General features: G+C 67.7%; 88 protein-coding genes and 1 tRNA gene. 57 read left to right on the top strand and 32 right to left on the bottom strand.

The window, feature by feature from the left end:
- The 3 genes from aceF to ACXJKM_RS25145 form a co-directional block, all read left to right on the top strand.
- Window positions 1-1243 (top strand): dihydrolipoyllysine-residue acetyltransferase (gene aceF, locus ACXJKM_RS25155; protein WP_457355966.1); only part of this gene is annotated, 1243 nt, incomplete at its 5' end.
- 16 nt (window positions 1244-1259) lie between these two features.
- The gene (gene lpdA, locus ACXJKM_RS25150; protein ID WP_457355965.1) at window positions 1260-3047 is read left to right on the top strand and encodes a dihydrolipoyl dehydrogenase; all 1788 of its coding nucleotides are present in this window, start codon (window positions 1260-1262) and stop codon (window positions 3045-3047) included.
- Between the two features lie 6 nt (window positions 3048-3053).
- Entirely contained in the window at window positions 3054-3920 is an 867-nt protein-coding gene (locus tag ACXJKM_RS25145; protein WP_457355964.1) for a BPSS1187 family protein, read from the top strand.
- Here ACXJKM_RS25145 and ACXJKM_RS25140 read toward each other — a convergent pair.
- Window positions 3917-4558, bottom strand: coding sequence for an FMN-binding negative transcriptional regulator (locus ACXJKM_RS25140; RefSeq protein ID WP_457355963.1), 642 nt, complete (start codon window positions 4556-4558; stop codon window positions 3917-3919). The genes ACXJKM_RS25145 and ACXJKM_RS25140 overlap by 4 nt on opposite strands.
- 100 nt (window positions 4559-4658) lie before the next feature.
- Here ACXJKM_RS25140 and ACXJKM_RS25135 point away from each other — a divergent pair, with 100 nt between their 5' ends.
- Complete coding sequence (locus tag ACXJKM_RS25135) at window positions 4659-5624, top strand: LysR family transcriptional regulator (RefSeq protein WP_457355962.1); 966 nt, start codon at window positions 4659-4661, stop codon at window positions 5622-5624.
- Here ACXJKM_RS25135 and ACXJKM_RS25130 read toward each other — a convergent pair.
- Window positions 5621-6193, bottom strand: coding sequence for a hypothetical protein (locus tag ACXJKM_RS25130; RefSeq protein ID WP_457355961.1), 573 nt, complete (start codon window positions 6191-6193; stop codon window positions 5621-5623). The genes ACXJKM_RS25135 and ACXJKM_RS25130 overlap by 4 nt on opposite strands.
- Complete coding sequence (locus ACXJKM_RS25125; protein ID WP_457355960.1) at window positions 6183-7082, bottom strand: HDOD domain-containing protein; 900 nt, start codon at window positions 7080-7082, stop codon at window positions 6183-6185. The genes ACXJKM_RS25130 and ACXJKM_RS25125 overlap by 11 nt, the downstream gene beginning before the upstream one ends.
- A gap of 126 nt (window positions 7083-7208) precedes the next feature.
- Between ACXJKM_RS25125 and ACXJKM_RS25120 the strand changes: the two genes are divergently transcribed.
- On the top strand, window positions 7209-7829 hold the full coding sequence (locus ACXJKM_RS25120; protein ID WP_457323484.1) for a transglutaminase-like cysteine peptidase: 621 nt from the start codon (window positions 7209-7211) through the stop codon (window positions 7827-7829).
- Window positions 7830-7842: 13 nt separating this feature from the next.
- Window positions 7843-9768, top strand: a complete 1926-nt coding sequence (locus ACXJKM_RS25115) for a bifunctional diguanylate cyclase/phosphodiesterase (protein ID WP_457355959.1) — start codon at window positions 7843-7845, stop codon at window positions 9766-9768.
- A 12-nt stretch (window positions 9769-9780) separates the two neighbouring features.
- On the opposite strand, the gene ACXJKM_RS25110 is transcribed toward ACXJKM_RS25115, so the two are convergent.
- A complete protein-coding gene (locus tag ACXJKM_RS25110) occupies window positions 9781-10020 on the bottom strand; it encodes a hypothetical protein (protein ID WP_457355958.1) in 240 nt (79 codons plus the stop codon).
- A gap of 146 nt (window positions 10021-10166) precedes the next feature.
- Here ACXJKM_RS25110 and ACXJKM_RS25105 point away from each other — a divergent pair, with 146 nt between their 5' ends.
- Window positions 10167-11735, top strand: coding sequence for a methyl-accepting chemotaxis protein (locus ACXJKM_RS25105; protein WP_457355957.1), 1569 nt, complete (start codon window positions 10167-10169; stop codon window positions 11733-11735).
- Between the two features lie 10 nt (window positions 11736-11745).
- On the opposite strand, the gene ACXJKM_RS25100 is transcribed toward ACXJKM_RS25105, so the two are convergent.
- The 3 genes from ACXJKM_RS25100 to ACXJKM_RS25090 form a co-directional block, all read right to left on the bottom strand.
- Window positions 11746-13998, bottom strand: a complete 2253-nt coding sequence (locus ACXJKM_RS25100; protein WP_457355956.1) for a TonB-dependent receptor plug domain-containing protein — start codon at window positions 13996-13998, stop codon at window positions 11746-11748.
- A 62-nt stretch (window positions 13999-14060) separates the two neighbouring features.
- Window positions 14061-14510 carry a group I truncated hemoglobin gene (locus tag ACXJKM_RS25095; RefSeq protein WP_457355955.1) on the bottom strand — a complete coding sequence of 150 codons (450 nt, stop codon included), beginning with the start codon at window positions 14508-14510 and terminating at the stop codon, window positions 14061-14063.
- A gap of 13 nt (window positions 14511-14523) precedes the next feature.
- The gene (locus ACXJKM_RS25090; protein ID WP_457355954.1) at window positions 14524-15414 is read right to left on the bottom strand and encodes a DUF3034 family protein; all 891 of its coding nucleotides are present in this window, start codon (window positions 15412-15414) and stop codon (window positions 14524-14526) included.
- Between the two features lie 116 nt (window positions 15415-15530).
- On the opposite strand from ACXJKM_RS25090, the gene apbC reads away from it, so the two are divergent.
- From apbC to ACXJKM_RS25015, 15 genes are all read left to right on the top strand, one after another.
- Entirely contained in the window at window positions 15531-16625 is a 1095-nt protein-coding gene (apbC, locus tag ACXJKM_RS25085; RefSeq protein ID WP_056195063.1) for an iron-sulfur cluster carrier protein ApbC, read from the top strand.
- Window positions 16626-16770: 145 nt separating this feature from the next.
- Window positions 16771-19842, top strand: a complete 3072-nt coding sequence (gene fdnG, locus ACXJKM_RS25080; protein WP_457355953.1) for a formate dehydrogenase-N subunit alpha — start codon at window positions 16771-16773, stop codon at window positions 19840-19842.
- An 11-nt stretch (window positions 19843-19853) separates the two neighbouring features.
- A complete protein-coding gene (gene fdxH, locus ACXJKM_RS25075) occupies window positions 19854-20768 on the top strand; it encodes a formate dehydrogenase subunit beta (protein WP_457324553.1) in 915 nt (304 codons plus the stop codon).
- Window positions 20769-20780: 12 nt separating this feature from the next.
- Window positions 20781-21407, top strand: coding sequence for a formate dehydrogenase subunit gamma (locus tag ACXJKM_RS25070; protein ID WP_457355952.1), 627 nt, complete (start codon window positions 20781-20783; stop codon window positions 21405-21407).
- Window positions 21394-22392 carry a formate dehydrogenase accessory protein FdhE gene (gene fdhE / locus ACXJKM_RS25065; protein ID WP_457355951.1) on the top strand — a complete coding sequence of 333 codons (999 nt, stop codon included), beginning with the start codon at window positions 21394-21396 and terminating at the stop codon, window positions 22390-22392. Before ACXJKM_RS25070 ends, fdhE begins: the two co-directional genes overlap by 14 nt.
- On the top strand, window positions 22392-23816 hold the full coding sequence (selA, locus tag ACXJKM_RS25060) for an L-seryl-tRNA(Sec) selenium transferase (RefSeq protein WP_457355950.1): 1425 nt from the start codon (window positions 22392-22394) through the stop codon (window positions 23814-23816). The genes fdhE and selA overlap by 1 nt, the downstream gene beginning before the upstream one ends.
- Complete coding sequence (selB, locus tag ACXJKM_RS25055; protein WP_457355949.1) at window positions 23813-25756, top strand: selenocysteine-specific translation elongation factor; 1944 nt, start codon at window positions 23813-23815, stop codon at window positions 25754-25756. Before selA ends, selB begins: the two co-directional genes overlap by 4 nt.
- 4 nt (window positions 25757-25760) lie before the next feature.
- Window positions 25761-25856, top strand: a tRNA-Sec gene (locus ACXJKM_RS25050).
- A gap of 12 nt (window positions 25857-25868) precedes the next feature.
- Window positions 25869-26300, top strand: coding sequence for a glycine cleavage system protein H (locus tag ACXJKM_RS25045; protein WP_457355948.1), 432 nt, complete (start codon window positions 25869-25871; stop codon window positions 26298-26300).
- A complete protein-coding gene (locus ACXJKM_RS25040; protein ID WP_457355947.1) occupies window positions 26279-26680 on the top strand; it encodes a DsrE family protein in 402 nt (133 codons plus the stop codon). The genes ACXJKM_RS25045 and ACXJKM_RS25040 overlap by 22 nt, the downstream gene beginning before the upstream one ends.
- Window positions 26681-26710: 30 nt before the next feature.
- Window positions 26711-27583 carry a putative selenate ABC transporter substrate-binding protein gene (locus ACXJKM_RS25035; protein ID WP_457355946.1) on the top strand — a complete coding sequence of 291 codons (873 nt, stop codon included), beginning with the start codon at window positions 26711-26713 and terminating at the stop codon, window positions 27581-27583.
- Entirely contained in the window at window positions 27580-28386 is an 807-nt protein-coding gene (locus ACXJKM_RS25030) for a phosphonate ABC transporter ATP-binding protein (RefSeq protein WP_457355945.1), read from the top strand. The genes ACXJKM_RS25035 and ACXJKM_RS25030 overlap by 4 nt, the downstream gene beginning before the upstream one ends.
- On the top strand, window positions 28383-29201 hold the full coding sequence (gene phnE, locus ACXJKM_RS25025; RefSeq protein ID WP_457355944.1) for a phosphonate ABC transporter, permease protein PhnE: 819 nt from the start codon (window positions 28383-28385) through the stop codon (window positions 29199-29201). Before ACXJKM_RS25030 ends, phnE begins: the two co-directional genes overlap by 4 nt.
- Window positions 29198-29968 (top strand): PhnE/PtxC family ABC transporter permease, encoded by a 771-nt coding sequence (locus ACXJKM_RS25020; protein ID WP_457355943.1) that lies wholly within the window; start codon window positions 29198-29200, stop codon window positions 29966-29968. Before phnE ends, ACXJKM_RS25020 begins: the two co-directional genes overlap by 4 nt.
- Window positions 29965-30540 carry a nitroreductase family protein gene (locus ACXJKM_RS25015; RefSeq protein ID WP_056195101.1) on the top strand — a complete coding sequence of 192 codons (576 nt, stop codon included), beginning with the start codon at window positions 29965-29967 and terminating at the stop codon, window positions 30538-30540. Before ACXJKM_RS25020 ends, ACXJKM_RS25015 begins: the two co-directional genes overlap by 4 nt.
- Window positions 30541-30730: 190 nt before the next feature.
- Here ACXJKM_RS25015 and ACXJKM_RS25010 read toward each other — a convergent pair whose 3' ends face one another.
- Complete coding sequence (locus ACXJKM_RS25010) at window positions 30731-32230, bottom strand: peroxidase family protein (protein WP_457355942.1); 1500 nt, start codon at window positions 32228-32230, stop codon at window positions 30731-30733.
- Window positions 32231-32433: 203 nt separating this feature from the next.
- Here ACXJKM_RS25010 and ACXJKM_RS25005 point away from each other — a divergent pair, with 203 nt between their 5' ends.
- The 6 genes from ACXJKM_RS25005 (at window position 32434) to ACXJKM_RS24980 (ending at window position 36990) form a co-directional block, all read left to right on the top strand.
- Complete coding sequence (locus ACXJKM_RS25005; protein WP_056195107.1) at window positions 32434-32736, top strand: urease subunit gamma; 303 nt, start codon at window positions 32434-32436, stop codon at window positions 32734-32736.
- A gap of 9 nt (window positions 32737-32745) precedes the next feature.
- On the top strand, window positions 32746-32913 hold the full coding sequence (locus ACXJKM_RS25000; RefSeq protein ID WP_457355941.1) for a hypothetical protein: 168 nt from the start codon (window positions 32746-32748) through the stop codon (window positions 32911-32913).
- Window positions 32913-33218, top strand: coding sequence for an urease subunit beta (locus tag ACXJKM_RS24995; RefSeq protein WP_457355940.1), 306 nt, complete (start codon window positions 32913-32915; stop codon window positions 33216-33218). The genes ACXJKM_RS25000 and ACXJKM_RS24995 overlap by 1 nt, the downstream gene beginning before the upstream one ends.
- Window positions 33215-34933 carry an urease subunit alpha gene (ureC, locus tag ACXJKM_RS24990; protein ID WP_457355939.1) on the top strand — a complete coding sequence of 573 codons (1719 nt, stop codon included), beginning with the start codon at window positions 33215-33217 and terminating at the stop codon, window positions 34931-34933. The genes ACXJKM_RS24995 and ureC overlap by 4 nt, the downstream gene beginning before the upstream one ends.
- Window positions 34934-35034: 101 nt before the next feature.
- Window positions 35035-36600, top strand: coding sequence for a TIR domain-containing protein (locus ACXJKM_RS24985; protein ID WP_457355938.1), 1566 nt, complete (start codon window positions 35035-35037; stop codon window positions 36598-36600).
- Window positions 36601-36693: 93 nt separating this feature from the next.
- Window positions 36694-36990, top strand: a complete 297-nt coding sequence (locus ACXJKM_RS24980) for a hypothetical protein (RefSeq protein WP_457355937.1) — start codon at window positions 36694-36696, stop codon at window positions 36988-36990.
- A gap of 126 nt (window positions 36991-37116) precedes the next feature.
- On the opposite strand, the gene ACXJKM_RS24975 is transcribed toward ACXJKM_RS24980, so the two are convergent.
- The 6 genes from ACXJKM_RS24975 to ACXJKM_RS24950 form a co-directional block, all read right to left on the bottom strand.
- Window positions 37117-37512 (bottom strand): PIN domain-containing protein, encoded by a 396-nt coding sequence (locus ACXJKM_RS24975; protein WP_457355936.1) that lies wholly within the window; start codon window positions 37510-37512, stop codon window positions 37117-37119.
- The gene (locus ACXJKM_RS24970; RefSeq protein ID WP_457355935.1) at window positions 37509-37766 is read right to left on the bottom strand and encodes an AbrB/MazE/SpoVT family DNA-binding domain-containing protein; all 258 of its coding nucleotides are present in this window, start codon (window positions 37764-37766) and stop codon (window positions 37509-37511) included. The genes ACXJKM_RS24975 and ACXJKM_RS24970 overlap by 4 nt, the downstream gene beginning before the upstream one ends.
- A gap of 187 nt (window positions 37767-37953) precedes the next feature.
- Entirely contained in the window at window positions 37954-39390 is a 1437-nt protein-coding gene (locus ACXJKM_RS24965) for a PA domain-containing protein (RefSeq protein WP_457355934.1), read from the bottom strand.
- Window positions 39377-39820 carry a post-PEP-CTERM-1 domain-containing protein gene (locus ACXJKM_RS24960; RefSeq protein ID WP_457355933.1) on the bottom strand — a complete coding sequence of 148 codons (444 nt, stop codon included), beginning with the start codon at window positions 39818-39820 and terminating at the stop codon, window positions 39377-39379. Before ACXJKM_RS24960 ends, ACXJKM_RS24965 begins: the two co-directional genes overlap by 14 nt.
- An 18-nt stretch (window positions 39821-39838) precedes the next feature.
- Window positions 39839-40507: a choice-of-anchor J domain-containing protein gene (locus ACXJKM_RS24955; protein WP_457355932.1), complete on the bottom strand. Its 669-nt coding sequence runs from the start codon at window positions 40505-40507 to the stop codon at window positions 39839-39841.
- 359 nt (window positions 40508-40866) lie between these two features.
- Entirely contained in the window at window positions 40867-41697 is an 831-nt protein-coding gene (locus tag ACXJKM_RS24950) for a spondin domain-containing protein (protein WP_457355931.1), read from the bottom strand.
- Between the two features lie 345 nt (window positions 41698-42042).
- Between ACXJKM_RS24950 and ACXJKM_RS24945 the strand changes: the two genes are divergently transcribed.
- From ACXJKM_RS24945 to ACXJKM_RS24920, 6 genes are all read left to right on the top strand, one after another.
- Complete coding sequence (locus ACXJKM_RS24945; protein WP_457355930.1) at window positions 42043-42942, top strand: PEP-CTERM sorting domain-containing protein; 900 nt, start codon at window positions 42043-42045, stop codon at window positions 42940-42942.
- 411 nt (window positions 42943-43353) lie between these two features.
- Complete coding sequence (locus ACXJKM_RS24940; protein WP_457355929.1) at window positions 43354-43944, top strand: PEP-CTERM sorting domain-containing protein; 591 nt, start codon at window positions 43354-43356, stop codon at window positions 43942-43944.
- 147 nt (window positions 43945-44091) lie between these two features.
- Window positions 44092-44769 carry an ion channel gene (locus ACXJKM_RS24935; protein ID WP_457355928.1) on the top strand — a complete coding sequence of 226 codons (678 nt, stop codon included), beginning with the start codon at window positions 44092-44094 and terminating at the stop codon, window positions 44767-44769.
- Window positions 44770-44813: 44 nt separating this feature from the next.
- Window positions 44814-45626, top strand: a complete 813-nt coding sequence (locus ACXJKM_RS24930; RefSeq protein WP_457355927.1) for an alpha/beta hydrolase — start codon at window positions 44814-44816, stop codon at window positions 45624-45626.
- A gap of 9 nt (window positions 45627-45635) precedes the next feature.
- Complete coding sequence (locus tag ACXJKM_RS24925) at window positions 45636-45839, top strand: TfoX/Sxy family DNA transformation protein (protein ID WP_457355926.1); 204 nt, start codon at window positions 45636-45638, stop codon at window positions 45837-45839.
- Window positions 45840-45896: 57 nt separating this feature from the next.
- Window positions 45897-47777, top strand: a complete 1881-nt coding sequence (locus ACXJKM_RS24920; protein WP_457355925.1) for a hypothetical protein — start codon at window positions 45897-45899, stop codon at window positions 47775-47777.
- Window positions 47778-47864: 87 nt separating this feature from the next.
- Here the strand turns inward: ACXJKM_RS24920 and ACXJKM_RS24915 are convergent, their stop codons facing one another.
- The 4 genes from ACXJKM_RS24915 to ACXJKM_RS24900 form a co-directional block, all read right to left on the bottom strand.
- Window positions 47865-48521: an energy transducer TonB gene (locus ACXJKM_RS24915; RefSeq protein ID WP_457355924.1), complete on the bottom strand. Its 657-nt coding sequence runs from the start codon at window positions 48519-48521 to the stop codon at window positions 47865-47867.
- Window positions 48522-48666: 145 nt separating this feature from the next.
- Window positions 48667-49329 (bottom strand): class I SAM-dependent methyltransferase, encoded by a 663-nt coding sequence (locus ACXJKM_RS24910; RefSeq protein WP_457355923.1) that lies wholly within the window; start codon window positions 49327-49329, stop codon window positions 48667-48669.
- Entirely contained in the window at window positions 49326-50147 is an 822-nt protein-coding gene (locus ACXJKM_RS24905; RefSeq protein WP_457355922.1) for a crotonase/enoyl-CoA hydratase family protein, read from the bottom strand. Before ACXJKM_RS24905 ends, ACXJKM_RS24910 begins: the two co-directional genes overlap by 4 nt.
- Before the next feature lie 7 nt (window positions 50148-50154).
- Complete coding sequence (locus tag ACXJKM_RS24900) at window positions 50155-50343, bottom strand: AbrB/MazE/SpoVT family DNA-binding domain-containing protein (RefSeq protein WP_457355921.1); 189 nt, start codon at window positions 50341-50343, stop codon at window positions 50155-50157.
- 61 nt (window positions 50344-50404) lie between these two features.
- Between ACXJKM_RS24900 and ureE the strand changes: the two genes are divergently transcribed.
- The gene (gene ureE / locus ACXJKM_RS24895; protein WP_457355920.1) at window positions 50405-51058 is read left to right on the top strand and encodes an urease accessory protein UreE; all 654 of its coding nucleotides are present in this window, start codon (window positions 50405-50407) and stop codon (window positions 51056-51058) included.
- A 12-nt stretch (window positions 51059-51070) separates the two neighbouring features.
- Here ureE and ACXJKM_RS24890 read toward each other — a convergent pair whose 3' ends face one another.
- Complete coding sequence (locus ACXJKM_RS24890; RefSeq protein ID WP_457355919.1) at window positions 51071-51898, bottom strand: hypothetical protein; 828 nt, start codon at window positions 51896-51898, stop codon at window positions 51071-51073.
- Between the two features lie 324 nt (window positions 51899-52222).
- Here ACXJKM_RS24890 and ACXJKM_RS24885 point away from each other — a divergent pair, with 324 nt between their 5' ends.
- From ACXJKM_RS24885 to ACXJKM_RS24875, 3 genes are all read left to right on the top strand, one after another.
- Entirely contained in the window at window positions 52223-52909 is a 687-nt protein-coding gene (locus ACXJKM_RS24885; protein ID WP_457355918.1) for an urease accessory protein UreF, read from the top strand.
- Window positions 52910-52988: 79 nt separating this feature from the next.
- Window positions 52989-53633, top strand: coding sequence for an urease accessory protein UreG (gene ureG / locus ACXJKM_RS24880; protein ID WP_457355917.1), 645 nt, complete (start codon window positions 52989-52991; stop codon window positions 53631-53633).
- Window positions 53623-54465: an urease accessory protein UreD gene (locus ACXJKM_RS24875; RefSeq protein ID WP_457355916.1), complete on the top strand. Its 843-nt coding sequence runs from the start codon at window positions 53623-53625 to the stop codon at window positions 54463-54465. The genes ureG and ACXJKM_RS24875 overlap by 11 nt, the downstream gene beginning before the upstream one ends.
- Here the strand turns inward: ACXJKM_RS24875 and ACXJKM_RS24870 are convergent, their stop codons facing one another.
- From ACXJKM_RS24870 to ACXJKM_RS24855, 4 genes are all read right to left on the bottom strand, one after another.
- Window positions 54466-54864 (bottom strand): hypothetical protein, encoded by a 399-nt coding sequence (locus ACXJKM_RS24870; protein ID WP_457355915.1) that lies wholly within the window; start codon window positions 54862-54864, stop codon window positions 54466-54468.
- A complete protein-coding gene (locus ACXJKM_RS24865) occupies window positions 54864-55253 on the bottom strand; it encodes a DUF1801 domain-containing protein (protein WP_056195178.1) in 390 nt (129 codons plus the stop codon). Before ACXJKM_RS24865 ends, ACXJKM_RS24870 begins: the two co-directional genes overlap by 1 nt.
- A gap of 17 nt (window positions 55254-55270) precedes the next feature.
- Window positions 55271-56038, bottom strand: coding sequence for a TerC family protein (locus tag ACXJKM_RS24860; protein WP_457355914.1), 768 nt, complete (start codon window positions 56036-56038; stop codon window positions 55271-55273).
- Between the two features lie 107 nt (window positions 56039-56145).
- A complete protein-coding gene (locus tag ACXJKM_RS24855) occupies window positions 56146-56589 on the bottom strand; it encodes a hypothetical protein (protein WP_457355913.1) in 444 nt (147 codons plus the stop codon).
- 262 nt (window positions 56590-56851) lie between these two features.
- Between ACXJKM_RS24855 and ACXJKM_RS24850 the strand changes: the two genes are divergently transcribed.
- The 3 genes from ACXJKM_RS24850 to ACXJKM_RS24840 all read left to right on the top strand — a co-directional run bounded on the left by ACXJKM_RS24850 (window position 56852) and on the right by ACXJKM_RS24840 (window position 61269).
- On the top strand, window positions 56852-57859 hold the full coding sequence (locus ACXJKM_RS24850; RefSeq protein ID WP_457355912.1) for an AraC family transcriptional regulator: 1008 nt from the start codon (window positions 56852-56854) through the stop codon (window positions 57857-57859).
- A 109-nt stretch (window positions 57860-57968) separates the two neighbouring features.
- Window positions 57969-60119: a TonB-dependent receptor gene (locus tag ACXJKM_RS24845; RefSeq protein ID WP_457355911.1), complete on the top strand. Its 2151-nt coding sequence runs from the start codon at window positions 57969-57971 to the stop codon at window positions 60117-60119.
- A 10-nt stretch (window positions 60120-60129) separates the two neighbouring features.
- Window positions 60130-61269 (top strand): serine hydrolase domain-containing protein, encoded by a 1140-nt coding sequence (locus tag ACXJKM_RS24840; RefSeq protein ID WP_457355910.1) that lies wholly within the window; start codon window positions 60130-60132, stop codon window positions 61267-61269.
- A 52-nt stretch (window positions 61270-61321) separates the two neighbouring features.
- Here the strand turns inward: ACXJKM_RS24840 and ACXJKM_RS24835 are convergent, their stop codons facing one another.
- The 5 genes from ACXJKM_RS24835 to ACXJKM_RS24815 form a co-directional block, all read right to left on the bottom strand.
- A complete protein-coding gene (locus ACXJKM_RS24835) occupies window positions 61322-61567 on the bottom strand; it encodes a hypothetical protein (RefSeq protein ID WP_457355909.1) in 246 nt (81 codons plus the stop codon).
- A 142-nt stretch (window positions 61568-61709) separates the two neighbouring features.
- On the bottom strand, window positions 61710-62687 hold the full coding sequence (locus ACXJKM_RS24830; protein WP_457355908.1) for a GlxA family transcriptional regulator: 978 nt from the start codon (window positions 62685-62687) through the stop codon (window positions 61710-61712).
- Window positions 62680-63258 carry a cysteine hydrolase family protein gene (locus tag ACXJKM_RS24825; RefSeq protein ID WP_457355907.1) on the bottom strand — a complete coding sequence of 193 codons (579 nt, stop codon included), beginning with the start codon at window positions 63256-63258 and terminating at the stop codon, window positions 62680-62682. Before ACXJKM_RS24825 ends, ACXJKM_RS24830 begins: the two co-directional genes overlap by 8 nt.
- 85 nt (window positions 63259-63343) lie before the next feature.
- Window positions 63344-64357 carry a 2-dehydropantoate 2-reductase gene (locus ACXJKM_RS24820; RefSeq protein WP_457355906.1) on the bottom strand — a complete coding sequence of 338 codons (1014 nt, stop codon included), beginning with the start codon at window positions 64355-64357 and terminating at the stop codon, window positions 63344-63346.
- 12 nt (window positions 64358-64369) lie between these two features.
- A complete protein-coding gene (locus tag ACXJKM_RS24815) occupies window positions 64370-64909 on the bottom strand; it encodes an Mpo1 family 2-hydroxy fatty acid dioxygenase (protein ID WP_056195208.1) in 540 nt (179 codons plus the stop codon).
- Between the two features lie 103 nt (window positions 64910-65012).
- On the opposite strand from ACXJKM_RS24815, the gene ACXJKM_RS24810 reads away from it, so the two are divergent.
- Window positions 65013-65618, top strand: coding sequence for a YceI family protein (locus tag ACXJKM_RS24810; protein ID WP_235531909.1), 606 nt, complete (start codon window positions 65013-65015; stop codon window positions 65616-65618).
- Here ACXJKM_RS24810 and ACXJKM_RS24805 read toward each other — a convergent pair.
- The 3 genes from ACXJKM_RS24805 to moaA are packed head-to-tail and all read right to left on the bottom strand — an operon-like array spanning window position 65604 to window position 67783.
- Entirely contained in the window at window positions 65604-66104 is a 501-nt protein-coding gene (locus ACXJKM_RS24805) for a GNAT family N-acetyltransferase (protein ID WP_056195214.1), read from the bottom strand. The genes ACXJKM_RS24810 and ACXJKM_RS24805 overlap by 15 nt on opposite strands.
- A gap of 16 nt (window positions 66105-66120) precedes the next feature.
- Complete coding sequence (gene mobA, locus ACXJKM_RS24800) at window positions 66121-66681, bottom strand: molybdenum cofactor guanylyltransferase MobA (RefSeq protein WP_457355905.1); 561 nt, start codon at window positions 66679-66681, stop codon at window positions 66121-66123.
- A complete protein-coding gene (gene moaA, locus ACXJKM_RS24795) occupies window positions 66674-67783 on the bottom strand; it encodes a GTP 3',8-cyclase MoaA (RefSeq protein ID WP_457355904.1) in 1110 nt (369 codons plus the stop codon). The genes mobA and moaA overlap by 8 nt, the downstream gene beginning before the upstream one ends.
- Before the next feature lie 72 nt (window positions 67784-67855).
- Between moaA and ACXJKM_RS24790 the strand changes: the two genes are divergently transcribed.
- From ACXJKM_RS24790 to ACXJKM_RS24730, 13 genes are all read left to right on the top strand, one after another.
- Window positions 67856-68797 (top strand): carbohydrate kinase family protein, encoded by a 942-nt coding sequence (locus ACXJKM_RS24790; protein ID WP_457355903.1) that lies wholly within the window; start codon window positions 67856-67858, stop codon window positions 68795-68797.
- Window positions 68798-68871: 74 nt separating this feature from the next.
- Window positions 68872-69675 carry an enoyl-CoA hydratase-related protein gene (locus ACXJKM_RS24785; protein WP_457355902.1) on the top strand — a complete coding sequence of 268 codons (804 nt, stop codon included), beginning with the start codon at window positions 68872-68874 and terminating at the stop codon, window positions 69673-69675.
- Window positions 69675-70103, top strand: a complete 429-nt coding sequence (gene paaI, locus ACXJKM_RS24780) for a hydroxyphenylacetyl-CoA thioesterase PaaI (RefSeq protein WP_457355901.1) — start codon at window positions 69675-69677, stop codon at window positions 70101-70103. The genes ACXJKM_RS24785 and paaI overlap by 1 nt, the downstream gene beginning before the upstream one ends.
- The gene (paaK, locus tag ACXJKM_RS24775) at window positions 70100-71398 is read left to right on the top strand and encodes a phenylacetate--CoA ligase PaaK (protein WP_457355900.1); all 1299 of its coding nucleotides are present in this window, start codon (window positions 70100-70102) and stop codon (window positions 71396-71398) included. The genes paaI and paaK overlap by 4 nt, the downstream gene beginning before the upstream one ends.
- A 10-nt stretch (window positions 71399-71408) precedes the next feature.
- Entirely contained in the window at window positions 71409-72413 is a 1005-nt protein-coding gene (gene paaA, locus ACXJKM_RS24770; RefSeq protein ID WP_457355899.1) for a 1,2-phenylacetyl-CoA epoxidase subunit PaaA, read from the top strand.
- The gene (gene paaB, locus ACXJKM_RS24765; RefSeq protein WP_310268486.1) at window positions 72413-72706 is read left to right on the top strand and encodes a 1,2-phenylacetyl-CoA epoxidase subunit PaaB; all 294 of its coding nucleotides are present in this window, start codon (window positions 72413-72415) and stop codon (window positions 72704-72706) included. Before paaA ends, paaB begins: the two co-directional genes overlap by 1 nt.
- Window positions 72706-73470: a 1,2-phenylacetyl-CoA epoxidase subunit PaaC gene (gene paaC / locus ACXJKM_RS24760; RefSeq protein WP_457355898.1), complete on the top strand. Its 765-nt coding sequence runs from the start codon at window positions 72706-72708 to the stop codon at window positions 73468-73470. The genes paaB and paaC overlap by 1 nt, the downstream gene beginning before the upstream one ends.
- Window positions 73467-74117 carry a 1,2-phenylacetyl-CoA epoxidase subunit PaaD gene (gene paaD / locus ACXJKM_RS24755; protein WP_457355897.1) on the top strand — a complete coding sequence of 217 codons (651 nt, stop codon included), beginning with the start codon at window positions 73467-73469 and terminating at the stop codon, window positions 74115-74117. Before paaC ends, paaD begins: the two co-directional genes overlap by 4 nt.
- 82 nt (window positions 74118-74199) lie before the next feature.
- Window positions 74200-75261, top strand: a complete 1062-nt coding sequence (gene paaE / locus ACXJKM_RS24750) for a 1,2-phenylacetyl-CoA epoxidase subunit PaaE (protein ID WP_457355896.1) — start codon at window positions 74200-74202, stop codon at window positions 75259-75261.
- Window positions 75261-75878 (top strand): TetR/AcrR family transcriptional regulator, encoded by a 618-nt coding sequence (locus ACXJKM_RS24745; protein ID WP_457355895.1) that lies wholly within the window; start codon window positions 75261-75263, stop codon window positions 75876-75878. The genes paaE and ACXJKM_RS24745 overlap by 1 nt, the downstream gene beginning before the upstream one ends.
- 29 nt (window positions 75879-75907) lie before the next feature.
- Window positions 75908-77053 carry an ABC transporter substrate-binding protein gene (locus ACXJKM_RS24740; protein ID WP_457355894.1) on the top strand — a complete coding sequence of 382 codons (1146 nt, stop codon included), beginning with the start codon at window positions 75908-75910 and terminating at the stop codon, window positions 77051-77053.
- A complete protein-coding gene (paaZ, locus tag ACXJKM_RS24735; RefSeq protein ID WP_457355893.1) occupies window positions 77050-79092 on the top strand; it encodes a phenylacetic acid degradation bifunctional protein PaaZ in 2043 nt (680 codons plus the stop codon). Before ACXJKM_RS24740 ends, paaZ begins: the two co-directional genes overlap by 4 nt.
- A gap of 26 nt (window positions 79093-79118) precedes the next feature.
- On the top strand, window positions 79119-79415 hold the full coding sequence (locus ACXJKM_RS24730; protein WP_457355892.1) for an MmcQ/YjbR family DNA-binding protein: 297 nt from the start codon (window positions 79119-79121) through the stop codon (window positions 79413-79415).
- Here the strand turns inward: ACXJKM_RS24730 and ACXJKM_RS24725 are convergent.
- Complete coding sequence (locus ACXJKM_RS24725; protein ID WP_457355891.1) at window positions 79405-80118, bottom strand: C40 family peptidase; 714 nt, start codon at window positions 80116-80118, stop codon at window positions 79405-79407. The two genes, ACXJKM_RS24730 and ACXJKM_RS24725, sit on opposite strands and share 11 nt — an antisense overlap.
- A 243-nt stretch (window positions 80119-80361) precedes the next feature.
- Here ACXJKM_RS24725 and ACXJKM_RS24720 point away from each other — a divergent pair, with 243 nt between their 5' ends.
- A complete protein-coding gene (locus ACXJKM_RS24720; protein WP_457355890.1) occupies window positions 80362-82254 on the top strand; it encodes a propionate--CoA ligase in 1893 nt (630 codons plus the stop codon).
- A gap of 65 nt (window positions 82255-82319) precedes the next feature.
- The gene (locus ACXJKM_RS24715) at window positions 82320-84290 is read left to right on the top strand and encodes a M3 family metallopeptidase (protein ID WP_457355889.1); all 1971 of its coding nucleotides are present in this window, start codon (window positions 82320-82322) and stop codon (window positions 84288-84290) included.
- The last annotated feature ends 228 nt before the right edge of the window (window positions 84291-84518 follow it).

Genomic DNA, 84518 nt, shown 5'->3' with positions numbered 1-84518 from the left:
CGGCGACACCGTCAAGGTCGAGCAAAGCCTCATCACGGTCGAGAGCGACAAGGCATCGATGGAGATCCCGTCGTCGCACGCCGGCGTCGTCGAGGAACTGCTCGTCAAGGTCGGCGACAAGGTCAAGAAGGGCTCGCCGCTGGCACGCGTGGCCGCCACCGGTGGAGCGCCTGCGCCTGCGCCGGCCGCAGCAGCGCCCGTGGCCGCGTCGGCGCCTGCCGCAGCAGCCCCAGCTGCCGCACCGGCGGAGACCAAGACCGTACCGACGGCGGCGTTGCCGCCGCATGAGCCTGTTGCGCCGACCGGCAAGCTGCCCCACGCCTCGCCCAGCATCCGCAAGCTCGCCCGCGAGCTGGGTGTGCCGCTGGCCGAAGTGAAGGGCACGGGCGCCAAGGGCCGCATCGTCGAGAGCGACGTGCAGGGCTTCGTCAAGGCCGTCATGTCCGGTCAGCTCCAGACTGCCGCGCAGAAAGCCGCCGCGCCCGCCGGCGGTGGTGGCAGCGGTTCCGGCCTGAACGTGCTGGCCTGGCCCAAGGTCGACTTCGAGAAGTTCGGCCCCGTCGAGCGCAAGGAACTGTCCCGCATCAAGAAGATCTCGGGCGCCAACCTGCACCGCAACTGGGTGGTCATCCCCCACGTCACCAACCATGACGACGCGGACATCACCGACCTCGAAGCCTTCCGCGTCCAGCTGAACAAGGAGAACGAGAAGGCCGGCATCAAGGTCACGATGCTCGCCTTCATGATCAAGGCGGCCGTCGCGGCGCTGAAGAAGTTCCCCGAGTTCAACAGCTCGCTGGATGGCGACACGCTCGTCCTGAAGAACTACTTCCACATCGGCTTCGCGGCGGACACACCCAACGGCCTGGTCGTGCCCGTCATCAAGGACGCCGACAAGAAGGGCATCTTCCAGATCACCCAGGAAATGGGCGATCTGGCCAAGAAGGCCCGCGACGGCAAGCTGGGCCCGGCCGACATGAGCGGCGGCTGCTTCTCGATTTCGTCGCTCGGCGGCATCGGCGGCAAGTACTTCACGCCCATCATCAATGCGCCCGAGGTGTCCATCATGGGCGTCTGCAAGAGCTCGATCGAGCCCGTGTGGGACGGCAAGGCCTTCCAGCCGCGCCTGATCCTGCCGCTGTCGCTGAGCTGGGACCACCGCGTCATCGACGGCGCTGCGGCTGCTCGCTTCAACGTCTACTTTGCTTCGCTGCTCTCCGACTTCCGTCGGATCGCGCTCTAAGTCGGGAGCTGAACACATGGCAATCGTGGAAGTTCAAGTTCCTGACATCGGCGACTTTGACGAAGTCGGCGTCATCGAGGTGCTGGTGAAGGCCGGCGACACCGTCAAGGTCGAGCAAAGCCTCATCACCGTCGAGAGCGACAAGGCGTCGATGGAGATCCCGTCATCCGCCGCTGGCGTGGTGAAGGAACTGCGCGTCAAGATCGGCGACAAGGTCAAGAAGGGTTCGGTCGTGCTGACGCTGGACTCGGCTGAAGCCGCTGCGCCGGCATCGGCTGCGCCTGCCCCGGCACCCGTGGCCGCCGCACCCGCCCCGGTCGCCGCGACCTACTCGGGCAGCGCCGACCAAGCCTTCGACCTCGTCGTCCTCGGCGGCGGTCCCGGTGGCTACTCGGCCGCCTTCCGCGCCGCCGACCTGGGCCTCAAGGTCGCCCTCGTCGAGCGTTACGCGACGCTCGGCGGCGTCTGCCTGAACGTCGGCTGCATCCCGTCCAAGGCGCTGCTGCACGTCGCGGCGGTCATGGACGAGGTCAGCCACATGGCCGACCTCGGCGTGGCCTTCGGTGAGCCGGAAGTCGACATCGACAAGCTCCGCGCCCACAAGAACAAGGTGACAGGCAAGCTGACCGGCGGTCTCGCGGCGATGGCCAAGATGCGCAAGGTAACCGTGCTGCGCGGCGTCGGCTCGCTGATCGACGCGCAACATCTCAAGGTCGAAGCGACCGAAGGCGCCGTGGGCCAGGCCAAGACCGGCGCGGCCCAGACCGTGGCCTTCAAGCGCCTCATCATCGCGGCCGGCTCGCAGGCCGTGCGCCTGCCTTTCCTGCCGGACGACCCGCGCATCGTCGACTCGACCGGCGCGCTGGAGATGCAGGTCGAGGCCGAGAAGATGCTCATCGTCGGCGGCGGCATCATCGGCCTGGAAATGGGCACGGTGTACTCCACGCTGGGCTCGCGCCTGGACGTCGTCGAAATGCTGCCCACGCTGATGACCGGCGCCGACCGCGACCTCGTCAAGGTCTGGCAGAAGTTCAACGCTCACCGTTTCGACAACATCATGTTGAACACGAAGACGGTCGGCGCCGAAGCCAAGCCCGATGGCATCTGGGTCACCTTCGAAGGCGAGGGTGCCCCGAAAGAGCCGCAACGCTACGACCTGGTCCTGCAGGCCGTGGGCCGCACGCCCAACGGCAAGAAGATCGGCGCCGAGAACGCGGGCGTCATCGTCGGCGACCGCGGCTTCATCCCGGTCGACGTGCAGATGCGCACCAATGTGCCGAGCGTGTTCGCCATCGGCGACATCGTCGGCCAGCCCATGCTGGCCCACAAGGCGGTGCACGAGGGCCATGTCGCGGCGGAAGTCATCGCTGGTGAGTTGCTGGGCGACGAGAAGCTCAAGAAGAGCCAGTTCGACGCCCGCGTGATTCCGAGCGTGGCCTACACCGACCCCGAGGTGGCCTGGGTGGGCATCACCGAGGACGAGGCCAAGGCCAAGGGCATCAAGGTCACCAAGGGCCTGTTTCCGTGGACGGCCTCGGGCCGTGCGATCGCCAATGGCCGCGACGAAGGCTTCACCAAGCTGCTCTTCGACGAGGAAAGCCACCGCATCATCGGTGGCGGCATCGTCGGCACGCATGCCGGCGACATGATCGGCGAGATCGCGCTGGCCATCGAGATGGGCGCGGACGCGGTGGACATCGGCAAGACCATCCACCCGCACCCGACGCTGGGCGAGTCGCTGGGCATGGCCGCGGAAGTGGCGCACGGCTCCTGCACGGACGTGCCGCCGGTGCGCAAGAAGTAAGCAGCGATGCGTCGTCTGTTGCTGGGGGCGGCGTTGCTGGTGGCGCTCTCGGCACAGGCCGAAGAACGTTCACTGCGGGTCGCGCCGCAGGCCACCGATGCGCGGCTCAAGGCCGATGAGCCGCCGCATTGGGTGGTCTACGACCCGGCGGTGACCGAGCCCCTGCTTGTCTGGTTGCCGGGTACCAACGGTCATCCCGCCAGCGGGCCGAAGGGCCTTTTCCAGGCGGTGCGATCCGCCGGTTTCCGGTTGGTCGGCCTGTCCTATCTGGACGATGTGGCCGTATCGCAGGTCTGCAAGGGACCGCGGCTGCAGGCCCATCCGACCTGCGCCGCGGCCTTCCGCCAACAACGCGTCTGGGGCGACGCGACCGCGGCGCCCATTGACGACCGGCCCGAGGATGCCATCGTGCCGCGGCTCACCCGGCTGCTGCGCCATCTGGCCGAGCAGGATCCGGCTGGCCAATGGGTCGGCTACCTTGATGGCGATGAGCCACGCTGGAGCCGCATCGTGCTGGCTGGCCAGTCCCAAGGCGGCGGCATGGCCGCCTTCATCGCCAAAACGCGCGCGGTGGCCGGCGTGCTGGACTTCTCGGGCGGCTGGGACCGCGAGGCCAGCGGCGACCTGGCCCGCTGGTATCGCCGTGCCAGCGTCACGCCGCCCGAACGCTGGCATGCGACCTACCACGTGCAGGAGACGGCCGCCGACCTCCTGGCGCAAAGCTATCGCCTGTTGGGGATCCCGCCGGCCCAGGTTCATGCGTTGGACCTGCCGTTGCGCCCGGGCGGCCAGCCGCATGGCGAAGGCATTGCCAACGCGGCCTATGCGCCGCTGTGGCAGCAGATGCTGAGGACGGTGAGACCCGAGCCCTAGCGCGCGGCCTCCCGCACCAGCTCTTCATGCCGCCGCATCGCGGCGGCCAGTTGATGGCCGCCGTAGCGGGACAGGCCGGCGTAGGCGTCGGCCCGCGCGTCGGCCGGGTCGCCCTGGCCCAGCTTGAACTGGGCGCGGGTCTCCAGGATGCGGGCACTGAAGGGCACGATGTACTGCGCCAGTTGCTCCAGCCGCGGCCCCATCTCGGCCGGCCGCCAAGCATTGGGGTAGGGTGCTTCGACATGGGCGCTCAGCAGCTCCAGCGCACGCAGCAGCTGTTCCGGGCTGTCCTCGATGCTGACGTCCAGTTCGAACTGGACGAACTCGTAGTTCCAGGTCGGTGCGTAGCGGCGGTTGCCCATCCAGCTGCTGGCGATATAGCCCTGCGCACCGGTGAAGGTGGCCAGGGCGCGCGGTTGGCGCTGCAGCAGGGCGAACTGCGGGTTGCGACGCGACAGATGGCCGATCAGCCGTGCTTCGCCGCTGGCCGCATCGCGCTCCAGGATCAACGGCAGCGGCGTGGCCAGCATCCGGCCCTCGTCGGCGCTGACGAGGGTGGCCAGCGGGAAGTCGGCCACCACGCGGTCGATCTCGCCACGGTTGGCGGGCTGGAAGGGAAGCTGTTCGTACATCGACATGGCGTGGTTTCTTGTTGTGCTGGGAAGGCCTGCAGTCTAGGAACGCACTGAGCCTCCTGAGTATGCGAATTTGCAATTTGTCATTGCAAAATTGCTGGTCATGACAGCGCCCATCATCAACGACCTGAACTGGGACGACCTGCGCCTGCTGCAACTGATCGCCCAGCATGGCGGCCTGGCCAAGGCGGCCGGCGCGGGCGGCTTGAGCCATGCGACGCTGTTCCGGCGGCTGCGGGCGTTGGAGCAGAAGCTGGACCTGCGGCTGTTCGAGCGCCTGCGTGGTGGCTATGTGGCCACGCGCGCCGGCGCTGAGCTGGTCGAGCTGTCGCGCCGCATGGGGCGTGAGCTGCATGTCGTGACCGAGAGCCTGCGTGGGCGGCAGGCCTGGCCTGGCGGCCTGCTGAGGTTCAGCGCGGCCGATACCTGGATGCAGGCCCTGCTGCCGCCGCTGCTGGCCAGCTACCAGACCCGGCATCAGGTCCAGCTGCAGGTGCGCAGCGGCAACGCGCTGCTGGACGTGCAGCAGGGCGAAACCGATGTCGCGCTGCGCTCCGGCGGGCCACCGCCGGAGTCGCTGGTGGGGCGCCGCCTGGCGCGTGTCGAGGCGACGGTCTATGCGTCTCGCAAGCTGGGCGGCGTCAGCGCGGAGACCCTGGACCTGCAACCCTGGGTGGGTGTCGACGCGGAGCTGGCCCACCTGGCATCGGCCCGCTGGCTGGAGGGCCAGGGCCTGGGCCGCCAGGTGGCGGTGCGCACCAACAGCCTGACCCATGTTCGCCAACTGGTGCGCGCCGGCATGGGCCTGGGTGCCTTGCCCTGCTATCTCGGCGATGCCGACCCCGAGCTGAAGCGCGTGTTCGATCCGCCGCGCGACTGGCGCAGCGAGCTGTGGCTGCTGACCCGCGTGGAGCTGCGCCAGGTGCCCCGCGTCAAGAAGCTGTTCGAGCATCTGTACGAAGGTACGCGAGCGCTGCTGCCGCTGATCGAAGGGCGCAGCCCGCAGCCGGACACGCCTGAGCAGGAAGCGGAGATCCTGAAGCGCTGGAAGGCGGCCAAGGCCGGCTAGATGTTGGACGGATACATCGCCGGGCAGTTCGCCGTGCCGAAGCGGTCCACCGGGATCCGAAAGCGCATGCCCACGCGCAGCTGCTTCCAGCGCTCGGCGTCGACGCGGCAGACCCAGGCATGGTCCTCGCGGTCGCGCAGCTCGATCTCGAAATAGGCTTCGCGCTTGCTCAGGCGCTCGCTGCCGGGCTGGCCGGGCGGGGCCATGCGCAGCGGCGGGCGCGGCCAGTCGGGGCGCTCGCCGGGGCCGCCCTCGTTCTTGACGATCCAGCTGCGGCGCCAGGCCAGGACGTTGTAGCGGCAATGCTCGCCCGGCTCGGCGCGCTTGCCGGTGGGATCGGCGATGGTGCGGCGGCTGATGTCGAAAGCGCCCTCGGGAAGCTCGTCGCACCAGTCCGAGCCGGACTCGGAACGCAGCCGCTCGACGATGATCTCCATGCGCCAGCTGCGTTTGGTCAACTCGACGGCGACGCCGGACGGGCCGAACGCCCACCAGCCGACGATAGCCAGTGCCGCCACCACCATGGCGGCCAGCACGATGACACGCAGGCGCGGGAACCTAAGCCGCATCGAACTGCGCGCTGATGGCCTCTTCCCACTGGGCCAGCTCTTCCCAGTCGATGTGCAGCCAGGCCATCGCAGCCTGGTGGTGGCCGGCCCAGTCGGCGTCCTCGGGCAGGCCTTCGTGGCGGCGCATCAGATGCTCGGCGATCAGGCCGGCGGCGATCAGCGTGTGGATCTCAGGCTCAATGCCGTCGTGGCCGAGGGCCGCGAAGTCGTGGTGCAGGCGGATGGCCGACATCAGCGGCGCCGGCAGGTTCCAAACGCGCACGACCAGCGCGCCGACGACGGCATGGTCGGTCTTGTGGTTGGCGTTTTCCGTGGCGATATAGGGGCGGTCGATGCGAGCGCCGGCCTCCACCATGGTGGCTGCATAGCCGCGCACGCTCTGCATCAGCACCGGCATGCCAACGTGCAGGAAGAGACCAAAGCTGTGCGCCAGGTCAGGCGACAGGCCTGGCAGCTGCTGGGCAATGATGGCCATCGCGATGGCGCGCTTGGTGCTGCGCTCCCAGAAGCGCGCCAGCTGTGGCGCGTTGACGGGGATGGCGTGCTGGGCCAGGAAGCCCGTCATGACGGCCACGCTCTCGCGCAGGCCGATGCGCGTCATCGCCTGGCCGACGGTGGTGCAGGGCAGGCCGACGGGCTTGAACAGCGGCCCGTTGGCAATGCGCAGCAGCGTGGCGGCCATGGCCACGTCGCTGGAGGCGATGCGCGAGACCAGGTTGAGGTCGGGTTCCGGCTGGTTCATGGCCTGCTGCAACTGCGCCAGCAACTCGGGGCAGGGCGGGATCTGGATCTGCTGCAGGGGGCCACGGCGGCGCGACTGGTCGATGTCGTCGCGGATCTGCTGCGCACGAGTACGCAGGTCGTGGGAAGGTGCCGGGTTCTGCATCATCCAAAAATCTTATGGCGCTTCGGACATGTGCCAGCCGGGTACAGTGAATTCAACTGCAGCCCGCCGTCAATCTTGCCCACTTCCCCGCCTCGCGTCGCTTTCGCCCTTCGTCGGCATCGGTGGTGGTTGGCCGTCCTGGTGGCCGGGCCGGTGCTGGCGCTGGCGGCTTATGACGCGGCGCGTGTGCTGGAAGCTGCCGCCGCCCGCGGCCCCCGCGTCGTCGAGCAGGCCCAGGCCCTGGTGCAGCAGATCGAGCGCAGCGGCGTGAGCGAGGAGCTGCAGCGGCTCAAGGACATCAACGATTTCTTCAACCGCCGCCTGGCCTTCAAGGACGACGCCGTCACCTGGAACCTGCCGGACTACTGGGCCTCGCCGCTGGAAAGCCTGGAAAAGCGCGCTGGCGACTGCGAGGACTACGCCATCGCCAAATACTTCGGCCTGGCGGCCACGGGCGTGCCGACGGCCAAGTTGAGGATGGTCTATGTGCGGGCGCGGCTGCAGGGCCAGTCGCTCGCCCACATGGTGCTGGCCTACTATGCCCAGCCGGGCGCCGAGCCGCTGATCCTGGACAACCTGCGGCCCGAGGTGCTGCCCGCATCGCAACGCACCGACCTGACGCCGGTGTTCAGCTTCAACACCGAGGGCCTGTGGCAGGGCGTGGGCCAGGTGACGGCGGGTGACCCGCTGGCGCGCCTGTCGCTGTGGCGCGAGCTGGTGGCCAAAGTGAGAGCAGAGGGATTCTTGTGAACGGGAGTGAGACATGTCGTTGATGCGGCAGATCGCCTGGCTGGTGCTTGGCGTGGTGCTGGCCGCGCTGGTGGGCGCGGTCGGCCTGTCCATGGTCTCCGCGCGGCAGTTGATGCACACCCAGCTGGAGCTGAAGAACGCCGACAACGCCCAGGCCCTGGCTCTCGCCCTGTCGCAGCAGCAGGGCGACCGTGAGCTCATCAAGCTGCTGGTGTCGGCCCAGTTCGATACCGGCGCCTACGAATTCGTGCGTTGGCGTGGCGCCAATGGTGAGACCTTGTTCGAGCGTGCCGAGGCGCCGCGCCCGGGCCAGGCGCCGGCCTGGTTCCGCGCCATGCTGCCCATCGAAGCCGCGTCCGGTGTGGCCCAGCTGTCCAACGGTTGGAACGCCATCGGTGCGGTCGAACTGAAGAGTCATTCCAGCTACGCCCATGACGCGTTGTGGCTGACCTCGCGGCGCCTGCTGGCCTGGCTGCTCATCGTCGGCATCGTCGCGGCCGTGCTGGCCTGGGCGGGCCTGAGGCGCATCCGCCGCCCGCTGGACGCCGCCGTGGCCCAGGCCGAGGGTGTGCTGGCCGGCAGCTATGGCCAGGTCGTCGAGCCGCGCGTGCCGGAGCTGCAGCGCCTCACCCGCGCCATGAACGCGATGGTGCAGCGCGTGCGCGACCTCTTCGAGGCCCAGGCCGGCCAGCTGCTGGTGCTGCGCGAGCAGGTGCACCACGACCCGCTGACCGGCGTCTCCACCCGCAAGCATTTCCTGGCCGAGCTGGACGCGGCCCTGCGCCGCGACGACGGCCCGGCGGTGGCTGGCCTGGTACTGGTACGCCTGCGTGACCTGTCCGGCCTGAATGCCCGCCTGGGCCGGGGCGCTGTCGACGATGTATTGCTGACCGTCGTCTCAGCCCTGCAGGCTTATCCGGAGTCGGTGGCCGGTTGCCGCGTCGGCCGCCTGAATGGTGGCGACTTCGCACTCTGGCTACCGGCCGAGGGCGTGGCCGCCGAGACGGCCCATGCGCTGGCCGACGCGCTGCGCGCCAGCCTGCCGGCCTTCGGGCCCGGTGTGCAGGTGGCGCTCGGCGCCGTCGAGCTGCCACGCGAGCGGCCGAGCAACGTCTGGCTGGGCGAGGCCGATGCCGCGCTGGCCCGGGCCGAGCACCAGAGCGAGGCGCGTGGTGGCTTTGTCGTCGAGATCGTGGCCGACCCCGGCATTGGCCGCGAGCAGGGCGAGGGCCTGTGGCGTGCCCAGCTGCAGGAGGCCGTCAGCCAGCAGCGTGGCCGCCTGGTCGAGTTCCCGGTGCGTGACCGAGGTGGCCGTGTGTTGCATCTGGAATGCCCGCTGCAGTTGCAACTGGATGCCGATTTCCAGCCGGCCACGGCCTGGCTGCCTCTCGCGGTGCGTGCGCGCATGACGGCCCAGGTCGACCTGCTCGCCGTGGATCTGGCCCTGCGGGCCATCGCGGCCGACGGCAAGGCGCGCTGCATCAATGTGGCGCCGGTGTCGCTGGCCGACGCGGCCTTCCTGCCGCAACTGCGCGAGCTGCTGGCGCAATGGCCGCAGCCGGCGCGGGCCTTGCTGCTGGATCTGGCCGAGGCTGCGGCGACCGAGCATTTCGAGCGTCTGCTGGAGTTCGGCCGCCAGCTGCGGCCACTTGGGGTCAAGTTGGGCCTGGAGCATGCCGGCGCTGGGCTGGCGCAGGTCGAGAAGCTCTACCAAGCTGGGCTGGACTACGTGAAGCTCGATGCTTCTGTGCTGCTCGGCGTGGCTGGGGAGGCGGGCCGCGCGGCGTTTGTGCGGGGCATGGTGATCATGCTGCGCAGCTTGGCTTTGAAGGTGTACGGCGAAGGCGTGGTCGATGAGATGGATGCGCAAGCGCTGTGGGATTGCGAGCTCGACGGCCTCACGGGGCCTTGGGTGACGACCAGCCAGCGTGCCGGCTGACGATGTGCGCGCTCAGGCCAGGGCCTGCACCTGCGCGGCACCCAGCGCGCCGCCGTAGATGCGGGAATCCTGCAGCCAGCCGTTGAAGTGCGGGTCCTGGCCGTACTGCGTGCGGCCGAGCCATTTCTGTATCGCGCGGCCGCCAGCGTCACGTGGCCGACTCTCGGCAGGCAGGCAGCCGCCCAATGCCGTGCCGAGGTTCGCCAGGCGAAAACCTGCGAGCAGAGTGACAGGATCGCCAATGCGCAGCATCAACAGATCTCGTGCTTGATGGGGGGTGGCGTGGCGAGAAATGACTGATCCGTGGCATTGTTTGCACCTCATGGCTGCTAAATAAATCAGATATCAGGTCTCTCGGGTAACTTTCGGCATCGCCTTGGCCAGCCCGAAGAGCCACCATGAACTTCTCCTCTTTGACCGTCCGCRCAAGACTCATCCTCGCCTTCGGTGCCGTGGTGGCGCTGCTGCTGCTGATCGCGGGGCTCGCCTGGCGGGCTCTCCAAACCGAGGCGGAGGCCTTCGAGGGCTACGTCACAGGCATTGACGCGCGCATGCGCGTCGCCAACGCGGTACGGCTGGCCGTGGACGAGCGCGCCATCGCAGCGCGCAACCTTGTGCTGGTCACGCAGCCGCAGGATCTGGATGTCGAGAGGGCCCGGGTGGAAAAGGCGCACGCCACGGCCTCCGAGCAACTCGGCCGGCTCCAACACATGGCCGAGGCCGCCGACGTGTCGGCCAAGGCGAAGGCGCTGATCGCCGACATCGTCCGCGTCGAGCAGAAATACGCGCCGGTGGCCCTGGGCATCGTCAAGCTGGCGCTGGAGCAAAAGCGCGACGAGGCCGTGCTGCGCATGAACGAGCAGTGCCGTCCCCTGTTGGCCGAACTGGTGCAGGCGTCGAGCGCCTATTCGGATTACACCGCGCAGCGCGCCGAAGAGCTGATTGAACAGGCGCAAGCGCGGGTCAGCAGCCAGCGCAACGGCTTCCTGGCTGTCGTCACCTGCGCCCTGGTGCTTGCCGCCGTCAGTGGCGCCCTCATCGTGCGCAGCCTGTCACGGGCACTCGGGGCCGAGCCGGCCGAATTGAGCGCGGCCGCGACCAAGGTTGCCGACGGCGACCTGAGCCCCGTGGCCGGTAGCGAGCGCGCACCGGTCGGCAGCGTACTGGCATCGCTGGGGGCCATGCGCGACAGCCTGGCCGGCATCGTGCAGCAAGTGCGCGAGGCGTCGGAGTCCATCGCCACCGGCTCAACGCAGATCGCGTCGGGCAACGCCAACCTGAGCCAGCGTACAGAAGAGCAGGCCAGTGCCCTGCAGCAGACGGCGGCCACGATGGAGGAACTGGGTACCACCGTGCGCCATAACGCCGACCATGCCGAACAGGCCAGCGAACTGGCCAAGACGGCGACGGGCGTCGCGGCCCGGGGCGGCGCCGTGGTGAGCGACGTCATCGCCACCATGCGCGACATCGATGCCGGCTCCCGAAAGATGGCCGACATCATTGGCACCATCGATGGCATCGCCTTCCAGACCAACATCCTCGCGCTGAACGCGGCCGTGGAAGCCGCCCGCGCCGGGGAGCAGGGCCGGGGCTTTGCCGTGGTGGCCGGAGAAGTGCGCACGCTGGCGCAGCGCAGCGCGGTCGCGGCCAAGGAAATCAAGGGCCTCATCGACTCCAGCGTGACCCACGTCAGCAAGGGCTCGGCGCTGGTCGACCGGGCCGGGGAGACCATGCGCGACGTCGTCGAAGCCATCGGGCGGGTCAGTGGCATCGTGGCCGAAATCAGCGTGGCGAGCCGCGAGCAGAGCACCGGCGTCGGTCAGGTGGGTGACGCCGTTTCGCAGATGGACCAGGTCACCCAGCAGAACGCCGCGCTGGTGGAAGAGAGCGCCGCAGCGGCTGAGAGCCTGAAGGACCAGGCCGGGCGCCTGGTCACTGCCGTCAGCGCGTTCTCGCTCACGCGCTAGCCGTCTCGGCTCAGATCTTCATCTCCCAGCGCAGCTGCCACTGCACGTAGCTTGGCCCGCCGCTGCGCGACGTGATGACTTGATCGCCCGTGGCGATGACCGAGCCCGTGAAGTAGTCCATCGCCGACAGATTCGTCGCCGACAGGCGCAGCGACTGCTCGGTGTTGATGGCCCACAGCGCAAACGCATCGACGACGACCTTGCGGCTGGCGGTGGTCTCGGTGATCAGCGTCTGCTGGATGGTGGTCGACGGCGTCCAGTTCAGCGAGGCGCCCAGCGTCAGCGGGACTGAGCGCAGCCGGTAGTCGGCGCCGAGGTTGGCCGTGCCCTTGGGCTGGCCGTCGATGTGGTTGTTCGGCCCCGGGATGCCGTCGACCTTGGACGTGAAGACGCTGAAGTTGCTGCGCACATTGATGGGCAATGCACCCTCGAAATACTCATCGAGGCGAAAGCGCGCCTCCAACTCGACACCAGCGGTCGACGCCTTGCCGATGTTCTGCGGGCGAGCCACCCAGCGCTGCGTCGCGGCCCAGGGCACCGTCTCCAACGCCGTCACGGTGCGCATCAGGTTCGTGATGCGGCGCGCGAAGAAGTTGGCACTGAGCAGGCCGCCCTTGGTCAGGTAGTGCTCGTAGCCAATCTCGAAGCCGGTCGCCAGCTCGGGCTTGAGGTCGGGGTTGCCGGCGCGGTCGGGCGTGTTGGCCTGGTGAGGCACCTGGCTGTTGATGGTCGGCCGGGCGATCAGGTCCTGCAGCTGCGGGCTGCGGTAGCTGCGCGTCAGGCTGGCGCGGATCATGTCGCGGCCCTTGTCGTCGAGCTTGTAGCGGGCATGCGCCAGCGGCGTGAAGACGTTGGACTTGTTGCGCGCGTCGTAGGTTGCGGCGCTGGACTTGGTGGTGATGCCCTCCCAGCGCAGGCCGGCGTAGAAGTCCCATTGCTTGCCAACGTTCCACTCGTCCTGGGCATAGGCCGCCACGCGCACCGAGGACGCATCCAGGTCGTCGCCAAAGTCGTCCAGCCCCGGCTGGGGCGCGCCGTTGACCAGGGTCACGCGGTTGGTGTGCCGCGTCGTCCCTTCGCCCTCGATGCCGCTGACAAGAGCATGGTCGCCGCCCAGGTTGTGCGAGATCTTGGCCAGCGCACTCCAGTTGCTGTCGCGGCTGGTGTTGTTGTCGTCCTGCAGCCGCGTGGCCGCACCGGCCAGGCGTTCCTGGCGCACGCTGTGGCTCTCGCCACGGGCGCGGCCGATGCCGCCGCGGGCCTCGACCCGGGTGTCGCTGCTCAGCTTGCTCTGCCACTGCGCGTTCAGCCGCGCCATCGTGAAGCGGTTGTCGCCGTCGGTGTCGGCCTGGTCGAAGAAGCCGGGGGGCAGGGGATTCGGCTGAGGCGTCGTCGTCTGCAGCAGCTGGGTGTTGCTGCTGGACTTGGTCGAGACGATGAAGGGCTGGATGGCCAGGCTGTCCGTCGCGTTGAGCTTGAACTGCACGCGGCCGGTCAGGTTCAGCGCGCTGCGCTGGTCTTCGGTGCGGCCGCGCGAGGTCAGCAGGCTGTCACTGTTGCTCGCGACGGTATGGGTCAGCGTGTCATTGATGATGTCGTCGATACGCTCACCGCGCATCGCGTTGACGGTCAGGTTGTAGGCATGGCCCTCGCCGAAGTTGTCGTTGCGCGTCCAGCTGATGCCGGGGCTGATCTGGCCGCGCTCGGTCGCGAAGCCGGCGCGGAACTCGTTGAGCTTCTTCTTCAACGCCTCGCGCAGCACGATGTTGATGGTGCCGGCGACGGCACGCGTGCCGTACTCGGCCGTGGGTGCGCGCAGCACCTCGATACGCTCGACCTGCTCGGGCGGCAGCTGGTCCAGCGAGAAGCCGGGCGGCATGCGCTCCCCGTTGACGAGGATCTGCGTGTAGCCGCCGCCCATGCCGCGCATGCGGATGTCGCCGCCGCGGCCCGGGCGGCCGCCGGTGGTCACGCCGGGCAGGCGCTTGATCATCTCGCCCAGCGTCGAGTCGCCGAACTTCTCGATCTCTTCGCGCGTGATGACGATCTTGCTGGCCGTGGAGGCCTTGCGGATGGATTCGTCAGTGGCCGTGCCCGTGACCTCGACGCGCTTGAGCTGCTCGGACTTGGCGTCGGCGGGCTTGGGCGCCGGGCGAGCCGGCGCGGAGGCCGCCGCATCGGGTGCGGCGGGGAACTGCGCAAGGGCAGGCAAGCTGCCGCAGGCCGCCAGCAGGGCGGCCGCGGATACACGGGTGAGTTGCATGGCTGGCAGTGTGCCGCGCGGGCCCGGCCGCCTTGTGGCGCCGCGGTTAACGAAAGAATTCTTTACCGACGTTGCTGCGTTTCAGTCACCGTGGTGACGATTTCGCGGTGCATCGGCGCCAGCCTGGCCAGCATGCCGTTCTGCGCGCTGAAGGGAATGCCCTTGGCATCCATGGCCTGCTGCAGGATCTCCACCAGCGCATTGAAGTCACGCCGGGCGATGTCCAGGTCCTGGTGCACGAGCTTCATCGGCACGCCCTTGTAGACGCAGGGGCCGCCGGCCTCCTGGCAGAGCTGATCGGTCAGCTGGGTCGCCAGGTTTTCGCGGTTGGTGTTCTTGAAGAAGGGCGCCGTGCGTGGGTCGGTCAACAGGCGCGGCACGAATTCGTCCATGACGGCGCGGATGCCTGCCTTGCCGCCCCAGGCCTGGTAGACGCTGTCGTTGGCCGGTGGCGTCTGCGCGAGCGCGGCGGCGCCGGTGAGCAGCAGGCAGGCAAGAACGGCACGGGCCATGGGGAACTCCGGGTCAGAGCGCGAACTGCGCGGACAGATAGCCGCCGGTCTGGCGCTTGGGTTGCACAGCCGGCGCGATGCGGCCGAGGTCCACCCAGGCAGCGGTCAGCGAGACATGCTTGTTCGGCGCCCAGGCGATGAAGATGTCCTTCCAGTCGTCTTCCTTCAGCGCGCCCGCGCCCAGCACCGACTGGTTCAGGTTGTCCGGCTTGGCGCGGAACTCGACGCCGACGGCCAGGTTCTTGGCCAGCAGCTTGGCGAGCGAGAACTCGGGTTGCAGCCGGTAGCCCTTGCCCTGGGCCCCGCCGAAGCCCAGCAGCCCATTCTGGTTGGCCTTGGTGGCGCGCAGCGTCAGGTTGACGAGCACGCCGTCGGCCAGGAAGAGCTTGGTGGCGCTGGCGTAGAAGTCCGTGCCCGAATCCCTGGCGCCGAGTGGCCCGAACAGCGTCGGGCCGAGGTTGCCGGCGTGGGTCTTCTTGTGCTCCAGGCCGATGGCGATCTGGGGCATCAGCGTGTCGCTGTCCAGCACGGCGTCGCCAATGACGCGCAGCTTCACGCCCAGGATGTCCTGCTTCAGGTGCAGGCCGTCCAGGCCGAGGGGAGCGAGGTTGCTTTCGGTGTCGAAGTCCTGCCTGGCCAGCGAGACCTCGATGCGGTCGTGGAAGGCGATGGCCGCGCCATAGGTCAGCAGGCCGTAGTTGCCGGTCTTGGCGCGGGTGACGAAGGCGGTGGCGCCGACTTCGCCGGCCGTGGCATAGCTGCCGGTCACGGCCCAGGGCGTCAGCCCACCGCCGGCGGCGCCGTCGATGCTGGACACGCCGCCGGTCAACAGCAGCTTGCCGGACTGGGCAAGGGCCGAGGTTCCCAGCAGGGCGGCGGCAAGCAAGACAACAGGTCGGCGCATGAAATCTCCGGCGGCAATGCGGGGCCGCCTCACTCTACGCACAAAGCCCGCCGACTGGATGCAGACCGCTTGCGGGCTAGACTGTTCGCCCCGTTTGCCGTGAACTGTTCCCTGCCATGACCGCGATCTCCGATGTCCAGCTGCAACCCCTGCTGCAAGCCGTGGTGGACCCCGGCAGCGGCCGCCCGCTGGGTGAAGCCAAGGCGGTCAGGTCGATCAAGGTGGATGGCGCGGATGTCGCCGTCGACATCGAACTGGGTTACCCGGCTGCCAGCCAGCACGCGGCCCTGCGCGCGGCTGTCATCGCCGCGGCCAAGGGACTGGCGGGCGTCGGCAATGTCAGCGTCGCCATCACCACCCAGGTCGTCGCTCACGCGGTGCAGCGCGGCGTGCAGCTGCTGCCGGGCGTGAAGAACATCATCGCCGTCGCCTCCGGCAAGGGCGGCGTGGGCAAGAGCACGACGGCCGCCAACCTGGCCCTGGCCCTGCATGCCGAAGGCGCCCGCGTGGGTGTACTGGATGCCGACGTCTACGGCCCCAGCCAGCCGCTGATGCTGGGCGCCAGCGGCCGGCCGGAGTCCCTGGACGGCCAGAACATGGAGCCCCACATCGCCCACGGGCTGCAGGTCAACTCCATCGGCTTTCTCGTCGAGGACGACCAGGCCATGATCTGGCGCGGCCCCATGGCCACGCAGGCGCTGGAGCAACTGCTGCGCCAGACGCGCTGGCAGGAGCTGGACTACCTCGTCATCGACCTGCCGCCGGGCACCGGCGACATCCAGCTGACCCTGTCGCAGCGCGTGCCCGTGACCGGCGCCGTCATCGTCACGACGCCGCAGGACATCGCGCTGATCGACGCCAAGAAGGGCCTGAAGATGTTCGAGAAGGTGGGCATCCCCATCCTGGGCATCGTCGAGAACATGGCCGTGCATATCTGCTCCAACTGCGGCCATGCCGAACATATCTTCGGCGCCGACGGCGGCCAGAAGATGGCGGCCCAGTACGGCACCGAGCTGCTGGCCTCGCTGCCGCTGGCCATGAGCATCCGCGCCCAGGCCGACTCCGGCACGCCCACCGTCGCCGCCGAGCCGGACGGCGAGGTGGCCGGTCTTTACAAAGCACTGGCCCGCAAGGTCGCGGCCAAGATCGCCGCCCAAGGCAAGGACTACTCGGCCAAGTTCCCGAGCATCTCGATTTCCAAGTCGACCTGATACCCGACTGATCCAGTCCCCCAGGGTTGCCCTGCCTGGACAAGGGCCCTCCTTTGTGAAGAAATCACAGTGCGGTGGCCAACGATGGCTGCTGGCGTGATTCGTTCCTGCACAAGAGCGGGCCCTGCCCGCAGGAGACAGCCGAATGGACATGAACCGGAGGGCTTTCTTCCGGGTGAGCGGCGCGGGGCTGGCAGCGTCCAGCCTGGTGGCCCTGGGGTTCTCGCCAACGGCCGCCCTGGCCGAGGCGCGCAACTTCAAGCTTGCCCGGGCAACCGAGACCCGCAACACCTGCCCCTACTGCTCGGTGGGCTGCGGCGTCATCATGTACTCGTTGGGCGACAAGGCGAAGAACGTCACGTCGTCCGTCATCCACATCGAGGGCGACCCCGACCACCCGGTCAACCGTGGCACGCTGTGCCCCAAGGGCGCCGGCCTGCTGGACTTCGTGCACAGCCCCAACCGGCTCAAGCACCCCGAGATCCGCGAACCGGGCAGCAAGGAATGGAAGCGCGTTGGCTGGGATGAGGCCATGGACCGCCTTGTCAAGCTGATGAAGGCCGACCGCGACGCGAACTTCGTCGCCCAGAACGCCGACGGCAAGACGGTGAACCGCTGGCTGACCACCGGCATGCTCTGCGCCTCCGCATCCTCCAACGAAGCGGGCTACATCACCCACAAGGCGATGCGCTCGATGGGGATGCTCGCATTCGACAACCAGGCACGTGTTTGACACGGCCCGACGGTGGCCAGTCTGGCCCCGACGTTTGGCCGCGGCGCGATGACCAACCACTGGGTGGACATCAAGAACGCAGACCTGGTACTCATCATGGGCGGCAATGCCGCCGAGGCCCACCCGTGTGGTTTCAAGTGGGTCATCGAGGCCAAGCACCACAACAAGGCCAAGCTCATCGTCGTGGACCCGCGCTTCACGCGCTCGGCCGCCATGAGCGACTACTACGCGCCCATCCGCGCGGGCTCTGACATCGCCTTCCTGGGCGGGGTCATCAACTACCTGCTGACCAACAACAAGATCCAGACCGAGTACGTCAAGGCCTACACCAACGCCAGCTTCATCGTCGGTGAGGACTACAAGTTCGAAGCCGGCATCTTCAGCGGCTACGACGAAGCCAAGCGCCGCTACGACAACAAGAGCTGGGGCTACGAGCTCGACGACAAGGGCTTCGCCAAGGTCGACCCGACGCTGGAGCACCCGCGCTGCGTGCTCAACATCATGAAGGCGCACTACTCGCGCTACTCGCCCGAGCAGGTCAGCAAGATCACCGGCACGCCCAAGGACAAGTTCCTGAAGGTCTGCGAAATGATCGCGGAGACCTCCAGGCCCAACAAGGTCATGACCATCATGTACGCCCTGGGCTGGACACAGCACAGCCAGGGCTCGCAGATGATCCGCACCGGCGCCATCATGCAGCTGCTGCTGGGCAACATCGGCCTGCCCGGCGGCGGCATGAATGCGCTGCGCGGCCACTCCAACATCCAGGGGCTGACCGACCTGGGCCTGCTGTCCACGTCGCTGACGGGCTATATGAGCCTGGCCCGCGACAGCGAGCAGGACCTGGAGACCTACTACAAGACCCGCGCACTGAAGCCCCTGCGCCCCGGCCAGATGAGCTTCTGGCAGAACTACCCCAAGTTCTTCGTCAGCCAGCAAAAGGCCTGGTGGGGCAAGGCCGCCACGGCCGAGAACGACTGGGCCTTCCACTACCTGCCCAAGTGGGACAAGGGCTACGACGTGCTGCAGACCTTCGAGCTGATGGGCCAGGGCAAGCTCAACGGCTACATCTGCCAGGGCTTCAACCCGGTCGGCAGCTTCCCCAACAAGAAGAAGATCATCGGCGGCCTGTCCAAGCTGAAGTTCCTCGTCGTCATCGACCCGCTCAACACCGAGACCGCCGAGTTCTGGAAGAACCACGGCGAGCACAACGACGTGAAGAGCGAGGACATCCAGACGACGGTGTTCCGCTTCCCCAGCACCTGCTTCGCGGAGGAGGACGGGTCCCTCACCAATTCCGGCCGTTGGCTGCAATGGCACTGGAAGGGCGCCGAGCCCCCCGGTGAAGCCAAGGGGGACCCCGAGATCATTGCGCAGCTGTTCATGCGCATGAAGGCGGCCTATGTGAAGGAGGGCGGCGCCTTCCCCGACCCCATCGTCAACCTGAGCTGGCCCTATCTGCAGCCCACCAACCCCTCGGCCGAGGAGCTGGCCAAGGAGTACAACGGCAAGGCCCTGGCCGACGTGACCGACCCCAAGGACGCGACCAAGGTGCTGGCCAAGGCAGGCGAGCAGCTCAGCGGCTTTGGCTTGCTGCGCGACGACGGCAGCACCTCCAGCGGTTGCTGGATCTATGCCGGTGCCTGGACGCAGGCCGGCAACCAGATGGCCCGGCGCGACAACGCCGACCCCTATGGCATCGGCCAGACGCTGGCCTGGGCCTGGGCCTGGCCGGCCAACCGGCGCGTGCTCTACAACGCGGCGTCCTGCGACCCGACCGGCAAGCCCTGGAACCCCAAGCGCCGGCTGATGGCCTGGAACGGCGAACGCTGGGGCGGCTCCGACGTGCCCGACATCCGGCCCGACGCCAACCCGACCGATGCCGACGCGGTGCGGCCTTTCATCATGACTGCCGAGGGCGTGGCGCGGCTGTTTGCACCGACCGGCCTGGTCGACGGCCCGCTGCCCGAGCACTACGAGCCCTTCGAGACGCCGCTGGCCAACAACCCCATGCATCCGGGCAACGCCAAGGCCAAGTCCAACCCGGCCGCGCGCGTCTTCAAGGGCGACATGGAGGCCTTCGGCACGCCCAGGGACTTCCCGTACGTGGCCACCAGCTACCGGCTCACCGAGCACTTCCACTACTGGACCAAGAACGTGCTGACCTCGGCCGTGCTGCAGCCACAGCAGTTCGTCGAGATCGGCGAGGAGCTGGCCAAGGAGAAGGGCGTCGCCAACGGCGACTGGGTCAAGGTGAGCAGCAACCGCGGCTTCATCAAGGCCGTGGCCGTTGTCACCAAGCGCATCCCTTCGCTGGACGTGGACGGCAAGCGCATCCACACCGTGGGCCTGCCCAACCACTGGGGCTTTGTCGGCGTGGCCAAGCCCGGCTATCTGGTCAACACGCTGACCCCCTTCGTGGGCGACGCGAACACGCAGACACCGGAGTTCAAGAGCTTCACCGTGAACCTTGAGAAAGCCTGAGGGAACACGTCATGTCTTCACTTCAATCCCTCGACATTGCCAAGCGCTCGGCCACCACGACGCCATCGACCCAGGCCCGCAAGCATGTGGCCGAGGTCGCCAAGCTCATCGACGTGTCCTCCTGCATCGGCTGCAAGGCCTGTCAGGTGGCCTGCATGCAGTGGAACGACCTGCGTGACGACGTCGGCGACAACCACGGCACCTACGACAATCCACGCGACCTGACGCCGCAAAGCTGGACGGTCATGCGCTTCTCGGAAGTGGAGGTCGAGAAAGACAAGCTGGAATGGCTGATCCGCAAGGACGGCTGCATGCACTGCGAGGACCCGGGCTGCCTGAAGAGCTGCCCGGCGCCCGGCGCCATCGTCAAGTACACCAACGGCATCGTCGACTTCATCTCCGAGCACTGCATCGGCTGCGGCAACTGCGTGACGGGCTGCCCCTTCGACGTGCCGCGCATCAGCAAGGTCGACAGCAAGGCCTACAAGTGCAGCCTGTGTTCCGACCGCGTCGGCGTCGGCCTGGAGCCGGCCTGCGCCAAGGCCTGCCCGACCGGCGCCATCCGCTTCGGCACCAAGGAGGACATGCTGGACTACGGCGCCGAACGCGTCGTCGACCTGAAGGAGCGCGGCTACGCGAACGCGGGCGTGTACGACCCGCCGGGCGTGGGCGGCACCCACGTTGTCTATGTGCTGCAGCATGCCGACCAGCCCGAGCTCTACAGCGGCCTGCCCAAGGACCCGAAGATCAGCCCGCTGGTGTGGCTGTGGAAGGGGGCGGCCAAGCCGCTGGCTGTTGCGGCCATGATCGGCGCGGTCATCGCGGGCTTCTTCCACTACACGCGCGTGGGCCCCATCGAGGACCCGGACGACCCCGAAGCGGATCGCAACGTCGCTCGTGACGATGCCGACCACCCCACCGCCTGACAGGAGCGCACCATGGCAACCCGCCTTCTGCAGCGCTACAGCGCTGGCGACCGCACCAACCACTGGTTGATCGTGCTGTTCTTCCTCGGTGCCGGCCTCTCGGGCCTGGCCTTCTTCCACCCGGCCTTCTACTTCCTGACCGCGCTGTTCGGCGGCGGCACCTGGGCGCGCATCCTGCATCCCTTCATGGGCGTGGTGATGGCGCTGTGCTTCGTCGTCATGTTCATGAAGCTGTGGCGGCACAACCGCATGACTGAGGCGGATAAGGAATGGATGAGGCACAGCGGCGACATGCTGCGCGGCGACAAGAGCCACATGCCACGCGTGGGTCGCTACAACGGGGGGCAGAAGGTGGTGTTCTGGCTCATGGCTGCCAGCCTGCTCGTGCTGGTGCTGACCGGCTTCATCTTCTGGCAGCCCTGGTTCGCCGACAGCTTCCCCATCCTGGCGCGGCGCATCGCCGTCGTGCTGCATGCGCTGTCGGCCACGGTGCTGATCCTGACCGTCATCGTGCACGTCTACGCGGCCATCTGGGTCAGGGGCTCGCTGCGCGCCATGACGCGCGGCACGGTGACCGAGGGCTGGGCGCGCCAGAATCACGCGCTATGGCATCGCGAAATGACCAATGACCGTCGGTAACCCGCAGAAGATCCTCAGCCCGGAAGAGATCGCCGTTCGCGCCGGCGAGCAACTGAGCTTTCTGCACCTGCCCGAGCCCGGCGTGTTTGCCGATCGCGCGCTGCGCCTGCGCGCGCTGGCCGACGGGCATGCCATGGGCGACTTCCTGCGCTTCGTCGCCGAGCTGGCCGACGCCCAGCACCGCGCCTTGTCGGCCAACGTCGCCGTGCCGCTGCCCACACCGGACGACATCGACGCCGCCGCCCGTGCCGGCGCGCCGCTGCTGCCGGCCGAAACCTGGCCGCGCGAGCCCATTTGGCGCGACTCGCTGCGTGCCCTGCTGACCGACCTGGCCTGCCGCCTGCCCGACGGTCCCGCCAAGGCTGCCGCGCTGCAACTCGCCGCCGCCAGCGACGAGCAACTGGAGACCCAGGCCGGCCGCCTGCTGTCCGGCGTCATGCTGGGGCTGGACCTGGCCAGCGCACCGCTGATCGCCGCCGGCCTGCAATTGCATTTCACGCGCCTGGTGCGGCAGACCTATGCCGAATACGGCAACGCTCCTGTGCCGCCCTTCGGCCGTACCGACGACCCCACGCTGTGCCCCYGCTGCGGGTCGCACCCCGTCGCCTCTGTGGAACGCCTCGGCGCCGAGGGCGCGCGCTACCTCGCCTGCGGCCTGTGCGCCACGCAATGGCATTACGTGCGCATCAAGTGCACGCACTGCCAGAGCACCAAGGGCATCTCGCTGCAAAGCCTGGTCGCGGCCGATGGCGCCTCGACCACCACCGGCGCCGTCGTGCAGGCCGAGTGCTGCAGCGAGTGCGGCCACTACCTGAAGCTGATGCACCCGGCGCGCGACAACGGCGTCGAGCCCGTCGCCGACGACCTCGCCAGCCTGACGCTGGACCTGCTGGTCGGCGAAGCCGGCTTGCATCCGCATGGCGTCAACCTGTTGCTGCTGCTCGGCGAGCCGGACGAGGCACCGCCGCCAGGACGAGAGCACTGATGGCTGCGCCCGACGAATCCGTGGTCCACGGTTCCAAGGCAAGTCCAAAAGACCTCCCGGCCCTGGACAGATTGCTGCGCGAAGCCGCGCCGCTGGTGGCCGAGCATGGCCACACGCTGGTCGCCAAGGAGGCGAGGGCGCTGCTGGACGCGCTGCGCACCCAGGCCCTGGCCGGCGCGCTGACCCGTTCGGACCTGGACGGCCTGCCCGCGGCGCTCGCCGCCCGCGTGCAGGCCCGCATGCGGCCCGCCATGCGCGCCGTGCTCAACCTGACCGGCACCGTCATCCATACCAACCTCGGCCGCTCCCTGCTGGCCGACGCTGCGCTGCAGCAGGTGCTGGCGCTGATGGGTTCGCCCAACAACCTCGAGTTCGACCTTGCCGCGGGTGGCCGCGGCGACCGCGACGAACTGATCGAAGCCCTGCTGTGCGAGCTGACCGGCGCGGAGGCCGCCACCGTCGTCAACAACAACGCCGCCGCCGTGCTGCTGGGGATCGCGGCGCTGGCCGGTGGCAAGGAAGCCATCGTGTCGCGCGGCGAGCTGGTCGAGATCGGTGGCGCCTTCCGCCTGCCCGACGTGATGGCCGCGGCCGGCGCGACGCTGGTGGAAGTGGGCACCACCAACCGCACCCACCCGCGCGACTACGAGCAGGCCATCACGCCGCGCACCGGTCTCATCGTCAAGGTGCACACCAGCAACTACCAGGTGCAGGGCTTCACGGCGGCGGTGGACGAGGCGACGCTGGCGCCCATCGCGCATGCCGCCGGCCTGCCCCTGATGACCGACCTCGGCAGCGGCGCGCTGGTGGACCTGGCCGCCTACGGCCTGCCCGCCGAGCCGCTGCCCCAGGCCATGCTCGCGGCCGGCTGCGACGTCGTCACCTTCAGCGGTGACAAGCTGCTGGGCGGCCCGCAGGCCGGCCTCATCGTCGGCAGCAAGGCCGCGGTGGGCCGAATCCGCAAGTACCCGATGAAGCGCGCGCTGCGCCTGTCCAAGCTGCCCCTCGCGGCGCTGGAGGCCACGCTGCGGCTCTATCTGCGGCCCGAAAGGCTGGCGCGGGACCTGCCGACACTGCGCCTGTTGACGAGGCCTCAGGACCAGATCGCCGCGCTGGCCCAACGCCTGCTGCTCGAGATCGCCGCCGCTGTCGCGCCGCGCTTCACCGTCGAGGCGTTGGCGCTGCAAAGCCAGATCGGCTCTGGCTCACTCCCTGTCGAGCGGCTGCCGTCTGCCGGCCTGGCAATCAGCGCGGTCGACGGCCGCGGCCGCACGCTTGAAGCGCTGGCCACCGCGCTGCGCGAGCTGCCACGACCCGTCATCGGCCGCGTGCAGGACAACCGGCTGCTGCTGGACCTGCGCTGCCTCGAAGAGCCCGCGCTGCTGACCTCTCAGCTCGCCTTGTTGAAGGAGGCCCTGGCGTGATCGTGGGAACCGCCGGCCACATCGACCACGGCAAGACCACGCTCGTGCGTGCGCTGACGGGTGTGGACACCGACCGCCTGCCCGAAGAGAAGGCGCGTGGCATCAGCATCGAGCTGGGCTATGCCTATCTCGATGTCCCTGATACATGGGGCCCCCAGGCGGCGAGTACGCCGCCGCCCCCCGAGGGGGTGCCGCCGGCTAGGGGCGGCCCGTCGCCGGCTTGCGCCGAACGGATCGGCTTCATCGACGTGCCCGGCCACGAGAAACTGGTGCACACCATGCTGGCCGGTGCCAGCGGCATCGACTTCGCATTGCTGCTGGTCGCGGCCGACGACGGCGTCATGCCGCAGACGCGCGAACACCTGGCGGTGCTCAGCCTGCTGGGCCTGACGCACGGCGTCGTCGTGATCACCAAGGCTGATCGCGCCGAGCCCGGCCGCGTTGCCGCGCTGCAGGAGGAGGTGAGGGCGCTGCTCGCCGGGACGGGCCTGGATGCCGCGCCCATCCTGGCCGTGTCCGCGCCCACGGGCGATGGCCTGGGTGAACTGCGCGAACTGCTGTTCGCCGCCGCCCGCCAACTGCCGGCCCGCGCCTCGCCGCATCTCGCCGCCCGCCTTGCCGTGGACCGCGCCTTCAGCCTCGACGGCGTCGGCACCGTCGTCACCGGCACGCTGCATGCCGGCGAGATCGCCGTCGGCGATGAGCTCGTCATTCAAGGTCGCCGCGCCCGCGTGCGCAGCCTGCATGCGCAGAACCGAGCTGTCGAGCGAGCCCAGGCCGGCCAGCGCTGCGCCGTCGCGCTTGCCGGCCTGACCAGGGAGCAGGCGCCGCGCGGCCAGTGGCTGACCGCGCCGGCCGTGGCGCTAGCGACCGAACGGCTCGATGCGCGGCTCACGCTATGGCCCGGCGAGGCCAGGCCGCTGCGCTCGGGCACGCGTGTTCACCTGCACCTCGGCGCCCAAGCCGTCATGGCCAGTGTGGCGGTGCTGGACGGCGACGCCATCGAGCCGGGCGGCACGGCCCGCGTGCAGCTCGTCTGCCACGCGCCCGTCGGTGCCTGGCGCGACGACCGCCTCGTGCTGCGCGATGCCGGCGCCAGCCGCACCATCGCCGGCGGCATCGTGCTCGATCCCTTTGCGCCTGCGCGCTATCGCCGTGCCCCCGAGCGGCTTGCCGAACTCACGGCCTGCGAGCTGCCCACCGCCGAGCAACGTCGCGAGCGGCTGATGGCGCTGTCGTCGCTGGGGCTGGACCTGGCCCGCTTTGCGCAGGCCGAGGGCCTCGCCGAGGCGCTGGACGGCTGGTCCCTGGGCACCGAGGCCCGTGCGGCGCTGACGACCAAGCTGCTCACCACGCTGGCCGACTTTCATGCGAAGTCGCCTGACGAACTCGGCCCCGATGCCGCCCGGCTGCGCCGCCTCGTCGCGCCCCGCATCGCCGAGGGCTTGTGGCGCCAGCTGCTGGCTGAGCTGCGCGCCGCGGGTCACATCGCCCAGCGCGGCGGCTGCATGCACCTGCCCGAGCACGGCGTGCAGCTGTCGGCCGCCGAGCAGCGCATCGCCGAGAAGATCGCGCCCCGGCTGGCCGCTGCGGGTGCGGAAGGCGCCTGGGCCCGCGACCTCGCCAAGGACTGCGCCGAGCCCGAGCCGCTGATGCGCTCCACGCTGGCGCGGCTGGCCCGGCAAGGCGAGCTGCACCAGGTGGTGAAGGACCTCTACTGCGACACGGCGACGATGACACGGCTCGCCGGTATCGCGCGCCTCATCGGCGCCGAGCAGGGCACGGTCACCGCCGCGGCTTTCCGCGACGCGACCGGCCTGGGCCGCAAGCGGGCCATCCAGCATCTGGAACATTTCGACCGCGTCGGCCTGCTGCGCCGCGTGGGCGACGAACATCGGCTCCGGGCGGACAGCGCCCTGTTTGCGGAGCAGGCGGCATGAATCTGGAGGGGCAACGACACCGGTGTGTCGGCCGGGCTTCAAACCCGGTGGGTGGCGCCACGCGCCGCTGGGAGGGTTCGACTCCCTCGCCCCTCCGCCATCGGGCCCGTCCATGCTGATCGCCCGCACCGAAATGCCCGAGGCGCTCTGGTACTGGGTCGACGACCAGACCTGGGCCGAACCGCTGCCCGACGGCCATGTCCGCATCGGCATCACAGCCCTGGGCCTCAAGGCCTCGGGCGACATCTACATGTGCCGCCCCAAGCCGGTCGGCAGCGAGGTCGAGCAGGGCCGCTCCATCGGCGTTGTGGAGCTGGCCAAGTCCATCGTGTCGGTGAAGTCACCGCTGTCGGGCCGGGTCGTCAAGGTCAACGAGGCGCTGGAAGAACGGCCGGAGCTGGTGCATCAATCACCCTATGACGCCGGCTGGCTGGTCGAGCTCGAGCCGTCGAATCTCGACGCCGAGAAGGGCCGGCTCGCCATCGGCGGGGACGCGATCCGCCAGGCGATGCAGGAATGGGCATGGCTGAACCAGCTGAGCTGAAGTCTCGAACCGGCCTCGCCATCCTGCTCTGGGCGGCCGATCCCGACGACCCGGTGCGCCTTGCCACGCCGTTCGCGCATGCCGCCGCGGCAGCGGCTCTGGAGCTGCAGGTCGAGGTTTACTTTTCAGCGCGGGCCGTGCTGCTGCTCAAGCCCGGCGTGGCCGAACAGCTGCGCGCCTCAGATCGTTTCGACAAGACCATTGCCGACTGGATGACGGACGCGCTGGACCATGGCGCGCGCTTCTTCGCCTGCTCCGACGCCCTCGCGGCGCAGGGCCTGGCGCTGGCCGATCTGATCCCCGCCGGCCGTCATCACGGCGGTGCGGTCCAATACGCCCTTCGCGCGGCCGACCCCGCCTGGGCCACGCTCGTTTTCTGACCCCTTGCTTTCCACGACTGGAGAACCCTGATGACCGCCTTCCCCCGTTCCGTCGCCCGTGTGGCGCGTGGCCTGGTTGCCGTGCTGGCGCTCACCGGCGCCGCGGCGCAGGCCCAGCAGGTGCTGCGCGTGACCGCCATCCCCGACGAATCGCCCACCGAGCTGGCGCGCAAGTTCGCGCCGCTGGGGGCTTACCTGGAGAGCAAGCTCGGCATGAAGGTCGAGTGGACGCCGGTGACCGACTACGCCGCCGCCGTCGAGACGGTGGTCAACAAGAAGATCGACCTGGCCTGGTTTGGCGGCTTCACCTTTGTTCAGGCCAATGTGCGCTCGGGCGGCAAGATCGTCCCGCTGGTGCAGCGCGAGGAGGACGAGAAGTTCCGCTCCGTCTTCATCACCGACAAGGCCAGCGGCATCGCCAAGCTGGAAGACCTCAAGGGCAAGACGCTGAGCTTCGGCTCGCAGAGCAGCACCTCGGGCCACCTGATGCCGCGCAGCTTCCTGCTGGCCGCCAAGATCAACCCCGATGTGGACCTGAAGCGCGTGGCCTTCAGCGGCGCGCATGACGCGACCATCGCCGCCGTCGCCAGCGGCAAGGTGGACGCCGGTGCGCTGAACATCTCGGTCTGGGAGAAGTTCGTGGCCGACAAGAAGGTCGACCCGAACGAGGTCAAGGTCTTCTACACGACGCCGCCCTACTACGACTACAACTGGTCGGTCCACGCCGACATGCCGCAGGCCCTGCAGGACAAGATCAAGGCCGCCTTCCTGGCACTGGACCCGAACACGGCGCAGGGCAAGGAGATCCTCGGCCTGCAGCGTGCGACCAAGTTCATCGCCACCAAGCCTGAGAACTACGTCGGCATCAAGGCCGCTGCCGAGAACGCTGGTCTGTTGAAATGATTGAACTGAATGGCGTCGACGCCGCCGCGCTGGGCGGTGTGACGCCGGTGCTGCGCGGCATCACTCTCGGGCTGGCCGCCGGCGAGCAGGTGGCCGTCATCGGCGCCTCCGGCGCGGGCAAGACGACGCTGCTGAACCTGCTCGCGCTGATGCAATGCCCGCTGGCCGGCCGCTTCACGCTGCAGGGGCGTGAGCCCTGGTCGCTGGCGCGCGCCGAGCGCCGCCGGCTGCGTGCCGGCATTGCACTGGCGCCCCAGCATCCGCCGCTGCCACCGCGCCAGCGCGTGGCCGTGGCCGTGCTGGCTGCGCGGCTGCCGCGCATGTCTTTCGGCCGCGCACTGCGCACCTTGTGGAGCCCGCCGGACGCCGCCCTCGCGCAGGACGCGCTCGAAAAGCTCGGCCTGCCCGACAAGCTCTGGCTGCGTGTGGACCGCCTCTCCGGCGGCGAGCGTCAGCGTGTGGGCCTGGCGCGGCTGCTGGTGTCCGACACCCAACTGTGGCTGGCCGACGAGCCTCTCGCCGCGCTGGACCCGACGCGCGCCGGGCAATCCCTGGCGGCGCTGCAGGACGGCGCCCGCGCCGCTGGCGCCGCGCTGGTCTGCAGCCTGCACCAGGTGGACCTGGCGCTGGCGCGTTTTCCACGCGTGATCGCGCTGCGCGCCGGGCAGCTGGTGTTCGACGGTGCGCCGTCGGGCCTGGGCGGCGACCTGCTGGACGAGCTCTACCGCAGCCAGCTGGAGCCGCCGCCCGAGATCGCGCCGCTGCCGCAGCCCGTGCCTCTGCCGCAGGCGATGTGCCGGTGACGGACCCCGCCCTGCGCGACCCGGCGCTGAGCCGCCGTTGGCTGGCCTTGCTGATCGGCCTGGTGCTGCTGTGGCCGCTGCTGGTGCTGTCCGAGTTCAAGCCCTGGACGCTGCTGGACGAGCGCGGCCTGCGCGCCACCGGGCGCTATCTCGCGCAGTTCATCCACATGCGCAGCGACGCCGAGTTCCTGCAGATGCTGGCACAGGACACCTGGCGCACGGTGGCCATTGCGACCGCGGGCCTCACGCTGGCGCTGGTGCTGGCCGTGCCGCTGTCGCTGCTGGCCACGGCGCGCTTGTCCGCCAGCACGCTGGAGGGCCGGCCTGGCCCGGCACGTTGGCTGCGCCGCGCGGTGCGGGCGCTGCTGGTGGCGCTGCGGTCCATTCCCGAGCTGATCTGGGCGCTGGTGTTCGTGCGTGTCGTGGGCCTGGGCGCCACGGCCGGCGTGCTGGCCATCGCCATCGCCTACGGCGGCATGCTGGGCAAGGTCTACGCCGAGATCCTTGAAAGCGCCGATGCCGCGCCCACGCACGCCCTGCTGAGCGCCGGCGCCACGCGCTGGCAGGCGCTGTGCTTCGGCGCGCTGCCGAGCTGCCTGCCCGAGCTGCTGAGCTACACCGTCTACCGCTGGGAATGCGCGGTGCGATCGTCGGTCGTGCTGGGTTTTGTCGGTGCGGGCGGGCTGGGCCAGCAGCTGGACAACGCCTCCAAGATGTTCGCGGGCAACGAGGTCAGCGCCATCCTGCTGGTCTTCATCGGCCTGGTCATGCTGAGCGACGCCTTCAGCCGCTGGCTGCGCGGGCGCCTGGCATGAAGCGCGAACCCGTGCGAGCGTCGACCTGGGCTGTGCTCGCCGGCCTGGCGGCATTGGTCGTCGCCAGCTACTGGTCATTGAACCTGCAGTGGTCGGCTTTCCTCGGCGTGGATGCGCTGGCCAGCATGGGCCGTTTCGGGATGAGCTTCTTCCCACCGCAGCTCGCGCCGGCATTCCTGGCCAAGACCGGCTGGGCGCTGCTGGAGACCTTGGCCATGTCGGCTCTCGGTACAGCACTGGCGGTCGTTGGCGGCCTGCTGCTGGCGCTGCCGGCCTCCGGGCAGGGCGTGGGCCGGGCGGTGGCGCGCATGGTGCTGAACCTGCTGCGCAGCGTGCCCGAACTGGTCTGGGCCACGCAGCTGCTGATCCTCGCAGGCCTGGGCCCCTTGCCCGGCACGCTGGCGCTGGCGCTGCACACCAGTGGCGTGCTGGGGCGGCTGTTTGCCGAGAGCTTCGAGAACGCGCCGGCGGCCGGTGCACTGGCGCTGCGCCAGCGCGGCCTGGGCGAGGGCCGCGTGTGGCTGTTCGCCACGCTGCCGCAGACGCTGCCGCAGCTCGTCAGCTACACGCTGTACCGCTGGGAGAACAACATCCGCGCGGCCAGCGTGATGGGCGTCGTCGGCGCCGGCGGCCTGGGCCAGATGCTGAGCTACCACCTGGGTCTGTTCCAGATGGCCGAGACGTGCACGGTGCTGGCCGGCATGATCGCGCTGGTCGGCCTCGTGGACGCGCTGTCCTGGGTCGCCCGCAAAAGCCTCACGCGATGAATCCTGAACCCCTGCAAGCCCTGCTGACCCGCTATTCGGTCGGCCCCAAGCATCTTGTCGAGCCCGGCCCCAGCGACGAGCAGCTTGCGCTGATGGCCCAGGCTGCGCTGCGCGCACCCGACCACGCCGAGTTGGTGCCCTATCGGTTCAAGCTGGTGCGCGGCGCCGCAAAACAAGGCATGGCCGCCCTGTTTGCCGACGCGGCCCGTGCGGCCGGCAAGGACGAGGAGGGCGCGGCCCTGGATGCCGAGCGCGCGTTGAAGCCGCCGATGACGGTCGCCGTCGTCGCCCGCATCGACCTGGGCCACCCGCAGGTGCCGGCCCACGAGCAATGGGCGGCCGTGGGCGGCGCCATCGCCAACTTTCTGACGGCGGCGCACGCGCTGGGCTTCGGCGGCAAGATGCTCAGCGGCGCCAAGGTGCGCAACCCGGCCATCGCCGCGGCCTTCTGCGAGCCGGGCGAGACGCTGGTCGGATGGATTGCGCTGGGCACGCCCGCGCGCCGCCCCACCGGGCCGGCGCGCAAGCCAGCCGCGGATCAGGTGCTCGTGGAGTGGACCGGGGCCTGTTGACACTGCGGTAACGGGCCGCGTTGTGGCCAGAAAGGCCGCGAGCAAGGCGCAAACCGCAGCCGGGTTGGACACCCGGGGAGGATTTGCAACGCCGCGCGCGGCCTTTCTGGCCACAACCCTTCGGGAAGGGCGCCTTGATTGGCCCCTGGCGGCGGGCCTTCGCGACCCATTACCGTAGCGTCAACAGGCCCTAAACCAGACCGGTGAACTTCAGCACGTTCCAGAAGCTGATCTCGTTGCCGATCATCGGCACCCAGCCCGCCGGCGCGGCATGGCGGAAGGAGCGCGGGTCGGCGTCGACGATGCCGTTGAACACCTCCATCAGGATGCGCCCGCCCACCGGGCCGAGCTGGGAAATCGAGCACGGACCGGTGACGTAGTCTTCATCGTTCAGGTCGCGCTTTCCCGCCTCGCGCCAGTAGTCCAGCACCGGCTTCTGCGCCTCGGCCAGGATGTAGAACCACAGCGGCGTCTCGGTCAGGAAGCGCTTGTCGGCGCTCTCGATACTCTTGTAGGTGAAGCCGTTGAGCCCTTCCTCGCGCACCATCAGATCGTCCGGGCCCAGCGGCTTCTCGTGCAGCTTGGCGGCAAAGGCCTGGCCGGTGGCGATGGCGTAGCTGGGCAGGTTGCCGCGCTTGAGGTTGAGCCCAGCCAGCGACGCGCCATTGCCTACGCTGGGTGGCAGGGCGGCCAACGGGTCCACCAGCGACGGGTCGATCTTGTAGGCCCACTGCAGGCGCACGGCGGGGTTGTTCTCCACCGGCTCGGGGCCGTTCTTGACGGGAATGGCAAAGCTGGGCGTGAAGAAGCGGCCCCAGTCGTCGATGACATGCGCCTCGGGCAGCGGCTGGAAGCCGATCAGGCTGTCATCGTTGAGGTCGCCGCCGTCGAAGATGAGCTTTTTGGTCGCGCTGTTGAGCCGGTAGCCGCGCCTGACCATCGAGTGCCCGTAGCGGTAGGCCGCGCCGACGAATTCCTTGGGCAGTTGGGTGCGCAGCGTCGGCACGTAGAGGTCGTAGGCAGCATCGCCGAGGGCGGCGCGGCGCTGGGTGAAGAAGTCGTAGGTGTGGGTGTTGACGATGCGCAGCAGGTAGTCCTCCAGCACGACGCGCTGGTAGGTCCAGGTGACCTCCGCGCGGGCGCGCTCGAACAGGTTGCCGGTGTCACCACTGGCGGCGAGCTTGGCGACGACGGCGTTGTGGAACTTGATCATCGCCAGCTGGATCTGGCAGACGATGGAGTTCTCGTCGTTGCGCTTGTCGCCAATGATGGCGCGGCCATTGGCCGGCTGGCGCATCAGGTCCTTGCCGCTCGGGTCGATCAGCAGCGTGGCGCCGTCGGCGGCGTACATATAGGGCTGGTCCTGCGGGCCGGCGCCGTAGACGCAGTCCAGGTCCAAGGCCGGGTTGCGCAGGTTGGACGCGGCGTCCGTGGGTCGGGAGAAGGACGAGGTGATGTCCAGCGTCAGGTCATGGTCGATGAACTGGCCGAAGTAGGTGTAGCCAGCCGGCACCTTGAGGTTCTCCTCGGCGTCGGCGCCGTCGTTGAGTTCGTCGTCCGGCACGATCATCAGCGCGGCCAGCGCGTCGAGGCTGGCGTCGCTGAAGGGCTTGTGGTTCTCGGGCAGCAGGCGGGTGAACTTCTGTTCGCGGGTGCCGAGCAGGCCGTGGCCGTTGTTGGGGGTGGTCATGGCGGTCTCCTGAAAAAACGAGGGCAGAACGGCATGCTGAGCCGGTGGTGAGGACATTGAATCCTCAGCCCTGTGGAGAAAGCATCTCTGGCATGCTTCAAGCTAGGGGTTAGGTAGCCCCGATTGCCCTCAAGCTGTCGCGAAGCCAACATGGAGCTGCCTCCCCATGCTTGGCCACCAAGCTGACCAACAAGTGAAGAGAGATGGAACTCACTCCGAGAGAGAAAGACAAGCTGCTGCTCTTCACCGCAGCGCTGCTCGCCGAACGCCGCCGCGCGCGTGGGCTCAAGCTCAACTACCCTGAGGCCGTCGCCTTCATCAGTGCCGCCATCCTCGAAGGCGCGCGTGACGGCAAGACGGTCGCGCAGCTGATGAGCGAGGGCCGCGAGATCCTGACCCGGGCCGACGTCATGGACGGCATCGCCGAGATGATCCCGGAGATCCAGGTCGAGGCCACCTTTCCCGACGGCACCAAGCTCGTGACCGTTCATCAACCCATTGCCTGAGCCCTTCCTATGCGCAAAATGATTTTGCTGCTGCCGTTGATCGGCGCTTCCGCCCTGGCCCACGACGGCCACGGCGCACCGGGTGTTCATCTGCACGGTTGGGATGGCGTCGGCATGACGGCCCTCGTCGCCGCCGCCGGCTTCGCGATCTGGTGGTTCGCCAAGGGCCGCAAGTGATGGTGCCGGGCGAATTGATCACCGCTGAGGGCGAACACGAACTCAACCCGGGCCGCCGCACGCTGACGCTGAAGGTTGCCAACACCGGCGAGCGGCCCATCCAGGTTGGCTCCCACTACCACTTCGCCGAAACCAACGCGGCGCTGGGCTTTGACCGCGAGGCCGCGCGCGGCATGCGCCTGAACATCTGCAGCGGCACGGCCGTGCGTTTCGAGCCCGGCCAGACGCGCACCGTCGAGCTGGTCGACCTGGCCGGCGACCGCACGGTCTACGGCTTCCGTGGCCTCGTGCAGGGCAAGCTATGAAGATTTCCCGCAGGGCTTATGCCGAGATGCTCGGCCCCACCGTCGGCGACAAGCTGCGCCTGGCCGACACCGCCCTCATCATCGAGATCGAGCAGGACCTGACGCTGCGTGCCGGCGGCTACGGTGAAGAGGTCAAGTTCGGCGGCGGCAAGACCGTGCGCGACGGCATGGGCCAGTCGCAGCGCGTGAACGGGCCCGGCCCGGGTGACGCGGTCGACACCGTCATCACCAATGTGGTCATCCTCGACCACTGGGGCATCGTCAAGGCCGACATCGGCTTGCGCGGCTGCCGCATCGCGGCCATCGGCAAGGCCGGCAACCCCGACGTGCAGCCCGGCGTGGACATCGTCATCGGCCCCGGCACCGAAATCATCGCGGGCGAGGGCTTCATCGTCACACCCGGCGCCATCGACACCCACATCCACTTCATCTGCCCGCAGCAGATCGAAGAGGCGCTGATGAGCGGCGTGACCACCATGATCGGCGGCGGCACCGGCCCGGCCACCGGCACGCTGGCCACCACCTGCACGCCCGGGCCGCATCACATCGCCACGATGCTGAAGGCGGCCGAGGCCTTCCCGATGAACCTCGGGTTCATGGGCAAGGGCAACGCCAGCCGCCCCGAGGCGCTGATGCAGCAGATCGACGCCGGCGCCATCGGCCTGAAGCTGCACGAGGACTGGGGCACCACGCCCGCGGCCATCGACAACTGCCTGAACGTGGCCGAGCTGACCGACACGCAGGTTGCCATCCACACCGACACGCTCAACGAGAGCGGCTTTGTCGAGGACACGATTGCCGCCTTCAAGGGCCGCACCATCCACAGCTTCCACACCGAAGGCGCGGGCGGCGGCCACGCGCCGGACATCATGCGCGTGGTGGGCGAAGCCAACGTGCTGCCCAGCTCCACCAACCCGACGCGGCCGTTCACCGTCAACACGCTGGACGAGCACCTCGACATGTTGATGGTCTGCCATCACCTGGACGCGGGCATTGCCGAAGACCTGGCCTTTGCCGAGAGCCGCATCCGCCGCGAGACCATCGCCGCCGAAGACATCCTGCACGACCTCGGCGCCATCAGCATGTTCTCGTCCGACTCGCAGGCCATGGGCCGCGTGGGCGAGGTCTCCTTACGCTGCTGGCAGACGGCGCACAAGATGAAGGTGCAGCGCGGCGCCTTGCCAGGGGACGGCGCCGGCAACGACAACGCCCGCGTGAAGCGCTACCTCGCCAAGCTCGCCATCAACCCGGCGCTGGCCCACGGCATCAGCCACGAGGTGGGTTCGATTGAAGTTGGCAAGTGGGCCGACCTGGTTTTGTGGAAGCCCGCCTTCTTCGGCGTGAAGCCGTCACTGATCCTCAAAGGCGGCTTCATCGCCGCCGCCGCGATGGGCGATGCGAATGCCTCCATCCCCACGCCGCAGCCGGTGCACTACCGGCCGATGTTCGGCTCGTTCGGCGCAGCGCTTCAGCAGGGCTCGCTGACCTTCGTCAGTCAGGCCGGCCAGGGCAACGTCGAGAAGCTGGGCCTGGCCAAGACGCTGGTGCCGGTGAAGGGCTGCCGCTCGGTCAAGAAGGCCGACATGCTGCTCAACAACTATCTGCCCGTCATGGAAATCGACGCGCAGACCTACGAGGTGAGGGCGGACGGCGTGCTGCTGACCTGCGAGCCGGCGAAGGAGTTGCCGATGGCGCAGAGGTATTTCTTGTTTTGACAGTCGTGCTGGAACGTATGACTGAAATATTGGTCTGTTCCATCTCTCTTTAAGTGCGCGAAGCATCTCAACTGCTAGTTGCGCGTTAACCAAACATGGTCATGTCAACTCACCAGCTCGACGAAGTCTTCAACGAAGCTCAAATTCCGACTCTTACCTACGTGCCGCCGGCTGAAGCTAAGCAGTTGCGCGCTTCATTGAAAACGAAAGGTAAACATGTGACGTTGGTGGGGGCGTCTGGGTCAGGGAAATCGACAGTCGCGGAAAAAATACTCGCTGAAGTTTATTCAGACCCAAATCGCGTACATAAGTTCAGCGGTAGAACATACACAACAGAAAGTTCGATCGTATCGATCCTCGGTAAAGAGTTCCAAGAAGAACCCTCGGCGGCGGCGATTGAGCCGTGGCTGCAGGCTTTTGATTTGGTGGTAATCGATGATGTTCATCATCTTTCATTTGAGGCGCGACAAGAACTTGCCCGCATGCTGAAACTGTGGCATGAGAAGCGAATCAAATTTCTGCTCATTGGAATCGCAAAAACATCTGATCAAATATTGGGCAGTGACCCAGAACTCGCGATTCGGAACGATGTCCATACGCTTGCAGCCCAGGACGCTGCTTTCTTGAAGCAGGTTCTTCTAAAGGGTGAAATTGCTCTGAATGTGGAATTCGACGACACGTTTGAGGCGGCTGCGGTAGGTGCCGCCAAAGGTTTGCCGGCGATCTTTCAGGCCATGTGTCGAATCGCGTGCGTAGAGTGTGATGTGGAGCAAACCGAGCCTGACAAGAAGTTCGTTAAGACAGAGTTGGCAGCAATCGGAAAGTCGGTTGTGCGAATGTTCGATCCGAAATACTTTCTTCGGTTGGTGGGATTGGCTCAGGGACGAAGGCAGGCTCGTGCTGTGCACGACACTTTTTATGAGATTGTGGATGCGCTTGGGCGTAGTAGTAAAACGCAGATTAGCAAGCCAGAATTATACCGAAAGATTGTCGGATCGGTGCAAGACGCGGAACTCAAGAAGCGGAAGTCAACGAGTTTTTACAGGGCGATGGATTCGCTTCAAAAAACAATCGAAGAACGCAAGCTGGATGACATACTGATTTTTGAATCTGACACGCTTTCAATTGATGACCCGCTCTTTCGCTTTTATCTCGATCATGTTGACTTTGATCGAATTAAATCGCTGGTCAAGATTCGCAAGGACGAATATGAATATGACGTTGCGGTCAGCTTTGCAGGCGAAGATAGGGGGCAGGTCGCCACCCTTGTTTCAGCGCTCGAAGCGCGTGGCGTGGAAGTGTTTTACGATTTCAACGAAAGTGCCCGGCTTTGGGGCAAAGACCTTGAAGTGGAGTTGGCGCGCATTTACGCACAGGAGGCGCGCTTTATGGTCCTATGTCTGTCCGCGAGTTACCCGGTCAAAGATTGGACGCGATTCGAGTTGGACATTGGCGCAAGAGCGTCTAAAAAGCGCCCCTCCGAATACTTGCTTCCGCTGCGCCTTTCCGATGACCTGCAGCCAATAGTTGGTCTTCGGAACACTATTGGATATCAAACGATGGCGACTGCCGGAGATGTGGGCCGAATTGCTGAGTTGCTTCTCGCCAAAGTTTCTCGCTGGGAGGGGGATAGGAGCGACTCTGAGGCGGCTCCGCTCCTTACTTAAAACTCGTTGGGATTCACTTCGTTCACCCCAACCTGCCGACGTTTCTAGGTGCCTTTGGCCTTGTCGGCTTCTCATTGCCTTCGGAGCGAAGAAATGAAGTTTGTTGTGGCTGTTCCGTTTAGCTTGTATGTCCTCTTTGTAATAGTCGCAATATCAGTTGGTGGGATCGCGCTTTATTGCGCGCTCCTGGTCTTCAGTGTTCTGTTTCTGATTTTTCATCCAAGGCTGTTTATTAGTTTGGTGCTATGGGGGGTGGCTGTCCAGTTGGTTAGGGTTGGCTTTGTGTATTGGTACATTGCTGCTCCTGCCTTGGTATTGCTTGCAATGGCACTTAAAAAAGGGGTTGCTGAGGCTAAGCCGCTCAAGTTTGATTGGGGATCGGACAAATAACGCTACAAAGCCCGTCGGTTGGGTAGCCAGGTAGGGCGGGTCGTGATCCGCACGGATTTCCAACGGGTGTGCGCACCGAAATCGCGGGTTACGCCTTCGCTAACCCGCCCTACGAATTCCGCTCGCTCATATCACCCGCACCCCCGGCAACTTCGCCATCCGCCGGTCAAACGTTGCCGTGAACTCGCAGCCCAGCTGCTGGTGCTTGGCCGCAATCAGGCAGTCCGAGAACCCGCACGACGCTTTCGCGAACAGGTCCGCCGCCACCGCGACCGCATCGCTGTGCTCGAAGCAAAACGCAGGCTCATCCAACAGGCTGTGCACGACCGCAAGCTGGGCGACCTTGTTCTGCTCATAGGCCGACGCCAGAACCCACAGTGCCTCAGCTAACACCACGTCGGTCACGAGCAGTGAGCCTATCCCTTGACCGTGTTCACTCAGCAGGGCCTCGACGCGTGGCGCCTGTGCCGGGTCATCGTTCAGCCACAGGCGCAACAGCACCTTGGTGTTGAGCCCGATCACCGTTTGGCCTTCGTGTGCTTGCCTCGCAGCTGTGCGGCGATGCCGGCGTCCATGGCTTCCACCGACAGCGGCGCAGCGTGGGGCGACTTCAACAGCCCGCGCAGCCGCAGCGCATTGGGCTTGATGACCCGCACGGTGATGGTGTTGTCTGCCATCAGTTCAAAGTCCAGCGTCGAGCCGGCGTCCAGGCCCAGCCGGTCGCGGATTTCCTTGGGCAGAGTGACCTGGCCTTTGCTGGTGAGGGTGGCAAGCATGGCAACTCCCGCCATGTATTCCTTACATGGTGCCCAGGTGAGGATGATGCGGCAACCGGCGCTGCGGGGTGCTGAGCTCGTAGCCCACGGCAGGCCTTCGGTGAAACGCGACGGGAAGGCGCGGCGCTGCCGTGCGTGTGAGTTCGGATTTCTCCGCGCCCCTGAGTCGATCCCAGTGAAGTGCGGCCTACCAGCCGATGTCCTTCAGCAACGCGAAGGTCAGGTCCTGGGGCAGAGTGACTGCGTGCAGCAGATCGCCGTTGATTGCCGGCTCCATCAGCAGGTTCGGGAAGGCGATGGTGTCGAAGTGCGATACCGACGACCCGCCCTGGAACGGATTCGGCGCGAACAGGCGGGCTCGGCCGAAAATGTCAGCACCGGCGTACTGCGAGGCATTCACGCTCATCAGCGCGGTGACGCCCGAGGAAGTGCGCGTGCGCTTGGACAGCGCGGTCTTCAATAGATTCCCGTCGGCCAGGGACACGCTGATCACTGGAATCGTCACTGTCGGGTCGGCACCGCCCAGGGCGGGCGCGCTTCCTGCGACGTTGTTCACGACGATCGCACCGATGGCGCCCGCGTTCTGCACGTTCTTGGCCTTGATGGCGAAGGTGCAGGTGCCGCGGTCCACCAAGGCGATGCGGCCATTCACGGCCAGCGCGTTGGCGGCGCTCAATGGGTTGCAGGCCAGACCCGTCGAGGTGCCGGTATCAACCACCGGCATCAGCGTGCTGGTCACGGCGGACGACGACAGCGGCGCGCCGAAGGAGGCCGTGCTGATGTTGTACGGCCCCGCCGCGGAACCGGCCGCGGGCCCGCCAATCGTGAGCGAGGGCGTGCCCAGGCTCAGCACCGTGGGCAGGCTGGTCAGCACCCCGGCTCCGCTCCAGGTCAGCTTGCCGGTGTTCAACGCCGACTCCGCACGTTGCGAGTTGGTCATGTCCACCCACAGCAGCTTGGCCGTGTCGTCATAGATGTAGTGATCCCAGATCGACGGACGGTTGTCGAACTGCGCGCCGCTGCTGCCGCTGGTGAAGGTCTGGAAGCCCAGGCCATGAGCGAACTCGTGCAGCAGCACGGTGACGAGGTCGACGTTCGGACCGTGGTTGTTGTCGAGTCCGAGGTAGAAGGGCGAGCCTGGCAGGCAATCTGCGAACAAGCCGAGGCGCGAGTTGAAGCGCGCGCGGATGTCCTGGCCATCGACCGGGTCGCCAGCGCTCAGGTTCACGCCGGCAAGCTTGTTGGCGAGCGCCTGGGGATACCAGGTGTTGACCTTGGCCGCGCCCGCAAAGTCACGCCATATATTCCATGCGCCGGCGCTGCCCAGAACGGCGGAGGTTGCAGTGCAGGTCAGCGGCTCGAAGCTGGCACGGATGACGATGGTCTGCGAGCTGGTGAGCGTCGCACCCCAAATGTTGGCCGCGGTCTGGAAGGCAATCAAGCGCTGCTGGCCGAGTGTCGTGCCGGCGTTGCCACCCACGGGAGCTGCAGGCGTCGGGTCGTTGAACCCTTCGCCCGCGGCGTTCAAGTTCTGGATGACGATGGTGGCTGCGGCCTGCGCCTGCAGGACAGAGGCGGCCAGCAGGACGCCCGCCAGTGCGCCCAGGAACTCACTTTTCTTCATGGCTGTGCTTCCCGCGAGATTGATCAACGGTGGAGACGGCGGCCTTGGGGTCGCGGACCAGCTTCTCTGCGGTTTCCTTCCCGGTCACGCACTGCATGTCCAGCGAACCGTCCGCCTTGCGGGTGACCACCGAATATGACAAGAAGGCATCGTTGACGCGGTAGCGCACGCCGTTGGTCGTACGGATTTCCACCGGATCACGGGTGTCGGGATTGGTTCCCGGTGCGGCAGCGGCCGCATCAGCGCGGGCCTTGGCGGCGGCCTCGTCCATCGCCTTCGCTTCGTCGGCCGTGGGCGGGCGCAACTGGCCCGTCACCGGGTCGCGCACGATGCGCATTCCCACCGCATCGGCCGCAAATACCGGGGCCGACCCGACGAGCACCGACATGGCGGCAATCAGACCCGCAGCCTTGAACTTGATTTCAGCCATGGTGATCATCCTCTCGTGTCAGACCGACCTGCGGCGCGCCTGCACCAATGCAGCCAAGCCCAGTGCCACCAGCGCAATGGTCTGGGGTTCGGGCGCGGCATTTGATTCGGCCGCGGCCACCATCACAGTGTCGATACCGATGTAGTTGGATGTATCGGCGTCGCCGAAGTACTCAAAGGCGAAGCGGCCTATCGCGCCCGCGCCCAACCCGGGCAGCATCACTGTGTACGCGGTCCAGTCATCAACCATTGCCACCGTCGGCGACAGTCTCTCGGTGACGACTTCACTGCCACCCTGGGCGGTGGCGCCGGCCAGCACGGCAAAGGTGTCGGAGAAGCCCGCACCCGCGGAACCGTCGCCGCGGACATAGAACGTCAGGGTCACATCGGACTCCAGGGAGAAGTACGGTGTGATCAGGAAGTTGTCGATGAACCCGCCGGGAGGAGCGGCCAGGTAGTTGGAAGCGATGTAAGCGTTGGCAGCGCCCGCCTGCGCGGTAAACGCCGTGGTGTTGTCGCCCTGGAACCAGTCGGTGCCGGGGCTGGGTGAACTGACGTTGGCCAGGACCCAGCCCTTGCCGGCCAGGGTCGCGACGTCGTCGAAGCCCTCGCTCAGGAGGACACCCGCTTGCGAAAGCGTAGCCAATCCCGCCAATACGAAGGCTGCGCCAAGTCTTGTGATCTTCATGAACACTCCGAATTAACCGCATTTGGGTTGGAGGCGCAGGCCGTCTCGGAGCAACCACTCTTTCCGGCCGCAACCTCGCCGGCCTGGGCAGTTGGCGAGAAGTGCCTGTCCAGTAGCCCTCGCGACAAGATCAGTCAGTCACTGCATCCGTCCGATTGGCGAGGCTAGGTTCGTGGTTGCCTCGTGGCAAGCCCTCTTGTTGGGGGGAAGCTGGCAACGTACTAATGAAGCCGCTTGAACATGCGCATCAACCGACCGTGCCGGCGCTACCTACACCACCAAGCAGGCGGCATCCGCGCTGGCGTGGACATGCTGCTGCCGGCCCCGCCGCTGCCTTCACATCCTCTACCCAACTTCGCTCAGACCTTGTGCGCGTTCCCGGCGCCTGCACGCTTGCGCAGCAGGTGCAGCAGCGGCAGTCCACCCGCCAGCAGAGCCCAGGTGGTCGGCTCGGGCACAGCGCTGATGGTCAGGCTGGCTGCGGGGCCAGGCAGCCAGTTCCAGGCCGCTGGCGCATTCGCGTCGCCGCGGATGCCCAGGTGGGTGGTGATCAAACCGCCTTCGGGATCGCGGGCGTTGCCCAGCCCGAGTGCGCCGAGAAAGCCATTGGCCTCGTTGTTCTTCTCCGAACCCGCGTCGTAGCCGTACAGGTTGATCGTGACGGTGCCGGTGATGGTCGACAGGTCCAGGCCACTGACGCCGATGAAGCCGTCATTCGTCCAGCCCAGCATGCTGGCAAACGACAGCAGGTGGTGGGAGGCATTGGCATTCACCATGACCGTCACGGAGTCCTGTTGAGGCAAAGGCGCGGACAGCGGCGCAGCGACGCTAAGCACGCTCGTGCCGACCAGGGCGTTGACCTCGTCGAGCAGGAAGCTGCGATTGCCGCCTTCTGCAATGCGCCAGATCGTCTCCGGCGCGGCCTGGCCGACGGTGTAGGCCGTGTAGGCGTCGCTGTGCGTGATGAACACCGGTGGCGAAAGCCGCTGGCCGGTCTGTGCCGTCGCCGCCCCCGTGGCCGCGGCATTGCTCGTCAGGTTCTTGAACGTGATCTGGTAGGCCGGTGCTTGTGCGGCGGCCCCTTGAGGAAACAAGAGGGCAGCCGCAAGCGCCACTCCGAGGGCGCCCAGCCGATGGGGCGTGATGGCTGTGCGGTGGGGGGCAGGGGCGGCGTGATGTGCGTTGTTCATTCGAGAGATCTCCTGTTGGTTGGCACGCAGGGCAACACCCTGCGTGCTGCAGTCGCCGCCAGGCCGCAGGCATTACTCCCTAGGTTCATAGCGACCACCCGGATGGGGGTGCTGCTGTAAGGAGCAGGGCACAAGGCCGACCAAGGCGCCCGCGGAAAAGCCGAAAACCGGGGTCCCAGCCCGTTCGTTGGCAAGACACCGCAAACACCAACATTTCGGCGGCCCCCGAACACGACACCTTCGGTGTACAGACGTATTTCCAGCACGCCAGGGATCAGCCGGATTTAGGGACTGACGGCGCCTGGGTAGACGCATAGCCTCCGGCCACTACACAAGGAGCCCGACATGCGCCTCTGCCTCAAAGTGCTGCCCCTCGCGCTGGCAAGCTTGCCTACCTTCGCGGCCGAACTGAGCCAACAGAATCTCGGCGCCACGGGCGCTCTCGTATCGAGTTGCGCCGGCCTGGCCACCGGCGCCTTCCCGACTGAAGGCAACTTGTTCGACTGGCAGCCGGGCCTGTCCAACTGCAACGCCGCCTCGACCACCACGCCGGGACAGCAGCTGGCGACCAGCGGCACCTACAACCAGGCAACGCCTTCCATTCAGGCGGACTCGCATGGCAGCGCTACCTACGGCTCGGTCGGGATGTACGCACATTTCCGCGCCAATGCCAGCGCCGGCTTCGCAGCGGCCGAAAGCACGGCAGGATGGACCGACACGTGGACGCTGATGCCGGCCAACCCGGCCCAGGTCGGCCAGAACGCCGTGGTGAGCTTCAGCGTCCATCTCGACGGCGTGCTCGATGGCCTGCCCATCGGCAACAGCTACACCCGGATCGGCAGCCAGGTCTGGCTCAACAACGCGCCGGTTGGCGGGCAGAGCTTTCGCGCCCAAGGCCAGGGGCAGGGCGGCTTTCCGTTTCACCAGGTGATCGACCAGGACGTCAACTTCAGCGTCACGGTCAAGCTGGGCACGCCGTTCGAGTTGGGTGTCTTCTCGCGAGCGTCTGCTGGCACGGCCGGTGCCGGGCCGAACTGGTTCAGCGAGGCCAGCAGCGACTTCGCCAGCACGCTGACCTGGCAAGGCGTCAGCGGCGTCACGGTGGCCGGCAGTGCCATCGGCTACACGCTGAGCAGCCAGAGCGGCATCGACTGGAACGTGCCCTATGCGCCGGTTCCCGAGCCCTCGGTGGCGCTGCTGCTGGGTGGCGGCCTGCTGGCGCTGGTGCTTCGTCGGCGCCGCTGAACCGGCTTGTGCGAATGGCCATTTCGGTCGTCCTGGGATCGGGAAACCCGACGCAGTCCTGAGATCCGTTGGGCATCTATGCGTTGGCCGACATCGCAGCCGACCCTCTGCCGCGCGAGAACCGTGTTGCAGCAAGTGCAACTGCCCGGACTGCTTGAGGTCCGCGAGCCGTGTGCCCGGCAAGGCCGGTAGACCGGACACCGTACGCGGTCGCAGCGGCGGGATCGACGGCAGCCCATCCACGCAAGCTCAGACAAGGGCGGGTCGTACGGCGGAGAGCTGCCACCCCGGCTAAACACGCCCCCGGGAACGCGCGGATGACCAGCCCATGGCGTGCTCCTATATTCGCGGCCGTGCTCGCGGTACCTTCGTACCGGTTTGGCACCGTTCACAAATCAACAGGGAGTTGACTTGACCTTTGCCCGCCTGACCCGTTCCTTGATGCTGGCCACCCTGACCGGGCTGAGCCTGGCCGCCCACGCTGACGTGACCTTGACCGTTGAGCGCCTGAGCGACACACGCGTGCGCGTGGATGCCAGCGGCACCCTCACCAGCGCCGATGCGTCGCTGGGCAATTCCCACATGCTGTTGGTCACCAGCATCTTCGGCACGCCGCCCGGCACCATGGTCAACGCGCCCGTGTTCGTGTCCAGCACGCTGACCGTCGGCGGCGTACCCATCGACTTCGCCTACGACGTGGGTGACCTTGGCATCCCCAGCATGCTGAACACGATTTACTTCGGCAACCACAACTTCACGTCCTTCACCTCTGGCGCCACGGTGGCGGGTGGCATGGTCTGGCAGCTCAACGACGGCGCCGTCTTCGCGTCCGTGGGTAGCGGTGGCGACGTGTACTGGGGCAACAACCAGATGGCTGGTGTGGGCGTCGTCACGGGCAGCTGGAGCATGGTGGCTGCTCCCGTGCCCGAGCCGGCGTCGTTTGCCCTGCTGGGCGGAGGCTTGGCCCTGCTTGCGCTGCGCCGCAGGCGCGGGCACGCCTGACGGGCGGCACTCCAGCATTCATCGCTACATTTCGCCTGCGGCGGTAGTGGCGGGTCGCTGGCGGACTGACCCCGTCGATCTGGCAGTCGAGCAGGACGGGGCCCTGACCCGCGAGTTGAGCGAAGCCGTACGGCACAGAATCCGGGCATGCAAGTTCGCCAGTCAAGACTTCTCGCCCTTACGCGCCGCCACCCGTCGGCCATTCTGCTGATCGTGCAGCTGGTCGGCCTGCTGCTCTACCCGATCCTCGAATCGACGCGTGCCGGTCCCATCGCCTTGAGCGCCTTCGGCATCACGGTGCTGATCTTCACGACCGGCATGGTGCGCCGCACGCCGGGCCTGACGTGGCTGAGCGTCTGCCTGGCCTTGCCGGCCATCGCCATGCTGGTGCTGCAGGCCGTGTGGGAGATGCACTGGCTGCAGCCTTGGTCCGCCGCGCTGGAAGCATTGTTCTACTTCTACGCCGCTGGCAGCCTCGTCGCCTACATGATGGGCGACATGCACGCGACGACCGACGAGCTGTATGCGGCCGGTGCCACCTTCACGCTGCTGGCCTGGGGCTTTGCCTACAGCTTCGTGGTGCTGCAGGCGGCGCAGCCAGGCAGCTTCTCGGCCGCCGTCAACGCTGAACAGCCCCGCACCTGGTCCGAGCTGATGTTCCTGAGCTTCGCGCTGCTGTCCAGCACGGGCATCGGCGACGTCATCCCGGTGCGGCCGCTGGCTCGGGCTGCGACCAGCCTGGAGATGTTCGTTGGCGTGGGCTACCTGGCGGCCGTGGTGTCGCGGCTGATCGGGCTGACGCTGCTGCGCCGGGGGTCTGCGTGACCGCAGGGCCCGGAACTGCGCAGAAGACAACTCGAGGGCCTTCCATGTCCAGACGCCTGTGTTTGCTTCTGAGCTTTGCCTGCCTGCTGTCCGCCTGCGGCGGTGGCGGGTCGAGCAGCGACGCGACGCCGGCCGTCACGCCGCCGCCGGTGGTGATCACGCCCAACTACGTCTACGTGGGCACGCTGGAGCGCGACAAGTCCATCACGTCCAGGATCACCGGCATCAACTACCCGTATCACGTCTACCTGCCGGAGAACTACGCGACCTCGGGCAAGAGTTATGCGGTGATGTACGCGACCGACGGGCAGTGGAGCTTCAATGCGTTCTCGCAGCTGCTGGACAAACGCCGTAAGCCGATGATCCTGGTGAACATCGAGCAGGGCCCGGGTGACCGCCGGGCCATCGACTACACCGTCAACGGCGCGCCGGCCTATGCCCGTTTCCTGAAGGAGGAACTGGCGCCGCTGATCGAGGCCAACTACCGCACGACGGGCGTGCGCAGCTTCTCGGGCACGTCCTACGGCGGGCTGCTGGGCTCCATCCTGCTGAGCACCGAAGCCGCGGGCACGCCCTTCTTCAGGAACTACCTGCTGTTCGACGGCGCCTTCTGGGCGCTGACGGCCAAGAACATCCAGGACGAACAGGCGCGCTTCATGGCCAGCAGCCGTTTGCCGGTGCACCTGATCCTGACCAGTGCGAATGCGCCGGGCAACGTGAACGACGTGATCGCCTACGAAGCGCGCTACAAGGGCCGCGCCTATGTGGACCTGCTGATCCAGCGCAAGGACTTCAACATCGCGCACAACGACGTGGGCGACCCGTCGTTCGATTGGGCGATTGACCAGATCGACTAGGGTCCGGACATGTCAGACATCGAGTCCCTGGCCGACCTCGGGCCCAAGTCGGCCGCGATGCTGGCTAGCGTCGGCGTCACGACGCTTGAAGAGCTGCGCGCGCTGGGCGCCGTCGCCACCTACGTCCGGGCCAAGCGGGCCGGGCATAACAATGTGTCGCTGAACCTGCTTTGGGCCCTGGAGGGCGCCCGCGCGGCAGTGACTGGCCGTTAGGATGAAAGCTCGGATCTGCAACCACGCACCGAGCCACACTTCCAGAAGGAACAGCCAATGCGCAAGGGACCCTGGGCAAACACACTCGCCGCCGCCTTCTGTCTGCTGTCGGCCTGCGCCGCCGGCGCCCAGCAAACCCGCCCGGCAAACCTGGAGCGCGTGGAGGTGGCCGGCAAGAAGGACGACCTCTCCGCGTGGCTGCGGGCCGAAAGCCAGCGCTTCGTTGTGTACTCCGACGCCAACCAGGAAGACGTCACCCAGCTGCTGGACAACCTGGAAAAGCTCGACCATCTGCTGCGCCTGTACACCCGGCCTAATCATCAAACCAAGGGCAAGGCCGACCAGCAGGAACCGAAGCTGACGCTGTACTACCACAGCCGGGTCTCGGCCCTGCGTGAGGTCGACGCCAGCGTGCCGGCCGATGCCGTGGGCCTGTACAGCAGTTGCGCTTCCGGCGTCCAGGGATTCGGCGTGCATCTGGAACGCGTCCCCAGCCTCGCCGACGAGCAACTCGACCGTTCACCGCTGGACGACACCCTGTCCTATGTCTTCGAGGCGTATGCGCGGCACTTCCTTTATCGCCACACGGACATCCGCGTCCCGACGTCGTTCGTCGACGGCTTTGCGCAGTACTTCTCCGCCGCGCGATTCTCGGAAAAGCAGATGGTGGTGGGCCGGGTGCCGAAGGAGATCGGTGGCTACCTGCGACTTGTCAGAGACAACCGGGTATCCAGCCTGGAATATGGCGACGTCCTGGAGGAGAAGCTCGCCAACGCCCACAACTATGCCGGACCGGGCGGGGCGCGCCTGGAGTTCGAGGCGAAGTCCTGGCTGTTGACGCACTACATGCTGTCCTCGGAAGAAAGGCGCCAGCGCCTGAACCGCTATCTCGGGCTCGTCGACCGCGGCGCCTCCCCGACGACGGCCTTCGAGCGGGCCTACGGCCTGAAGGCATCCGAGATCGGGCAGGTGATGTGGCGGTACAGCCTTCGGGGCACGGATGCCCTGCGTGTGGCACTCCCATCGCTGCCCGCCAGCCGGGTGAGGTTTCATGCGCTGCCCCGTGCGGCGGGCGAATTCGTGCTGGCGGATGCCGCCTTGAAGGCGTGCCCGAGCCGGCCAGCCGGGGAGGCGCTGTTGAAGAAGGTCGCAGGGCTGGCGGCGCAGTTCCCGAACGACGACCTGGCCCGCCTCACCTTGAGCCGGGCGCAGATCGACTGGGGCAACCCGCAAGAGGCCCTGCCTGCGCTGAATGCCGTGCTGCAAGGGGAGGACGCCAATTTCGAGGCCCGCTATCTGCTGGGCATGGCGAACCTGCGCCTGGCCGAGCGCAACGAGGGCGATGCCAAGCGCGCCTATCTCCAGGCTGCTCAGGGCCACCTGCAGCGCGCCCGCGGCTTGAACCCGCAATCGCAGGAAGCTGCCTTGGCCGTCTTCAAGACCGAGGTGGCCGCCACGGATGCCCCGGACAGCGCAGCGCTGGAGGGTGTCATCTCGGCCTGGCAGACCGCACGCGAAGTCGACGCGCTCGCGCGCTCCGCTGCGCTGGCCTACGCCTATGCCGGCAATGCGGATGAGGCCCACCATACGCTCGTTTCGCTGGCGCAAAACGTGCGCGACGAGCCTTCGGCCCAATGGGCCAAGCAGTGGCAGGGCCGCCTCGAAGCGGGCGTGACCCGCGGCGACATCCTTGCGGAGATGCGTCGCAACCCAGCGCCCGACGCGCCGTTCAAGGAGTGGACCATCGACAAGAAGGACACGCTGCAAAGCGTGGAGTTCATCTCCAACGCGGAAGCCTCGGCAGCCTTCCTCGAGACCATGGCGCTTAGCGCTGGGAAGCCCGCGCAGCAGAGCCAACTGATTGCTGCCGCGCAGGGGCTGCGCATGGAAGCCATGAGGCGGCGCAAGCTCGCGCCGGACAGCACGAAAAGGAATTAGCCATGGGATTCAGCGCGGCGCGGCACGAGGGACGCTGGAAGCCAACGCACGCGGGCAGGCCCGCCCGTCCTGGCCAAAGCCGCCTTCTCAGTCCTTCAGGTTCCAGGTGATGGGCGTGATGCCGCGCAGCGTCACGGGCTTGCCATTCACCGTGCCGGGCGTGCCCTTGCAGGACAGCACGAAGGTGACGGCCAGTCTGTCGAGCACCTTGTGCCTGCGTGACGGGCCGCTGGACTCGGCCACGCGCGCTTCAGAGATGGCGCCGGAGATGTCCATCGTGAAGACGACCATCGTCGTGCCTTGCACGTCGATGTCGGGATAGGCCGGTGAGCCGCACTTGCTGAAGTCCAGTTGCAGCGGTGTGCGCACCAGCGCGCCTCCCGGCTGGCCCCGGCCTGGTTGTGGTGCCGCTTCAGTGCCCGCGCCAGGCGAAGGCTGGGGGATGGCTGCGGCGGCGACGGTCGTCTCCGGCGGCTGCGTCACCTGCACTTCGGGCGGCGGTATGAAGCGCGGCGGTGGGGGAGACAAGGTGGGCAGTGGCAGCAAGGCCATCTTCGGCGATGGCGGCGGCGGTGTTTCTGGTTGGATGAGCTTGATCTCCACGGGGGCCTGCCGGGCGACCTGGACGATGTGGTGTGCCAGGCCGCTGACCAAGACCCAACCCAGCACGAGATGCAGCAGCACCACGACGCCGATGCCGGTGAAGCGCCTGCCCGGGCGGTGCTGCCATTGAGCGAAATCCACGCGGTTCTCCCTGGGTGAACGAATCCGGTCGGCGGGCTGTCACAGCGGGCCTCGATCCACGCAGGAATTGTTGCCTGATCGGGTGCTGGAATGAACATCTGCGATGACGAGCCGCGTCGCAATGGCGAAGCTCTTCGCGACGCGCTCAGATCCGCCTGAACACCAGCATGTGCCAGCGCGTGTCGGTGCTGGCCAGCACCGCGTCGTTGACGCTGCTGCTCTCCAGCATCAGTCCCAACTCGGTGAGCTGCCGCTGCAGCGTGGCCGGGGCGTGGTTGTGGAACCGACGGCCATCGGCGTCGCGGTCACCACTCAACTGGCCGGGGTTCATTTCCGGCAGGGCAATCAGCAGTGCGGGCCGGCAGCGGGCCACGTCGCCTGCGGCGAGAGGGCGAAGCTGCCGAGCGAGCGAAGCGAGTGCGCCAGGCAGGTCGGCGGGGGCGATGTGCATCAGCACGGCACTGCACGCCACGGCGTCGAAGCCCTGGGGGCAGCAGTCCGAGAAGGGCGTGCCCAGTTGGGGAAGGCTGGCGTCGCGCAGCCGTCCGGCAAGGTCGGGCCGCAGCCGCAGCGCGGTTTCGCGCATGGTGGCGTTGGGCTCCACGCCGAAGGCCTCGAACCCGGCCTGCTGCAGCGCCGCCACGTCCCGGCCCGAGCCCGCGCCGACGTCCAGCACCCAGGCGCCCGGCGGCAAAGCGGCTTCGAGAAGGGGCAGCATCGCGCTGCGACTGGCCTCGGTGGCGGCCAACTGGGTGGCGTAGCCGTCGTAGAACGTGGCTGTGCCGGCGTCCGCTGCGCTCGCGCTCAATTGCGGAAAGAGGGCACCGCGCCCTTGCCGGCCATCATGGCCTTGGTCAGGTCCTCGCTCATCAACATCGCGGCGTTCCAAGTCGCGATGTAGTTGAGGCCGTCGGCCACCGAGTGGTCGCGGGCGTAGTTCAGCTGCTCCTTGGTGCCGCGGATGGACAGCGGCGACTTGGACGCAATCGTCGCGGCGATCTCGCGCACGCCAACCCCAAGCGCCTCGCGGCTGTCGAACACGCGGTTGACGAGGCCGACCTGCTGCGCCTCGGCCGCTTCCACGCGCCGGCCCGTGTAGGCCAGCTCGCGCACCAGGCCCTGCGAGCCGATCAGCTTGGGCAGGCGTTGCAGCGTGCCGACATCGGCAACCATGCCGATGTCGATCTCCTTGATGGAGAAGTAGGCGTCAGCGCTGCAGTAGCGCATGTCGGCGGCGCAGATCAGGTCGATGCCGCCGCCCACGCAGGCACCGTGGATGGCCGCGAGCACGGGCTTGCGGCAGCGCTCCAGGCTGGTGAGCGTGTCCTGCATGTCCAGGATGACGCGGCGCAAGCCCTCGCGGGTGCGGCCGTCGCAGGGGTCTTCGATCTGCGGGGCGATGCCCATCATCATCTGCAGGTCGATACCAGCGGTGAAGTGCCTGCCTTCGCCTTCCAGCACGGCGACGCGCGCTTCTGGCTGCGTGTCCACCCAGTCGAAGGCGCGGCGGATGTCCTGCCACATCGCCGCGTTCATCGCGTTGGCCTTGTCCGGCCGGTTCAGGCGGACGGTGGCGATGTGGTCCTGGACGGAGACGGTGAGGGTTTCGAGTGTGGGCGCGGTCATTGGGGAGTCAAGGTGGTGGAACGGAGTCGGGTTGCGGCTCGGTCATTGCGGCATTGGCTCGCGTGAGTCGAATGCCCGTGGGCGTCTCGGTCAGCAGCATGACGTCACCTTCGGCGAGATTCAGGCGCGCCAGCACGGCGTCGGGAAGCACAAAGCCGAGCGAGCCCTCGGCTTCTACGAGTTGAACGATGTCCATGCTTGCCGCTCCTGTGGGTGACCGCGTTGACAATACTAACCAGCTGCCCTCCGAAACCATCATGCACACCTTCTCCAAACGTCTCCCCCAAGGCGGTGGCCTTGCCGCCGTGCTGCTCAAGCGCTCGCCCGCTCTCGAGCTTGATTGGGACACCCGCAGCAAGAGCCGATTCGGCGCGACTGACAGTTCCGGTCGCGAAGTGGCCGTTGTGCTGCCCCGCGGTACGGCGCTGCGCGGCGGCGACGTGCTTGTGGGTGAAGACGGTTCCCTGCTGCGCGTCATCGCCGCCCCCCAGCCCGTGCTGCAGGTGCGTTTCTGCGCAGAGCACGGCTCCGCATTTGATTTGCTGCGCGCCGCCTACCACCTCGGCAACCGCCATGTGCCGCTGGAGCTGCAGCCCGAGCTGCTGCAGTTCGAGCCCGACCCCGTGCTGGCCGACATGCTGCGCCGCCAGCACCTCATCGTGACCGAAGCGCAGGCCGCCTTCGAGCCCGAGGCTGGGGCCTATGGCGAAGGGGCTGGGCATGGCCACCATCACCATGGGCATGACGACCATGCCCATGGCCACGCGCACGACCATGCAACTGCATCGGCACCGACGCGCAAGCCGCTGCCCATTCCGGTCCACGTGCACGGCCCCGACTGCAAGCACGACCACGACCACGACCACGACCACGGGCACGGGCACGGGCACGGGCACGACCACGGGCACTGACGCCCGCGCGCGTCAGCCGTCGCGGTCGTCCGGCGGCGCAATGCCGCGCAATGCTTGGGTCATGTGGTGGACGCTGGCTTCAGGGCCCAGCAAGGCTCGCCCGCGTGCCAGCACCTGCTCGGCCTCGGCGTCGCGCCGTTCCTTGCCGAGCACCAGCACCACGCGGGCCAGCTGCACGTCGATGACGCGCTGCTGAGAGCGCAGCATCTCGGCCCGCTCGCTGGCCGAGAGCTTGCTCGGCGGATGTTCCTGGATGAGCTTGTAGAGGCTTTCCACACGGCCCACGACGGCGTCGACGCGCAGATGCTGGCTCGCGAGCTCGAACTCGTTCAGCTGGATCAGCGCGGGCAGCACGTCGAGCACGTCGCGCTCGGCCAGCACCGGGTCGCGGTCGGCGAGGCGCTTGAAGGCGTCGCGGGTGGACTCGCTCTGGCCGCCGAGGTAGTTGTTGATGTGGATGACCTCGCCCAGCGCCTGTTGGCCCGGGCGGCCGCCGGCATCGATCCGTGCCAAGGCCTGGTCGCGCACGGCCAGCAGCTGGGTCATGGCGGGTGCGTGGCGGTGCGCCAACGAGGCCCAGGCGGACAGCGCAAAGGACATGCGCACCCCCGACATCACCGGATCGCGTTCCAGCACATGCTCGTGGAACCACAGATGCTTCTCGGCGGCCACGGCGAAGCGGCCCTCGTCGGCATCCTTGCGAGCGCCGATCAGGATCTCGTGGGCGCTGGCCCCGGCTGGTGGTTCCCAGGCCTGGGCGCAAGGCGTGGCGCTGACCAGCACCGCGGCGAACAGCCCGGCCAGGGCGGGACGTCTGACGGCCGCTGTCTTGTCTCGCATGCTTGAGCCTCCTTGAAGTGCGGCGCAGTGTAGGCACGGCGCCGGTGTGAGCGGTAGCAGGTAGGTCGGCAATTTCCCCGTTGCGGCCTAGATGCCGCCGATGGCTGCAGCACGGCACAACTCGCGACTAGCATGCCGCCCGCCGCCCGCCGCAGGCCGCAGGTCGTCGCCCCCAGTGGCCACCGACTGGACGCGGCCTGACCTGCAAGGCTGGGGCAGCAACGACCCCAAGCAGACTCTCTCGGCGCGCTTCTACGGCGCGGGCGTCGCATTCCACTTCTGATGGCGAAGGTTGGGTGCGTCTGGCGGGGCCAGAATCGCCCCATGCCGACCCCCGCTGCCCCCACCTCGCTGCTGCACCTGCTCTGGCTGGCCTCGCCGGCCTTGCCGGTCGGCGGCTTCAGCTATTCCGAGGGCCTGGAGGCCGCGGTTGACGCCGGCGTCGTGCATGACGAGACCAGTGCCGGCGACTGGCTGCTGAACCAGCTCGAACTCGTGCAGGCGCGCGCCGAGCTGCCGATCGCGGCGGCGGCGCACGCGGCGACGCTGGCGCTTGATGGCGCGCGGCTGGCAGAACTCAATGCCTGGGTGCTGCACACGCGCGAAACCAGCGAGAGCCTGCAGCAGGCCCAGCAGATGGGCCGCAGCCTTGTGGTTTGGATGCAGGGCCTGATGCCCGATGCCGCGGTGCTGCCCCTGCTGCAAAAGCTCAAACCGGCGCCGACCTGGCCCGTCGTCATGGGTGCAGTCGCGGCGTCCCGCGGTGCTGCGTTGGAGCCGGCGCTGCAGGCCATCGCCTTCGGTTGGGCGGAGAACCTGATGCAGGCCGCGGTGCGTTGCGTGCCCCTGGGCCAGACCTCGGGGCAGCGCCTGTTGGCACGCCTCGTGCAAGTCATCCCGCAAGCCGTGGCGACCGCGTTGGCAGCGCCCGAGCCCATGGCCTTCGCGCCGCTGCTCGGCATCCATGGCGCCCGCCACGAAAATCAATATTCACGACTTTTCCGCTCATGACAAAAAAACGCCGGACCGCTCCAAGTTTTTTTATCCCCCTCGGGGGGGCTGACGCTCAGCGGCAGGTTGGGGGGCTCACATGACTCCCTTGCACGCAATTCCCAACCGCACCAAGAAGCTACCGCCTTTGCGTGTCGGTGTCGGTGGCCCCGTGGGCTCTGGCAAGACCACCCTCGTCGAGATGCTGTGCAAGGCCATGCGCGAGCGCTGGGACCTGGTTGTCGTCACCAACGACATCTACACCAAGGAGGACCAGCGCCTGTTGACAGTGGCCGGTGCGCTGGAGCCCGAACGCATCATGGGCGTGGAGACCGGCGGCTGCCCGCACACCGCCATCCGCGAGGACTGCTCCATCAACCTCGAGGCGGTGGACCGCATGCTGGAGAAGTTCCCCGACGCCGACATCGTKTTCRTCGARAGCGGCGGYGACAACCTSGCSGCCACCTTCAGCCCSGARCTSTCKGACCTGACCATCTACGTCATCGACGTGGCCGCCGGCGAGAAGATCCCGCGCAAGGGCGGCCCCGGCATCACCAAGAGCGACCTCTTCGTCATCAACAAGACCGACCTSGCGCCTCATGTCGGCGCCGACCTGAACGTCATGCGCAGTGACACCGCCCGCATGCGGCCCGTCAAGCCCTGGGTCATGACCAACCTGAAGACGCGCGACGGCCTGGACGAGGTGGTGCGCTTCATCGAGACCAAGGGCCTGCTTGTCGGCTGATCCCATCCGTTGGCCGGCGCGCCTGACGCTGAGCGCGGCGCGCGATGGCGGCAACGCCACCCGCGTGCATGCCCGCCACGACGGCCCGCTGCGCCTGCTGAAGACCCTCTACCCCGAGGGCGCCGGCATCGCGCATGCGGTGCTCGTGCATCCGCCCGGCGGCCTGGTTGGCGGTGACCGGCTCGACATCCACGTCGACGTGCAGGCCGGTGCCCATCTGCTGGTGACGACGCCGGCGGCGACGCGCTTCTATCGTTCCAACGCCGGCGAGGCGGCCCAGGTCGTGCAGGCCACGGTGGGCGAGGGCGCTCGCCTGGAATGGCTGCCGCAGGAGACGCTGGCCTATCCGGATTGCATCGCCCGCAACGAAGTGAAGCTCAGCCTCGCGCCGGGCGCCAGCCTGTTCGCGACCGAGGTGCTGGGCCTGGGCTTGCCCGCCGCGGCGCAACCCTTCGTGACCGGCCGGATGCTGCAGCATCTGGAGATCACCGGTCAATGGCTGGACCGTGGCTGGCTGGATGCGACGGACGCGGCGCTGATGGACGGCCCCTGTGGCCTGGCCGGCCATCGGGTGCTCGGCACGCTGGTCTATGCGCAGACCGGCACACTGGCTGATGTGGACGCGCTGCTGACCCACAGCCGCGCCTTGCTGGACGACGTGGCACGCAGCGGCGTCACGCATCTGGCCAGCCCACGCGGCGCAATGCTGCTTGCCCGCGTCGTCGGCGACGAAGTCGAGACGGTGACGCTGGCGCTGCGGCGGGTCAGGGCGCTGTGGCGCCAGCGGCTGTGGGCGTTGTCGAGCACAGACCCGCGCATCTGGGCCACCTGATCAGCGCTGCTCCAGCGCCCGCCATGTCGGAATGCAATGCCGCGCCAGCGCGGTGACCCAGTCGGGCTCCTCTGGCACGAAGGCGATGCCCAGGGTCGGGCTGACGAGAAAGCCGGCCCGCTCGAAGGCGTCGGCATCCTGCGCGAGCACGAAGCCGCCCAGCGCGGCAAAGGGAATGACGACCGTGCCCAGTTGCAGCACCGGCGCGCGCCGGGTGATCTCCTCAAGGCGTCCGCTGTCCTGGAAGCGCAGCACGCAATGGCCGTAGTCGTACTCGTCCAGCGCGGCCGCGTTGCGGGAATGTTGGTTGGGCGGCCCCAGCCTTGCGACCAGCTCCTCGACGCCCAGGCTGAAGGGCAGGTCGTCGAAGGCCTCGAACGGCTGCAGGCGTAGCGCCATCACCGGCGCCTGCGCATGTCGGCGCAGGCTGTCTCGATCAGTGCCCGCAGGGCGGGCTCGTCGACGGGCTCGGCGGGCCGGAGTTTGACATGGCGCATGGCCTTGCCCGTGCCCTGCAACAGGCCGGCCGGGTCGGCCAGCTCGGCGCCCTTGAAGAAGCCGACATTGACATGGGCCGTGAAGGCATTGACGTAGCCGAAGGCCGCGTCGCCGACGCAGGCGGTCGGGTGGCCGTCATGCAGCAGTTCGCGCACGTCGGCGCCGCAGCGGCGCATGGCGTCGAACCAGTGCCGGGCAATGTCGCCCAGCGCGCCCGTATGGGCCTGCATCCAGGCCTCAATGTCCGGATCGTGCGGGACCGCGGTCGGGAAACGCATCAGCTTTTCCATGACCGCGGATCATCGCTTCAATCGCCCGAACTGCCAGGGATCTGCTGGCGCAGCTTGACCTTGCTGGCCGACTTGCGGCGCATCTTGATGTTCATCATCTCCACACCCAGCGAGAAGGCCATCGCGAAGTAGATATAGCCCTTGGGCACGTGGTGGCCGAAGCCCTCGGCGACCAGCACCACGCCGACGACGACCAGGAAGCTCAGGGCCAGCATCTTGATGGTCGGGTGGTTGGACACGAAACGGCCGATGGGGCCGGCGAACAGCATCATCAGACCGACCGAGGCGATGACGGCGCCAATCATGATGCGCACGTCGTCCACCATGCCGACGGCGGTGATGATGGAGTCCAGCGAGAACACCAGGTCGATGACCATGATCTGCAGGATGACGGCGCCAAAGGCCGCCTTGGCCTTGCCGCCGGCGCTGGTGCCTTCGTCCTCGCCTTCGAGCGAGCCGTGGATTTCACCGGTGCTCTTCCAGATCAGGAAGAGGCCGCCGCCGATGAGGATGAGGTCGCGCCCCGAGATGCCCCGTTCGACGCCGGGCACGTTGAACAGCGGCTCGACCATGCCGACGATCCACGCCAGCACCATCAGCAGGCCGATGCGCATGAACATCGCTGCGAACAGACCCGCACGCCGCGCGGTTTCCTGCTGGGCCTTGGGCAGCTTGTCCACCAGGATGCTGATGAAGATGATGTTGTCGATGCCCAGTACCAGCTCCAGCGCGGTCAGCGTGGCGAGGGCGATCCAGGTCTGCGGGTCGGAGAGCAGTTCAAGCATGGCGGGCGGTCCGTGGTGAGCCGGGCATTGTCGCCAGCGCCCTGCCGGCCGCGGACAGCCTCAGGCTGAACGAAGCTTCGGTTTTGCTTTGGGTGTGGGCCTGCGGCCTATTTCAGGATCAGTTCCTGCAGCTGCATGTTGCCGACCAGCTTGCGCATGGCGCCGCGCTCGCCGGCGGCGACGTCCTGCTTGCGTGTGTCGGCCGCCAGCATGGCCTCGATCTTCTTCTGGAAGGCCAGTTGCTGGGCATTGTTCTGGTAGTCCTTGATCTCGACGGCCAGCACCAGGTCGGGCTCACCATGGCGCTGGGCGTTCACGGCCAGCACGTGGTACGAGACGATGATGCCTTCCTTCTTGCCCAGCTCCTGCACCTTCTTCCAGTTGGCGCCGAGGTAGTCCATGTACTTCTCGAAATGACCCGGTTCGATCTGGATGTTGGAAAAGAACCAGACCGAACCCGGCGTGTAGCTGGAATCCTCGGCCAGGGCCGGCAGCGACAGGCACAGGGAAAAGGCCGCGGCGGCGGCGCACAGGGTGGCTTTGAAGTTCATGGCTTGCTCCTTGGGGTTGATGCACGTCAGCGTGAGGCTGCGGGCGGCGGCAGTGTGTGAAACGGGGCGGCCGCGAGGACAGCGATGCGACCGGGGCGGCAAATCGGCCACCGAGTTCGGCGCGATTGCGACGGGTTGCACGGACAGCTTGGGGACGGCTCGAACTAGGGGATGCGCTTCGTCACGCCTGTCTCGGGGGTGACTGTCGCGTCCACGCATTGCACCAATGGCGGCGGGCCGGGATTTGGCCTACAACCCGGCCATGCTGCCCACCGCCGCCGTCAGCGCCGACCAGCCCCTGCAAGGGGCCGAGGTCGATGCCGCGCTGAGCAACTCGCGCCTCGTCGCCGTCTGTGAGACCAGCAACCCCGACGAGGCCCAGGCCGTGCTCAGTGGCGTCTATGGCCCGCATGCCCTGCGCATCGGCGACGAGAACGGCCTGGCGCTGAAGCTGCGCGGCGCCGAGTTCGCCCGCCTGCACCTGGGCGAGGTGCGCTATGGCACGTCCACCCGCATGGCCATGCCGCGCGCCCATGGGCATTGGGTGTTTTCCTATCTTCGCCAGGGGGAAGTCTGGCGTGGCGGCCGGCGCGACCTGTACGGCGCTGGTGATGCCGGTGTCATCGCGCCCGACGAGGTGCAGGGGCTGGAGATGTCGGGTGACATGGAACTGCTGAACCTGCGCGTAGCGGACGCCGACATGGGCAGCGCCTGCCGCGCGCTGCTGGGCTCGGACATGGCCCATGCGCTGCGCTTCGAGGGCCGCGCCCAGGCCGGCGGCGCGCCGGTGGCGGCCCTGCTGCGTGTGCTCGGCCACCTGGCCGCCACGCCGGCCTACCCGCATGCGGCCGCCGCGCGGCTGGAGGACGGCCTGCGCGACGCGGCCCTGTTCGAGCTGCTGCTGGCCTGGCCCAACAACTACACCCGCGGGTTGGATGCTCCGGCCGCACTGCCGGCTTCCACGCGGCGGGCCCGCGACTACATCCACGCCCACGCGGCCGAGGCGCCGTCGGTGGCTGAGATCGCCCGCGCTGCCGGCGTCGGCGTGCGCGCGCTGGCAAGCGGCTTCGAGCGCCATTTCGGCGTGTCGCCACAGCGCTATCTGCAGCAGTACCGGCTGGACCGGGCGCGCGAGGAGCTGCGCTCCGCCGCACCGGGCGTCACGGTGACCTCTGTCGCCGCGCAATGGGGCTTCTGGCAGCTTGGCAGCTTCGCGGCGCGCTACCGCGAGCGCTTTGGCGAATCACCGAGTGAGACGCTGAAGGGCTGAGAAGTTCCGATTCGGCACATCGCGCTGCCGATTCGCCATAGCCGGCTCCCAGCGGGCTCGCGACCATGCTCTTACGCCGCCACACAGACGCGGCGACCGGAGACAGAGCATGAGATTCAGCCCCCTCGCGCTGGCCGCGGCGTCCACGCTGGCCGCAGCGCAGTCCGACAACGTGCAGATCGAGCGCGTCGTCATCACGGCCGAGCGCCGCGTGACGGTGCTGGACACCACGCCCGCGGCCATCACCGCGCTGAATGGCGCCCGCCTGGCCGAGCGCGGCGACACCGGCCTGGCCGACCTCGTCATGCTCAGCCCCAACACCGCATTCACGAACGGGCAGGGCGCCACCCAGCTGTTTGTGCGCGGCATCGGCAATGTCTTCATCCTGGCCGGTGGGGACCCCGGCGTGGCCCTGTATGCCGACGGCGCCTATGTGTCGGACCAGACCAGCTCCAACACCGCCCTGTTCGACACCCAGCGCGTCGAGATCCTGCGCGGGCCGCAGGGTGCGCTCTACGGCCGCAATGCCACCGGCGGCGCGGTCAACATCATCTCGGCGCTGCCGACCTCCACGCTGCAGGCGCGCGTCGGCCTGCTGTTCGGCAGCGACAACCGGCATGAGAGCGAGGGCTTTGTCTCCGGGCCTTTGAGCGACGGGCTGGAAGGCCGGCTGTCCTACCAGGTCAAGGAGGCCGACGGCTACACCCGCAACCCGCTGGTCGAGGGCCCACGGCGCCTGGACGACCTGTCCAGCCGCGCGCTGCGGGCCCAGGCGCAGTCCAACCTGGCCGGCTTGGGCACGCTGCGCCTGGTGGCTGGCCACTACCGCGAGCGCGACGCTGGCATGAGCGTGCCGGTGCTGGCCGACCCGGTGTCCATTCCCGTGCTGCTCTACGGCGTCACGCAGAGCAGCGACCCACGCGTCGTCAAGAGCCAGGGCTCGAGCAACCGCGTCGAGGTCAACACGGCGCAGGCGCTGCTGGAATTGCCTATTGGCACGAACACTCTGAGCGCGTCCCTGAGCTGGCGGCGCAGCAAGGTCGACCGGCTCTGGGACAGCGACACCACCGAAGCCGCGGTCACGACCTCGGGCTTCCTGACCGGCAGCACCGACAAGAGCCTGGACATCCATCTCGCCTCCGACGAGGGCAGCCCCCTGCAATGGCTGGTCGGCGTGACGGCCCTGCAGTTCGACCAGAGCCAGGACATCACCATCCTCACCCAGGTGCCGCTGGGCTTTCTCGTGCCGGGCGCGCCGCTGACCGTGCCCTTCCCGGGCGGCGTCGGCTTCCTGCTCGGTGGCAGCGTGCATACGCGCTCTAGCGCCGCCTATGCCGACCTGCGCTACATGCTGAATCCGCAGTGGTCGCTGCTGGCCGGCCTGCGCGTCAACCACGACAGCAAGCGCGCCGACGAATACCAGAACATCGCCGCCTTCGGTCTGGCCGGCACCGGCCACCCGAGCGACGGCTGGACCAGCACGCCGGGCAGCGTCGGCATCGAATACAAGCCCGCCGCCGGCACCCTGGCCTATGCGCGCTGGGCACATGGCTTCAAGTCGGGCGCCGTCAACCTCGGCGCGCTGCAGCCGAATCTCGTCAAGCCGGAGAAGGTCAGCAGCATCGAACTCGGCTTCAAGACCGAGTTCCTGGAGCGCCGCGGCGTGCTCAGCGCCGCCGTCTTCAGCAGCCGCTACAAGGACATGCAGGTGTCGCAGGTCGGCCAGGCGACCACCATCCTGGCCAACGCGTCGGCGGCCCGCATCGACGGCGTCGAGGTCGAAGCCGCCGTCAAGCCCATCGCGCCACTGACGCTGTCTGTCGGCCTCGGCCTGATGGATCCCAAGTACACGGACTTCACCAACGTCGACCTGCGCAACGCCCCCACAACGCCGGTCAATGTGCGCGGCCGCCAACTGGCGCAGGCCTCCAAGCAGCAGGTCACGCTCGGGGCTGAATGGGCCGGCAGTGTGGGCGAGCTGCGCACCACGCTGCGCGCCGACTACAGCTGGCGCGGCCGCTTCTACTTCACCGAGTTCAACACGCCGGATGCGATGCAGGGCGCCTACGGACTCCTGAACCTCACCGCCACGCTGCGGCCGGCTGCCGGGCACTGGAAGCTCTGGGCGAATGTGCGCAACGTGGCCGACACGACGGCCTACACCAGCATGAGCATCGCCTCGCCTCTGCTGGGCGCCGCCCGCCAGGTCACCTACACGCCGCCGCGGCAGTTCGCCATCGGCGCCAGCTTCGACTTCTGAGGAGACCGCTATGAAGCATCTGCTGGGCCACCACCAGCCCCGCTGGGAACCGCTCGCCGACGCGTTCGACGCGCTGTTCGAGCGCGGCGACGACCTGGGCGCATCACTCGCGCTGACCATCGAGGGCGAGCTTGTGCTCGACCATTGGGGCGGCTGGTGCGACGAGGCGCGGCAGCAGCTCTGGGACCGCAACACGCTGACCCATGTCTGGTCCACCACCAAGACCATGACCTCACTGTGCGCCCTGCTGCTGGCCGACCGCGGCGAGCTGGACCTGGACGCACCGGTGGCCGCCTACTGGCCCGAGTTCGCCGCCAACGGCAAGAGCGGCATCCTGGTGCGCGACGTGCTGGGCCACACCTCGGGCGTCAGCGGCTGGGAGCAGCCCATGGGCATGGGCGACCTCTGCGACTGGGAGCGCAGCACGGCCCTGCTGGCGGCGCAGTCGCCCTGGTGGACGCCGGGCAGCGCCTCGGGCTATCACGCGCTGAACTACGGCCATCTGGTCGGCGAGCTGATCCGCCGCATCACCGGGCAGAAGACCGGCGCCTTTCTCGCCAGCGAGCTGGCCGGACCGCTGGGCGCCGACTTCCACATCGGCCTGCCGCCCGAGCACGATGCGCGCGTGGCTCGCGTCGTGCCGCCGCCACCTACGCCGGTCGACTTCTCGGCCATCCCACCCGACAGCCCCATGCTGCGCACCCTGGGCAACCCCGCGCCCGACGCGGCCTACAGCCACCGCGAGGACTGGTGCCGGGCCGACATTGGTGCGGCCAACGGTCATGGCAATGCGCGCTCGGTAGCGCGGCTGCAGTCCATCGTCGCCTGCGAGGGCACGCTCGCCGGCCGGCGTTGGTTGAAGCCCGAGACGGTGGGTCGCATCTTCGACGTGCAGGCCCGCGGCATCGACCTCGTGCTCGGCGTGCCGCTGTGCATGGGCATCGGCTACGGCCTGCCCGAACCGGCCACGCTGCCCTTCATCCCCGAGCAGCGCATCTGCTTCTGGGGCGGCTGGGGCGGGTCGCTGGTGCTGGTGGACGTGCAGAGGCGGCTCTGCCTCGCCTACATGATGAACCGCATGGCGCCGGGTGTTGTTGGCGGGCCTAACGCGGCGATGCTGGTGCAGGCGCTTTACGCCTGCTGCGCCTAGAAAAAGAAAAAACCCGCCAGCGGCGGGTGGGGTGACTGACGGCAGCGTGGGCTCAGACGATCCAGACCGGCATCTGGGCGGCGGCTACCGTGGTCACGTCACGACGGCCTTCGATGACGACGCGCGGCAGCTGGGCCACCACCGGCGCTTCGGCACGCTTGCCAACGATGACCACGCGTTCCAGCTTCACGATCTCGGTGGCCGGAGCCGCCGTGCGGTTGGCCAGGCTCACACCGGCAGCGGCTGCGGCGGCGACGGAAGCGATGGCGACGATGAAGGTCTTGGCGGCGGTGTTCATGGTGGGCTCCGGTGGGTTGCTGTGTCAGTGATTGCAGTTTCGTCACTGACCCCGTGCGCCGCGAGTGCCGGGCGACGGATCGCCGGCGCGGGCGGATGAACTGCAATTGCGCGGGACGAACCGGCGCCACCCAGGCCCTGCGTTAGCGCCTGGCGCTGGATGGCGTGCCCGGCCAGCCGACCGCGGCCCAGGCGCGGCGCAGTTGCAGCTCGGAGTTGAAACCGGCCGCCTCGCTGGCCGCGCTGACGCTGGCGCCGGCCTCCAGCGAACGCTTGGCGACGGCCAGGCGCACGCCGCGCAGATAGGCCTGGGGGCTGGTGCCGGCGTATTGGGCGAACAGGCGGCTCAGCGTGCGCGGCGTGGTCGCGGCGAGGTCGGCCATGCGCTCCAGCGGCCAGTCCTCGGCCGGTGCCACGCTCAGCGCGTCCTGCACGCGGTGCAGGCGCGCATTCAGGTGCTGGCGGTGGGCCAGCAGAGGCGACAGCTCGGGGTCGCCCGGGCCACGGCGCAGCGCCACGGCCATCTGCTCGGCGACGCGCGCGGCGACCAGCTCGCCGGCATGCGCGGCGATCAGATGCAGGGCCAGGTCGATGCCGGCCGTCACGCCGGCGCTGGTGAACACCTCGCCGTCCTGCACGAAGACGCGGTCCTGCAGCACCGTGCAGCGGGGCGCGAGGCGGGCAAGGTCGCCAAGATGCTGGTGGTGCGTGGTCGCCCGGCGGCCGTCGAGCAGGCCGGCGTGGGCTGCCAACAGGGCGCCTGAGCAGACGGTCACCAGACGCAGACCCGGCCGCCCCGGAACCAGGCGAGACAGCCAGGCGACGAGTTCGCGCTGTTGCATCGGCTGCCGCGCTTCCGCGGCCGAGGTGCGGCCGACAAGGATGACCCAACTGTCTTCGGGCAGGCTGCTCGGCAGAGGTTCGAGTGCCTGCACCTGGATGCCCACCGAGCCGATCGATTCGCTGCGCGCGCCGACGAAGCGCAATTCGAATGGCGGGACGGCCAGCTGCAGGGCTGCGATTTCCAAGCTGGCCAGGCGCAGCGCTTCGGCCGGCCCGGCCCAGTCGAGAACGAGGCTGTCGTCCTGCAGGACGAACAGCACCTGTTTGGGTTCAGGCAATCGCGGCTTCCTTGTCGGTGACGGCCTGCAACGCACCTTCTGCATCCATGATGCGGGCGAAGCGGCCGTCCAGCACGGCGGCGGTGCGGGCGCGGAGCTGGGCGGGCGTCAGGGGCGAGCCGTCGGGGTGTTGCATCGTGAAGGTGAGTGTCGCCTCGGGCACGTAGATGACCTCCCAGCCGAGGTCCGACGCATGGCGGGTCGTCGTCTCGCAGCATTGCTCGGTGCGGATGCCGCTGATGACGAGCTGGCGGATGCCCTGCTGCGTCAGCCACACGTCCAGGCCGCTGCCGACCAGGGCGCTGTGGCGGGTCTTGTGCACGGTCAGGTCGGCCTTGAAGTCGCGCAGGCCTTCGAGCGGGCGCACATGGCCGCTTTCCAGGCTGAAGGGGTCGGCGCCGGTCGCATCGGGCTGCACGTGAAAGACGCGCACGATGGGCAGACCGGCGGCCTCGAAGCCCTCGATGAGGCGGTTTTGCGCGGCCAGGTAGGCGGCAAGGCCGTCGGTTTCGAAGCTGGAGCGCTGGGTGAAGGAGTGCTGGACGTCGATGACGATGAGGGCGGTGGTCATGGTGGGCCTCGTTGTTGGTTGAGGCCTTCAGTGTTCCGCCATCATGCATCCGCCGCCACGCGCTGGCAGACGGAGATGGATCAATTCAGGACAAACCTAGAGCGCTCAGCAGCTCGGCCGGTGTGTACGGCCGGCGGCGCTTGGGCCAGGACTCGACGAGGTTCAGCATGCGCGCACTCAGCGGTGCGCTGCGTCCCTGGCTGCGCGCCAGGCGGACGATCTCGCCGCACAGCGCGTCGATCTCCGTCGTGCGGCCCTGGGTCAGGTCGTCGGCCATGCTGGAGCGGGCCTTGGCATCAATGTGCAGCATGCGCGCGGCGGCCAGGCGGAAGATGAAGGTCGGCATGCGCAGCAGCGTGATCAGCCGGCGTGGCGGCAGTGGCGTGAGCTGGGCGACCGGGCGCTGCGCGGCGTTCAGCAGGTTGAGGGCTTCCTCCTGCAGCGCCGCCAACACGCGGCGGTAGCCGCGCTCCAGCAACTCGTCGCGCAGCGGCCGGCCGGACAAAGCATTGACGGGGTTGTTCAGGTTCAGCAGCAGCTTGCCCCATTGCACCGGCGCCAAGTCCGCATACAGCTCCAACCCCATGCCCATGCGGGCTAGGGCCGTCTGCCAGGCGGCAAGAGCCAGATCTTCGGCCGAGCCCTCGGCCGCGAGCGACCCACCGGTGCCACGGTGGTAGCGGCCGGGTCCGATCTCGGCGATGTTGTAGGGCACCATGCCCGCATGCCAGTGCAGTTGCGGCGCGGCCCCGCGGGCGGTGTCGGCATTGGCGATGCCGTTCTGCAGGCTGACGACGGGCGTGCCCAGCGGCAGCGTCAGGCCCACGGCCGTGGCGGCTTCGGCGGTGGCGCCAGACTTCACGCACAGCAGCACCAGGTCGGGCTTGAGGCCGGCGGGCGGTTCCTCGTGCAGGCGCAGGTCGAGTGCTGGGATGTGGCGGTCCAGGCCGTCCTGGTCGGTCAGGCGCAGGCCGTGCTTGCGCAGGTTGGCCAGTACGCGCGGGCGGCCGACGAAGTGGACCGGCACGCCGGCCAGTTGGGTCAGGCCGCCGACAAAGCAGCCGACGGAGCCGGCGCCCATGACGAGAACGCCGGTCATGGGTTCAGCGGATCAGACGGGGTGAGCCAGGTCGCGCAGATGCGTCGGCCCCACGCGGCGTTCGATCTCGGCCAACAGCGCACGGCCCCAGCCCAGCATGAACATGCCCTCGCCGACGACGAACATCGGGCCGACGAGCAGGCCGACGAGGTCGTCGACAAAGGCGGGCTTCTTGCCTTCGTAATAGTGGCCAATGAACTGGAACACCCAGCCGACGACGAAACTGCCGACACCGATGACCAGCCAGCTCGTCATCGAACCCTGGGCCGCGATCATCGCCAGTGCCGTCAGCATGCCGTTGACGACCGTGGTGGCCACGCCGAGTGCCAGGTTGCCGCGGGTCAGGTACCAGAGCGCGCTGAGGGCCCACAGCACGATGGCCGCATTCATCGGCGCGTCGCCCACTGAGAACTCGGCGCGTGCCAGCAGCACGCTGATGGCGAAGACGATGAGGGGAATGCCGACGAAATGGGTCGCGATGTTGCGGCGGTCGCGGTGATAGGCGGCGTATTGCGCCATCAGGTCGAGGGCGGGGCGGAACAGGCTGGCCATGGGCAGGCTCCGTTGAGGAGGATGGTGGCTATGCTAGTCCAGCACGGCGCAGCATCGTTGTGCGCCGGCTTACAAAATCCCTCGGAGAACCCCTGAGTTGAGTGTGCAAACGACACCGAAGCGCCGTCTGTTACTGATGGCGACGCTGGCCGCGCTGGCTGGTTGCGCCAGCCCGCCGCCCGCCCGCGTGACGGCGGAGGCCACCGGAAACGAGCTGCGCATCCTCGTCTTTCGCGGCGGCACGGCGGCGCGCCTGGGCCACAACCACGTGCTGCGAACCGGTGACTTGCGCGTGGACTGGCCGGCGGCCGGACCGATGCTGAGCTTCCGGCTGGACGCGCTGGAGATTGACCCGCAGGCCTTGCGTGAACGCCTGGGGCCGGCCTTTGCCAGCACCGTTGACAACGAGGCGCGCGCCGGCACGCGCGCCAATCTGCTGAAGGCGCTGGATGCGGCGGCCCACCCGGAGGTCGTCGTGCGCACGCTGCAGCTGCTCGGCGAGGGCGGCCAGCGCGTCGTCGAGGCGGAGATCACCCTGCATGGCGCGACGCGCAGGCAGTGGTTCGTCGTCGAGATCGCAGCCAAGCGTGCGCGCGGCGAGGTGGTCATCCGGCAGAGCGACTTCGGCATCCAGCCGTTCACCGTGCTGGGCGGGCTGCTGGCGGTGCAGGACGCGCTGGTGGTGCAGTTCGAGCTAGTCGAGCCGTAAAACCATCAAGTCCTTGGCCAGCCTGCGCCCGTCGGGCAGGCGTATCGCGTCCGGCAAACATCCATAGCGCACGAAGCCCTGGCTCTCGTAGAGGCCGATGGCACCGCGGTTGGTGGACGTCACGCTCAGCGTGACCTGGGCCAGGCCGGGCGTGGCCTTGAGCTTGGCGATGGCCGCGATGAGCAGGGTCCGACCGATGCCGCGACCGCGATGGGTGTCGGACACCATCATGCCGATCAGGTGGGCGATGTGCTGCACCTTCACACGCGGTTCGCGTTCGCAGGTCAGCGCGCCGACGAGGCGGGCGTCGTCCAGCGCCACCAGCGTGAACAACGTGCCGCCCTTGCTGCCGCCGGCCAGGCGGTTGCGGTAGCTGGACAGGTCGCGCTGGCCTTCGGTCTCGGCGTCTGACGTGAAGGCCTCGGGGTGGCCGGCCAGCATGGCGTCGCGCAGCGCCTTGTAGGCGAGCAGGTCGGGCTCGAGCATGGGACGGATATGGGCCTCAGTCATGCAGATCGGTGAGGTGGTTCAAGTTGGCGAAGGCGGTTTCGTCGTCGAAGTGTGCGATGCCATGGGGCCGGCCGCTCATCCAGCCGAGCACGGCCCGACCAGCGGCGTCGAGATGGGCTCTCAACGGTTCGCGCAGTCGGGCATGCAGCAGCGCATGGGTCGGGTGTTCGCGCCCGGCCTGGGCGAAGGCGAGGCCATGGGGCTTCGCGACGGCCAGCAGGCGCCGGGCCAGATCCAGCGGCAGGTGAGGGCAGTCGCAAGGCGCGGTCAGCAGCCAGGCGTCGTCGGGGAGGGCGGCGAGGCCGGCCAACATGCCGGCCAGCGGGCCGGCGAACTCAAGCCCAGGCGGGTCAGGCAGCACTTCGTGGCCCAAGGCGCGGTAGCTGTCCAGGTTGCGGTTGGCGCTGATCAGCACATGGCGCGCCTGCGGTGCCAGGCGCTCGATGACGTGACTGACGAGCGGGCGGCCGTGCAACAGCTGCAAGCCCTTGTCCGCACCGCCCATGCGCGAGCCGCGCCCGCCGGCCAGAACGAGGGCGTGAAGCTCATCCACCGATGTAATGCATCTCGACGCGGCGTTCGCCATCAGGCGTCGGATCGCCCTGGCCGCGCAGTTGGGAGTAGCGGTCCACACGGCCGCTCCAGACGCCGGCGATGGCGCTCATCAGCTGCCCATCGTCCACCGGCTCGCCCCGCAGCAAACCGCGCAGGTCATGCCCGCGATGGGCGAACAGGCAGGTGTAGAGCCGGCCTTCGGTCGACAGCCGGGCGCGGTTGCAGTCGCCGCAGAAGGCCTGGGTCACGCTGGAGATGAAGCCAATCTCGCCGGCGCCGTCGGCATAGGCCCAGCGCTCGGCCGTCTCGCCTGGAGCGCTGTGCGACAGCGGCGTGATGGGGAACTCCGCCGCGATGCGCCGCTGCACCTCGCTACTGGGCAGCACCTGGTCCATGCGCCAGCCGTTGGTGGCGCCGACGTCCATGTATTCGATGAAGCGCAGCACGATGCCGCTATGCCTGAAGTGGCGCGCCATCGCCAGGATCTGGTCGTCGTTGACGCCGTGCTGCACGACCATGTTGACCTTGATCGGCCCTAGGCCCACGGCCTGCGCCGCGTGGATGCCGGCCAGCACGTCCGCCACGGGAAAGCCGACGTCGTTCATGCGCTGGAAGACGGCGTCGTCCAGCCCGTCCAGGCTGACGGTCAGGCGCTTCAGCCCGGCGGCCCGCAAACTGGCCGCCTTTTTCACCAGCGTCGAGCCGTTGGTGGTCAGCGTCAGGTCCAGCTCGCGGCCATCGGGCGTGCGCAGCTGGGCCAGCATCCCGATCAGGGTTTCGAGGTGGCGGCGCAGCGTCGGTTCGCCGCCGGTGATGCGCAGTTTTTCGACGCCCAGGCCAACGAAGACCCGGGCCAGCCGCTCGATCTCCTCAAAACTGAGGAGATCGGCATGGGGCAGGAATTCATGGTGTTTGTCAAAAACCTGCTTCGGCATGCAGTAGCCGCAGCGGAAATTGCAGCGGTCCGTGACCGAGATGCGCAGGTCACGCAGCGGCCGGCCTAGCACGTCGGCCAGTGGGAGACCGGTCTGGCTGGCCAAGGCCGGCGGCTCGACGCGCAGCGAGCGGGCGTCGTGCAGGGGAATCACGCGGGCGGTCATGCCGGGATTGTGTCAGCGGGCGAATCTCCTGGCACTTGCGGCGGTTGCCCGGGCGCGTTTGAATCGGCACGAATGGCCGAGATCCTTCACCCCGACCTGCCGCAGTTCATTGCGTTTGGCGAAGCGCTGACCGATCTGATCCGCATCGGGCCGGACCGCTGGCGCAGCGCCTGCGGCGGTTCGCCCTGGAATGTGGCGGTTGCGATGTCGACGCTGGGCCAGCTGAGTGCCTTTGCCGGTGCCATCAGCCAGGACCCTTTCGGTGCCGAGATCTGGCAGTGCAGCCAGGAGGCCAACCTGGACATGCGCTTCATTCAGCAGTTGGCACGGCCGCCGCTGCTGGCTGTGGTGCACGAGGTCGACCCGCCGCGCTATTTCTTCATCGGCCACGACAGCGCCGACCTGCATTTCCGCCCCGAAGGCCTGCCCATGGGCTGGACGCGTGGGCTGCGCTGGGCCCATTTCGGCAGCCTGGGCCTGGTGCGCCAGCCGCTGGCGGGGCGGCTGCTGTCACTGGCTGAGGCGCTGAAGAGCGAGGGTCGTCTCATCAGCTACGACCCCAACTTCCGCGCGCCGCCGATGGACGCGAGCTACGACGACACGCTGGAGCAGATGTGCCGGCTGGCCGATGTCATCAAGGTGTCCGACGAGGACCTGCGCGGGTTGTTCCGCGTGCCTGACTACCGCTCGGGCCTGGCCCAGATCGCCGCTTGGAACCCTGGTGCCTGGCTGCTGCTGACGCGCGGCGAGGTGGGGGCGACGCTGTATCACGGTGTCGAGGAGGCCACGGGCCGGCCGCCGCGAGTGGACGTGGTGGACACCGTTGGCGCCGGCGATTCGGCCCTGGCCGGCCTGCTGGACAGCCTGATGCGCAACGCCGGTGCGCCAGCCGGGCATCACCTGCGGTGGGCTCTGGCAGCCGGGGCTGCCGCCTGCACGGTGCCCGGTTTTGCGCCGCCGCGGCCAGCCCTGGTTACTGCGCTCGCGGACCGCGTTGAGATCGCCAAAGACTAGGGTTTTCCCTGGCGCTACTTGATCCCAATCCCGTAGGCTCCTACGATTAACCGACCGGTCGGTAGAGAAATTCCATGTCCGAACACCTGATCCAGATCGAACAGCATGGCGGTGTGCGCCTGCTGCGCCTGAACCGCCCCGAGGCGCTCAATGCCTTCACTGCGGCCATGCTGGGCCAGCTCCGCCAGGCACTCGAAGCGGCGGCCGAGGACAGCGCCACGCGCTGCGTGCTGATCACCGGCGCCGGCCGCGCCTTCAGCGCCGGCCAGGATCTGGCCGATCCGCATGTGGCGCCCAGCCGCGAGCCCGGTGCGGCTCCGAAGGACATCGGCCACATGCTGGACCATTACTACATCCCGCTGGCGCTGCGGCTGCGCAGCATGCCGGTGCCGGTGGTGGCCGCCGTCAACGGCGTTGCGGCCGGCGCTGGCGCCAACATGGCCTTCGGCTGCGACCTCGTGCTGGCGGCCGAGAGCGCCAGCTTCCTGCAGGCCTTCTCCAAGATCGGGCTCCTCCCGGATTGCGGTGGTACCTGGCTGCTGCCGCGGCTGGTGGGCCGTGCCAAGGCGCTGGAGCTGGCGTTGCTGGGCGACAAGCTCAAGGCGGTGGACGCCGAGCGGCTGGGTTTGATCTCGCGCGTGGTGCCCGACGCCGAACTGCAGGACACCGCCATGGCCATCGCGCAGAAGCTGGCCGGCATGCCGACCCGTGCGCTGGTCGAGACGCGCCGCGCGCTGGATGAAGCGCTGAAGCTCGACTTCGAACCCGCCCTCAAACGCGAGGCCGCGTTGCAGAGCCAACTCGGCTTTGCCTACGACTACCAGGAAGGCGTGGCGGCGTTCATGGACAAGCGCAAGCCCGAGTTCAAGGACCGTTGATGGATGCGCAAGCGACCGCCGAGAAGGTTCGCGACGTGATGCTCGCGGACGATGCTGCGACCCGGATGCTCGGCATGCAGATCGTTCAGGTCGCGCCGGGTCGTGCCGTCGCGACGATGACCGTGCGTGCCGACATGCTCAACGGCTTTGCCATCTGCCACGGCGGCCTGATCGCGACGCTCGCGGACTCCGCCTTTGCCTTTGCCTGCAACAGCCGCAATGCGCTGACGGTGGCCTCCGGCTTTGGCATCGATATCCTGAAGTCGGCCAGGCTCGGCGATGTGCTGACCGCCACCACCGAGGAAACATCGCTGGCCGGCCGCACGGGGCTTTACGACATCACCGTGAAGAACCAGGACGGTGATCTCATCGCCGTGTTCCGTGGCCGCTCATACCGGTTGGGCGACAGAAAGGTGTTCGAAGCATGACGGTCAAAGGTCCGCGCCCCGGAGAGCTCGAAGCCATCGAAACCGCCAGCCGCGACGAGCTGCAGGCCCTGCAGCTCGAACGCCTGCGCTGGAGCCTGCAGCACGCCTACGACAACGTGCCGCACTACAAGGCCAAGTTCGACGAGGCAGGCGTGCACCCGTCCGACCTCAAGACGCTGGCCGACCTGGCGAAGTTCCCGTTCACGACCAAGCACGACCTGCGCGCGAGCTATCCCTTCGGCATGTTCGCGATGCCGCGCCAGCAACTGGCTCGCATCCACGCCTCGTCCGGCACCACGGGCAAGCCGACGGTCGTCGGCTACACGCTGAAGGACATCGACAACTGGGCCAACCTCGTCGCGCGCTCCATCCGCGCCGCGGGTGGCCGCGCAGGCGATCTGGTGCATGTGGCCTATGGCTACGGCCTGTTCACCGGCGGCCTCGGCGCTCACTACGGCGCCGAGCGGCTGGGCTGCACGGTCATCCCGATGAGCGGTGGCCAGACCGAGAAGCAGGTGCAGCTGATCACCGACTTCAAGCCTGACATCATCATGGTGACCCCCAGCTATATGCAGGTGCTGGTGGAGGAGTTCAGCCGCCAGGGGCTGGACGCACGCGAGTCGTCGCTGAAGGTCGGCATCTTCGGCGCCGAGCCCTGGACCGAGGCGATGCGCCGCGACATCGAGGCCAGCGCCGGTATCGATGCGGTGGACATCTACGGCCTGTCCGAAGTGATGGGCCCGGGCGTGGCCAGCGAGTGCATCGAGAGCAAGGACGGGCCGGTCATCTGGGAAGACCATTTCTACCCCGAGATCATCGACCCCGAGACGGGCGAGGTGCTGCCCGATGGGTCCGAAGGCGAACTGGTGTTCACGTCGCTGACCAAGGAAGCGATGCCCGTCATCCGCTACCGCACGCGCGACCTGACGCGCCTGCTGCCACCCACCTCGCGCAGCATGCGCCGCATGGGCAAGATCGTCGGCCGCAGTGACGACATGCTGATCATCCGCGGCGTCAACCTGTTCCCGACCCAGGTCGAGGAGCTGGTGCTGCAGGAGAAGGGCCTGGGCGGGCAGTACCAGTTGGTCGTCAGCCGTGACGGGCATCTGGACGAACTCGTCGTCCGTTGTGAGCTGGCACTCGGCGCCATGGACGACGGCATCGGACGGCGCCTGTCCGAGCGCATCAAGAACCTGATCGGCGTGACCGCCACGGTGCAGGTCGAACCGAACAACTCCATCGAGCGCACGCTGGTCGGCAAGGCCCGGCGCGTCGTGGATCAACGCAAGAAGTAAGGAGCGAGCGATGTACACGCAAGCGATGGACCTGATGGCCCGCGAGGCCAAGCCGAAGGTCGTGAAGAGCGCCGAAGACCTGCAGCGCGAGGAAGCGTTTGAAGCCCGCATCGACGCTGGCGAATTCATCGAAGCCAAGGACTGGATGCCCGAGCACTACCGCAAGACGCTGGTGCGCCAGATCAGCCAGCACGCGCACAGCGAGATCGTCGGCATGCTGCCCGAGGGCAACTGGATCACGCGCGCGCCGACGCTCAAGCGCAAGGCGATTCTTCTGGCCAAGGTGCAGGACGAGGGCGGCCATGGTCTCTACCTCTACGCCGCCGCCGAGACCCTGGGCACCAGCCGCGACGAGATGACCGAGGCGCTGCTGTCGGGCAAGGCCAAGTACAGCTCCATCTTCAACTACCCGACGCTGACCTGGGCCGACATCGGCGTCATCGGCTGGCTGGTGGACGGCGCGGCCATCATGAACCAGGTGCCGCTGTGCCGCTGCTCCTATGCGCCGTATGCGCGGGCCATGATCCGCGTCTGCCGCGAGGAGAGTTTTCATCAGCGCCAGGGCTACGAGAGCCTGCTGACCATGATGACCCACGGCAGCGCCGCGCAGAAAGCCATGGTGCAGGACGCCGTGAACCGCTGGTGGTGGCCGTCGCTGATGATGTTCGGCCCGGCCGACAAGGACTCGCCCAACTCCGAGCAGAGCATGCGCTGGGGCATCAAGCGCGTCACCAACGACCAGCTGCGACAGAAGTTCGTCGACGCGACCATCCCACAGGCCGACATCCTCGGCGTGACCGTGCCGGACCCGGCGCTGAAGTGGAATGCCGAACGCGACGCGTATGACTTCGGCGAGATCGACTGGGCCGAGTTCTGGCGCGTCGTCGGCGGCGAAGGCCCCTGCAACCGTGAGCGCCTGGCCGCCCGCAACAAGGCCTGGGACGACGGCGCCTGGGTGCGCGACGCCGCACTGGCGCATGCCCGCAAGCAAGCCGTTAAACAAGAGGCAGCGTGATGAGCAATCCGAAAAACGAATGGCCGCTATGGGAAGTGTTTGTCCGCAACAAGGCGGGCCTGGACCACAAGCATTGCGGCAGCCTGCATGCGCCCGACTCGGCCATGGCCATCCAGATGGCGCGCGACGTCTACACGCGCCGCCAGGAAGGCACCAGCATCTGGGTCGTGCGCTCCGAGCAGATCGTCGCCAGCGACCCGGCCGAGAAGGGCAGCCTGTTCGACCCGGCCGACGACAAGGTCTACCGCCACCCCACGTTCTATGAGCTTCCCGATGAGCTCAACCACATGTGATGGACGCCAAGACCACCTACGTCCTGCGCCTGGCGGACACCTGCCTCATCCACAGCCAGCGCCTGTCCGAATGGGCCGGCCACGCGCCGGTGCTGGAGGAAGACCTGGCCTTGCCCAATATCGCGCTGGACCTGCTGGGCCAGGCGCGTGCGCTGCTGACGCATGTCGGCAAGCTCGAAGGCGCCGGCCGTGATGAAGACCAATTGGCCTTCCTGCGCGAGGAGCGCGATTACCGCAACGTCATCCTCGTCGAGCTGCCGAATGCGGCGGCGAGCCCGAGCGATGGCGGGGGCGGGCGGGACTTCGCGCTGACCGTGCTGCGCAACACGGCCATGGCGATCTGGCTGGAGCTGCTGTACGGGCGCCTGCAGACGAGCCTGGACGCCGAACTGGCCGGCATTGCCGCCAAGTCGATCAAGGAAGTGCGTTACCACCGCCAGCACTCAGGCGACTGGGTGGTGCGCCTGGGCGACGGCACGGAGGATTCCAAGGCGCGCATGCAGGCGGCGCTGAATGTGCTGTGGCCGTACTTCAACGAACTGTTCGCCGCCGATGGTGTCGACGGCGTCGGCCCCGCATGGAACGAGCTGGAGCCTGAATGGCGCGCCCGCTGGGCCACGCTGATGGCCGAAGCCACGCTCACGCTGCCGCGCGAAAGCGCGATGCAGCCGCGTGGCATTGACGGCATCCACAGCGAACACATGGGCCACATGCTGGCGACGATGCAGCACCTGCAGCGCATGTATCCCGGAGGCGTGTGGTGAATCAAGGAGCCTGGAAGGCGGCGTCCACGGCCCGCGCTGCGTATCCGCAGCCCTCCGGGGTGGGCCTGCAAGAGGCCGTTGGCGGCGTTGCGCCGCTTGCCCGGGCTGACGGCCCGGGCTGCGCATCGCGCCTTGCCACCGACCCCTTGCCGGCCCACCGCGTGCCATGCCCGCCACCTTCCAGGCTCCTGGCCGCCCGCGCCAAGCTCAACGCCGTGCCCGACCCCGAGATCCCGGCGGTCAGTCTGGTGGAGCTGGGCATCGTGCGCGAGCTGCGCGAGACGGCGTCGGGCGTCGAGGTGGTGCTGACGCCGACCTACAGCGGCTGCCCGGCGACCGAACTGATCGCCGACGACGTGCGTGCGGCGCTGGCTGAGTTTGGTGACGTGACCGTCACGATGCAGCGTGCGCCGGCGTGGAGCACCGACTGGATCACGCCCGAGGGCCGCGAGAAGCTGCAGCAATACGGCATCGTGCCGCCGCAGTGCAGTGGCGAGCAAGCCATCCGCATCGTGCCGCGCCTGCGCTGCCCGCGTTGCGACAGCGGCCGCACGGAACAACTCTCCCGCTTCGGCTCCACCGCATGCAAGTCCACGTGGCGCTGCATCGAGTGCCTTGAACCCTTCGAATACTTCAAGCCGATCTAGAACATGACGCCCCCACGTTCACTTCGTTCACTGCCCCCCGAGGGGGCGCCAGTGCCCTTCGGGCGGCCGGGCGGGCACTGAGATGGCCCTCCATTTCCACCCCCTGCGTGTGACCTCCGTCGAGCGCGACACCGATGACGCGATGGTCGTCGGCTTCGAAGCACCCGCTGACGGCTTCGGTTTCGAGCCCGGCCAGTACCTGACGCTGCGCGCCAGCGTCGGCGGCCAGGAGCTGCGCCGCAGCTACTCCATCTGCTCCGACCGCCGCCTGCAGGTCGGTATCCGCCGCGTCGATGGCGGCGCCTTCTCCAGCTGGGTGCATGAGCAGCTCAAGGCCGGCGACGTCATCGAGTCCTACCCGCCGCAAGGGCGCTTCTTGATGCCAGCAGCACAGGCCGAGGGGCGCCATGTGCTCTTCATCGCCGGCGGCTCGGGCATCACGCCCATCATCGCCATCCTGACGGCGCTGCTGGAGCGCGAGCCGAATGCCCGCGCGACGCTGATCTATTCGAACCGTCGCACCGCGTCGACGATGTTCAAGGAAGAACTCGAAGACCTGAAGAACCGCTTCATGACGCGGCTGTCGCTGCACCTGGTCTTCAGCCGCGAGGTGGTCGATGCGCCGCTGTACGGCGGTCGCCTGGATGCCGGCAAGCTCAGCGCCTTCCTCGCCGGCCCGGTGCCGGCGGCGAGCATTGACGAAGTCTTCGTCTGCGGCCCCTTCGAGATGAATGACCAGGCCGAGGCTGCGCTGGTCGGCTCGGGCATCCCGGCCGAGCGCATCCACGTCGAGCGCTTCGGCACGCCGGAGACGCTATCCGGCAAACCCGTGCCCCACGAGGTCAAGCCTGGCGACGCGCCCCAGGCCCGCGTGACCGTCATCCGCGACGGCCTGTCGCGCGAGATCGAGTTCCATTCCAGCGACCCCAGCCTGCTCGACGCCGCTGCGCGCGAAGGCATGGATGTGCCGTTCTCGTGCAAGAGCGGCGTCTGCTCCACCTGCCGCTGCAAGCTCATCGAGGGCGAGGTGCGCATGGACAAGAACTTCGCGCTGGACAAGGCCGAGGTCGCCGCCGGCTTCATCCTGAGCTGCCAGGCCCATCCGTTGACGGAGCGGGTCGTGATTTCCTTCGACGAACGCTGATGGCACGCAAACGCGCCCCCGGCTTCGAAGCCCAACGCGAGGACATCCTCGCCGCCGCCGCCCGCCTGTTTGCCGAGCAGGGCTTCAGCGCCACGTCGATGAACCAGGTCGCCGAGGCCTGCGGCGTCGCCAAGCCGACCCTGTACCACTACTTCCAGGACAAGCAGGAGCTGCTGGCCCAGATCTGCGACAGCCATGTGCATGCGCTGCTGGCCCTGGTCGAAGAGGTCAAGTCCCGGCAGCTGACGCCCGACGCGCAGCTGCGCGCCCTCATCGAGCGCTTCACGCGTTCCTATGCCGACGCCCAGGCCCAGCACCGCGTGCTGACCAGCGAGATCAAGTTCCTGGCCGATGCCGAGCGCGAGCGCCTGCTCGACGTGGAGCGCCGCGTCGTCAGCGAGTTCGCGGCGGCCGTCTGCCAGGTACGTCCCGAACTGCGCGACGCCAACCTGCACAAGCCGCTGACCATGCTGCTTTTTGGCATGATCAACTGGACCTTCACCTGGCTGCGGCCCGACGGCGAGCTCTCGCACGAGGCGCTCGCCACTCTGGTCAGTGACCTGTTCTTTGGCGGCCTCGGTGCAGTGCAGCTGCGCCAGGCCGCCCTCATTCCATAAACCCGATGACATCCCGAGGAGACGACCCCATGAAGCCATACAAGCAACTCGCCCTGGCCCTGGCCGCCACGCTGAGCCTGGCGGCCCAGGCTGACATCACCGTCGGCGTCACGTTGTCGGCCACCGGCCCGGCGGCCTCGCTCGGGATCCCGGAGAAGAACACCGTCGCCCTGATGCCGACCACCATCGGCGGCCAGAAGGTCAACTACATCGTGCTGGACGACGCCTCCGACACGACGACGGCCGTCGCCAACACGCGCAAGCTCATCACCGACAGCAAGGTCGACATCGTCATCGGCTCCACCGTCACGCCCAACTCGCTGGCGATGATCGATGCGGTGTCAGAAGCGCAGACGCCGATGATCTCGATGGCCGCTTCGGCACGCATCGTCGAGCCTGTCGACGCGAAAAAGCGCTGGGTCTTCAAGACGCCGCAGAACGACATCATGATGGCGCTGGCCATCGTGACCCACATGGTCGACAACGGCATCAAGACGGCCGGCTTCATCGGCTTTGCCGACGCCTATGGTGAAGGCTGGTGGGGCGAGTTCAACAAGATCGCTGCGACGAAGAAGCTCAACGTCGTCGCGAGCGAACGCTACAACCGCACGGACACGTCGGTCACCGGCCAGGTGCTCAAGCTGGTAGCCGCCAAGCCCGACGCCATCCTGATCGCCGGCTCGGGCACGCCCGCCGCGCTGCCGCAGAAGGCGCTCAGGGAGCGCGGCTATGCCGGCAAGATCTATCAGACCCATGGCATCGCCAACAACGACTTCCTGCGCGTCGGCGGCAAGGACGTCGAAGGCACGCTGCTGCCCGCTGGCCCGGTGCTCGTCGCGGCCCAGCTGCCGGCCGACCACCCGGTGAAGAAGAGCGCCCAGGACTACATTGCCAAGTACGAGGCCGCCCACGGCAAGGGCTCGGTCTCGACCTTCGGCGGTCATGCCTGGGACGCCGGCCTGCTGCTCGCCGCCGCCGCGCCCGAGGCGCTGAAGAAGGCCCAGCCCGGCACGCCGGCCTTCCGCGCCGCGCTGCGCGATGCGCTGGAAAACGTGAAGAACCTGGCCGGCGCGCATGGCGTCTACAACATGTCGTCAGGTGACCACCTGGGCCTGGACCAGCGCGCCCGCGTGATGGTGCAGATCGAGAACGGCGCTTGGAAACTCATCAAGTGAGCACGCTTCAAAGTTACATTGCCGGCCACTGGGTCGGCGAACGAGCGGCCAAGCCCCTGGCCAGTGCGATCAACGGCCGCGTGGTTGCGCATACGCACGAGGAGGGCCTGGACTTTGCCGAGGCCATGGCCTTCGCGCGTGGCACGGCGCTGCCCAGCCTGCTGCGCACCCATTTCCAGGACCGCGCCCGCGTGCTGAAGGCGCTGGCCGCCTACCTGATGGAACGCAAGGAAGAGCTGTACGCCATCAGCGCCCACACCGGCGCGACGCGCAGCGACTCCTGGATCGACATCGAGGGCGGCATCGGCACCTTGTTTGCCTACGCCTCCATCGGCGGCAAGGACCTGCCAAGCAGCAATGTGCTGCACGAAGGCCCGGCCATGCGCCTGGGTGCCAACAACCACTTCATCGGCAGCCATGTGATGGTGCCCAAGCGGGGCGTGGCCCTGCACATCAACGCCTTCAACTTCCCGATGTGGGGGATGCTGGAGAAGTTTGCACCGAGCTTCCTGGCCGGCATGCCCTGCCTGGTCAAGCCTGCCACGGCCACCAGCTATGTGGCCGAGGCCTGCGTGCGCCTCATCGTCGAGTCGGGCCTCGTGCCGGCCGGCGCGCTGCAGCTCATCATTGGCGGCACGGGTGATCTGTTCGAGCGCCTGGACGAGGCCGACGTGGTCACCTTCACCGGCAGCGCCGACACCGCGCTGATGCTGAAGGCCCACCCGAACCTGCTGAAGAAGAGCATCCCCTTCAACGCCGAGGCCGACAGCCTGAACTGCGCCATCCTCGCGCCCGACGTGACGCCGGATGACCCGGAGTTCGACCTCTTCATCAAGGAGGTGGCGCGCGAGATGACGGCCAAGGCCGGCCAGAAGTGCACGGCCATCCGCCGCACCATCGTGCCCGCCAACCGCCTCGATGCGGTGGCCACTGCACTGAAGGCGCGCTTGTCCAAGACGGTGGTGGGTGACCCGGCTGTCGAAGGCGTGCGCATGGGTGCGCTGGCCAGCAAGGCGCAGCAGGCCGACGTGGCCGAACGCGTGGCCCAACTGGCCAAGAACTGCGAGCTGCTGCTGTCCGGGCGCGACGGTTTTGCGCCCAAGGGCGAAGGTGTCAGCGACGGCGCGTTCTTCGCCCCGACGCTGCTGCTGGCCCGCGACTCGGCTGCGAGCGACGCCCACCACCTGGAAGCCTTCGGCCCGGTGACGACGCTGCTGCCCTATGGCGATTTCGAGGAGGCCCTGCACCTGGCGACGCTGGGCCGCGGCAGCCTCGTCGGCACCATCTGCACGAAGACGCCGGCACTCGCTGCGCAAGCTGTGCCGACCTTTGCAGCCTGGCATGGCCGCATGCTGGTGCTGGACCGCGAAGCCGCGCTGGAGAACACCGGCCATGGTTCGCCGCTGCCCAAGCTCAAGCACGGCGGCCCCGGCCGCGCGGGCGGCGGCGAGGAACTGGGCGGCCTGCGCGCCGTGAAGCACTACCTGCAGCGCTGCGCCGTGCAGGGCTCGCCGACGATGATCTCGGCTATCACCGGTGAGTACCAGCGCGGCGGCACCGTCACTGAAAGCGACATCCATCCCTTCCGTCGCTACTTCGAGGACGTCGAGGTGGGCATGAGCCTGCTGACCCACCGCCGCACGGTGGGCGAGGCCGACATCGTCGCCTTCGGTGGCCTGTCGGGCGACTACTTCTACATGCACTTCGACGAGGTCGCCGCGAAGGAATCGCCCTTCGGCCAGCGCATTGCCCACGGCTACTTCGTGCTGTCGGCCGCGGCAGGGCTGTTCGTCAGCCCGGCGCCAGGCCCGGTGCTCGCGAACTACGGCTTGGAGAATCTGCGCTTCGTCACGCCCGTGGCGATCGGCGACACCATCCAGGCACGCCTGACCGCCAAGCGCAAGATCGACCGCCCGCCGCGCGACGACCAGCCCGCGCAAGGCGTCATCGGCTGGGATGTGGCCGTGACCAACCAGCGCGATGAGCTGTGCGCGAGCTACGAGATCCTGACGCTGGTGGCCAAGCGCATCGCGGGATGAACGCAGCGCAGGCCCGAGCAATCGCCTTGGGCCTGCCCGGTGCGGTCGAAACGCCTCATCACGAACTGACGTCCTTCCGGCTGCCAGGCGCGAAGGGCAAGATCTTCGCGACGATGACGCCCGACGGCGCGGAGCTGCGCGTCTTCATCAAGGACGAGGATTCGCGCGATGCGTGGATCGATCGTGAGGCCGGCGTCGTTGAGCCGCTGTTCTGGGGCGCCAGACGCTGCGGCGTGAAGCTGCTGCTCGCGAAAGCCAAGCTGGGCTGCGTCAAGGAGTTGCTCTCGCAGTCCTGGCGCGAGAACGGCGGAGTCAGCGCGTGACCGGGCCTTCGCCGGCTGCCGCCTTCAGGTCTGCGCGGCGTGCGCCCGTGAAGCGCTTGGCCCAGTAGGAATCGCGCATGTCTTCCACCCGCACGGCGCTGCCGGTGCGCGGGGCGTGGATGAACTTGCCTTCGCCGACATAGATGCCCACATGGCTGAAGGTGCGCTTCATCGTGTTGAAGAACACCAGGTCGCCAGGCTTGAGTTCGTTCTGGTGGATGGGCAGCAGGCTGCTGTCCTTGGCCTGTTCGTCGGCGCGGCGCGGCAGCACCAGGCCCACGCTCATCTCGAAGATGTGGCGGGTGAAGCCGCTGCAGTCAAAGCCGTTCTCGACCGAATTGCCGCCGCGCGTGTAGCGCACGCCGAGGAAGTTCATGGCCGACAGCACCAGGTCGGACGCGGTGTCGCGCACGCTGGCCAGCAGGCGAGATGACCCGCCCGATTCAGCGCTGGCCAGCAGGCCGCGTTCGCTGAGGAAGCGGCTGACGGCATCCTGGGCCGTTGCGGGCTTGGTGGCGCCTGCCGGCTGGGTGTTGGCCTTGTCCGTGGCGGCCTGCTGCTGCAGGCTCTGGCCGTAGGCTCCCGTCATCGTGCCTGGTGGCGGCGTGACTGTCGCGGCCTGGGCCACGCCTTGCGCATGCGCAGCAAAGCTGGCGGCCAGGAGGCCGGCAACAGCGATGCGGTTCAGCAGGGCAGCAGACAAGGGCATTCAGGAAGAGAGAAACCGGGGCGGACCGTGGGCGGTCGCGATAGCGGAGTGGGACAGCGGCGCGGAGGTTAGGGGGGCACCCTGGCACCGTCAATCGAAGCGGACGTAAAGCGCGCGATTTTCAGGGCAAACCCCGGCTTGGCCGACGGTGAACCCCGTAAAAACCCTGCAATTCATCACGCCAAGGTGTTGCGAAAGGTCAGATTGCCGTCAGTGCCCCGGATTCACACTCCCCGCATGACCAAGTCCTATGCCGAATTCCACAGACGCTCGTTGAGCGAGCGCGACGCCTTCTGGGCCGAGCAGGCCAGGCGCATTGATTGGCAGACGCCACCGCAGCAAATCTGTGATGCAAGCAACCCACCGTTCGCACGTTGGTTCGTTGGTGGCACGACCAATCTCTGCCACAACGCGGTGGATCGGCATGCCGCCACGCGGCCCGACGACCGCGCGCTGATTTGGGTGTCGACCGAAGTCGGGCAGGAAAAGGTCTACAGCTTTGCCGAACTGCAGGCTGAGGTCGAGGTGATGGCCGCCATGCTGGTCGCGCAGGGGGTGGGCTCCGGCGACCGCGTGCTGATCTACATGCCCATGATTCCGGAGGCCGCGTTCGCGATGCTGGCCTGTGCGCGCATCGGCGCCATCCATTCGGTCGTGTTCGGGGGCTTCGCATCGGTCAGCCTGGCCAGCCGCATCGAGGACGCGACGCCGAAACTCATCGTCAGCGCCGACGCGGGCAGCCGCGCCGGCAGGCGCATCGCCTACAAGCCGCTGCTCGACGAGGCGGTTCAGTTGTCCGCGCACAAGCCCGCCGCGGTGGTGATGGTGGACCGCGGCCTGGTGCCTTTCGAGCTGGTGGCTGGCCGCGACCTGGACTACGCCGCGCTGCGCCGCCAACATGCCGACGCCTGCGTGCCCTGCGTCTGGCTCGAGTCCAACACACCAAGCTATACCCTCTACACCAGCGGCACGACAGGCAGGCCCAAGGGCGTGCAGCGGGACGTCGGCGGCCATGCGGTCGCGCTGGCCACCAGCATGGACTGGATCTTCGGCGGCAAGCCGGGCGAGACTTATTTCTCCACCAGCGACATCGGCTGGGTCGTGGGCCACAGCTATATCGTCTACGGCCCGCTGATYGCCGGCATGGCGACGCTGATGTACGAGGGCACGCCGGTCAACCCTGACGCAGCCGTGCTGTGGAGCCTGGTCGAGAAATACAAGGTGACCGTCATGTTCAGCGCGCCGACGGCGGTGCGCGTGCTGAAGAAGCATGATGCCGCGCTACTCAAGCGCCATGACCTGTCGTCGCTGCGGGCGCTTTTCCTGGCCGGTGAACCGCTGGACGAGCCCACGGCGAGCTGGATTGCCGACGGGCTTGGCGTCCCGATCATCGACAACTACTGGCAGACCGAGACCGGCTGGCCGCTGCTGACGGTGGCCCACCATATTCCCGGTGTCGAAGCCGTGCCGACGCGCCTGGGCTCGCCCGGCGTGCCGATGTATGGCTATGACGTGAAGCTGCTCGACGAGAACACCGGCGCCGAGCTCACCGAGCCCAACCAGAAGGGCGTGCTCGTCATCGAACATCCGCTGCCGCCGGGCACGTTGCAGACGGTCTGGGGCGACGACGCGCGCTTCGTCAACACCTAYTGGAAGAGCGTGCCGGGCCGCGAGGTGTACTCCACCTTCGACTGGGGCCTGCGCGATGCCGACGGCTACACCTTCATCCTCGGCCGCACGGACGACGTCATCAATGTGGCCGGCCACCGCCTGGGTACGCGTGAGATCGAGGAATGCATTTCGGGCCACAAGGCGGTGGCCGAGGTCGCCGTCGTCGGTGTGGCCGATCAGCTCAAGGGCCAGGTCGCCATCGCCTTCGTGGTGTTGCGCGATCCCGGCCAAGCCTCGCTCGCGCTGGAGGGCGAGGTCATGAAGCATGTCGACGCCCAGCTGGGTGCGGTGGCGCGGCCGGCGCGCGTCTACTTCGTGACGCTGCTGCCCAAGACGCGATCGGGCAAGCTGCTGCGCCGCGCGCTGCAGGCCGTGGCCGAGGGACGTGATCCGGGCGACCTGACGACGCTGGACGATCCGAGCGCATTGATCCAAGTAAAAACCCTGCTCCAGAAATAGGGGAGTGCCGAACGGCTGAGGCCGTTCCGGCAAAGAGAATCGCGCCCTTCCCACAAGGAGACGCGATGAAACCCGTCCTGACCACGCTCGCCACCCTGGCGCTGATCGCCACCGCGCACGCTCAACCCAAGCTGCCGGCCCCCAATTTCCCGACCTTCGGCAGCGTTGCCGATGTGCAGGCCCGCTGCGACACCGGTCTCAAGAGCGCCAAGCAGCGCGTTGCGCAACTGGAGAAGCGCAAGGTCGACGCCGGCTGGCTGGCCGCCTATGACGACCTGACCGTCTATCTGGAGGACAACCAAGGCCCCGATGACTTTGTCCTCAACGTCCATCCGACCAAGGCCGTGCGCGACGCCGCCCAGGCCTGCTCGCTGCGCTGGGCCGACTTCGGCTCCAGCTTCGGCCAGAACGAGAAGGTCTACCGCGCGCTGCAGAAGGCGCCCAAGAAGGACGCCGTCGATGCCGAGCTGGTGCGCCTGGCCTCGGGCCAGTTCGAGGACAGCGGCGTGGCCCTGCCCAAGGCCAAGCGCGAGCGCGCCAAGCAGATCCTGGACAAGCTGACCGAACTGGACCAGCAGTTCAACAAGAAGATCCGCGACGCCGGCACCCGCGTAGCCTTCACCGAGGCCGAACTCAAGGGTGTGCCGGCCAGCGTCTGGGAAAAGGCCAAGCGCGACGAGCAGGGCCGCATCCTGCTGGGTGTGGACTACCCGAGCTACGTGCCGGTCATGCGCAGCGCCGAGAGCGGCGAGGCGCGCCAGCGCATGTGGCTGGCCAAGGTCAACGAGGGCGGCCAGGGCAACCTTGACCTGCTGGCGCAGATCGTCACGCTGCGCGGCGAGTACGCCAAGCTGTTCGGCTTCGACAACTATGTCGACTTCAACCTGCGCCGCCAGATGGCCAAGGATGGCGCGACGGCGACGCGCTTCCTCGACTCCGTGACCGGTGCCGTCAACGCCCGTGAGAACACGGAGCTGCAGGAGCTGCGTGCCGACAAGGCCAAGCACCTGGGCACGCCGCTGGAGCAGACCAAGGTCGAGCGCTGGGACGCGACCTTCTACAGCGAGCGCGTCAAGCTGCAGAAGTTCAGCGTCGATCAGAACGCCTTCCGCCCCTACTTCCCGCCCCAGGCCAGCCTGGAGTTCTCGATGCACATCATCGAGAAATTGATGGGCGTGAAGTACCAGCGCATCGACAACAAGCTCTGGCAGGACGAGGCCCAGACCTATGTCGTCAGCGACGCCGCTTCGGGCAAGCCCATCGCGCAGCTCTACGTCGACCTCTACCCGCGCGACGGCAAGTACAACCACGCGGCCGTCTGGCCGCTGCGCGGCAGCGCGACGCGCATTGGCCGCACGCCGGTGGCGGCGCTCGTCGTCAACTTCGACCGCAACGGCCTGACGCTGGACGAGGTCGAGACCCTGCTGCACGAGCTGGGCCATGCGGTGCATGTGAACCTGTCCAACACGCGCTATGCGGCTACCGCGGGCACCAGCGTCATGCATGACTTCGTCGAGGCGCCGTCGCAGATGCTGGAGGACTGGGTCTATGACAAGAAGGTGCTCAAGCTGATGCAGGAGGTCTGCCCGACCTGCAAGCCTGTGCCGGACGTGATGGTGGACCAGGCCGAGGCCGCCAAGCACTACGGCAAGGGTGGCCAGTTCGGCCGCCAGCATCTGTATGCCAGCTACGACATCACGCTGCACCAGCAAGCCAAGCCCGAACCCATGCCGCTGTGGGCCAAGATGGAAGGCGCCACGCCGTTGGGCCACGTGCAGGGCACGATGTTCCCGGCCGGCTTTGCCCATATCGCCGGCAGCTATGGCGCCGGGTACTACGGCTATTTGTGGAGCCTGGTCGTCGCCATGGACCTGCGCACGGCGTTTGCGGCCGACAAGCTGAGCCCCGAAGTCGGCAAGCGCTACCGCGACCTGGTGCTGGGCCAGGGCGCACAGAAGCCGGCGCCGGAGCTGGTCAAGGACTTCCTCGGCCGCGAGTCCAACTCGCAGGCGTTTTTCGACTATCTGAAGAAGTAAAGGGAGCCTGGGCAGCCGCGGTAGCAGCCCGCGCTGAGACGAGTTGCGGCCAACGCTTGGACGCTGTCAGCGAATCAGGATGCGCAACTCGTTTCAGCCCTTCGGGTTGCGCCTGGCCGCGACGCAGGCTGCGTTGCTCGATCCTCGTGGGCGCGAGCCCACGTCGTCCTCGCGCCTTGCCTGCGCCGCGGCCAGGCCCAACGCGGGCCACTCCCACAGCCGCCCAGG

It is taken from the genome of Roseateles sp. P5_D6 (assembly GCF_054049415.1).
This window is presented reverse-complemented; position numbering and strand designations above follow the sequence as displayed.

Bases quoted from the DNA above. Each gene is read 5' to 3' on its own strand.
- ACXJKM_RS25015 (WP_056195101.1), top strand. From the start codon at position 29,965: ATGAATCCTGAACCCCTGCAAGCCCTGCTGACCCGCTATTCGGTCGGC.
- paaK (WP_457355900.1), top strand. From the start codon at position 70,100: ATGACGGTCAAAGGTCCGCGCCCCGGAGAGCTCGAAGCCATCGAAACC.
- ACXJKM_RS25010 (WP_457355942.1), bottom strand. From the start codon at position 32,230: ATGACCACCCCCAACAACGGCCACGGCCTGCTCGGCACCCGCGAACAG.
- paaI (WP_457355901.1), top strand. From the start codon at position 69,675: ATGGATGCGCAAGCGACCGCCGAGAAGGTTCGCGACGTGATGCTCGCG.
- ACXJKM_RS24970 (WP_457355935.1), bottom strand. From the start codon at position 37,766: ATGCTTGCCACCCTCACCAGCAAAGGCCAGGTCACTCTGCCCAAGGAA.
- ACXJKM_RS24745 (WP_457355895.1), top strand. From the start codon at position 75,261: ATGGCACGCAAACGCGCCCCCGGCTTCGAAGCCCAACGCGAGGACATC.
- ACXJKM_RS25090 (WP_457355954.1), bottom strand. From the start codon at position 15,414: ATGCGCCGACCTGTTGTCTTGCTTGCCGCCGCCCTGCTGGGAACCTCG.
- ACXJKM_RS24995 (WP_457355940.1), top strand. From the start codon at position 32,913: ATGGTGCCGGGCGAATTGATCACCGCTGAGGGCGAACACGAACTCAAC.
- ACXJKM_RS25020 (WP_457355943.1), top strand. From the start codon at position 29,198: ATGAAGCGCGAACCCGTGCGAGCGTCGACCTGGGCTGTGCTCGCCGGC.
- ACXJKM_RS24930 (WP_457355927.1), top strand. From the start codon at position 44,814: ATGTCCAGACGCCTGTGTTTGCTTCTGAGCTTTGCCTGCCTGCTGTCC.
- selA (WP_457355950.1), top strand. From the start codon at position 22,392: ATGGCTGCGCCCGACGAATCCGTGGTCCACGGTTCCAAGGCAAGTCCA.
- ACXJKM_RS25100 (WP_457355956.1), bottom strand. From the start codon at position 13,998: ATGCAACTCACCCGTGTATCCGCGGCCGCCCTGCTGGCGGCCTGCGGC.
- moaA (WP_457355904.1), bottom strand. From the start codon at position 67,783: ATGACCGCCCGCGTGATTCCCCTGCACGACGCCCGCTCGCTGCGCGTC.
- ACXJKM_RS24815 (WP_056195208.1), bottom strand. From the start codon at position 64,909: ATGGCCAGCCTGTTCCGCCCCGCCCTCGACCTGATGGCGCAATACGCC.
- ACXJKM_RS25035 (WP_457355946.1), top strand. From the start codon at position 26,711: ATGACCGCCTTCCCCCGTTCCGTCGCCCGTGTGGCGCGTGGCCTGGTT.
- ACXJKM_RS24785 (WP_457355902.1), top strand. From the start codon at position 68,872: ATGTCCGAACACCTGATCCAGATCGAACAGCATGGCGGTGTGCGCCTG.
- ACXJKM_RS24935 (WP_457355928.1), top strand. From the start codon at position 44,092: ATGCAAGTTCGCCAGTCAAGACTTCTCGCCCTTACGCGCCGCCACCCG.
- paaA (WP_457355899.1), top strand. From the start codon at position 71,409: ATGTACACGCAAGCGATGGACCTGATGGCCCGCGAGGCCAAGCCGAAG.
- ACXJKM_RS24925 (WP_457355926.1), top strand. From the start codon at position 45,636: ATGTCAGACATCGAGTCCCTGGCCGACCTCGGGCCCAAGTCGGCCGCG.
- ACXJKM_RS24865 (WP_056195178.1), bottom strand. From the start codon at position 55,253: ATGGAAAAGCTGATGCGTTTCCCGACCGCGGTCCCGCACGATCCGGAC.
- fdxH (WP_457324553.1), top strand. From the start codon at position 19,854: ATGTCTTCACTTCAATCCCTCGACATTGCCAAGCGCTCGGCCACCACG.
- ACXJKM_RS24945 (WP_457355930.1), top strand. From the start codon at position 42,043: ATGCGCCTCTGCCTCAAAGTGCTGCCCCTCGCGCTGGCAAGCTTGCCT.
- ACXJKM_RS25140 (WP_457355963.1), bottom strand. From the start codon at position 4,558: ATGTCGATGTACGAACAGCTTCCCTTCCAGCCCGCCAACCGTGGCGAG.
- ACXJKM_RS25040 (WP_457355947.1), top strand. From the start codon at position 26,279: ATGGCTGAACCAGCTGAGCTGAAGTCTCGAACCGGCCTCGCCATCCTG.
- ACXJKM_RS25130 (WP_457355961.1), bottom strand. From the start codon at position 6,193: ATGCGGCTTAGGTTCCCGCGCCTGCGTGTCATCGTGCTGGCCGCCATG.
- ACXJKM_RS24845 (WP_457355911.1), top strand. From the start codon at position 57,969: ATGAGATTCAGCCCCCTCGCGCTGGCCGCGGCGTCCACGCTGGCCGCA.
- ACXJKM_RS25115 (WP_457355959.1), top strand. From the start codon at position 7,843: ATGTCGTTGATGCGGCAGATCGCCTGGCTGGTGCTTGGCGTGGTGCTG.
- ACXJKM_RS25045 (WP_457355948.1), top strand. From the start codon at position 25,869: ATGCTGATCGCCCGCACCGAAATGCCCGAGGCGCTCTGGTACTGGGTC.
- paaB (WP_310268486.1), top strand. From the start codon at position 72,413: ATGAGCAATCCGAAAAACGAATGGCCGCTATGGGAAGTGTTTGTCCGC.
- ACXJKM_RS25110 (WP_457355958.1), bottom strand. From the start codon at position 10,020: ATGCTGCGCATTGGCGATCCTGTCACTCTGCTCGCAGGTTTTCGCCTG.
- ACXJKM_RS24870 (WP_457355915.1), bottom strand. From the start codon at position 54,864: ATGGCGCTACGCCTGCAGCCGTTCGAGGCCTTCGACGACCTGCCCTTC.
- paaE (WP_457355896.1), top strand. From the start codon at position 74,200: ATGGCCCTCCATTTCCACCCCCTGCGTGTGACCTCCGTCGAGCGCGAC.
- ACXJKM_RS24900 (WP_457355921.1), bottom strand. From the start codon at position 50,343: ATGGACATCGTTCAACTCGTAGAAGCCGAGGGCTCGCTCGGCTTTGTG.
- ACXJKM_RS24955 (WP_457355932.1), bottom strand. From the start codon at position 40,507: ATGAAGATCACAAGACTTGGCGCAGCCTTCGTATTGGCGGGATTGGCT.
- ACXJKM_RS25135 (WP_457355962.1), top strand. From the start codon at position 4,659: ATGACAGCGCCCATCATCAACGACCTGAACTGGGACGACCTGCGCCTG.
- apbC (WP_056195063.1), top strand. From the start codon at position 15,531: ATGACCGCGATCTCCGATGTCCAGCTGCAACCCCTGCTGCAAGCCGTG.
- ureC (WP_457355939.1), top strand. From the start codon at position 33,215: ATGAAGATTTCCCGCAGGGCTTATGCCGAGATGCTCGGCCCCACCGTC.
- ACXJKM_RS24840 (WP_457355910.1), top strand. From the start codon at position 60,130: ATGAAGCATCTGCTGGGCCACCACCAGCCCCGCTGGGAACCGCTCGCC.
- ACXJKM_RS24905 (WP_457355922.1), bottom strand. From the start codon at position 50,147: ATGACCGCGCCCACACTCGAAACCCTCACCGTCTCCGTCCAGGACCAC.
- ACXJKM_RS24850 (WP_457355912.1), top strand. From the start codon at position 56,852: ATGCTGCCCACCGCCGCCGTCAGCGCCGACCAGCCCCTGCAAGGGGCC.
- ureE (WP_457355920.1), top strand. From the start codon at position 50,405: ATGCACACCTTCTCCAAACGTCTCCCCCAAGGCGGTGGCCTTGCCGCC.
- ACXJKM_RS24950 (WP_457355931.1), bottom strand. From the start codon at position 41,697: ATGAACAACGCACATCACGCCGCCCCTGCCCCCCACCGCACAGCCATC.
- ACXJKM_RS24890 (WP_457355919.1), bottom strand. From the start codon at position 51,898: ATGCGAGACAAGACAGCGGCCGTCAGACGTCCCGCCCTGGCCGGGCTG.
- ACXJKM_RS24820 (WP_457355906.1), bottom strand. From the start codon at position 64,357: ATGACCGGCGTTCTCGTCATGGGCGCCGGCTCCGTCGGCTGCTTTGTC.
- ACXJKM_RS25125 (WP_457355960.1), bottom strand. From the start codon at position 7,082: ATGATGCAGAACCCGGCACCTTCCCACGACCTGCGTACTCGTGCGCAG.
- paaC (WP_457355898.1), top strand. From the start codon at position 72,706: ATGGACGCCAAGACCACCTACGTCCTGCGCCTGGCGGACACCTGCCTC.
- ACXJKM_RS24740 (WP_457355894.1), top strand. From the start codon at position 75,908: ATGAAGCCATACAAGCAACTCGCCCTGGCCCTGGCCGCCACGCTGAGC.
- ACXJKM_RS24965 (WP_457355934.1), bottom strand. From the start codon at position 39,390: ATGAAGAAAAGTGAGTTCCTGGGCGCACTGGCGGGCGTCCTGCTGGCC.
- ACXJKM_RS25070 (WP_457355952.1), top strand. From the start codon at position 20,781: ATGGCAACCCGCCTTCTGCAGCGCTACAGCGCTGGCGACCGCACCAAC.
- ACXJKM_RS24805 (WP_056195214.1), bottom strand. From the start codon at position 66,104: ATGCTCGAGCCCGACCTGCTCGCCTACAAGGCGCTGCGCGACGCCATG.
- ACXJKM_RS24855 (WP_457355913.1), bottom strand. From the start codon at position 56,589: ATGAACTTCAAAGCCACCCTGTGCGCCGCCGCCGCGGCCTTTTCCCTG.
- ACXJKM_RS25145 (WP_457355964.1), top strand. From the start codon at position 3,054: ATGCGTCGTCTGTTGCTGGGGGCGGCGTTGCTGGTGGCGCTCTCGGCA.
- ACXJKM_RS24860 (WP_457355914.1), bottom strand. From the start codon at position 56,038: ATGCTTGAACTGCTCTCCGACCCGCAGACCTGGATCGCCCTCGCCACG.
- ACXJKM_RS25000 (WP_457355941.1), top strand. From the start codon at position 32,746: ATGCGCAAAATGATTTTGCTGCTGCCGTTGATCGGCGCTTCCGCCCTG.
- ACXJKM_RS24835 (WP_457355909.1), bottom strand. From the start codon at position 61,567: ATGAACACCGCCGCCAAGACCTTCATCGTCGCCATCGCTTCCGTCGCC.
- ACXJKM_RS24920 (WP_457355925.1), top strand. From the start codon at position 45,897: ATGCGCAAGGGACCCTGGGCAAACACACTCGCCGCCGCCTTCTGTCTG.
- ACXJKM_RS24715 (WP_457355889.1), top strand. From the start codon at position 82,320: ATGAAACCCGTCCTGACCACGCTCGCCACCCTGGCGCTGATCGCCACC.
- ACXJKM_RS24985 (WP_457355938.1), top strand. From the start codon at position 35,035: ATGTCAACTCACCAGCTCGACGAAGTCTTCAACGAAGCTCAAATTCCG.
- ACXJKM_RS24980 (WP_457355937.1), top strand. From the start codon at position 36,694: ATGAAGTTTGTTGTGGCTGTTCCGTTTAGCTTGTATGTCCTCTTTGTA.
- ACXJKM_RS24790 (WP_457355903.1), top strand. From the start codon at position 67,856: ATGGCCGAGATCCTTCACCCCGACCTGCCGCAGTTCATTGCGTTTGGC.
- lpdA (WP_457355965.1), top strand. From the start codon at position 1,260: ATGGCAATCGTGGAAGTTCAAGTTCCTGACATCGGCGACTTTGACGAA.
- ACXJKM_RS24825 (WP_457355907.1), bottom strand. From the start codon at position 63,258: ATGACCACCGCCCTCATCGTCATCGACGTCCAGCACTCCTTCACCCAG.
- ACXJKM_RS25005 (WP_056195107.1), top strand. From the start codon at position 32,434: ATGGAACTCACTCCGAGAGAGAAAGACAAGCTGCTGCTCTTCACCGCA.
- ACXJKM_RS25030 (WP_457355945.1), top strand. From the start codon at position 27,580: ATGATTGAACTGAATGGCGTCGACGCCGCCGCGCTGGGCGGTGTGACG.
- ACXJKM_RS24885 (WP_457355918.1), top strand. From the start codon at position 52,223: ATGCCGACCCCCGCTGCCCCCACCTCGCTGCTGCACCTGCTCTGGCTG.
- ACXJKM_RS25095 (WP_457355955.1), bottom strand. From the start codon at position 14,510: ATGGCCCGTGCCGTTCTTGCCTGCCTGCTGCTCACCGGCGCCGCCGCG.
- ACXJKM_RS24960 (WP_457355933.1), bottom strand. From the start codon at position 39,820: ATGGCTGAAATCAAGTTCAAGGCTGCGGGTCTGATTGCCGCCATGTCG.